This is a genomic window from Lysobacter sp. 5GHs7-4 (assembly GCF_021284765.1).
Lineage (GTDB): Bacteria > Pseudomonadota > Gammaproteobacteria > Xanthomonadales > Xanthomonadaceae > Lysobacter.
In genome coordinates this window covers 2,278,393-2,389,587 of the sequence record NZ_CP089924.1, presented here as the reverse complement: position 1 = coordinate 2,389,587, position 111,195 = coordinate 2,278,393, and the positions used below count along the sequence as shown (strand labels likewise).

The 111,195-nt window shown below is 69.3% G+C and carries 105 protein-coding genes (2 of these 105 cut by a window edge); 49 read left to right on the top strand and 56 right to left on the bottom strand.

Annotated elements, in window-relative coordinates; genetic code table 11:
* Both LVB77_RS10840 and LVB77_RS10835 read right to left on the bottom strand, forming a co-directional pair.
* On the bottom strand, positions 1-961 hold the 5' portion of the coding sequence (locus LVB77_RS10840; RefSeq protein WP_232906136.1) for an acyl-CoA dehydrogenase family protein. 203 nt of this gene lie to the left of the window's left edge; the window shows 961 of its 1,164 coding nt (coding positions 1-961); it begins with the start codon at positions 959-961; its stop codon lies off the left edge, out of view.
* Positions 962-1,181: 220 nt separating this feature from the next.
* Complete coding sequence (locus LVB77_RS10835; protein WP_232906135.1) at positions 1,182-2,003, bottom strand: glycine zipper 2TM domain-containing protein; 822 nt, start codon at positions 2,001-2,003, stop codon at positions 1,182-1,184.
* Positions 2,004-2,180: 177 nt separating this feature from the next.
* On the opposite strand from LVB77_RS10835, the gene LVB77_RS10830 reads away from it, so the two are divergent.
* Positions 2,181-2,402, top strand: coding sequence for a DUF6116 family protein (locus LVB77_RS10830; protein WP_232906134.1), 222 nt, complete (start codon positions 2,181-2,183; stop codon positions 2,400-2,402).
* A gap of 3 nt (positions 2,403-2,405) precedes the next feature.
* On the top strand, positions 2,406-3,185 hold the full coding sequence (locus LVB77_RS10825; protein WP_232906133.1) for a TatD family hydrolase: 780 nt from the start codon (positions 2,406-2,408) through the stop codon (positions 3,183-3,185).
* 145 nt (positions 3,186-3,330) lie between these two features.
* Here LVB77_RS10825 and LVB77_RS10820 read toward each other — a convergent pair whose 3' ends face one another.
* Entirely contained in the window at positions 3,331-4,125 is a 795-nt protein-coding gene (locus LVB77_RS10820) for a tRNA threonylcarbamoyladenosine dehydratase (protein WP_232910249.1), read from the bottom strand.
* A 108-nt stretch (positions 4,126-4,233) separates the two neighbouring features.
* On the opposite strand from LVB77_RS10820, the gene LVB77_RS10815 reads away from it, so the two are divergent.
* From LVB77_RS10815 to LVB77_RS10805, 3 genes are all read left to right on the top strand, one after another.
* Positions 4,234-4,686 (top strand): hypothetical protein, encoded by a 453-nt coding sequence (locus LVB77_RS10815; protein ID WP_232906132.1) that lies wholly within the window; start codon positions 4,234-4,236, stop codon positions 4,684-4,686.
* Between the two features lie 141 nt (positions 4,687-4,827).
* Entirely contained in the window at positions 4,828-5,304 is a 477-nt protein-coding gene (locus LVB77_RS10810; RefSeq protein WP_232906131.1) for a glycine zipper 2TM domain-containing protein, read from the top strand.
* Between the two features lie 247 nt (positions 5,305-5,551).
* Complete coding sequence (locus tag LVB77_RS10805; RefSeq protein WP_232906130.1) at positions 5,552-6,673, top strand: M35 family metallo-endopeptidase; 1,122 nt, start codon at positions 5,552-5,554, stop codon at positions 6,671-6,673.
* 208 nt (positions 6,674-6,881) lie between these two features.
* Here the strand turns inward: LVB77_RS10805 and LVB77_RS10800 are convergent, their stop codons facing one another.
* The gene (locus LVB77_RS10800) at positions 6,882-7,091 is read right to left on the bottom strand and encodes a cold-shock protein (protein ID WP_055906256.1); all 210 of its coding nucleotides are present in this window, start codon (positions 7,089-7,091) and stop codon (positions 6,882-6,884) included.
* A 215-nt stretch (positions 7,092-7,306) separates the two neighbouring features.
* Between LVB77_RS10800 and LVB77_RS10795 the strand changes: the two genes are divergently transcribed.
* From LVB77_RS10795 to LVB77_RS10780, 4 genes are all read left to right on the top strand, one after another.
* Entirely contained in the window at positions 7,307-7,792 is a 486-nt protein-coding gene (locus LVB77_RS10795; protein WP_232906129.1) for a DUF456 domain-containing protein, read from the top strand.
* Between the two features lie 133 nt (positions 7,793-7,925).
* Entirely contained in the window at positions 7,926-9,110 is a 1,185-nt protein-coding gene (locus LVB77_RS10790) for a phospholipase A (RefSeq protein WP_232906128.1), read from the top strand.
* Positions 9,111-9,207: 97 nt separating this feature from the next.
* Positions 9,208-10,164: a patatin-like phospholipase family protein gene (locus LVB77_RS10785; protein WP_232906127.1), complete on the top strand. Its 957-nt coding sequence runs from the start codon at positions 9,208-9,210 to the stop codon at positions 10,162-10,164.
* Positions 10,165-10,317: 153 nt separating this feature from the next.
* Complete coding sequence (locus tag LVB77_RS10780) at positions 10,318-11,439, top strand: sterol desaturase family protein (RefSeq protein WP_232906126.1); 1,122 nt, start codon at positions 10,318-10,320, stop codon at positions 11,437-11,439.
* 110 nt (positions 11,440-11,549) lie between these two features.
* On the opposite strand, the gene LVB77_RS10775 is transcribed toward LVB77_RS10780, so the two are convergent.
* Entirely contained in the window at positions 11,550-13,109 is a 1,560-nt protein-coding gene (locus tag LVB77_RS10775) for a fumarate hydratase (protein WP_232906125.1), read from the bottom strand.
* A 214-nt stretch (positions 13,110-13,323) separates the two neighbouring features.
* On the opposite strand from LVB77_RS10775, the gene LVB77_RS10770 reads away from it, so the two are divergent.
* The 5 genes from LVB77_RS10770 to LVB77_RS10750 all read left to right on the top strand — a co-directional run bounded on the left by LVB77_RS10770 (position 13,324) and on the right by LVB77_RS10750 (position 19,780).
* Positions 13,324-15,159, top strand: coding sequence for a serine hydrolase domain-containing protein (locus tag LVB77_RS10770; RefSeq protein ID WP_232906124.1), 1,836 nt, complete (start codon positions 13,324-13,326; stop codon positions 15,157-15,159).
* An 84-nt stretch (positions 15,160-15,243) separates the two neighbouring features.
* On the top strand, positions 15,244-15,957 hold the full coding sequence (locus LVB77_RS10765; protein ID WP_232906123.1) for an alpha/beta fold hydrolase: 714 nt from the start codon (positions 15,244-15,246) through the stop codon (positions 15,955-15,957).
* A gap of 92 nt (positions 15,958-16,049) precedes the next feature.
* Positions 16,050-16,607, top strand: a complete 558-nt coding sequence (locus LVB77_RS10760; RefSeq protein ID WP_232906122.1) for a demethoxyubiquinone hydroxylase family protein — start codon at positions 16,050-16,052, stop codon at positions 16,605-16,607.
* A gap of 67 nt (positions 16,608-16,674) precedes the next feature.
* On the top strand, positions 16,675-18,570 hold the full coding sequence (locus tag LVB77_RS10755; RefSeq protein ID WP_232906121.1) for an ABC transporter ATP-binding protein: 1,896 nt from the start codon (positions 16,675-16,677) through the stop codon (positions 18,568-18,570).
* 43 nt (positions 18,571-18,613) lie between these two features.
* Complete coding sequence (locus LVB77_RS10750; RefSeq protein WP_232906120.1) at positions 18,614-19,780, top strand: PQQ-dependent sugar dehydrogenase; 1,167 nt, start codon at positions 18,614-18,616, stop codon at positions 19,778-19,780.
* 593 nt (positions 19,781-20,373) lie between these two features.
* Here LVB77_RS10750 and LVB77_RS10745 read toward each other — a convergent pair.
* Entirely contained in the window at positions 20,374-22,770 is a 2,397-nt protein-coding gene (locus tag LVB77_RS10745; protein WP_232906119.1) for a Tex family protein, read from the bottom strand.
* Positions 22,771-22,985: 215 nt separating this feature from the next.
* Here LVB77_RS10745 and LVB77_RS10740 point away from each other — a divergent pair, with 215 nt between their 5' ends.
* A complete protein-coding gene (locus tag LVB77_RS10740) occupies positions 22,986-23,795 on the top strand; it encodes a ferredoxin--NADP reductase (protein ID WP_232906118.1) in 810 nt (269 codons plus the stop codon).
* Positions 23,792-24,385 carry a TlpA disulfide reductase family protein gene (locus LVB77_RS10735; protein WP_232906117.1) on the top strand — a complete coding sequence of 198 codons (594 nt, stop codon included), beginning with the start codon at positions 23,792-23,794 and terminating at the stop codon, positions 24,383-24,385. Before LVB77_RS10740 ends, LVB77_RS10735 begins: the two co-directional genes overlap by 4 nt.
* Before the next feature lie 6 nt (positions 24,386-24,391).
* On the opposite strand, the gene LVB77_RS10730 is transcribed toward LVB77_RS10735, so the two are convergent.
* Positions 24,392-25,327 carry a LytTR family DNA-binding domain-containing protein gene (locus tag LVB77_RS10730; protein WP_232906116.1) on the bottom strand — a complete coding sequence of 312 codons (936 nt, stop codon included), beginning with the start codon at positions 25,325-25,327 and terminating at the stop codon, positions 24,392-24,394.
* A 154-nt stretch (positions 25,328-25,481) separates the two neighbouring features.
* On the opposite strand from LVB77_RS10730, the gene LVB77_RS10725 reads away from it, so the two are divergent.
* On the top strand, positions 25,482-26,678 hold the full coding sequence (locus tag LVB77_RS10725; RefSeq protein ID WP_232906115.1) for an acyltransferase: 1,197 nt from the start codon (positions 25,482-25,484) through the stop codon (positions 26,676-26,678).
* 211 nt (positions 26,679-26,889) lie between these two features.
* Here the strand turns inward: LVB77_RS10725 and LVB77_RS10720 are convergent, their stop codons facing one another.
* From LVB77_RS10720 to LVB77_RS10710, 3 genes are all read right to left on the bottom strand, one after another.
* A complete protein-coding gene (locus tag LVB77_RS10720) occupies positions 26,890-27,372 on the bottom strand; it encodes a glutathione peroxidase (protein WP_232906114.1) in 483 nt (160 codons plus the stop codon).
* Between the two features lie 278 nt (positions 27,373-27,650).
* On the bottom strand, positions 27,651-29,936 hold the full coding sequence (locus LVB77_RS10715; protein WP_232906113.1) for a TonB-dependent receptor: 2,286 nt from the start codon (positions 29,934-29,936) through the stop codon (positions 27,651-27,653).
* A 618-nt stretch (positions 29,937-30,554) separates the two neighbouring features.
* The gene (locus LVB77_RS10710; RefSeq protein ID WP_232906112.1) at positions 30,555-32,612 is read right to left on the bottom strand and encodes an amidohydrolase family protein; all 2,058 of its coding nucleotides are present in this window, start codon (positions 32,610-32,612) and stop codon (positions 30,555-30,557) included.
* 276 nt (positions 32,613-32,888) lie between these two features.
* Between LVB77_RS10710 and LVB77_RS10705 the strand changes: the two genes are divergently transcribed.
* Together LVB77_RS10705 and LVB77_RS10700 are read left to right on the top strand one after the other, a co-directional pair.
* On the top strand, positions 32,889-35,084 hold the full coding sequence (locus LVB77_RS10705) for a M3 family metallopeptidase (protein ID WP_232910131.1): 2,196 nt from the start codon (positions 32,889-32,891) through the stop codon (positions 35,082-35,084).
* 268 nt (positions 35,085-35,352) lie between these two features.
* On the top strand, positions 35,353-36,198 hold the full coding sequence (locus LVB77_RS10700) for an NAD-dependent protein deacetylase (protein ID WP_232910130.1): 846 nt from the start codon (positions 35,353-35,355) through the stop codon (positions 36,196-36,198).
* A gap of 616 nt (positions 36,199-36,814) precedes the next feature.
* Here the strand turns inward: LVB77_RS10700 and LVB77_RS10695 are convergent.
* The 3 genes from LVB77_RS10695 to LVB77_RS10685 all read right to left on the bottom strand — a co-directional run bounded on the left by LVB77_RS10695 (position 36,815) and on the right by LVB77_RS10685 (position 39,788).
* Positions 36,815-38,116, bottom strand: a complete 1,302-nt coding sequence (locus LVB77_RS10695; RefSeq protein WP_232910128.1) for a glycerophosphodiester phosphodiesterase family protein — start codon at positions 38,114-38,116, stop codon at positions 36,815-36,817.
* Positions 38,117-38,340: 224 nt separating this feature from the next.
* On the bottom strand, positions 38,341-38,646 hold the full coding sequence (locus LVB77_RS10690) for a hypothetical protein (RefSeq protein WP_232910126.1): 306 nt from the start codon (positions 38,644-38,646) through the stop codon (positions 38,341-38,343).
* Between the two features lie 80 nt (positions 38,647-38,726).
* A complete protein-coding gene (locus LVB77_RS10685) occupies positions 38,727-39,788 on the bottom strand; it encodes a hypothetical protein (protein WP_232910124.1) in 1,062 nt (353 codons plus the stop codon).
* Between the two features lie 159 nt (positions 39,789-39,947).
* Between LVB77_RS10685 and LVB77_RS10680 the strand changes: the two genes are divergently transcribed.
* Positions 39,948-41,396 (top strand): amino acid permease, encoded by a 1,449-nt coding sequence (locus tag LVB77_RS10680; protein WP_232910123.1) that lies wholly within the window; start codon positions 39,948-39,950, stop codon positions 41,394-41,396.
* 172 nt (positions 41,397-41,568) lie between these two features.
* Here LVB77_RS10680 and cfa read toward each other — a convergent pair whose 3' ends face one another.
* The 5 genes from cfa to LVB77_RS21345 form a co-directional block, all read right to left on the bottom strand.
* Positions 41,569-42,717, bottom strand: a complete 1,149-nt coding sequence (gene cfa / locus LVB77_RS10675; RefSeq protein WP_232910121.1) for a cyclopropane fatty acyl phospholipid synthase — start codon at positions 42,715-42,717, stop codon at positions 41,569-41,571.
* A 129-nt stretch (positions 42,718-42,846) separates the two neighbouring features.
* Positions 42,847-43,683 (bottom strand): DUF3298 and DUF4163 domain-containing protein, encoded by an 837-nt coding sequence (locus tag LVB77_RS10670; RefSeq protein WP_232910120.1) that lies wholly within the window; start codon positions 43,681-43,683, stop codon positions 42,847-42,849.
* A 97-nt stretch (positions 43,684-43,780) separates the two neighbouring features.
* Positions 43,781-44,494, bottom strand: coding sequence for a pseudouridine synthase (locus LVB77_RS10665; RefSeq protein WP_232910118.1), 714 nt, complete (start codon positions 44,492-44,494; stop codon positions 43,781-43,783).
* 78 nt (positions 44,495-44,572) lie between these two features.
* Positions 44,573-44,845, bottom strand: a complete 273-nt coding sequence (locus LVB77_RS10660; protein WP_232910116.1) for a GNAT family N-acetyltransferase — start codon at positions 44,843-44,845, stop codon at positions 44,573-44,575.
* A 62-nt stretch (positions 44,846-44,907) separates the two neighbouring features.
* On the bottom strand, positions 44,908-46,008 hold the full coding sequence (locus LVB77_RS21345) for a hypothetical protein (protein ID WP_343226231.1): 1,101 nt from the start codon (positions 46,006-46,008) through the stop codon (positions 44,908-44,910).
* A 254-nt stretch (positions 46,009-46,262) separates the two neighbouring features.
* Between LVB77_RS21345 and LVB77_RS10650 the strand changes: the two genes are divergently transcribed.
* A complete protein-coding gene (locus LVB77_RS10650) occupies positions 46,263-46,466 on the top strand; it encodes a hypothetical protein (RefSeq protein ID WP_232910114.1) in 204 nt (67 codons plus the stop codon).
* Between the two features lie 24 nt (positions 46,467-46,490).
* Here the strand turns inward: LVB77_RS10650 and LVB77_RS10645 are convergent, their stop codons facing one another.
* The 3 genes from LVB77_RS10645 to LVB77_RS10635 all read right to left on the bottom strand — a co-directional run bounded on the left by LVB77_RS10645 (position 46,491) and on the right by LVB77_RS10635 (position 49,575).
* Positions 46,491-47,093, bottom strand: a complete 603-nt coding sequence (locus LVB77_RS10645) for a rhomboid family intramembrane serine protease (protein ID WP_232910112.1) — start codon at positions 47,091-47,093, stop codon at positions 46,491-46,493.
* A gap of 22 nt (positions 47,094-47,115) precedes the next feature.
* Positions 47,116-48,744, bottom strand: coding sequence for an oligopeptide:H+ symporter (locus LVB77_RS10640; protein ID WP_232910110.1), 1,629 nt, complete (start codon positions 48,742-48,744; stop codon positions 47,116-47,118).
* Between the two features lie 201 nt (positions 48,745-48,945).
* Positions 48,946-49,575, bottom strand: a complete 630-nt coding sequence (locus LVB77_RS10635) for a glutathione S-transferase (RefSeq protein ID WP_232910109.1) — start codon at positions 49,573-49,575, stop codon at positions 48,946-48,948.
* 171 nt (positions 49,576-49,746) lie between these two features.
* On the opposite strand from LVB77_RS10635, the gene LVB77_RS10630 reads away from it, so the two are divergent.
* Positions 49,747-51,522 carry a M14 family metallopeptidase gene (locus tag LVB77_RS10630; RefSeq protein ID WP_232910107.1) on the top strand — a complete coding sequence of 592 codons (1,776 nt, stop codon included), beginning with the start codon at positions 49,747-49,749 and terminating at the stop codon, positions 51,520-51,522.
* Positions 51,519-52,403 (top strand): endonuclease/exonuclease/phosphatase family protein, encoded by an 885-nt coding sequence (locus tag LVB77_RS10625; RefSeq protein WP_232910106.1) that lies wholly within the window; start codon positions 51,519-51,521, stop codon positions 52,401-52,403. Before LVB77_RS10630 ends, LVB77_RS10625 begins: the two co-directional genes overlap by 4 nt.
* 238 nt (positions 52,404-52,641) lie before the next feature.
* Here the strand turns inward: LVB77_RS10625 and LVB77_RS10620 are convergent, their stop codons facing one another.
* The 8 genes from LVB77_RS10620 to LVB77_RS10585 form a co-directional block, all read right to left on the bottom strand.
* Complete coding sequence (locus tag LVB77_RS10620; protein ID WP_232910104.1) at positions 52,642-53,250, bottom strand: YdeI/OmpD-associated family protein; 609 nt, start codon at positions 53,248-53,250, stop codon at positions 52,642-52,644.
* A 39-nt stretch (positions 53,251-53,289) separates the two neighbouring features.
* Positions 53,290-53,874, bottom strand: a complete 585-nt coding sequence (gene thpR, locus LVB77_RS10615; RefSeq protein ID WP_232910102.1) for an RNA 2',3'-cyclic phosphodiesterase — start codon at positions 53,872-53,874, stop codon at positions 53,290-53,292.
* A gap of 34 nt (positions 53,875-53,908) precedes the next feature.
* Positions 53,909-55,012, bottom strand: coding sequence for a hypothetical protein (locus LVB77_RS10610; RefSeq protein ID WP_232910100.1), 1,104 nt, complete (start codon positions 55,010-55,012; stop codon positions 53,909-53,911).
* Positions 55,013-55,050: 38 nt separating this feature from the next.
* Positions 55,051-55,770, bottom strand: coding sequence for a helix-turn-helix domain-containing protein (locus tag LVB77_RS10605; RefSeq protein ID WP_232910099.1), 720 nt, complete (start codon positions 55,768-55,770; stop codon positions 55,051-55,053).
* On the bottom strand, positions 55,767-56,315 hold the full coding sequence (locus tag LVB77_RS10600) for an SRPBCC domain-containing protein (RefSeq protein ID WP_232910097.1): 549 nt from the start codon (positions 56,313-56,315) through the stop codon (positions 55,767-55,769). The genes LVB77_RS10605 and LVB77_RS10600 overlap by 4 nt, the downstream gene beginning before the upstream one ends.
* A 192-nt stretch (positions 56,316-56,507) precedes the next feature.
* Positions 56,508-58,397 carry an ATP-binding cassette domain-containing protein gene (locus LVB77_RS10595; protein WP_232910096.1) on the bottom strand — a complete coding sequence of 630 codons (1,890 nt, stop codon included), beginning with the start codon at positions 58,395-58,397 and terminating at the stop codon, positions 56,508-56,510.
* A 587-nt stretch (positions 58,398-58,984) separates the two neighbouring features.
* On the bottom strand, positions 58,985-60,544 hold the full coding sequence (locus LVB77_RS10590) for a YdiU family protein (protein ID WP_232910094.1): 1,560 nt from the start codon (positions 60,542-60,544) through the stop codon (positions 58,985-58,987).
* Position 60,545: 1 nt separating this feature from the next.
* Positions 60,546-61,223: a glutathione S-transferase gene (locus LVB77_RS10585; RefSeq protein ID WP_232910247.1), complete on the bottom strand. Its 678-nt coding sequence runs from the start codon at positions 61,221-61,223 to the stop codon at positions 60,546-60,548.
* Between the two features lie 115 nt (positions 61,224-61,338).
* Here LVB77_RS10585 and LVB77_RS10580 point away from each other — a divergent pair, with 115 nt between their 5' ends.
* The 5 genes from LVB77_RS10580 (at position 61,339) to LVB77_RS10560 (ending at position 67,185) form a co-directional block, all read left to right on the top strand.
* Positions 61,339-61,509 carry a hypothetical protein gene (locus LVB77_RS10580; RefSeq protein WP_232910092.1) on the top strand — a complete coding sequence of 57 codons (171 nt, stop codon included), beginning with the start codon at positions 61,339-61,341 and terminating at the stop codon, positions 61,507-61,509.
* A gap of 104 nt (positions 61,510-61,613) precedes the next feature.
* On the top strand, positions 61,614-62,087 hold the full coding sequence (locus LVB77_RS10575) for a YaiI/YqxD family protein (RefSeq protein WP_232910090.1): 474 nt from the start codon (positions 61,614-61,616) through the stop codon (positions 62,085-62,087).
* Positions 62,088-62,338: 251 nt separating this feature from the next.
* Complete coding sequence (locus LVB77_RS10570; RefSeq protein WP_232910088.1) at positions 62,339-63,703, top strand: amidohydrolase family protein; 1,365 nt, start codon at positions 62,339-62,341, stop codon at positions 63,701-63,703.
* 343 nt (positions 63,704-64,046) lie between these two features.
* Positions 64,047-66,113 (top strand): DEAD/DEAH box helicase, encoded by a 2,067-nt coding sequence (locus LVB77_RS10565; protein ID WP_232910086.1) that lies wholly within the window; start codon positions 64,047-64,049, stop codon positions 66,111-66,113.
* Positions 66,114-66,429: 316 nt separating this feature from the next.
* The gene (locus LVB77_RS10560; protein WP_232910085.1) at positions 66,430-67,185 is read left to right on the top strand and encodes a gamma-glutamyl-gamma-aminobutyrate hydrolase family protein; all 756 of its coding nucleotides are present in this window, start codon (positions 66,430-66,432) and stop codon (positions 67,183-67,185) included.
* Positions 67,186-67,332: 147 nt separating this feature from the next.
* On the opposite strand, the gene LVB77_RS10555 is transcribed toward LVB77_RS10560, so the two are convergent.
* On the bottom strand, positions 67,333-68,217 hold the full coding sequence (locus LVB77_RS10555) for a pseudouridine synthase (RefSeq protein WP_232910084.1): 885 nt from the start codon (positions 68,215-68,217) through the stop codon (positions 67,333-67,335).
* Between the two features lie 90 nt (positions 68,218-68,307).
* On the opposite strand from LVB77_RS10555, the gene LVB77_RS10550 reads away from it, so the two are divergent.
* Together LVB77_RS10550 and LVB77_RS10545 are read left to right on the top strand one after the other, a co-directional pair.
* Entirely contained in the window at positions 68,308-68,865 is a 558-nt protein-coding gene (locus tag LVB77_RS10550; RefSeq protein WP_232910082.1) for a YaeQ family protein, read from the top strand.
* A gap of 4 nt (positions 68,866-68,869) precedes the next feature.
* Positions 68,870-70,057: an NAD(P)/FAD-dependent oxidoreductase gene (locus tag LVB77_RS10545; RefSeq protein ID WP_232910080.1), complete on the top strand. Its 1,188-nt coding sequence runs from the start codon at positions 68,870-68,872 to the stop codon at positions 70,055-70,057.
* 211 nt (positions 70,058-70,268) lie between these two features.
* Here the strand turns inward: LVB77_RS10545 and LVB77_RS10540 are convergent, their stop codons facing one another.
* On the bottom strand, positions 70,269-70,673 hold the full coding sequence (locus LVB77_RS10540; RefSeq protein ID WP_232910079.1) for a hypothetical protein: 405 nt from the start codon (positions 70,671-70,673) through the stop codon (positions 70,269-70,271).
* Positions 70,674-70,792: 119 nt separating this feature from the next.
* Between LVB77_RS10540 and LVB77_RS10535 the strand changes: the two genes are divergently transcribed.
* Positions 70,793-71,599 (top strand): helix-turn-helix transcriptional regulator, encoded by an 807-nt coding sequence (locus tag LVB77_RS10535; RefSeq protein WP_232910077.1) that lies wholly within the window; start codon positions 70,793-70,795, stop codon positions 71,597-71,599.
* A gap of 9 nt (positions 71,600-71,608) precedes the next feature.
* On the opposite strand, the gene LVB77_RS10530 is transcribed toward LVB77_RS10535, so the two are convergent.
* Both LVB77_RS10530 and LVB77_RS10525 read right to left on the bottom strand, forming a co-directional pair.
* Positions 71,609-71,929: a hypothetical protein gene (locus LVB77_RS10530; RefSeq protein WP_232910076.1), complete on the bottom strand. Its 321-nt coding sequence runs from the start codon at positions 71,927-71,929 to the stop codon at positions 71,609-71,611.
* A gap of 43 nt (positions 71,930-71,972) precedes the next feature.
* Entirely contained in the window at positions 71,973-72,527 is a 555-nt protein-coding gene (locus tag LVB77_RS10525) for a phage baseplate assembly protein V (protein WP_232910074.1), read from the bottom strand.
* A 157-nt stretch (positions 72,528-72,684) separates the two neighbouring features.
* Here LVB77_RS10525 and LVB77_RS10520 point away from each other — a divergent pair, with 157 nt between their 5' ends.
* From LVB77_RS10520 to LVB77_RS10495, 6 genes are all read left to right on the top strand, one after another.
* On the top strand, positions 72,685-73,053 hold the full coding sequence (locus LVB77_RS10520) for a metalloregulator ArsR/SmtB family transcription factor (protein WP_232910073.1): 369 nt from the start codon (positions 72,685-72,687) through the stop codon (positions 73,051-73,053).
* Positions 73,050-73,496, top strand: coding sequence for an SRPBCC domain-containing protein (locus LVB77_RS10515; RefSeq protein WP_232910071.1), 447 nt, complete (start codon positions 73,050-73,052; stop codon positions 73,494-73,496). Before LVB77_RS10520 ends, LVB77_RS10515 begins: the two co-directional genes overlap by 4 nt.
* 17 nt (positions 73,497-73,513) lie before the next feature.
* The gene (locus tag LVB77_RS10510; protein ID WP_232910070.1) at positions 73,514-74,032 is read left to right on the top strand and encodes an SRPBCC family protein; all 519 of its coding nucleotides are present in this window, start codon (positions 73,514-73,516) and stop codon (positions 74,030-74,032) included.
* A complete protein-coding gene (locus LVB77_RS10505; protein ID WP_232910068.1) occupies positions 74,029-74,487 on the top strand; it encodes an SRPBCC domain-containing protein in 459 nt (152 codons plus the stop codon). The genes LVB77_RS10510 and LVB77_RS10505 overlap by 4 nt, the downstream gene beginning before the upstream one ends.
* Positions 74,488-74,514: 27 nt before the next feature.
* Positions 74,515-75,321, top strand: coding sequence for an SDR family oxidoreductase (locus tag LVB77_RS10500; protein WP_232910066.1), 807 nt, complete (start codon positions 74,515-74,517; stop codon positions 75,319-75,321).
* A gap of 74 nt (positions 75,322-75,395) precedes the next feature.
* On the top strand, positions 75,396-75,875 hold the full coding sequence (locus tag LVB77_RS10495) for an FKBP-type peptidyl-prolyl cis-trans isomerase (protein WP_232910065.1): 480 nt from the start codon (positions 75,396-75,398) through the stop codon (positions 75,873-75,875).
* Between the two features lie 7 nt (positions 75,876-75,882).
* Here the strand turns inward: LVB77_RS10495 and LVB77_RS10490 are convergent, their stop codons facing one another.
* The 6 genes from LVB77_RS10490 to LVB77_RS10465 all read right to left on the bottom strand — a co-directional run bounded on the left by LVB77_RS10490 (position 75,883) and on the right by LVB77_RS10465 (position 81,465).
* Entirely contained in the window at positions 75,883-76,881 is a 999-nt protein-coding gene (locus LVB77_RS10490; RefSeq protein ID WP_232910064.1) for an LLM class flavin-dependent oxidoreductase, read from the bottom strand.
* A 168-nt stretch (positions 76,882-77,049) separates the two neighbouring features.
* Entirely contained in the window at positions 77,050-77,211 is a 162-nt protein-coding gene (locus LVB77_RS10485; RefSeq protein WP_232910063.1) for a hypothetical protein, read from the bottom strand.
* A 676-nt stretch (positions 77,212-77,887) separates the two neighbouring features.
* Complete coding sequence (locus LVB77_RS10480) at positions 77,888-78,346, bottom strand: hypothetical protein (protein WP_232910062.1); 459 nt, start codon at positions 78,344-78,346, stop codon at positions 77,888-77,890.
* A gap of 21 nt (positions 78,347-78,367) precedes the next feature.
* Positions 78,368-79,633, bottom strand: a complete 1,266-nt coding sequence (locus LVB77_RS10475; protein WP_232910061.1) for a threonine synthase — start codon at positions 79,631-79,633, stop codon at positions 78,368-78,370.
* Between the two features lie 19 nt (positions 79,634-79,652).
* Positions 79,653-79,805 carry a hypothetical protein gene (locus LVB77_RS10470; RefSeq protein WP_232910060.1) on the bottom strand — a complete coding sequence of 51 codons (153 nt, stop codon included), beginning with the start codon at positions 79,803-79,805 and terminating at the stop codon, positions 79,653-79,655.
* Between the two features lie 70 nt (positions 79,806-79,875).
* Positions 79,876-81,465: a serine hydrolase gene (locus LVB77_RS10465; RefSeq protein ID WP_232910245.1), complete on the bottom strand. Its 1,590-nt coding sequence runs from the start codon at positions 81,463-81,465 to the stop codon at positions 79,876-79,878.
* A 183-nt stretch (positions 81,466-81,648) separates the two neighbouring features.
* Between LVB77_RS10465 and LVB77_RS10460 the strand changes: the two genes are divergently transcribed.
* Positions 81,649-82,908, top strand: coding sequence for a TIGR03862 family flavoprotein (locus LVB77_RS10460; protein WP_232910059.1), 1,260 nt, complete (start codon positions 81,649-81,651; stop codon positions 82,906-82,908).
* 848 nt (positions 82,909-83,756) lie between these two features.
* Here LVB77_RS10460 and LVB77_RS10455 read toward each other — a convergent pair.
* The 6 genes from LVB77_RS10455 to LVB77_RS10430 form a co-directional block, all read right to left on the bottom strand.
* Positions 83,757-84,605 (bottom strand): GDSL-type esterase/lipase family protein, encoded by an 849-nt coding sequence (locus tag LVB77_RS10455; protein ID WP_232910058.1) that lies wholly within the window; start codon positions 84,603-84,605, stop codon positions 83,757-83,759.
* Positions 84,602-85,231: a hypothetical protein gene (locus LVB77_RS10450; protein ID WP_232910057.1), complete on the bottom strand. Its 630-nt coding sequence runs from the start codon at positions 85,229-85,231 to the stop codon at positions 84,602-84,604. The genes LVB77_RS10455 and LVB77_RS10450 overlap by 4 nt, the downstream gene beginning before the upstream one ends.
* 187 nt (positions 85,232-85,418) lie before the next feature.
* Positions 85,419-86,159, bottom strand: coding sequence for a sulfurtransferase (locus LVB77_RS10445; RefSeq protein WP_232910056.1), 741 nt, complete (start codon positions 86,157-86,159; stop codon positions 85,419-85,421).
* A 109-nt stretch (positions 86,160-86,268) separates the two neighbouring features.
* Positions 86,269-86,892: a hypothetical protein gene (locus LVB77_RS10440; protein WP_232910055.1), complete on the bottom strand. Its 624-nt coding sequence runs from the start codon at positions 86,890-86,892 to the stop codon at positions 86,269-86,271.
* Positions 86,893-86,967: 75 nt separating this feature from the next.
* Positions 86,968-87,345: an excalibur calcium-binding domain-containing protein gene (locus LVB77_RS10435; RefSeq protein WP_232910054.1), complete on the bottom strand. Its 378-nt coding sequence runs from the start codon at positions 87,343-87,345 to the stop codon at positions 86,968-86,970.
* A gap of 139 nt (positions 87,346-87,484) precedes the next feature.
* Positions 87,485-94,171, bottom strand: a complete 6,687-nt coding sequence (locus tag LVB77_RS10430; RefSeq protein ID WP_232910053.1) for a putative Ig domain-containing protein — start codon at positions 94,169-94,171, stop codon at positions 87,485-87,487.
* Between the two features lie 295 nt (positions 94,172-94,466).
* Here LVB77_RS10430 and LVB77_RS10425 point away from each other — a divergent pair, with 295 nt between their 5' ends.
* The 4 genes from LVB77_RS10425 to LVB77_RS10410 all read left to right on the top strand — a co-directional run bounded on the left by LVB77_RS10425 (position 94,467) and on the right by LVB77_RS10410 (position 96,690).
* Positions 94,467-94,991, top strand: coding sequence for a tail fiber protein (locus LVB77_RS10425; RefSeq protein ID WP_232910052.1), 525 nt, complete (start codon positions 94,467-94,469; stop codon positions 94,989-94,991).
* Positions 94,992-95,021: 30 nt separating this feature from the next.
* Entirely contained in the window at positions 95,022-95,552 is a 531-nt protein-coding gene (locus LVB77_RS10420; RefSeq protein ID WP_232910051.1) for a tail fiber protein, read from the top strand.
* 48 nt (positions 95,553-95,600) lie between these two features.
* Positions 95,601-96,134: a tail fiber protein gene (locus LVB77_RS10415; protein ID WP_232910050.1), complete on the top strand. Its 534-nt coding sequence runs from the start codon at positions 95,601-95,603 to the stop codon at positions 96,132-96,134.
* A 106-nt stretch (positions 96,135-96,240) separates the two neighbouring features.
* Positions 96,241-96,690, top strand: a complete 450-nt coding sequence (locus tag LVB77_RS10410; protein WP_232910049.1) for a GNAT family N-acetyltransferase — start codon at positions 96,241-96,243, stop codon at positions 96,688-96,690.
* Between the two features lie 195 nt (positions 96,691-96,885).
* Here the strand turns inward: LVB77_RS10410 and LVB77_RS10405 are convergent, their stop codons facing one another.
* The 3 genes from LVB77_RS10405 to soxR form a co-directional block, all read right to left on the bottom strand.
* Positions 96,886-97,182: a hypothetical protein gene (locus tag LVB77_RS10405; RefSeq protein ID WP_232910048.1), complete on the bottom strand. Its 297-nt coding sequence runs from the start codon at positions 97,180-97,182 to the stop codon at positions 96,886-96,888.
* 106 nt (positions 97,183-97,288) lie between these two features.
* Entirely contained in the window at positions 97,289-97,798 is a 510-nt protein-coding gene (locus LVB77_RS10400; RefSeq protein ID WP_232910047.1) for a DUF1993 domain-containing protein, read from the bottom strand.
* Positions 97,799-98,051: 253 nt separating this feature from the next.
* A complete protein-coding gene (soxR, locus tag LVB77_RS10395) occupies positions 98,052-98,468 on the bottom strand; it encodes a redox-sensitive transcriptional activator SoxR (protein WP_232910244.1) in 417 nt (138 codons plus the stop codon).
* 96 nt (positions 98,469-98,564) lie between these two features.
* On the opposite strand from soxR, the gene LVB77_RS10390 reads away from it, so the two are divergent.
* Together LVB77_RS10390 and LVB77_RS10385 are read left to right on the top strand one after the other, a co-directional pair.
* Positions 98,565-99,590, top strand: coding sequence for an NADP-dependent oxidoreductase (locus LVB77_RS10390; protein WP_232910046.1), 1,026 nt, complete (start codon positions 98,565-98,567; stop codon positions 99,588-99,590).
* A gap of 62 nt (positions 99,591-99,652) precedes the next feature.
* Positions 99,653-101,026 carry an MFS transporter gene (locus LVB77_RS10385; protein WP_343226233.1) on the top strand — a complete coding sequence of 458 codons (1,374 nt, stop codon included), beginning with the start codon at positions 99,653-99,655 and terminating at the stop codon, positions 101,024-101,026.
* Between the two features lie 157 nt (positions 101,027-101,183).
* Here the strand turns inward: LVB77_RS10385 and LVB77_RS10380 are convergent, their stop codons facing one another.
* The 3 genes from LVB77_RS10380 to LVB77_RS10370 form a co-directional block, all read right to left on the bottom strand.
* Positions 101,184-102,395 carry a glycosyltransferase gene (locus tag LVB77_RS10380; RefSeq protein WP_232910045.1) on the bottom strand — a complete coding sequence of 404 codons (1,212 nt, stop codon included), beginning with the start codon at positions 102,393-102,395 and terminating at the stop codon, positions 101,184-101,186.
* 280 nt (positions 102,396-102,675) lie between these two features.
* Positions 102,676-103,140: a hypothetical protein gene (locus tag LVB77_RS10375; RefSeq protein WP_232910044.1), complete on the bottom strand. Its 465-nt coding sequence runs from the start codon at positions 103,138-103,140 to the stop codon at positions 102,676-102,678.
* Positions 103,124-104,008: a hypothetical protein gene (locus LVB77_RS10370; RefSeq protein WP_232910043.1), complete on the bottom strand. Its 885-nt coding sequence runs from the start codon at positions 104,006-104,008 to the stop codon at positions 103,124-103,126. The genes LVB77_RS10375 and LVB77_RS10370 overlap by 17 nt, the downstream gene beginning before the upstream one ends.
* Positions 104,009-104,290: 282 nt before the next feature.
* Between LVB77_RS10370 and LVB77_RS10365 the strand changes: the two genes are divergently transcribed.
* Entirely contained in the window at positions 104,291-104,797 is a 507-nt protein-coding gene (locus LVB77_RS10365) for a M48 family metallopeptidase (protein ID WP_232910042.1), read from the top strand.
* Between the two features lie 48 nt (positions 104,798-104,845).
* Here the strand turns inward: LVB77_RS10365 and LVB77_RS10360 are convergent, their stop codons facing one another.
* A complete protein-coding gene (locus LVB77_RS10360; protein ID WP_232910041.1) occupies positions 104,846-105,211 on the bottom strand; it encodes a DUF6164 family protein in 366 nt (121 codons plus the stop codon).
* Positions 105,212-105,370: 159 nt separating this feature from the next.
* Here LVB77_RS10360 and LVB77_RS10355 point away from each other — a divergent pair, with 159 nt between their 5' ends.
* On the top strand, positions 105,371-106,504 hold the full coding sequence (locus LVB77_RS10355) for a carboxylate-amine ligase (protein WP_232910040.1): 1,134 nt from the start codon (positions 105,371-105,373) through the stop codon (positions 106,502-106,504).
* A gap of 23 nt (positions 106,505-106,527) precedes the next feature.
* On the top strand, positions 106,528-107,316 hold the full coding sequence (locus tag LVB77_RS10350) for a type 1 glutamine amidotransferase (protein WP_232910039.1): 789 nt from the start codon (positions 106,528-106,530) through the stop codon (positions 107,314-107,316).
* A gap of 24 nt (positions 107,317-107,340) precedes the next feature.
* Here LVB77_RS10350 and LVB77_RS10345 read toward each other — a convergent pair whose 3' ends face one another.
* The 4 genes from LVB77_RS10345 to LVB77_RS10330 form a co-directional block, all read right to left on the bottom strand.
* Entirely contained in the window at positions 107,341-107,685 is a 345-nt protein-coding gene (locus LVB77_RS10345) for a RidA family protein (RefSeq protein WP_232910038.1), read from the bottom strand.
* Between the two features lie 64 nt (positions 107,686-107,749).
* Complete coding sequence (locus tag LVB77_RS10340) at positions 107,750-108,004, bottom strand: hypothetical protein (protein ID WP_232910037.1); 255 nt, start codon at positions 108,002-108,004, stop codon at positions 107,750-107,752.
* A 62-nt stretch (positions 108,005-108,066) separates the two neighbouring features.
* Positions 108,067-109,488 carry a M20/M25/M40 family metallo-hydrolase gene (locus LVB77_RS10335; RefSeq protein WP_232910036.1) on the bottom strand — a complete coding sequence of 474 codons (1,422 nt, stop codon included), beginning with the start codon at positions 109,486-109,488 and terminating at the stop codon, positions 108,067-108,069.
* 97 nt (positions 109,489-109,585) lie between these two features.
* Positions 109,586-110,065, bottom strand: coding sequence for a DUF1579 domain-containing protein (locus LVB77_RS10330; RefSeq protein ID WP_232910035.1), 480 nt, complete (start codon positions 110,063-110,065; stop codon positions 109,586-109,588).
* 480 nt (positions 110,066-110,545) lie between these two features.
* Here LVB77_RS10330 and LVB77_RS10325 point away from each other — a divergent pair, with 480 nt between their 5' ends.
* The gene (locus tag LVB77_RS10325; protein ID WP_232910034.1) at positions 110,546-110,968 is read left to right on the top strand and encodes a YciI family protein; all 423 of its coding nucleotides are present in this window, start codon (positions 110,546-110,548) and stop codon (positions 110,966-110,968) included.
* 106 nt (positions 110,969-111,074) lie between these two features.
* Positions 111,075-111,195, top strand: the 5' end (the start) of a protein-coding gene (locus tag LVB77_RS10320) for a YciI family protein (protein ID WP_232910033.1). Its footprint extends 230 nt past the window's final position; 121 of the gene's 351 nt are visible here — the first part of the coding sequence; the start codon lies at positions 111,075-111,077; its stop codon lies off the right edge, out of view.

The following is a 111,195-nucleotide window of genomic DNA, read 5'->3' as shown; positions in this document are numbered from 1 at the left end:
AGACCTGGGTCGGCTGCATGTTGCCGGCGTCCTTCAGTCGGCCCAACTGCACCACCAGCAACTGCGCCAGGGTGATGCGGCGCGCCATCTCGGCCATCTTGATCTGCGCCGACTGCGTGGCCGCGACCGGACGGTCGAACAGGATGCGTTCCTTGGTGTAGCCCAGCACTTCGTCCAGGCAGGCGATGGCGGCGCCGATCGGGCCCCAGGTGATGCCGTAACGGGCCTGGGTCAGGCAGCCCAGCGGGCCCTTGAGGCCCTTCACGTTGGGCAGGCGGTTGGCGTCGGGCACGCGCACGTTGTCGAAGAACAGCGACGAGGTCACCGACGCGCGCAGGCTCATCTTGTGCTTGATTTCCTGGGCGGCGAAACCGGGCATGCCCTTCTCCACCACGAAGCCCTGGATGCCGTCTTCGGTCTGCGCCCAGACGATCGCGATGTCAGCCAGGTTGCCGTTGGTGATCCACATCTTGGAGCCGTTGAGGATCCAGTCGGCGCCGTCCTTCTTGGCGTGGGTCTTCATGTTGGCCGGATCGGAGCCGCCGTGCGGCTCGGTCAGGCCGAAGCAGCCGATGATCTCGCCGCGGGCCATGCCCGGCAGCCAGCGCTGGCGCTGCTCTTCGCTGCCGTAGGCGTAGATCGGGTACATGCACAGCGAGGACTGCACGCTGACGAAGCTGCGGATGCCGCTGTCGCCGCGTTCCAGTTCCTGGCAGATCAGGCCGTAGCTGACCGCGTTGAGCCCGGCGCAGCCGTACTGCTCGGGCAGCGAGGAGCCCAGCAGGCCCAGGTCGGCGATCTCGGACACCAGTTCCTTGGGGAAACGGCCCTGATCGAAGGCGTCGCCGATGATCGGGATCACGCGCTCGTCGGTGAAGCGGGCCACGGTGTCCTGGACGGCGCGCTCCTCTTCGGTGAGCAGGGAACGGACGTCGTACAGATCGTAGGGATGCAGGGCCATGGCGCGCTCAGGAAACCGTTGGACGGAAAGACCGCCATTGTACTGGGCGTGCCCGGTCCGGGGTAAACCCGCGAACGCCGCATGTAAGCGTTATCAGGCGTCGCGCGCGCGAACGCCGTCGCATCCCGCGCCCGCGAACGGCGGCCAATAAAAACGGGGCCGGATCTCCGGCCCCGTCGTTGCAGCGCTGCCTGGCCGCGGGCCGTGCCCGCGCGCGCACTCAGCCGCGTTCGTTGCCGTTGCCGGCCGAGGCGGTCTGGGTGACCACCTGACCGTCGATCACCGGCAGCTGCTGGCCCGGACGCTCGTCCATGCGCACGGTCTGGGTCTGCCCCTGGTAACGGTAGGTCACGTCGTAGCCGACCACCTTGTTCTCGCTGCCCAGGGCGATGCGGCTGCCGGGCTTGCTCTCGGTGCGCATGGTGCCGGTGGTGCCGTCCGGGTTGCGGTAGGTGACGTTGTAGGCGACCGTGCGGCTGGACTGCGAGCTCTCCGAGACGGTGTGGCACTGGCGCTCGGTGCGGTTCACGACCCGGCCGCCGACGTGGTTGCGGTCGACGCGGTTGCCGATGTAGCCGCCCGCCGCGGCGCCGGCCACGGTCGCGGCCTTCTTGCCGTTGCCGCCGCCGATCTGGTTGCCGACCAGGCCGCCGATCAGGGCGCCGGCGACGGTACCGCCGACGTTGCCGTCGCGCTCGGGCAGGCGCTCCTGCACCACCACGTCCTCGCAGACTTCGCGCGGGGTCGAGGAGGTGCTGGTCTCGCGCACCGGGTCGGTGCCGATCACCGTCGCGTACAGCTTTTCCTTCTCGTTTATCGGCTTGACGTTGATCACGTCGGCGTAATCGATCTCGGGCTTGGCGTTGGTCGCGATGGCGCCGTTGGGGGCGATGTCGCCTTCCGGGGTGGCGGTGGCTGCATCGGCGCCGGTGAGGGCGGTCGGCGCGGCCGCGCCGTTGCCACGGAAGCTCTGGAACGCGGCGACAGCGACGCCGCCTACGAGCAGCGATGCCAGCGCTACAGCCAACATGTTCTTGTTCATCGTGAGCCTCCTGCGGTGAAGCGGAATTGGGCGGACGAGCCGCGGGTGTGGACGGCGCCATTGCACCACCGGAAACCTGAACGAGGTCCTATTGAAATCCGCAAAACTGTCCCCCGCATGAACCCGTCGCGAGGCCGTGTTAGCGTGTTGCAACACGCGTCACAACCCGGTGGGTCCATGGCCAATCCTCTGCTCGCTCCCCTGATGGGCTTCCTCGGACGCCTTAGCTATCCGCGCCTGTTCGTGCTCACCGCGGTCCTGTTCGGACTGGACCTGGTGATTCCCGATCTGGTGCCGTTCGCCGACGAACTGCTGCTCGGCCTGGGTACCCTGCTGCTGGCCAATTGGAAGAAGCGCAAGGACGCTCCGCTGGAGCCGCCGGCCCCGCCCGCGCGCTGACCCGTGGCGACGCTGGTCGACAGCCACAGCCACCTCGACGCCGCCGAGTTCGACCCCGACCGCGCCGCGGTGATCGCGCGCGCGCGCGCCGCCGGGGTGACCCGGCAAGTGGTGCCCGCGGTCGGCGCGCAGGGCTGGCCCAAGCTGCGCGAGGTCTGCGCGCAGGATCGCGGGCTGTACCCGGTCTACGGTCTGCATCCGATGTACCTGTCCGCGCACCGGCCCGAGCACCTGCGCGAGCTGGGCGACTGGATCGAGCGCGAGCGTCCGCTCGCGGTGGGCGAATGCGGGCTGGACTATTTCGTCGAAGGACTGGACCCGGAAGCGCAGTCGCTGTACTTCGACGGCCAACTGCGTCTGGCGCGCGATTTCGATCTGCCGGTGATCGTGCATGCGCGCCGCGCGGTGGACGCGGTGATCGCGGCGGTGCGCCGCATCGGCCGGCTGCGCGGCGTGGTGCACAGCTACTCGGGCAGCGAAGAACAGGCGCGGCAGCTGTGGAAGCACGGCTTCCTGCTGGGCCTGGGCGGCCCGGTCACCTACGACCGCGCCAACCGCCTGCGCGGGCTGGCCGCAAGCATGCCGATCGAACATCTGCTGCTGGAAACCGACGCGCCCGATCAACCCGACGCGGGCATTCGCGGCCAGCGCAACGAACCGGCGCGGCTGGCGACGGTGCGCGACACCATCGCGGCCTTGCGCGGCATCGCGCCGGACGAGTTGGCGGCGGCGACCAGCGCCAATGCGGAGCGCTTGTTCGGGCTGCCTGCGGAAAGCTCGTAAGGGCCGGTCTTTCGTCGGTGCTTTCTGTGGCAGCGACGTACGTCGCGATGGGTCGCCCTGCAGGCGGGACGCACCGTGGATGGAGTTCGATCGCGACTTACGTCGCTCTCACAGACAGCAGCAACGCGTACGCGCCTGCCAAGGCTTACGCAGCCTTGGGCTTCAACAGAATCTCCAGCGCGCGCCCCACCGCCGCGAACGCGAACGCGCCGGTGATGTGCGTGGCCGCGCCCAGGCCGGCGCCGCAGTCCAGCTTCAGCGCCGCATCGGCGTCCAGCTTGGGCCGCAGGCCGCAGACGGTGCCGTCGGCCTGCGGGTACTTGACGTTCTCCAGCGAGTAGATCGCCGAGACGCCGAAGTAGCGGTCCGGATTCTTGGGGAAGTTGAACTCGCCGCGCAGCTTCTTGCGGATCAGCGCCAGCATGGCGTCGTGCTCGGTGCGCGACAGGTCGCGCACGCGCACCAGGGTGGCGTCGGTGCGGCCGCCGGCGGAGCCGACCGCGATCACCGGCAACTTGCGCCGCCGGCACCAGGCGATCAGCTCGACCTTGGCGCGGAAGCTGTCGCAGGCGTCCAGCACCAGGTCGTAGCCGCGGTCCAGCAGCTCATCCAGGTTGGACGGCGTCAGGAAACTCTGCACCGCGTCCACGCCGATCTGCGGATTGATCGCGCGGCAGCGCTCGGCCATCACCTCGACCTTGGCGCGGCCGTAGTGGCCGTCCATCGCCGGCAGCTGCCGATTGGTGTTCGAAAGGCACAAATCATCCGCATCGATCAGCGTCAGATGGCCGATGCCGCTACGCGCCAGCGCCTCCACCGCCCACGAGCCGACGCCGCCCATGCCGACCACGGCGACGCGGCAGGCGGACAGACGGGCGACGGTGCCGGTGCCGTACAGCCGGTCGATGCCGGCGAAGCGCTCCCGCCATGCGGGCGCCAGGGTGTTTTCGCTCATGCGCGCATTGTAAGGCGGCGGCGTGCCGCGACCGCTGGCGGAACACGCAACGCTGCGTGTTAAGGTTCGGTCATCTTGGATGGAGGCCAGGCAATGAGCGATACCCAGCCCAACACCGCCGCAGCACCGCGCGCCAGCAACGGCAAGAAGTACCTGATCCTGTTTCTGGTCGGCGCGGTCATGGGCGCGATCGGCGCGGTGATGCTGATGCGCGCGCTGCAGGCGCGCCAGGATCCGTTCCCGGACAGCGTGATGCACGTGCAGGCCTGGCACCTGAAGCAGCTCGACAGCCGGGTGCAGGAAAACCGCTGCGCCGCCACCGACACCCTGCCCCACCTCAAGGCGCTGCGCACCACCGCCGACGATCTGGAATGGGCCTTCCCCAGCCTCAAGGACGACGCGCGCTTCACCCAGCACGCCAGCAAATTCCGCGGCACCCTGGACGCGGCACTGGCCAGCCCGCCGCTCAATTGCGCAGGCGTGGGCGCGGTCAACAAGCAGATCCAGGAAGCCTGCGGCGCCTGCCATCAGGACTTCAAGGGCTGAGCCCGACGGACGAGACCGGCCGTGCGCTGAATGCCACGGCCCGGCACGTCCGTGGTTGATCGCGTGTTCACGCAAGGCCGCCTAGCTTGGAGCGCGCGTGGCGGGTATCGCCACTCGCCCCTCCATCGGCAGGAGATCCGAATGAACACCCAGAATCTACGTCTGCTCGGCATCGCCGCGGCCGCCACCCTGGCCCTGGCCGGTTGCGCCACGGGGCCCAGCTACTCCTCCGGCGGCTACTCGCAGCCGAGCTACGGCAATGCCCCGGCCAACTGCTACGACTGCGGTACCGTGACCCGGATCGAGCAGCTGGCCGGCGGCTCCGCGCCCAGCAAGACCGGCGCCGTCCTCGGCGGCATCGTCGGCGCGGTCGCCGGCCACGAAATCTCGTCGCACACCGGCGGCAGCAAGGGCAACCAGAACGTCGCCGCGGTGGCCGGCGCGGTCGGCGGCGCGATCGCCGGCAACGCGATCCAGAACCGCGTCGACAACGGCCGCTTCAACGTCTATGTGCGCATGGACGACGGCCGCACCACGGTGGTCACCCAGAACGACCTGGGCGGCGTGCGCGAAGGCAGCTATGTGCGCGTCTACAACGGGCGGGCCTGGGTGCGCTAAGCGCCCGCGTCGTCTAGCCTCGGGCGGCCCGCTACGGCGGGCCGCTTTTTTTGTGCCCGCGGTTTGTGCGCCGCACCGCATGCTGCACAGCAGCATCGGTCCGCGGATGCGCACACTGCAACGGCAGTCACGCTTGGTAGCGCATAAATGCGTGCGCCAGCCCGTTGCGGCGACAGGACACAGGATTAGTGTCGGCAGGTCCGCCCCCGCGGGCCTCGCCAAGAACGTAGACAAGGAGATGGGTCGAATGAAGCTACTGCATGTCGTTTCGGGCACCGCCGTGCTGGCCGGCGCGATCGCCGCCGCCACCGCCGCCGGCCCCGCCGCCCCCACCAATCCGCTGCGCGTGAGCATCAGTTCGTTCGACAGCGGCATCGCCGCACTGGGCGCCGACGCCGGCGCGCTGCAGGGCGCGGTCGAGATCGCCGTGACCAACACCAGCCGCCGCACCGTGCGCCTGCCCAAGTGGCAGCTGCCGACCGAGGAGCTGGACGCCAACCTGTTCGAAGTCAGCGTCGACGGCGCCAAGGTCGATTACCAGGGCCCGATGATCAAGCGCGGCGCGCCGCAGGCGGCCGACTTCGCGATCCTGCGCCCGGGCGAAACCTACCGCGTGGTGGTCGACCTGGCCTCGGCCTACGATCTGTCCAAGGCCGGCGACTACACCGTCACCTACAACGCGCCGCTGCAGTTCGCCTCCACCGACGACCGCAAGATGCTCAACCAGCGCAACGGCCTGCCGATGAGCGCGCGCAGCGCGCCGCTGCGGATGTGGGTGGACGGCGGCGCCAAGCTGGACGCGGCGCAGCGCGTGAGCGCCAAGGCCAAGCCGGTCGGCCCGACCCAGGTGGTCAACGGCGTCAACTACGTCGGCTGCACCAGCTCGCGCATCACCACCGCCGGCCAGGCGGTGAACTCGGCACGCAGCTACTCCGAGAACGCCAAGGGCTACCTCAACGGCGGCACCGTCGGCGCGCGCTACACCACCTGGTTCGGCGCCTACACCTCGTCGCGCTACAGCACCGCGCGCCAGCACTTCGTGTCGATCGACGCGGCGATGGACCAGAACAACGGCCAGATCACCATCAACTGCGGCTGCACCAGCAGCGCCTACGCCTACGTGTATCCGAACCAGCCGTACCAGATCTACGTCTGTAAGGCGTTCTGGAACGCGCCGCTGACCGGCACCGACTCCAAGGCCGGCACCCTGATCCACGAGATGAGCCACTTCAACGCGGTCGCCGGCACCGACGATCACGTGTATGGCCAGAGCGGCGCCAAGAATCTGGCGATCAGCAATCCGGCCAACGCGCTGGATAATGCCGACAACCACGAGTACTTCGCCGAAAACACCCCGTTCCAGAACTGAAACTAACGGCGGTGCGAAACCGGAAGGCGGCCCGCTGCGGCGGGCCGCTTTTCTTTTATTTCGAAATCGAAAGTTTTAGAAACTTTCGCGACCCGGTGCGCACGCACGCGTCGAGAATAAATCTCGGAAAAAGAAAAACCCGGCTCGCGCCGGGTTTTTCAGGTCCTGAGCGCCTCCTCGCGGCTGCGCTTCGATCAGGGGTGTTGCCTTACAGCGGTTCCACAGCGTCGGCCTGCAGACCCTTCTGGCCCTGCACGACGGTGAAGGAGACCTTCTGGCCTTCCTTCAGGCTCTTGAAGCCCTGGGACTGGATCGCGCGGAAGTGCACGAACACGTCTTCGCCGTTCTCACGGCTGATGAAGCCGAAGCCCTTGGCATCGTTGAACCACTTGACGGTACCGAATTCACGGTTCGACATTTTTACCTGCTCCTTGAAACGTTAGTTGTTTAACGCAGCTCGCGCCGCGTGCTGGTTGCAAGGAGGAAGCGAGGTGCAACGATGTAGCGGATCGAGGATCAACCGCATCGGGCCACGATTCACGGTGACCCTTGGCAAACACAGCGCCCGCAACTTACCCCGCCATGGGGCAAAATGCAAACAGCCCGGACAGCCTGTCCGGACGGGGGTTCTGGATGGATTTCACGACTGTTTATTACGTGCTGGCCGGGCTGCTGATCCTGGTCGGAATCGCCGGTACGGTACTGCCGGCGCTACCGGGTTTGCCGCTGGTATTCGCCGGCATGCTGCTGGCCGCCTGGGCCGGTAATTTCGAGCAGGTCGGCTGGCTGATGCTGACCGTGCTGGGCCTGTTGACCCTGCTCTCGCTGGGCGTGGATTTCCTGGCCACGGCGATGGGCGCCAAGCGCGTCGGCGCCAGCAAGCTGGCCCTGATCGGCGCGGTGATCGGCACCTTCGCCGGACTGTTCTTCGGCCCCATCGGCCTGTTCGCCGGCCCCTTCGTGGGCGCGCTGGCCGGCGAGCTGATCCACAGCCGCCAGCTCGGCCAGGCGACCAAGGTCGGTTTCGGCACCTGGGTCGGGATACTGATCGGGACGGTGCTCAAACTGGGGCTGGCATTCGCGATGGTGGCCTTGTTCATCGCCGCGTGGATTTTCTAAACGCCGGCGATCGCGCGGATTCGCGTGCGGATATTGCGGACCCGGCGCAATCGCGGCCGGGAGAAAGTGGAAACCGCAGGCGCCGGCAGACACACTGTCGGCGCAGATTGTTTGGAACCAGGGAAGTTTGCCGATGAGCTCCACCGAGAATCTCGCGCGCCGGTCGCGCGCCCCGATCACACCGTTGGCGCTGGCGCTGGCCGCCGTCGCACCGCTGGCCACGGCGCAGCAGCCGCCCGCGCCGGCCACGCCCGAGGCCTGCATCGCGATCGCCGGCGACGCCGACCGCCTGGCCTGTTACGACAAGGCCCTGAACCGGCAGGCGCCCAACACGCGCGCGGCCGACGTCGCAGCCAAGGAGGCCAAGGCGATCCAGCGCAATCTGGAGCTGGCCGATCAGATCGAGGGCCGCGCGCCGCCGGCCGAAAGCGAGACCGCGCGCCAGCGCCGTAACGATCTTTATCCGAACGAGGCGCCGCTGGACAGCGCGATCGCCAACGCCGGCAAGGGCGGCCTGCTCGACAGCCGCTGGGAACTGGCCAAGGATTCCAAACTGGGCGTGTTCAACTTCCGCGCCTACAAACCGGTCTACCTGCTGCCGGCGTTCTGGACCAGCGACGTCAACGAGCAGCCCTACTCGCCCAACCCGCGCAATCAGGTGCAAACACCGCAGTCGCTGACCAGCGTCGAGGCCAAGTTCCAGCTCAGCTTCAAGACCAAGGCGGTGGAGAACCTGTTCGGCGACAACGGCGACATCTGGATGGGCTACACCCAGAGCTCGCGCTGGCAGGTCTACAACGGCGACAACTCGCGGCCGTTCCGCGAAACCAATTACGAGCCGGAAGTGCTGCTGGTGTTCCGCAACAACTACCGCATCGGCGGCTGGAACGGACGCATGGCCGCGATCGGCCTGAACCACCAGTCCAACGGCCGCGCCGATCCGTTCTCGCGCAGCTGGAACCGGGTGATGGCCAACATCGGCCTGGACCGCGAGGACTGGGCGGTGACGCTGCGGCCGTGGTGGCGCATCTCCGACGGCAACGACGACGACAACCCGGACATCGAGGATTACCTGGGCCGCGGCGACATGACCGTGGTGCATCGCCGCGGCGGCCACGAGTTCAGCCTGATGGCGCGGCATTCGCTGCGCGGCGGCGACCGTTCCCACGGCGCGTTGCAGTTCGACTGGGGTTTCCCGATCCACAACGCCCTGCGCGGGCACCTGCAGGTGTTCGACGGCTACGGCGAAAGCATGATCGACTACAACCACCGCGCGACCTACATCGGCTTGGGCGTATCGCTGCTGGAATGGTACTGAGCGCACGGAATCGAAAACGCGGCCGGTCCGCGTTCGCAAACCGCGCGACAGCGCCGGGTTAGGCTCGACCTACCCCACACTCGCGCGAGATTCCCCCATGCAAATGCGCCGCATCCTGTCGCTGGATGGCGGCGGCATCCGCGGCCTGGTCAGCTGCCTGTGGCTGGCCGGCGTCGAGCAGGCCCTGGAGCGGGCCGGCAAACCCGGATTGCCGAAGTCGTTCGACCTGCTCGCGGGCAGTTCCACCGGCGCCATCGTTGCCGCCGGCCTGGCGATCGGGCTGGCGCCCGCGGCGATGGCCGACCTGTATCGCGACCATCGCCACACCATCTTTCCGGGCATCGCCGAGCGCCTGTGGGTGCGCAGCGGCGCCTTGCTAACGGCCGGCATCTCGGCGCCCAAGTACGACGCGCGCGGCCTGGAAGAAGTGCTCCAGCGGGTGTTCGGCCAGGCCACGCTGGGCGACGCGCAGGTGCCGCTGCTGATCACCGCCTACGACACGATTTCGCGTACGCCGGTGATGTTCAAGAGCTACAACGCCAAGCATCGCGCCCTGCCCTTGTGGGAGGTGTGCCGGGCCTCGTCGGCGGCGCCGACCTATTTCCCCGCGCATGCGATGAAGATCGAAGGCCAGGACTGCGCCCTGATCGACGGCGGCGTGGTCGCCAACAATCCCACCGCCTGCGCGATCGCCGAAGCCCTGCGCAAGGACGCGCAGGTCGACAACAGCCGCGACCTGGTGGTGCTGTCGGTGGGCACCGGCGAGCGCACGCGCAGCATCCCGCTGGCGGCCGCGCGCGGCTGGGGCGCACTGGAATGGGCGGTGCCGATCATCGACGTGCTGTTCGACGGCAACACCGATTCGGTCGACTACATCGCGCGGCAACTGGTCGGCGATGCGTATTTCCGCATGCAGGAACACCTGCACATCGGCCTGGACGATCTGGACGACACCAGCTCGACCAACCTGATCGCACTGGAGTTCATGGCCAAGGAGTATCTGGCCAAGCCGGATACGCAGCAGATGCTGGAACGGTTGGCGCGCAGCCTTTAGCGCGCGTGCACGGGACCGCAATGCGGCAACGGATCGGCGAAAACGATTGATCGGCGCGGGGGTGCCCGTTGGCATGCTCAGGCCGCAGGCTGGCCGCGGCCCGGCGTTGCGCTAAGCTGACGCCGCCACTCGCGGCGCCACCCACCTGCCACCATGACGCCAGCCGCTCCCCGTCCCCGCCGTTCGTTCTTCGCCTATGCCTCCGCGCTGCTGGGCCTGCTCAGCCTGCTGGCGGTGCTGTGCTTCCATTTCCCGCAGCTGCTGACCAGCAAGGAATTCCGCGTCGTCTACACCGAGGTCTTCGCCCGCCACCTGCTGCTGGTGGGCCTGGTGGCGGCGTTCGTGCTGGGCACGCTGGCGATCCTGCGCGACCGCAACAAGCGCGTGGCCACGATCGGCGTCGGCGCGGCCACGCTGGCGGTGCTGCTGGGCGGCAGCAACGTGCAGTTCGACGCGATCGGCCAGACGCCGTACTCGCTGGGCCTGGACTGGTTCGTGATCTCGCTGTTCTTCTCGGCGCTGGTGTTCGTGCCGCTGGAGCACTACCTGGGCAAGCGCCGGATCTCGCCGCTGCGGCCGGGCTGGCGCACCGACGTGGCTTATTTCTTCATGAGCCACGTGCTGGTGCAGTTCATCCTGATCCTGGTGACGGCCTCGACTTCGACCATCGCCGGCCTGGCCGCGTTTCCCGGCCTCAAGACCGCGATCCAGTCCCTGCCGGTGTGGGCGCAGTTCCTGATCGCGGTGCTCATCGCCGATCTGGCGCAGGCGTTGCTGCATCGCGCGTACCACAACATTCCCTGGCTCTGGCGCTTCCACGCCGTGCACCACTCCAGCCGCGAGATGGACTGGCTGGCCGGCTCGCGCATCCACTTCGTCGAGATCGTGCTCACCCGCAGCGCGGTGCTGCTGCCCTTGTTGATCCTGGGTTTCTCGACGCCGGCGGTGAACGCCTACGTGATCCTGGTCGGTCTGCAGGCGGTGCTGGCGCACGCCAACCTGGGCATCCGCTTCGGCTGGCTGGAGTACGTGCTGGTGCTGCCGCGCTACCACCACTGGCACCACGCGCGGCAGTACGAGTACATCGACGTGAACTACGCCATCCACCTGCCGCTGGTGGACATGCTGATGGGCACCTTCAAGCTGCCGCGCGAAGGCGATGCATGGCCGGCGGAGTACGGGGTGATGAAGCTGGAAACGGTGCCGCGCGGGATCGTGGAGCAGCATTTGATGCCGTTCCGCGGGGGTAGGACTTACGACGATCACGTGGCTTAAGGCTGCCTGGCCCACATACGGGCCGGAAAGCAAATCCCCCTCAATCCCTCTTTTCCAAAGGGGGAGGCCAAAAGCACCGGCGGCCCCGTAAGGCCGCCAGTAGTTGCACGTCAGACGGATTCCACCACCACCGGAATCTTGCCGATACGCGCCTGCCATTCCTTGGGGCCGGTCTTGTGCACCGACTCGCCGGCGCTGTCCACGGCCACGGTCACCGGCATGTCCTGCACGGTGAATTCGTAGATCGCCTCCATGCCCAGGTCGGCGAAACCGACCACGCGCGACGCTTTGATCGCCTTGGACACCAGATACGCCGCGCCGCCGACCGCCATCAGATAGACCGAACGGTGCTTCTTGATCGCCTCGATCGCGACCGGGCCGCGCTCGGCCTTGCCGACCATGCCCAGCAGGCCGGTCTGCGCCAGCACCTGCTCGGTGAACTTGTCCATGCGCGTGGCCGTGGTCGGGCCGGCCGGGCCCACGACCTCGTCGCGCACCGGATCGACCGGACCGACGTAGTAGATGAAGCGGCCCTTGAAGTCGACCGGCAGCGCCTCGCCCTTGTTGAGCATGTCGACCATGCGCTTGTGCGCGGCGTCGCGGCCGGTCAGCAGCTTGCCGTTGAGCAGCAGCACTTCGCCGGGCTTCCAGCTCGCGACCTCTTCCGGCGTGACCGTGTCCAGATCGACGCGACGGCCCTTGGACGCGTCGTAAGTCAGCTTGGGCCAGTCTTCCAGCGACGGCGGGTCCAGCATCACCGGGCCGCTGCCGTCGAGAGTGAAATGCGCGTGGCGGGTGGCCGCGCAGTTGGGAATCATCGCCACCGGCAGGTTGGCGGCGTGGGTCGGGTAATCCTTGACCTTGATGTCCAGCACGGTGGTCAGGCCGCCCAGGCCCTGCGCGCCGATGCCCAGCGCGTTGACCTTCTCGTACAGCTCCAGGCGCAGCTCTTCGGCGCGATTGCTGGCGCCGCGCGCCTGCAACTCGGTGATGTCGATCGGCTCCATCAGCGATTCCTTGGCCAGCAGCATCGCCTTCTCGGCGGTGCCGCCGATGCCGATGCCGAGCATGCCCGGCGGGCACCAGCCCGCGCCCATGGTCGGCACGGTCTTGAGCACCCAGTCGACGATGGAATCCGACGGGTTGAGCATGGCGAACTTGGACTTGGCTTCCGAACCGCCGCCCTTGGCCGCGACGATCACGTCAACCGTGTTGCCGGGCACGACCTTGACGTTGACGACCGCCGGGGTGTTGTCGCGGGTGTTGGCGCGCTTGCCGGCCGGATCGGCCAGCACGCTGGCGCGCAGCTTGTTGTCGGGATGGTTGTAGGCGCGGCGCACGCCTTCGTTGACCATGTCCTCCACGCCCATGGTCGCGCCGTCCCAGCGCACGTCCATGCCGATTTCCAGGAACACGGTGACGATGCCGGTGTCCTGGCAGATCGGCCGGTGGCCCTCGGCGCACATGCGCGAGTTGATCAGGATCTGCGCGATCGCATCCTTGGCGGCGACGCTTTCCTCGCGCTCGTAGGCTTTGGTCAGATTCTTGATGTAATCGACCGGGTGGTAATAGCTGATGTACTGCAGGCCATCGGCGATGGACTGGATCAGGTCGTCCTGACGGATGACGACCGGGCCGCTGTGGGCGGCTGAGGACGGGCTGGCGGTCACGGCGGGCGTTGGCTGGCGGTGGGGATCGCCATTCTAACCGGCGCGCGCGCGGCGCCCGTAATCGACACCGCGGCGCGCCGGGCCGGAGGGCTAAACCCTTGAAATTGCGGGTGCACGCGACGCGGATAGGACCTGCGTCCTAATGACCTTATCCACGGGGCCCGCGGCCGGCGATGACGCAGACTCGGCCCATCCCGGAATCGCAGGCGCCCGTTTGAACAGGACTCCAACGACATCGCCGCTGCGCGGCTGGCGGATCTGTTTGCGGGCGTGGCTGCTGGTATGGCTACTGCCGGTGTCCGGACTGGGCGCCGCCGAACTCGACGCCGACCTGTCCGCCACGCTGCGTCAGCAGGGCCTGACCGGCGCCACTTGGGCGGTGGTCGACCCGCAAGGCGTGCGCGTCGGCGCCGCCGGCCTCAAGGACGCGCGCACCGGCGAGCCGCTGCGCGCCGACCACAAGGTACAGGTCGGTTCGGTGACCAAGACCCTGCTCGCCACCGGTGTGCTGCGCCTGGTCAGCGAAGGCCGGCTGCGGCTGGACCAGCCGGTGGCCGAGCTGTTGCCGGGCATCGCGTTCGACAACCCCTGGGCGGCCACCGATCCGCCGCGCCTGCGCCACCTGCTGGACCACACCGCGGGCTTGGACGACGCGCGCTTCAGTCAGGTGTTCAGTCTGCGGCCGACGCCGGACACGCCGCTGGCGCAGGCCTTCGCGGGCCAGCGCGGACGCTTGCCCGTGCGCAGCCGCCCGGGCACGCGGGTGTCGTATTCCAACAGCGGCTACACCCTGCTGGGCATGATCGTGGAAACGCTGAGCGGCGAGCGCTACGAGCGCTACCTCGACCGCGAACTGCTGCGCCCGCTGGGCATGCACGACAGCAGCTTCGGCTACGCGGATCAGCGCAGCGACGCGCGCCTGGCGATGGGCCATTTCGAGGGCGGCCGCACGCATCCGACCGTGCCGATGTACCTGCGGCCAGCGGGCCAGTTCCGCACCACCGCCGCCGACATGGCGCGCTATGCGCGCTTTCTGATGAGCGACGGCCGCATCGCCGGCCGCCCCTTTATCGATCCGACCCTGCTGCGCGGCATGGGCCACCCGCAGGGTACCGAGGCCGCCGGCGCCGGTCTGCAGGTGGGCTATGCGCTGGGCTTGCTGACACGCGACCGGCACGGCGCGCTCGGCCGCTGCCACGGCGGCAGCACGGTCGGCTATCGCGCGATGCTGTGCCTGTTTCCGCGACAGCAGCGCGCGTTCTTCGTCGCCAGCAATACCGATAGCGAGACCGCCGACTACGGCGCGCTGGACCGGCACCTGATCCAGGCCCTGAACCTGCCCGCCGCGCACGCCGCGCCGCCGCGGCCGTCGTCGCTGCGCCTGCAGGATTGGGAAGGCCACTATGTGCCGGCGCCTAATCGCTTCGCCGCGTTCGCGTGGCTGGACACCACGCTGGGCTTCGTGCGTCTGCGGCGCGAAGGCGACGGACTGCGACTGCTGCCGTTCCAGGGCCAGGCCGTGGCGCTGACGCCGCTGGGCGGCGCGCTGTTCCGCGCGCCCGACCGTCTGCTCGCTTCGCACGCGCTGTTGCGCGCGACCGATGGCGCGCAGGTGATCGCCACTGCCAGCCAGAGCTACCAGCGCATCGCTTTGTGGAAACTGATTCTGCTTTGGACCAGCCTCGCGGTCGGCGCGCTGGCCCTGGTCTGGTTGTTGCTGGGCGGCAGCCTGCGCGCCGGGTGGCGCCGTTTGCGTCCGCGCGATCCGGCCTTCGCGCCCTGGCTGGCGACGCTGGCGCTGTTGCTGCCGGCGCCGCTGCTGTACCGGCAGTCGTTCCTGCAGCTCGGCGATCTCACCTGGGGCAGCGGCCTGTTGACGGCGGTCGGCTGTGCGCTGCCCTTGGCGCTGGCGTTCGGACTGTGGCGCCATCTGCGCCTGCGGCCGAAGGGCGCGGTGGCGGGCATCGATGCGGTCGCGATGCTGGCCCTGCTGCAATGGACGCTGGTGCTGGCCGCCTGGGGGCTGTGGCCGTTGCGCTTGTGGGCCTGATGCGGGCGCAGGCGCTGCTGACAGAAGCTGGCAGTCGCCGCGCCTAGCCTGCGGTCACTCCCACCGTCGCACAGGACTCGCCGCATGTCGCATCCCACCACCTTGCTGTTGCACGGCGCCGGCGTCGGTGCCTGGGTCTGGCATGCGGTGGCCGAGCGCATGGCCACGCCGGCGCTGGCGCTGGATGTCCCGTGCCGGCATGCGGACGCGAGCCCGGCGCAATGCGCGCGGGATCTGGTCGCCGAACTGGACCGCCGCGGCGTCGGCGAGGTGGTGATCGTCGCGCATTCGCTGGCTGGGGTGCTGATGCCGGCGCTGGCGGCGCAACTGGGAGCGCGGCTGCGGCATGGCGTGTATCTGGCGGCGGTGGTGCCACCGCCGGGCGGCGCCTACGTCGACGCGCTGGGCCGGGTCGAACGCACGCTGCTGCGGCTGCTGTTCCGCTTCAACCGCGACGGCCTGAAGCCCGGGCCGGCGATGATCCGCAAGGAACTGTGCGAAGACCTGGACGAGACGACGGCGGCACGCGTGGTGTCGGCTTACGCGGCGGAGTTTCCGGGCCTGTACCTGACGCCGGTGGCGGCAGCGCCGACGCAAGTGACCTCGACCTACCTGCGCCTGCTGCGCGACCGCAGCCTGCCGCCGTCGCGCCAGGACGCGATGATCGCGCGTCTGCGGCATGCGCGGGTACGCGAGCTCGATGCCGGCCACCTGGCCATGCTGTCGGCGCCGGCGCAGGTCGCGGCCCTGCTGACGGGCATCGCCGTGGGCTGCGGCTCGGAACGGGCCGCCGCCTGAGCCGCGAGCGGCAGCGCGGCCGTCACGCAGGCCGCAGCGACCTTCCTGGGCCGGCCGGCTATGCTGCGCCAGAATCCCGCCTCGGCGCCACGATGACGAATAGCCTGCAGCCCGCCCTGCCCTTGCCGTTCTCGACGCCGTCGCTGGCGGCTCGCTATTTGCGCGTCGATCACGCCGGCGAGTTCGGCGCGATCCAGATCTACCGCGCGCAAATCCTGATCGGGCGCTGGCTGGGCCGCGCCCAGGTGGCGGTGCTCGAAGACTTCCTCGCTCACGAGCGCCGCCATCTGGCTACGTTCGGCGAGGTGCTGGCCGAACGCGGCATCCGGCGCTGCCGCAGCTTCGCGCTGTGCGGCGCCGGCGGCTATGCATTGGGCCTGATCACCGCGCTGCTCGGCGAACGCGCAGTCATGGCCTGCACGCGCGCGGTGGAAACCGTGGTCAACCGCCATCTGCAGGAACAACTCGCGCACCTGGCGGACAGCGATCCGCGCGCGCATGCGGCGGTGGCCTCGATCGTGCACGACGAACTGGAACACCGCGATGTGGCGAGCGAGCACGTGGGCCGCGACGACACGTTCACGCGCGCCATCGATGCGGTGGTCGCGGCCGCGACCGAAGCGGTGATCTGGACGGGGATGCGGCTGTGAGCGCGACGCCCTGCGCACCCACCACCGCTTTCACGATCCGCTAGCCCGCCCCAGGCACAATCCGACCATGTCCTCGACCGCCGACGCCGTCCCGCCCGCTTCCGCCGCCAAACCCGGTCGCGGGTCCGGCAAGCCCAGCCTGCGCGAGCGCTTCGACGCGCTGCGCAATCTGCCGCCGTTCCTGCGCCAGATCTGGCGCACCAGCCCCAGCCTGACCCTGATCACGCTGGGCCTGCGCCTGGTGCGCGCGTTCCTGCCGGTCGCGACGCTGTACGTGGGCAAGCTGATCATCGACGAGGCGGTGCGTCTGGTCGCGGCCGGCGTCGAATTCGAATCGGTGAGCGCGGCTCTGAGCGGCGGCCAGCTCACCACCCTGTTGAGCCTGCTGGCGCTGGAATTCGGCCTGGCGATCGGCTCGGACCTGCTGGGCCGGCTGATCAGCTACGGCGATTCCTTGCTGTCGGAACTGTTCACCAACGCCACCAGCGTGCGCCTGATGGAGCACGCCGCGACCCTGGACCTGGAGGACTTCGAAGACCCGGACCTGCAGGACAAGCTGGACCGCGCGCGCCGCCAGACCATGGGCCGCATGAACCTGATGAGCCAGCTGTTCGGCCAGGTCCAGGACACGATCACGGTGATCAGCTTCGCGATCGGCCTGCTGGTGTACGCGCCCTGGCTGATCCTGCTGCTGGCGGTGGCGCTGATTCCGGCCTTCGTCGGCGAGGCGCATTTCAACGCGCTGGGCTACTCGCTCAACTTCGCCTGGACGCCGGAGCGCCGCCAACTCGAGTACGTGCGGCAGATGGGCGCCAGCGTCGAGACCGCCAAGGAGGTGAAGATCTTCAACCTCCATCGTTATCTCATCGCCAAGTACCGCGAGCTGGCCGACAAGTTCTTCAAGGCCAACCGTTCGCTGGCGCGGCGGCGCGCGTTCTGGGGCACGCTGCTGGCCGCGCTGGGCACGCTGGGTTACTACATCGCCTACGCCTACATCGCCTGGCGCACGGTCAAGGGCGATTTCAGCATCGGCGACCTGACCTTCCTGGCCGGCAGCTTCCGCCGCCTGCGCCAGCTGCTGGAAGGGCTGCTGGTCGGCTTTTCGCAGGTCGCCGGGCAGGCGCTGTACCTGGACGATCTGTTTTCGTTCTTCGAAATCGAACCGGAGATCGTCTCGCCCGCCGACGCGCTGCCGGTGCCGCGGCCGATCGCGCGCGGCTTCGTGTTCGAGAACGTCGGTTTCCGCTATCCCGATGCCGAGCGCTGGGCGCTGCGCGGGCTGAACTTCGAATTGCACGCGGGCGAAGTGCTGGCCCTGGTCGGCGAGAACGGCGCCGGCAAGACCACCCTGGTCAAGCTGCTGGCGCGGCTGTACGACCCCGACGAGGGCCGCATCCTGCTGGACGGCCGCGACCTGCGCGACTACGACCTGGACGAGTTGCGCGCCAATATCGGCGTGATCTTCCAGGACTTCGTGCGCTACCACCTCACCGCCGGCGAGAACATCGGCGTCGGCCAGATCGACGCCATGGACGACCAGGAACGCATCCGCAACGCCGCCCGGCGCGCGCTCGCCGACCAGGTCATCGAATCGCTACCGCAGGGTTACGACCAGCAGATCGGGCGCCGCTTCAAGACCGGCGTGGACCTGTCCGGCGGGCAGTGGCAGAAGATCGCGATCGCGCGCGCCTACATGCGCGACGCCCAGGTCATGATCCTGGACGAACCCACCGCGGCGCTGGACGCGCGTTCGGAGTTCGAGGTGTTCCAGCGCTTCAAGGAACTCTCGGACGACCGCACCGCGGTGCTGATCTCGCACCGCTTCAGCAGCGTGCGCATGGCCGACCGTATCCTGGTGCTGGCCGAAGGCCGTCTGGAGGCCAGCGGCACGCACACGCAGCTGCTCGCGCAAGGCGGGCGCTACGCCGAACTGTTCGAATTGCAGGCCGCCGGTTACCGCTAAGGAGACTACCCGCATGGTTGTTCGTACACGCAGTATTTCGCTCGTGCTTGCCCTCGCCTGCGCCCTGACGGCCTGCGATAAGAGCCCGGCCCAGGACAGCACGGCGGCGCGGCCCGCGCCGGCAAAGCAAACGGGCCAACAGGTCGCCAGCGAACGCGGTCCGGTCCAGGTCACGCAGATCGCGCACGGACTGGAGCATCCCTGGAGCGTGGCCGTGCTGCCCGACGGCGGTTTCCTGGTCACCGAGCGACCCGGGCGTCTGCGCCGCGTCGGCGCCGACGGCGCGGTCTCGGCGCCGATCGCCGGCGTGCCGCAGGTCTGGGCCGAAGGCCAGGGCGGCCTGCTCGACGTGGTGCTGGCGCCGGACTTCGCCAGCAGCAAACGCATCTACCTCAGCTACGCCGAACCCGGCCCCGACGGCAGCGCCGGCACCGCCGTCGCGACCGCGACCCTGGGCGCTGCGGCGCTGAGCGAGGTCACGGTGATCTATCGCCAGCAGCCCAAGCTGGTCGGGCCCAACCACTTCGGTTCGCGCATCGTCTTCGACGGGCACGGGCATGTCTTCATCAGCCAGGGCGAGCGCCAGGAGCGCATGGCCTCGCAGGATCTGAAGATGCTGCAGGGCAAGCTGGTGCGCCTGAACCTGGACGGCAGCGTGCCCGCCGACAACCCCTACGCGGGCCGCAGCGATGCGCGCGCGGAGATCTGGAGCTACGGCCATCGCAACATGCAGTCGCTGGCGCTGGACCCGCGCACGGGCAAGCTGTGGGAAGCCGAGCACGGCCCGCGCGGCGGCGACGAGATCAATCTGCCCGAGGCGGGCAAGAACTACGGCTGGCCCATCATCACCAACGGCATCGACTACAGCGGGCTGCCGATTTCCGAAGCCGAAGGCAAGAGCAAGGCGGGCATGGAATCGCCGTACCACGTCTGGGAAAAGTCGCCGGGACTGTCGGGCATGGCGTTCTACACCGGGCGCGCGGATTCGGCCTGGAACGACAGCCTGTTCCTGGGCGCGCTGGCCGACGGCAGCCTGATCCGGCTGAGCCTGGACGGCGACAAGATCGTCAAGGAAGAACGCTTGCTCAAGGAATTGGGCCTGCGCATCCGCGACGTGCGCGTGGGCGCGGACGGCAAGGTATATGTGTTGACGGACGAGAAGGACGGGAAGCTGTTGCGGTTGGATCCGCCGGGGAAGGCTGGCGGTTGAGCAGGTGCGGCGCGAGGCAACGCGGCGATGGTCGCGTTGCTGCGGCGACGTGCGACTGCACGACGATGCGGTTCGCCAAGGCTCACCGCATCCTACGGTTGAGGCCAATGACGTCGGTGCTCCAACTGCACGCTGAAGTCACTGGATCCCCGCTTTCGCGGGGATGACGGCAAGAGCAGCAACGGTGCGGTTCGCCCACGGCTCACGACACTCTACGAATCGCCGTTGCTGTTGCTGTTGATGCGGCATTGGAATCCAAAAGCCGTGTACTCACACGACCAAACGTAGACCCGGAGGGCGGCGCGCAGGACGCGCGCCGTTTTCCGAATGGACAGGGACGTCCATTCGAAAAATCCCGGCGCAAGCTCCGAACCCGCAGGAGAGGTTTGGTCACGCTAGCCCTTCTCTTTGGTTACTTTTGACCGAAGGGAATCCTATGGACTCTTGGGCTAGCAAGAGAAAGTGACCCGCATGCGCAGCAGGCGGAAGCCTTTGACCTTCGTCAAGAAAAGACGAAGCAACAGCAACAGCGAATCCTCCCCAACCCTCCTTTTACAAAGGAGGGAGCACATTCGAAAGGAAGGGCCCCTGGATCAGTTCTTCTGCTTAGCGCGCGCGAAGGCATCGGCCAGGGCGCCACCCATCGGCGCATTGCCCTTGCCCGCCGGCGCGAACGAGCCGCCGCGCGCAGGCTGGTCGCGGCGTCCGCCACGGCCAGCGTCGCCGCCTCGCCCACGCTCGGCGCCGCCGCGATCCGCGCCGCCACCGGCCGGACGCGGCGCGGGCACGGCGTCGTCCAGACGGCGCGTGAGCGCGATGCGCTTGCGCGCGATGTCGACTTCCAGCACCCGCACCTTGACCACGTCGCCGGCCTTGACGGCCTCGCGCGGGTCCTTGATGTACTTGTCCGACAGCGCCGAGATGTGGATCAGGCCGTCCTGGTGCACGCCGATATCGACGAAGGCGCCGAACGCGGCGACGTTGCTGATCACGCCCTCCAGGATCATGCCGACCTTGAGATCCTTGAGATCCTCGACGCCGTCGGCGAAGCGCGCGGCCTTGAACTCCGGGCGCGGATCGCGGCCGGGCTTTTCCATTTCCTTGAGGATGTCGCGCACCGTCGGCAGGCCGAAGGTGTCGTCGGTGTACTGCTCGGCCTTGAGTCCGCGCACGAACTGCGGGTCGGCCAGCAGCTGCTTCACCTCGCGCCCGCACTGCTGGACGATGCGCTCGACCACCGGATAGGCCTCCGGGTGCACCGCCGAGGCGTCCAGCGGCTGCTCGCCGTCGACGATGCGCAGGAAGCCCGCGCACTGCTCGAAGGTCTTCTCGCCCAGACGCGGCACCTTCAGCAAAGCCTTGCGCGATGCGAACGGGCCGTGCTCGTCGCGATGGCGCACGATGTTCTCGGCGACCGTGCCGGACAGGCCCGACACGCGCGCCAGCAGCGCGGCGGACGCGGTGTTGACGTACACGCCGACCGCGTTCACGCAGTCCTCCACGCGCGCGTCCAGCGCGCGCGCCAGGCGGTACTGATCGACGTCGTGCTGATACTGGCCGACGCCGATCGCCTTGGGCTCGATCTTGACCAGTTCGGCCAGCGGATCCTGCAGGCGCCGCGCGATCGACACGGCGCCGCGAATGCTGACGTCCAGATCCGGAAATTCCTTGGATGCGAACTCCGAGGCCGAGTACACCGAGGCACCGGCCTCGCTGACCACGATCTTGGTCAACTTGGACTCGGGCATGAGCTTGATCAGATCGCCGGCGAGCTTGTCGGTCTCGCGCGAGGCGGTGCCGTTGCCGATCGAGATCAGTTCGACGCCGTGCTTGGCGCACAGCGCGCGCAGCGTGTGCAGGGACTGGTCCCACTGCTTGCGCGGTTCGTGCGGGTAGATGGTGTCGGTGGCGACCAGCTTGCCGGTGGCGTCGACCACCGCGACCTTGACGCCGGTGCGCAGGCCCGGGTCCAGGCCGAGCACGGCGCGCGGTCCGGCCGGCGCGGCCAGCAGCAGGTCTTTGAGGTTGTCGCCGAACACATCGATGGCCTCGGCCTCGGCCTTCTCGCGCGCCTGTCCGAACAGGTCCAGCAGCAGGTGCAGGTGCAGTTTGGCGCGCCAGGTCATGCGGCAGGCGTCGAGCAGCCAGCGGTCGGCGGCGCGGCCGCGCTCGGCGACGCCGGCGTGCAAGGCGACGCGGCCTTCGCCGTAGGCGTGACCGGCGACGGGGTCGGCGGTGGGCTCCAAGTCCAGGTACAGCACTTCCTCGCGGCGCGCGCGGAACAGCGCCAGCAGGCGGTGCGAGGGAATCTTGGCCAGCGCCTCGGCATGGTCGAAGTAGTCGCGGTACTTGGCGCCTTCGTTCTCCTTGCCCTCGACCACGCGCGCGCGGATCACGCCGGTCTGGTGCAGCCAGGTGCGCAGTTCGCCGACCAGCGCGGCGTCCTCGCCCCAGCGCTCCATCAGGATCGCGCGCGCACCTTCCAGCGCGGCTTTGACGTCGGCGACTTGTTTTTCCTCGCTGACGAAATCGGCGGCATACACCTCCGGCTGCAAGGTCGGATCGGCGAGCAGGCCGTCGGCCAGCGGCTCCAGGCCGGCCTCGCGCGCGATCTGCGCCTTGGTGCGGCGCTTGGGCTTGTACGGCAGGTACAGATCTTCCAGGCGCGCCTTGCTGTCGGCGGCTTCGATGTCGGCGCGCAGTTCGTCGCTGAGCTTGCCCTGTTCGGCGATGCTTTCCAGCACCGCGGCGCGGCGGTCCTCAAGTTCGCGCAGGTAGCGCAGACGGGATTCGAGATCGCGCAGCTGGGTGTCGTCGAGGCCGCCGGTGACTTCCTTGCGGTAGCGCGCGATGAACGGCACGGTCGCGCCTTCGTCGAGCAGGGCGATGGCGGAGCGGGCCTGGGCGGGTTGCGCGCCGATCTCGGCGGCGATGGTGCGGGCGATTTGTTCGGCGATCTGCGGTGCGGACTTCGAGAGGGTGTCTTGCATTGCTTCCATACGTTCTGGCTCCCGCTGGCTGCGGGCTGGTCCGATTGTCGCAACGCCGGGCGGCAGGGGAAACCCGTTGACAGGCGCGGTGGAAACGGGGTCGTAACGCGCTCTCCCGACGCGGCCGGCCCGGGCGCGGCGCCGGCCCGGCCTGGATGAGAGTCAATCTCATCAATCGGTTACAATGCGCGCCCGGCTTCACTCCCCTATCGCGCATGTCCTCCGCTTTTGGCACCGAGACGGTGCTGGACGTCCGTCACTGGACCGACGACTACTTCAGCTTCACCACCACCCGCGACGACGGATTCCGCTTCGACAACGGCCAGTTCGTGATGATCGGACTGCAGGTGCCGCAGGCGGACGGTTCGTCCAAGCCGCTGCTGCGCGCGTATTCGATCGCCAGCGCGAACTGGGAAGAACAGCTGGAGTTCTTCAGCATCAAGGTGCCCAACGGCCCGCTGACCTCGCGCCTGAAGGACATCCGTCCCGGCGACGAGGTGCTGATCGGCCGCAAGCCCACCGGCACGCTGCTGATCCACGACCTGCACGTGGGCCGCAACCTGTATCTGCTGGGCACCGGCACCGGCTTCGCGCCCTGGCTGTCGGTGATCAAGGATCCGGAGACCTACGAACGCTTCGAGCGCGTGATCCTCTGCCACGGCGTGCGTTGCGCGCAGGACCTGGCCTACCGCGACTACATCGTCAACGAGCTGCCCAAGCACGAGTTCCTGGGCGAGCAGATCGCGGCCAAGCTGCGCTACTTCCCGGCGGTGAGCCGCGAGGCCTTCGATTTCGCCGGCCACGACCAGCGCGGACGGCTGACCGAGATGATGGCCAGCGGTCGCATGATGGAGCAGCTGGGCATCGAGCCGCTGGACGCCGAGCACGACCGCGCCATGATCTGCGGCAGCCCGCAGATGCTGGCCGACTTCCGCGAGCTGCTGGATGGCCGCGGCTTCAGCGCGGCGCCGCGCATCGGCACGCCGGGCCAATACGTCTACGAGCGCGCGTTCGTCGAGAAGTGAGCGCGCGGCCGCCCTCGCCCGCCCGACTGCGCGCCTGGTGCCGGGCCGCGCTGCTGGCGCTGCTCTGTCTGGGCACGGTCTTTCCGGCGACGGCCGACGAGGCCGCCGGCCAGGCCGGCGCGCAGGCGCCGCAGGTCGGCGATAGGCCGCCGGAGTGGTTGGGCCTGGACGACCAGGGCCGCTCGCTGCGGGTCGGCCAGTACCGCGGCAAGGTGCTGCTGGTGGTGTTCTGGGCCGGCTGGTGCGAACAGTGCCGGCGCGAACTGCCGCAGCTGTCGGCGCTGCAAACCGGCATCGGCCGCGAGCGCCTGCAGATCGTCGCGATCAACTACGCCGAACCGCAGGCCGACTACGAGGCCTTCCTGCGCCGCAATCCCGGTTTGAATCTGACCACGATCCGCGACCCGGGCACGGTCGCGCGCCATTACCGGGTGCGCGCGGTGCCCAACGCCTTCCTGATCGACACCCAGGGCCGCATCGCCCACGTGCAACGCGGCTATACGCCGGCCAAGGTCGAGCGCCTGGTGCGCGAGCTGCACGCGCTGCTGCCGCCGGTGGCGCGGTCGCCTACCCCGGCCGCTACCGAGTAGCGCCGCTCAGGCCGCGCGCCGGTCCTGCCGCAACACGCCGCGATAACGCCGGCTGCAGGGGATGCGGGTGCCGTCGCGCATGGTGATGCGCGCGTCGCCGCTTTCCAGCGGCTCGATCTCGCCCACGCAGTCCAGGTTGACCATATAAGAACGGTGCACGCGCACGAAGCGCGCCGGGTCCAGCTGCGCCTCGATTGTGGCCATGGTGGTGCGCAGCGGATAGTCGCGCCCGCGCAGATGCAGGTTCACGTAGTTGGACGAGGCCTGCAGCCATTCGACCTCGCCGGCCGCGATCAGGAACTCCTTGCCCAGCTTGCGCACCAGGAAACGCTCCGGCCGCTCCGGCACGGCCGGCTCGGGCAGGTCGTCCGGCGGCGCCAGCAGACTGGCCTCGCCCTGCCAGCGCCGCATCAGCAGACGGTAGGCCTCGATCCACAACACCATATAGACGTAGGAGCGCGCGTCCTTGAGGTACTCGTAGACCAAACCCATGCCCCAGGAGCCGAAGTCGTAGGACTCGCCCATGCCCAGGTAGATCAGCTTGCGCAGCCCGACCATCAGGCTGACGTGCAGCAGCGACCAGACCACGCTGCCCAGCAGATGCAGGGCCAGCGCCTGCCGCCAGGTGTCGAACCGCAGCGGGACGCGCCGTGTGTACCAGACCAGCAACGGCACCAGGCACAGGGCGACCAGGCAGCTGCTCGCCTCCCAGATCGCCGGCGCCCAGTCGGGGATGTCCAGACCGATGCGGTGGATGTCGATGATGGTCGTCAGCGTGCCGCCGATCGCGTTGGCCGCGAACAGCAGTACCCAGCTGGCGACCTCGGCGGTGCGGCGCCAGGGCTGGTAGCGGTCCCAGGCGCTGAGGGGGACGGTCGGCTGCGCCGGCGGGATGGCGGTGTCGGCGTCGGCTATGCGGGCCGCGGTCGGTGGGTAGTCCATGCGCGCATTCTCGCCCGAGCGGACGCACGCGCGGCAACCGGCCGTCCCCAAGGCCCGCGATTCGTCCCTGCCGGCCCGCCACCGGTCACCTCGGCGCTGCGCGCGGCGGCCGCTGCGGCAAGGCTGGGCCCAACTCCACTGCCGCGGACCGACCATGCAACGCCGCCACGACATCGACGCCCTGCGCGCGATCGCCTTCGCCCTGCTGATCCTCTACCACTGCGCCATGCTGTACGTGGCCGAGTGGGACTGGCATCTGAAAAGCACGCACCTGTCCGAGCCGCTGCAGATCCCGATGCTGTTCATCAACCGCTGGCGCATGGACCTGATCTTCCTGATCTCGGGCCTGTCGGTGCACTTCCTGCTGCGCGGCACCTCGCTGGGCCGCTTCGTGGTCCAGCGCAGCTGGCGCCTGCTGCTGCCGCTGACCTTCGGCTGCCTGGTGGTGGTGCCGATCCAACCCTACGCGCAGGGCGTGGCCAACGGCGCGGTCGAGCCGGGCTTCGTCGACTTCCTGCTGCGCTATTACCAGTTCCAGCCCTGGCCCAAGGACGCGTTCGACGGCTGGGAGTACGGCTTCACCTGGAACCACCTGTGGTACCTGGCCTACCTGTGGGTCTACACCATCGCCCTGGCCGCGCTGCTGCCGCTGTTCCGCAACGGCCTGGGCCGCTGGCTGCATGCGCGGGTGGCCGGCCTGCGCGGCTGGAAGCTGGCGATCCTGCCGGCGCTGCCGCTGGCCCTGGCGACCATGCTGCTGCAGCCGCACTTCGAGGAAACCGGCGACCTGATCCACGACTGGTACCGCCACGCGATCTACTTCAGCGTATTCCTCTACGGCTACTGGCTGGGCAACGACAGCGGTTTGTGGAACGAGCTGGTGCGCCTGCGCAAATGGACCCTGGGCCTGGCGCTGGGCCTGTTCGGCTTCTACCTGAGTCTGGTGCTGTTGCTGCCGGACGAGATTCCGGACCTGCTGCAGAACAGCCTCTGGCTGCTGCGCAACCTGTACATCTGGTTCGCGCTCTCGGCCGTCCTGGGCTGGGGCCACGCCCTGCTCAACCGTCCGTTCCGCTGGCTGCCCTGGGCCAATGAGGCGGTCTACCCCTGGTACGTGCTGCACCAGAGCCTGACCGTGCTGATCGCGTACTGGATCCTGCCCTGGCACCTGGGCCCGGTGAGCGAGCCGGTGATCGTGGTGGTCGGGACGGTGCTGGGCTGCTGGGGGCTGTACGAGATCGTTCGCCGGGTGCCACTGCTGCGGCCGTGCTTCGGGCTGAAGATGCGGCCGCGGGAGCGGGCGAAGACCGTCGTGCCGGTGCAACTGCAAGCGGCCAACGACGTGGCGTGAATCCTGGTGGGAGTGGCGCGAGCCGCGATGAGTGCCGGTTGGGGACGAAATCGCGACTCACGTCGCTCCCACAGAAAGCGCGGAGCCAAGGCCTTGGGGTAGGAGCGGCGTAAGCCGCGACCGCGACACTAGGCGACGGCGAACGTCTCGCTGCCGTTCGCATTTCAGGGTTTGCGCCGCTGCTACCCCGAAGCTGGATGGCGACGCGGGATCAAGCCAGCGCTTTCTCGATATCGCCCGCGATCGACTCGGGCTTGTCGGTCGGCGCGTAGCGCTTGATCACCTTGCCGTCGCGGCCGACCAGGAACTTGCTGAAGTTCCATTTGATGGCGTCGATGCCGAGGAAGCCGCCCTTCTCGTCCTTCAGCCACTTCCACAGCGGGTGCGCCTTGTCGCCGTTGACGTCGACCTTGGCGTACAGCGGGAAGCTGACGTCGTAGGTCAGCGAGCAGAACTCCTTGATCTCGGCCTCGTCGCCCGGTTCCTGATGGCCGAACTGATCGCAGGGGAAACCCAGCACCTCGAAGCCCTGCGCCTGGTACTTGCGCTCCAACTGTTCCAGGCCGGTGTACTGCGGGGTGAAACCGCATTGCGAGGCGACGTTGACGATCAGCAACACCTTGCCGCGGTATTCGTCCAGCGAGCGCTGCTGGCCGTCGATGTCGGTGGCGGTGAAGTCGTAGGCGGTGGTCATGGGGAGGCTCCATGGGGACGAGGGCACGATAGCGCGTTCATCGCCGGCACGGGAGCATGGCGCTGAAGTCGCTGGATGTTCGGCTCCGCCGAAGTGAAGCAGAGCCCGCGTTCGCGGGAATGACGGATCGGGGTATCGCGGGAGGTTCCGGAATCACCGTCTTTGCCGGGAATGACGGCTCGGGGATGACGCCTGACCCAAGCCGCAAACGCGAACGGCCCGCGCGAGGCGGGCCGTCCGGTGTTTCGATGGCGGGCGGCCAGGCGCCCTGCCCGGCCTCAGAAGCCGGCCTTGAACTCCACACCCACGATGCGCGGCTCGTTGACGAAGCCGGTCAGGTTGTTGAAGTCGATCGCGCCGACCGCCTGCACCTTGTCGAGGATGTTGCGGCCGTACAGCGCCACCTCGTACTTGCCGTTGTCCCAGCCGTAACCCACGCGCAGGCCGCCTTCCAGCAGGGCCTTGCCGCGGAACTCCTTGGCCTCGTAGAGGAAGAAGTTCACTTCGCTGCGGTAGGCCCAGTCGGTGTAGACGAAGAACTCGCCGCCGTCGCCGACCGGCAGCGAGTAGCGCGCGGTCAGGTTGTAGACCCACTTCGGGGCCTGCGGCAGCGGGTTGCCGTCGATCATCGCGCGGCCGGCCACCAGCGGATCGGTGACCGTGCACATGCCGCTGCCGCAGGGAGCGACGGCGAGGTTGGCATCCTTGATCTCGGTGTCGTTGTAGCTGGCGCCGAGGGTGACCATCAGGTTGTCGGTGAGGTAGGCGTCGAAGTCCAACTCGAAGCCCTGGCCCACGGTCTTGTCGGCGTTGAGCAGGATGGTCTGGTTGGCGGCGCCGCCGACGGCGTTGAGCTGCTGGTTGTCGACGTTGTAATGGAATACCGCGAAGCCCAGGCGCGCGCGCTTGTCCCACAGGTCGGCCTTGACGCCAGTCTCGTAGGAAATGACCTTCTCGGCATCGGCCACCGACGGCTGCGGCGGCACCTGGAACAGCAGGCGGCCCTGGATCGACGGCGCGCGGAAGCCCTTGGCGACGCGGGCGTACAGGTTCACGTCGGGCGTGGCCTGATAGACCGCGCTGGCATCCCAGCTGACGTCGTCGACGTCGGTGTGGACCGGGAACGGGCCCGACACCGGCGCACCGAACGGCGCGCTCTGCAGCACGCTGGCGGTGAAGTCCTTCTTGTCCTGGGTGTAACGCAAGCCGCCGCGCAGGGTCAGCTTGTCGGTGACCGCATAGTCCAGCGAACCGTACGCGGCCCAGGCCTTGTTGCGCTGCTTCTGCTGCGCCCAGCCGGCCTGCACGCCGCCGCCGAGGGTGTCGTAGTTGAAGCTGTCGACGGTGATGTCTTCGTCGAAGTAGAACAGGCCGGCCTGCCAGTTCAGCGGGCCGCTGTAGTTGGACTCCAGGCGGAACTCCTGGGTCCACTGGCGGTGGTCGGGCAGACCGTCGGCGGATTCGGCGGTGAACGGGATCACACCCGGGTAGCTGCCCGTCGGCAGGAACGCCGCGCCCACGCCGCCGTCGATATCGCCGCGGCTGAAGGAATCAGCCGTCTCGTAGCCGGTGATCGAGTACAGCGTGAGGTCGTTGCCGAAGTCCCAGCTCAGGCGCGCGCTGGCGCCGAAGGTGTCGAGCTGCTGCGAGTTGCGGCCGTCGATGGCGATCTTGTCGTCATCGAAACCGGCCACCAGATCGTTCGTGCCGGGCCGGAAGATGTTGGCGCGGAACAGGCGCGCGGTGCCGTTGAGATGGCGCGCATGCACGTTGAACAGAGCGTGGAAGGTGTCGCTGCCGTCGTACTGCAGCTGCAGGCGCGCGGCCGACTCGTCGTAGCCTTCCAGCTTGGGATTGGTGCGGGCGTTCGGGTTGGTGTTGGTCACCCACTCGTCGCGGCGCTGGTACAGCACCGAGGCGCGCGCCGACCAGTTCGGGCCCAGCGGGCCGCTGATCGCGCCTTCGATATTGGTGGTGCCGTGGCTGCCGTAGGCGACCTGGCCGTAGCCTTCGAGTTCGCGGGTCGGCTTGGCCGATTCGAACTTGACCACGCCGGCCGGCGTGTTGCGGCCGAACAGCGTGCCCTGCGGGCCGCGCAGCAGCTCGACGTTCTCCATGTCGAACACCGGGAAGCCCTTCAGCAGCGGGTTCTCCAGCACCACGTCGTCGTACACCAGCGAGACCGGCTGCGAGGCGTTGAGATCGAAGTCGGTGTTGCCCAGGCCACGAATGTAGAAGCGCGGGAAGGCGCGGCCGAACGAGGATTCGATGTTCAGGCTGGGCAGACGGCCGGACAGGAAGCGGATGTCGCCACCGCCGGAACCCAGCACATGCAGCTTCTCGGCGTCGACGGTGGTGAGCGCCATCGGCACGTCCTTGGCGCGCTCGACGCGGCGCTGCGCGGTGACCATCAGCGCGTCCAGGGTCTTGGCGTCGGATTCGGCGGCGGGCGCCGTCTCGGCGGCGGCGGGCGCGTCCTGCGCGAAAGCGGCGGCGGAAGTCAGGCTGATCGCGACGGCGATGGCCAGGGCATGGCTGCGGGGAGCACGGACGTGCTGACGCATGGCGGGGGGTTCTCGATGAAAGCGGCGGCCCGAAGCGGGACACCTGGGTTCGTAAGAAGCCTGGCGACGCATGCGCCTGGCATGCGGGCTCGGCGACGGGACGACTGTTTGTCGGACCGACCGTCCCCTGACGGCCGTGGCGCGGATCTGCCCGCGCCGGTGGCGGCTCTTTGACGCGCGAATGTTACCAAAGCATTAAAGAGCCCGTACTCGGCGGTATGCGTTTAGGCACGTATTCGGCATATGTTTTGGCCAGAGCATGCTTGAAATACTACGTAATAAAAGCCGCTCAACCATATGAATTAATTATATTTATGCCCAAACAACCTTCCCGCTTTGGGGTAGGAGCGGCGTAAGCCGCGACCGCGCCCCCCACGCGCCGATACGGTTCGAATCGCGCGCGCCACCGAACGGAACGACGAAGACGCCTTCACCCAGGCATGCGTCGTCGTAGCTCGGCCAAGGCTACAAAGCCATCGCTGCCGGGTCTCGATCTGTCCAACGAAGCCCACGCCGCATCGGAAACGGCGCGGTCGCGGCTTACGCCGCTCCTACCCCAAGGCGGACTGGGATGGTGACGGACCGCCGCCGTGTCGGCGGCGGTCCATGCGCTCGCGCTTACTGCGCCGCATCCACCTTCACCGGCGCGGCGAACGGCTTGATGCCCAGCGCTTCATCGATTTCGCTGGGGTAGTAGGCGACGTCGCCCTTCAGCACCAGCGCGATCTTGCGGATGTCGGAGATGTTGGCGGTCGGGTCGCCATCGACCAGGATCAGGTCGGCGCGCTTGCCCGGTGCGATCGAACCGCGATCTTCCAGGGTGCGCGAGTACTTGGCGCCGTTCCAGGTCGCCACCTGCAGCGCCTGCGAGGGCGTCATGCCGGCCTGCACGTACAGCTCCAGCTCGCGCTGCAGGGTGAAGCCCGGGATCGCGTCGGTGCCGGCCACGATCGGCACGCCGGCCTTGTACATGCGCCCGACGAACTCGACCAGCTTCTCGTAGGACTTGTTGTAGCGCGCGGCGGTGGCGTCGTCGGGAATGTTCATCTCGGCCACGCGCAGGCCGCGCTGCAGGTCCGGCGGCAGGTGCGCGGCGACCGCGGCGTAGGCCTGCGACAGCTCGCCCGGGCGCTGGCGCAGGAAGTCGAAGGTGGTCAGGGTCGGGTCGATCACGGTCTGCTTCTTGGCCAGCAGGGCGATGAAGTCCTGCACCGGCTTGGAATCGAAATCCAGCTCGGCGGTCTTGTCGGCGACCAGGTAGAAGCGCGTGAGGGTGCGGGTGTCGGTCTTGTCGTCGACGAAGAAGTTCAGCAGCACCTGGTTGATGTGCTGGATTTCGTCGTAGCCCTGCTCCACCACGTCCTGCGCGCGCATGAAGGCCGGCACGTGGCCGCTCACGCGCATGCCCTTGCTGTGCGCGTAGGCGGCGGTGTCGCGCAGCAGATCCTTGGGGAAGGAGTTGTAGATCTTGACCTGCGGATAGCCGTGCTCGGCGTACCAGTCCACCGCCTTCTTGGCGCCGTCCAGGTCCTTGATCACGAAGCCGTTGCGCGCCGAGAAATTGCTCTCGCCCTCGATGAAACCGGCCGGCACCACGTCCGGCGACATCAGCTTGCCGTCGCGGATCTCGCCCAGGATCTGCTGCAGGGTGGCGTTGTCGTTGCCCATGTCGCGCACGGTGGTGACGCCGGCGGCCAGGTTGAGCCCGCCGTCCCAGCGGCCGACGTGGCCGTGCATGTCGAACAGGCCCGGCAGCAGCACCTTGCCGGCGGCGTCGATGCTGCGGTCGGCCTTGACCTTGGTTGCGCCGCCGGCCTCGACCGAGACGATGCGGCCGTCGCGCAGCAGCACGTCGGACACCGGACCGAGCTTGGCGTGCTCGCTGTCGAACACGCGCGCATTGCGGATCAGGGTGCTGCCGGCGATGGGATGGCCCAGGCGCTTGCGCAGGTCGACCAATGCGGCGCCCTCGGCCGCCTTCTGCTGGGTTTCCAGCGCGTCGGCGTTGCCCTGCCAGCCTTCCTCGATGAGCTGCAGGAAGCCGGGGAAGATAAAGGCGAACAGGCGCGGATTCTCGCCCTGAGTGGCCCAGGCGAAGGTGGGCGTGAGGCCCACGCCGGTCATCGCGACCAGCTGCACCTTCTGCTTCTTGCCCTCGCGCGCGACTTCGGCCTCGCCGACTTTGCGCACGGTGAGGGTGCCGCTGGGAATCAGCGGCAGCTTGCCGTCGCTGCGCTTGCTCAAGGCGGCCAGCGCGACGCTGAAACCGGCCGGCGTGCCGCCCAGCGGCGAGTACAGCGCGCCGGGCGCGGCGGCCTGTTCGCCCTGGTCGGAGGTGGATTTCCAGGTCGCCTTGCCGTCGGCGATCGAGAAACGCTCGTCCACCGGCGCACCGAAGGTGGACGTGCCCTTGACCGCGTAGCTGCGATAGGTGCCATCGGGCGCCAGCGTGTAGGTCTCCTTGAGCTCGGGCCCGCGGCCGTTGTCCTTGAAGATGAAGTCGACGTTGACGGTGCCGTCGTCGGCGCGGGTCACGGTCTGGTGGCCGGCCTGCTTGCCGCCGTCGACCAGGGCCAGGTAGCGCGTGGTTTCGGCGGCCAGGGCGTTGGCGGCCAGGCCCAGACTCAGGCACAAGCCCAGGGCGATGCGGGTGAGGGAGCGCGGGGCTGGGTTCATCGTCGTCTCGCTGTCCATGGAGGTGATGGGGTGACGTCGCCAGCGCGGCGCGTGTGACCGCGGATCGGGCGATGGGTACGGATACCGCGGTGCAGGCGACGGTTGCACTCGCAGCCGCCCGGCCGCCGGCTGGGCCGCAGTCTAAGCCCGCCTTCGGGTGCCGGCCCGTACCCATGTCACCGAATCGGGCGGCCCAGGTCGACCATGCCTTTAGTCATGCGCCGCTCCGGACCCCTTCCGGTACGCTTCGGGGTTCCTTTCGACGAGGTCCGTCCGATGAAGCACCCCCTCGCCCTGGCGCTGGCCGTGGCTTTGAGCGTCACCGCCCCCACGTATGCCGCGTCCCCCGCCAAGAAGGCCGACACCGCCGTGAGCGCGCAAACCGCCAACCCGTTCTACGCCGAAAGCCCGCTGCCGCTGCAGTACCCGCAGTTCGACAAGATCAAGGACAGCGACTTCGCGCCGGCCTTCGATCGCGGCATGGCCGACCAGATCAAGGAAGTCGAGGCGATCGCCAACAACGCCGACGCCCCGACCTTCGACAACACCATCATCGCGATGGAGCAGTCCGGCCGCATCCTCGGCCGTGCCACCTCGGCGTTCTTCAACCTCGTCGGCACCGACACCAACCCGACCCGCGAGAAGCTGCAGGCGCAGTACGCGCCCAAGCTGTCGGCGCACCGCGACGCGATCGCGCTGAATCCTAAGCTGTTCGCGCGCGTCAAGAAGCTGTACGAAACCCGCGACTCGCTGGGCCTGGACGCGCAGGGCGTGCGCCTGATCGAGCGCTACTACACCGACTTCGTGCGCGGCGGCGCCAACCTGTCCGAGGCCGACAAGGCCAAGCTCAAGGCGATGAACGCCGAGCTCGCCGGCCTGGCGACCAAGTTCAGCCAGAACGTGCTGGGCGAGGTCAACGCCTCGGCGATCACCGTCGACACCAAGGAAGAGCTGGCCGGCCTGTCCGACGAGCGCATCGCCGCCGCGGCCGAAGCGGCCAAGACGCGCAAGCTCGACGGCAAGTACGTGCTGACCCTGCTCAACACCACCGGCCAGCCGCCGGAAACCGACCTCGACAACCGCGCCCTGCGCGAGAAGCTGTACCGCGCCTCGGTCGCGCGCGGCAGCCGCGGCAACGAGTTCGACAACACCGCCATCGTCGCCCAGGTCGTCAAGCTGCGCGCCGAGCGCGCCAAAATGATGGGCTACCCGAACTACGCCGCGTTCGTGCTCGAGGACGAGACCGCCAAGACCCCGCAGGCGGTCAACGCCATGCTCGGCCAGCTCGCCCCGGCCGCGGTCGCCAACGCCAAGCGCGAGGCCGCCGACCTGCAGGCGATGATCGACAAGGAACAGGCCGCCAAGGGCCAGCCCTCGTTCAAGCTCGAGCCCTGGGACTGGGCCTACTACGCCGAGAAGGTGCGCCAGGAGAAGTACGCGTTCGACGAAGCGCAGCTCAAGCCGTACTTCGAGATGAACAACGTGCTCGAAAACGGCGTGTTCTACGCCGCCGGCCAGCTCTACGGCCTGAAGTTCAAGCGCCGCACCGACCTGCCGCTGTACCACCCCGACACCGCCGTGTACGACGTGTTCGACGCCAACGGCAAGCAGCTGGCGATCTTCATCGCCGACATGTACGCGCGCGACAGCAAGCGCGGCGGCGCCTGGATGAACTCCTACGTGGACCAGTCGCAGCTGTACGGCACGCTGCCGGTGGTGGCCAACCACCTCAACATCCCCAAGCCGCCGGCCGGCAAGCCGACGCTGATGACCTGGGACGAGGTCACCACGATGTTCCACGAGTTCGGCCATGCCCTGCACGGCATGTTCTCGAACGTGAAGTACCCCTACTTCTCCGGCACCAACGTGCCGCGCGACTTCGTCGAGTTCCCGTCGCAGGTCAACGAGATGTGGGCCGACTGGCCGTCGATCCTGGCCAACTACGCCAAGCACTACCAGACCGGCGCGCCGATGCCGAAGGAACTGCTGGACAAGGTGCTGGCGGCGTCCAAGTTCAACCAGGGCTTCACCACCACCGAGTACCTCGGCGCGGCCATGCTGGACCAGAACTGGCACCAGATCGGCAGCCCGGACCAGGTGCCGGCGGCGAAGGACGTGATGGCCTTCGAGGCCGCCGCGCTGCAGAAGGACGGCGTCAGCTACGCGCCGGTCCCGCCGCGCTACAAGACCCCGTACTTCAGCCACATCATGGGCGGCTACGCGGCCGGCTACTACGCCTACATCTGGTCGGAAGTGCTGGACGCGAACACCGTCAAGTGGATCAAGGAGCACGGCGGCCTGACCCGCGAGAACGGCGACCGCTTCCGCGCCACCCTGCTGTCGCAGGGCGGCAGCAAGGACGCGCTGCAGCTGTTCCGCGACTTCTCCGGCCACGAGCCGCAGATCCAGCCGCTGCTGGAGCGCCGCGGCCTGACCGCGCCGGCGACCGGCGAGGTCAAGACCGGCCAGTAAGCGCTTTCGTTTTTGCACCTGTGCCGCCCGGAGCGATCCGGGCGGCTTTTTTTTGCGCGCGGCTCAAGAGCAAATCTCCCCTAGCCTCTCTTTTCCAAAGAGGGGAACCGCAACGAAGGCGGGCGCGGTATCGCCTGCCCCTTGCGCTCGCTCTTGGCCTCCCCTTTGACAGCTCGCTCCTGCCCCCGCCCCTTGAAAAAGGGGGATTGAGGGGGATTTGCTCCTGGCCACGCCGGAGCCTCGCCCCCCACGCCCTAGAATGCCCTCCATGACCGTCCTCCCCGACCGCCACGATCCGCTCGCCGCGGCGCAGACCCTGCGCGATTGGCTGGCCTCGCATCGGCGCGTGTTCGTGCTGACCGGCGCCGGCATCAGCACCGCCTCGGGCATCCCGCATTACCGCGGCGAGGACGGGCAGTGGCAACGCAAGCCGCCGGTCACCTACCAGGCTTTCGTCGGCGAGGCCGCCACGCGGGCGCGCTACTGGGCGCGCAGCTTCGTCGGCTGGCCCTGGTTCGCGCGCGCCCTACCCAACGCCGGACACGCCGCGCTGTCGCGCTGGCAGGCGCGCGGCGGACTGAGCCGTCTGCTGACCCAGAACGTCGACGGCCTGCACCAGCGCGCGGGCAGCACCGAGGTCATCGATCTGCACGGGCGCCTGGACGAGGCGGTCTGCCTGGATTGCGGCGCGCGTCGCTCGCGCGCGGCGCTGCAGGAGGAGCTGGCCGCGAACAATCCGGACTGGACCGCGCTGAGCGCACGCAGCGCACCCGACGGCGACGCCGATCTGGAGGGCGTGCGCTTCGAGGACTTCGTGCCGCCGCGCTGCGAGGTTTGCGCCGGCCTGCTCAAGCCCGACGTGGTGTTCTTCGGCGAGAACGTGCCGCGCGCGCGCGTGGCCGCCGCGCACGAAGCGCTGCAGGCGTCGGACGCGATGTTGGTCGTGGGTTCGTCGCTGATGGTGTATTCCGGCTACCGCTTCGCGCGCGCGGCGCGCGAGGCCGGCCTGCCGCTGGCCCTGCTCAACCGCGGCGTCACCCGCGCCGACGATATCGCGACGCTGAAGCTGGAAACGGACTGCGCGGCGACGTTGGAGGCGGCGTTAGGGGCGTGATGCCGCGGCTCCGAGCGATGCCGCGGTAGCCGATGTAGGAGCGGCGGAAACCGTGAACCCTGCTTTCTGTGGGAGCGGCGTGAGCCGCGATCGCGAAACCGCGAGCGGCGGCGTCACTGGGGTCGGGTGCGCGAATCGATGATCGGTGTTTGCGCCGCGCCTGAATGACGCGGTCGCGGCTTACGCCGCTCCTACCCCAAAGCACGTCATTCGCGGAAACCGTGAACCCTGCTTTCTGTGGGAGCGGCGTGAGCCGCGATTGCGAAACCGCGAGCGGCGGCGCGAGGATCGAATTCGCGACTCGACCATCGGTGCCTGCGCCGCACTTGAATTGACGCGGTCGCGGCTCACGCCGCTCCTACCCCAAAGCACGTCATTCGCGGAAACCGTGAACCCTGCTTTCTGTGGGAGCGGCGTGAGCCGCGATTGCGAAACCGCGAGCGGCGGCGCGAGGATCGAATTCGCGACTCGACCATCGGGGCCTGCGCCGCACTTGAATTGACGCGATCGCGGCTCACGCCGCTCCCACAGAAGGCAGCACGCCTTGGGGTAGGAGCGGCGTAAGCCGCGACCGCGACACCGCGAGCGGCGGCGCAGGCCTCAAGGCTTCCCGGCCTCAACGCGCCCGCAACGGCCGGTGCAGGTCCAGGAAAATATCGCGCGCGGCCACGCCGATGTCGGGCTGGTCGATGAAGAAGCCGTGCACGCCCAACCCGTACAACTGCACGGCTTCGGCCAGCGCGGTCTGGGCGATGCCGTTCGGGCCCTGGCTCAGGAACGGTTCCTCGGCGCGCACCGTATACGGATGCACGACCAGCCCGGCCTTCAGCGCCCAGGCCAGCATCGGATGGACCACGCCGGTGTTGCGCGTGCCCAGCTCGGCCTTGCCGTCGCCGTCGCCGTCGACTTTCGGGTCCAAGGCCAGCCGCGGCAGCAGGCTGCTCTTGGACGGTCCGACGCCGCTGGCGTAATTCGCCTTCATCCAGCGCAACGCGCCTTCGGTGGCGAAGTCGCTGTAGCGCGTGCCGGCGCCTAGCCCGCCTTCCACCCGCTGGCTAAGGCTGCCGTAGATCGCGCCCAGGTCGTCGCCGCGCGCGACGTGATAGGCCAGGTCGTAAGGCCGGCGGCTCTGGAAGTCCTCGTACAGCTGCACCAGCGGCAGATCGACGCCGGCGCGCGGCATCAGAAGGGTCTTGAGTTCGATCAGGTTCTCGACCTCGAAGCTCTGGATGTAGACGCGGCGCGGATCGGTGAATCCCTCCGCCACCAGCGTCTCGATCAGCTTGGCGCCCAGCGAGGTGGCGATGGGCGTGCCGTCGAGGCGGCGGCCTTCGTGGGCGAAATAGGTCGGGTGCTTGGTTTCCGGATAAATGCCGATGCGGCGCCCGCCGCGGCTCTCGCGCTGGGCCAGGCGCACGACCTCGGCGAAGGTGGGAATCTGATACATGCCGTCGAAGCGCGTATTGGCCGGACGGATCGCGGGGATACGCTCCTTGGCGCGCAGGGTCTTGAGCTCGGCGAGGGTGAAGTCCTCGGTGAACCAGCCGGTCACGGCGGTGCCGTCTACCGTCTTGGTGACGCGGCGCGAGGCGAACTCGGGATGCGCCGCGACGTCGGTGGTGCCGGAGATCTCGTTCTCGTGGCGCGCGACCAGCACGCCGTCGCGCGTGGCGACCAGATCCGGCTCGATGAAGTCCGCGCCCATGCGGATCGCCAGGCGGTAGGACTCCAGCGTGTGCTCGGGACGGTAACCGCTGGCGCCGCGGTGGCCGATCACGATCAGGCCCTGACGGTCCGGCGCATGGCGCTCGGGCGAACGGTCGCTCACGGTGGGGATCTCGGCGCAGGCGGAGGCGCTGACGGCGGCCAGCAGCACGGCGCCGAACAGCCGGGCCAGCTTAGTGCAATGCGGGGTCATGGCGGAAACCTCGGGCACGGGGGAAGGCCGGCGCTCCTGCGTGCCGGCCCCCTGATGCTGGATGCTCAAGATTGCGCGTTCTTGACCGTGCGCCGCCTCGGCACGCGGACTGCGACCGCTTGCCCATTCCGCGCCGGACGCGACCGCGCGCGGCGACAACGCGCGCGGCCGCGTCCGGCCCTGCCGCCGCGGCCCGGCCTTGCGCCGGGCCGCTACTTATCGGTTCAGTGGTCGCTGATCCAGGCGTTGACGGCGGTGACGGTGCCGTCGACGACGGTAATCGCCAGGCGGTCCTCGCTGCGCTTGCCGCTGGGATAGATCTCGATGGCGTTGTCGCTGCTCTTCCACTTCTGGGCGACGATCTCGTACTGCTTCAGCAGCGCCAGCCACTGATTGACCTGGTCGCCGTCGACCGGCTCGGTCTCGCTGCACAGCGTGTCGATGCTCTGCAGCCGCGCTTCGGCGGTGACCGGATCCTTTAGCTTGGAGAGCTTCTTGGCGGAGATTTCATTGACGTAGGTATAAGGCATGTCCGTGCTCCGTGGCGCATCGCGCTCTTGCGATGGTGGGCTTGCGGTAGGCGCGGCCGCCGCGGCGGCCACGCCGGCGATCATTCTTCCAACACCGAGAAGTGGGTGCGGCCCGGCCACACGCCCGACATCTCGATGTGACGCTGACCGCTCAGCCATTGGCCCAACGGCCGCGCCCAGTGGCGGCGGTAGCGATCGGAATTGATCATGCCGACGAACGTCACGTCGAGGTTGATGTCGGTGGCGTCCAGAGGGATGTTGCCGATCGTGCGCGACAGGCCGCCGCTGATCTCGAACTGCTCGCGGCGCGGACCGCTGGGCGTGTTGTAGGTCAGCAGGATGCGGGTGATGTAGGTGCTGCCGGGACGGTTGTTGAAGAAGATCTGGAAGCCGCCGAGCTTGCCGATCCAGTTCGGCATCAGCAGGCGTCCGTCGAAGGACGCGAACGAGTACGCGATCGGCACCGGTTCGACCGGCCGGGTGTTGGCCTGATCCGGCCACAGATGGCGGTCGACGTCGCGGGCCTTGCGCACCGAACTGAACGAGCCCTTGCCGGTGGCGCCGCCTAGCATCTCCTGCACCGCGCTGGCGCGGCCGGCGATCGCAAAGGACGCGTCGCTGGACTGCGAACCGACGTTGAGGCCGCTGTTGGCGTAGATCACATTGGTGACCACGCCGAAGCCCTGGGCGATCTGACCGTTGCCGCCGAAACTCACCGACGCGGCCTGCTCGGCCAGCCAGTCGACGCTGCGTTCCAGCACGGTCAGGTCGCGCAGAAAGGATTCCTGGCGCAGCGAGAACTCCGAGGCGATCGAATTGCTGTTGGCCATCGACCAACTCACTTCCAGCCCGGCCTCGCCCTTGATGCCCGATTCCGGATCGGTGGCCTCGGCACTGACGTCGACGCTGGCCTCGGTGCGCGACACGCGCTCGGACATCAGTTGCCAGGAGCTCGAGGTCGCCGTGTGCAGCAGCTCGACGTCGGGCAGTTGTTCGCGCACCAGGCGGAAGTCGCCCGATTCGGCATCGACGATGCCGACCGCGCCGGGACGGATCTGGGCGTTGAGCGCCCAGTTGCCCCAATACGCCGGACGGCTGCGCCGAATCAGGTCGGAAAAGGTGCGGTTCCAGCGGATACTCATGTTGAATCTCTCCTGTCGTGTGGCTGTGGGCCCGGTGACAGGAAAAACGCAGCACTCTCCCGGCTGTGACGCGGCCGGCCTAGCCGGGTCGTACCGCCCATGCGCCACCGTCCGGCGCTGCAGCGGCTATGATGCGGCGATCACTGGGGAGGACTGCGGATGAGCCTGTTGGCGCGTATCTTTCGGCACAAGTCGGTGGAGCAACTTCAGGCCGATATCGGCAAGCGCTCGGATTTCCGGCGCGTGCTGGGGCTGTGGCAGCTCACGGCGATCGGCATCGGCGGCATCATCGGCGTGGGCGTGTTCGTGCTCGCCGGCCATCAGGCGGCCGAGAACGCCGGCCCCGCGGTCGCGCTGTCGTTCCTGATCGCCGGCATCGCCAGCGCCGCGGCGGCGCTGTGCTACGCCGAGTTCGCCGGCATGATCCCGGTCACCGGCAGCGCCTACACCTACAGCTACGCCACCCTGGGCGAGCTGCCCGCCTGGCTGATCGGCTGGGATCTGTTGCTCGAATACGCGCTGATCGTCGCGGTGGTGGCCATAGGCTGGTCCGGCTACGTGCAGGTGCTGCTGGAGGGCATGGGCATCCAGCTGCCGGTGTGGGCACAGGGCGCGATGGGTACCGGCGAAGGCCGCGTGTTCAACGTGATCGCCGCCGCCGTCACCCTGGCCGTATCGGCGCTGCTGGTGTTCCGCACCGAATGGGGCGCGCGCTTCAACACCCTGATCGTCGCGATCAAGGTGCTGGCGGTGCTGCTGGTGATCGGCGTGGGCGTGTTCTACATCGACACCGCCAACTGGACGCCGTTCATTCCCGAACGCGTGATCGGCGCCGACGGCGTCGGCCACTTCGGCTTCGCCGGCGTCGGCACGGCCGCGGCGGTGGTGTTCTTCGCGGTGTTCGGCTACGACACCCTGACCACCGCGGCCGAGGAATCCAAGAACCCGCAGCGCGACCTGCCGCGCGCGGTGCTGCTGTCGCTGGGCGTGTCGATGGCGCTGTACCTGGCGGTGTCGCTGGTGCTGACCGGCATCGCCCACTACTCCACCCTGGGCGGCGACGCGCCGGTGTCGGACGCGTTCGACGCGCTGGGCCTGCCGTGGATCGCCAAGACCATCGCCTTCTCGGCCGTGGTCGGCATCGCCAGCGTGCTGTTCGCCTTCATGCTGGGCGCGGCGCGCATCTGGTACTCGCTGTCGCGCGACGGCTTGCTGCCGCCGTGGTTCGCCAAGATCCACCCGCGCTACGGCACCCCGCACCGCCCGACCGTGGTGCTGGGCGTGTTCACCGCGCTGGTCGCCGGCCTGCTACCGATCGGCGAGGTCGCCAAGCTGGTCAACATCGGCGTGCTCTCGGCCTTCATCGTGATCTGCGCCTCGGTCTGGGTGCTGCGCGTGCGCAAGCCGAACCTGCAGCGCTCGTTCCGCACCCCGCTGGTGCCGCTGATCCCGATCATCGGCATCGCCTTCTCGATCTGGCTGCTGGCCGAGCTGCAGGCGATCACCTGGCTGATCTTCGTGGTCTGGCTGTCGCTGGGCTTGCTGGTGTATTTCGGCTACGGCATCCGTCATAGCAAGTTGGCGCAGGAATCGCAGGGCGCGGGCTGAGGCCGCCGTCGGGCTTGGAGGCGACGGCTCCGCGGAGCCGTCGTCCGGGCCTTGGCTTTGGGGTAGGAGCGGCGTAAGCCGCGACCGCGCATCTGCGCTTGCCGTGCAAGCCTCGCCGGCACTTGGGGTCCGGGTCGCGGCTTACGCCGCTCCTACCCCTAGGCATCGAACGCTAGCGCGGCGCCACGTACCCGCCCGGCACGCCTTCCGGCGACAGCACCAGCTGCCACAGCTGCGCATGCCGGCTACGGAAGCTGGCCATCGCGCCGGCCAGATAGAAGCGCCACATGCGCCGGAAGCGTTCGTCGTAGCGCGCGTCCAGCGCCGGCCATGCGTGCTCGACGTTGTCGCGCCAGGCCTGCAGGGTCAGGTCGTAGTCGGCGCTGAAGTTATGCCAGTCCTCGATCACGAAGCGCGTCTCGACCGCCTCGGCGATCTGCCGCGCCGAGGGCAGCATCGAGTTGGGAAAGATGTACTTGCCTATCCACGGGTCGGTGTGGGTGACCGAATGGTTGCCGCCGATGGTGTGCAGCAGGAACAGGCCGTCGGGCTGCAGCGCGCGCCGCGCCGCGTCGAAGTACAGCACGTAGTTGCGCACCCCGACATGCTCGAACATGCCCAGCGAGTAGACCCGGTCGAAGCGGCCGCCGCCCAGCGCGCCGTCGCCCAGGTCGCGGTAGTCCTGCAGCAGGATCTCCACCGGCAGGCCCGCGCACAGCGCGCGCGCATAGTCGGCCTGCTCGCGCGAAATGGTCACGCCCACGCCGCTCACGCCGTAGCGCTGCGCGGCGAACTTCAGGCCCTCGCCCCAGCCGCAGCCGATGTCGAGCACGCGCATGCCGGGCGACAGACCGAGCTTGCGGCAGACCAGATCCAGTTTGGCCTCCTGGGCCGCGTCCAGGTCCTGCAACGGCGCGCCGCTGCGGTCGCGCCAATAGCCGCAGCTGTAGACCATGCGCCGGCCCAGCATGGCCCGGTAAAGGTCGTTGCCCAGGTCGTAGTGACGCTCGCCGACGGCGAACGCGCGCTTGCGGCTTTGCAGATTGATCAGGTGCGCGCGCAGGCCGTCGAACAGCGCGCTCCAGCCGTGCACGCGCTCGTCCACGTGCGCACGCAACAGGCGCAGCAGCATTCCGTCCAGCGATGCGCAGCGCCACCAGCCGTCCATGTAGGACTCGCCCAAGCCCAGCGAGCCCTGCGCGATCACGCGCGAATAGAAGCGCTCGTCGTCGACCTCGATGTCCCAGGGACGGTCGCCGTCGACGCGGACGTCGGCCAGCGCCAGCAAGGCTACGACCCGGTTGCGCAGGGTGTCGGGCATGGGCGCCTCGGCTTGGCCGTGCGGGTGAGCGGCCCAGCATAAGCACGAGGCGGTGAACGCGACGACTAGCGCCGCGGGCCGAGGCGGGTGCGTATCGGACGCGGCGGGCCTGGTCGCCCGCCGCCGGACTCAACCGCCCGCGAACAGCGCCTTGTACGCCGGCGCCACGTACGGCAGCAGCACGCTGGACGGCACTTCCACGGTCTGGGTGCCGTCGGAGTACGGGCCGACTTCATACGGCGCGAACACGAAGCGCAGCGCGGTCATCTTGCCGTCCGCCGCGACCACCGGTTCGAACAGGGCGAAGTTGGCCGGGTCGGCGTCGGTGCCGTCGTCGATCATGCGGCCGGCGCTCTCGACCACTTCGGCGCGTTCGGCCGGCGCCAGGTCGTCGGCATCGACGCGCTGCGACAGCGCCGAGTGCAGTTGCTCGCGCACGTAGCGCGAAATCGCATCCCAGCCCTTCTTGTCCGGCACCAGGTCGGTGGCCTTGAGCATCTGGTTCTGCTGCGGCAGCCACACGAAACGCGCGATCAGCGGCGAACCGTGGGCACCGCCGGTGTAGCTGCTGCCCTCGGCGGCCACCGCCACCAGGGTCGGCGAATCCAGCACCTCGGTGAAGTTCAGCGACAGGTCGTAGGGCGCGCTGCCCTCGCCCTTCTTGCGCGCCTGCGCGGCTTCGACCAGGTCGGCGCGCGCGGCGTCGGCGTAAGCCTTGAGCTGCGCGGCCAGGCCCGGGTACTTCGCCGCCGGGGTCTGGTAGCTGATGCCGATCACGTAGTCGGGCGTGGTCTCGGCCACGTCCTTGAGTTCGACCGCGGGCTCGACGACCGCGGGGGTGCCGGCCGCGGGCGTCGTGCCCGGGGCGGCGGTCGTGGCCGGCGGCGTAGCTTCGGGCTTGCACGCGGCCACGGTCAGGCAGATCAGGGCGACGGCGGCGGCGCGCCGGGCGACTACGGACTTCATCGGGGGCAATCCTTTGGTGTTCCCGCGGACATTATCGCCGAAACCGTGATGTCCGCATGCACGCACGCGCGCGATTCGCGCTAGGCGCGGCGGCCGTTCACCATTGGGTGCGTTGCGGCAGCAGCCCTTGCAGTTCGGCGTCGGTGAGGTTGCGCCATTGGCCGGGCTTGAGGTGTGCCAGCTTGACGTTGCCGATGCGCACGCGCATCAGCTGCTTGACGCGGAAACCGAAGTGTTCGGCCATCAGCCGGATCTGCCGGTTGAGGCCCTGCACCAGCACGATGCGGAAGCCGTAACGGTTGAGCCGGCCGGTCTTGCACGGCAGCGTGGTCTGGCCGTGGATCGGCACGCCGCGGCTCATGCCGCGCAGGAATTCCGGGGTGACCTCGTGGTTCACCGCCACCAGGTATTCCTTTTCCAGCTTGTTCTCGGCGCGCAGGATCTCGTTGACGATGTCGCCGTTGCTGGTCAGCAGAATCAGGCCCTCGGACTCCTTGTCCAGGCGGCCGACCGGGAAGATCCGGCGCTCGTGGCCGACGAAGTCGACGATGTTGCCCTTGACCGAGGACTCGGTGGTGCAGGTCACGCCGGTCGGCTTGTTGAGCGCGATGTAGACGTGCTGGCGCTGGCCCTTGATCACGGCGCGGGTGCGCAGCTTCTGGCCGTCGACCAGGACCTCGTCGCCCTCGCCGACCTCGGCGCCGATGCGGGCGCGCACGCCGTTCACGGCCACCCGGCCTTCGGCGATGAGGCCGTCGGCCTCGCGGCGCGAGCAGTGGCCGGTGTCGCTGATGTATTTGTTCAGGCGCATGCGGAGTCGGACGCGGGGCGCGCCGGTCGGGGACGGGCGCGCATGCTGTCACACCTTGGGCCGCGCTGCAGCGTCGGCTCAGCCCAGCAGGTCGGAAAATTCAGGATGGCGCTCGATCCAGGCCGCCGCGTACGAGCAGGCCGGACGGACCTTGAGGCCCTGCGCCCGGGCGTGTTCGAACGCGGCCTTGACCAGGTGCCCGGCAATGCCGCGGCCGCCGATCGCGTCCGGCACCCAGGTGTGGGTGATGACCAGGTGGTCGCCGTCCAGGCGGGTGTCCAGATAGGCGAGTTCGCCGTCGACGGTGGTGGAGAAACGGCCGTGACCGGCGTCGTGCTGGATATCGGGCATGTCGGATCCTGAGGCTGGGGCGTCGGGGCCCGCCGGCGGCGGGCCCCGTACGCGCGGTGGGGTCAGCGATTATCGCGCTTGCCCTGGTTGCGTCGGTCCTGGGTGCCGATGCTGCCCTGGATCGCCTGCATGCGGCTTTCGCCGGCGTGCAGTTCCTCGGCCTTGGCGGCCGCGCCCGGCGACTGCGGGCCCTGCTTGGGCACCTGGCCGTGCTGCGTGTCCAGTTGCTGCCAGGGCTGCGGCTGGCGGTCGTGCTCCTGCTTGGCCTCCAGCAACTGGCGCGTGTTGGCCAGGGCCTGCTCGGGCGTGATCGGATGGCCGCGCTCGCTATCGTCCTCGGACGCGGGCGGCGACTCGGCCACCGGCGCCGATGCGGTGATCGGCTTTTCGACCGGCGCGCGCGCGGCCGGGCTGGACGCGGCATGCGCGGGCACCGCCACCGCCGAGGTCGCCGCCGGTTGGGTGGCGGGCGTCTCGGTCGGGCGACGCCGCGCGGCGGGCGTGGACGGCGCGGTCCGATCCGCGTTCGCGGCGGGCGCGGGCTTGCGCGCGGTCTTCGGCGTCGCCGCGGAAGAAACGCTCTTGCTCGCGTCGGCGGGCTGCTGCGGCGCGGGCTTCTGGGTGGCAGGCCTGGAGGCGGCCTGCTTCGAAGTGATCTGCTGGGGAGCGGCCTGCTTCGAGGCGACTTGCTTGAGGGCTGCCTGCTTGGGGGCTGCCTGCTTGGGAACGACCTTTTTGGCAGCGGCCGTCTTGGGCGCAATTCGTTTCGCGGCCGCCTTCGTGGCGGGCGCCGGCTTGGCCGCGACCGGCTTCTTGGCGGCCGGCTTGGCCGCGATCTTCTTCGCCACGGGCTTAGCCGCAGCCTTCTTGGCGGTCGCCGGTTTCGCGATGGCCGGCTTGGCGCTGCGCTTGACGAGCTTCTTGGCCGCCTTGGCGGTCTTCTTGGTCGGCGCCGCACGCTTGGCCGCGACCTTCTTGACGGCCTTCTTGGCGACCTTTTTCGCGGCCTTCTTGACCACCGGCCGGGTGGGTTTACGGGCAGCCGGTTTCGCGCTCTTGCGTGCCGGCGCCTTGCCGGCTGCGGTCTTACGGACCGCCTTCTTGGCCGCGGACTTGCGCGCCGGGGCCTGTTTGACGGTCTTGGCGGCTTTCTTGGTCGCCATGCCTTGCCTCCTGTGGGGTCTCCGAGGGGGCGGCGGCGCGGTGCCACCGCTGCCTGGTTTGGTAGCACGGCAGGCATTCAAGCCGGGTGAGCGGGGTCTGGTCCGGCCGCCCCAGCGCGTCAGCCGGGCCCGGCCCAGGGCGGCCAGCGTTGACACCCTGCGTCACATTTCTGGGGTGATACAGGCCACAAACAATGGCACGGTTTCTGCGTTGTTTCCGTTACCAGAAAGGGGAAGCGAGAGGAGTAAAGCGCATGTCCATGAACCTGCCCATGAACGCCGTCAGCGACGACGCCCTGGTCACCCGCCTGTACGAGCTGGTCCGCACCGGCGACGGCGATGCCCAGGAGATGATGCAGCTCGACGCCGCGATCTACGGCCGCCTGGCCGAAGCCTACGGCGAGACCATCCCGGAACTGGAAGCCCTGCCCCGCATCGAAAGCCGCTGGGCCGCCTGACACCCGTCTAGGGGGCGGGCGCGATCAGCGGAACTGGGGGCTAGTTAGCTGCTGCAGGAAGTACGGACCGATCCGCGGTTCCATCAGCAGCATGAACAGCACGCCGTAGATCGCGCCCGATAGATGGGCGCTGTGGTTGACGTTGTCGCCGCCGCGGCGGTCCATCCAGAACGAATACGCCACGTAGCCGATCGCGTACACGATCGCGGGGACCGGGATCGGAATGAAGATCAGCGTCCACGGCTGCAGCAGGATCGAGGCGAACAACACCGCCGACACGCCGCCGGACGCCCCCAGACTGCTGTAGTTGGCGTCGCGGCGATGGCGCAGATAGGTCGGCAGGATCGCCACCACTATCGCCGACAGATAGAAGAACACGAACACGCCGGGACCGATCAGTTCGGTCATCAGCTGCTCGATGCCGCGCCCGAAGAAATACAGGGTGAGCATGTTGAACAGCAGATGCGGCCAGTCGGCGTGGATGAAGCCGTGGGTCAGCAGCCGGTCGTACTGGTGCTGGCGCTGCAATGCCGGCGGCCACAGGATCAGGCGGTGCAGCAGCTTGGGATTGTTGAACGCCAGCCACGACACCAGCAGGGTCGCGGCGATCAGGGCGAAAGTCAGCATCGGATCGGGTCTCGCGCTAGCGTCAGGCGGCTCGGTAATGGTCCTGCATCGGATAGCGTCGTGCGTACAGCCCGAACGCGGCCGCGGCGACGAAGGCGAAACCGGCGAAGAAGAACATCAGGAACGCATTCTCGCTGAGCCCGGTGCTGGCGATGTGCGCGGTCACGCTGGCGTTGCGCACCGCGGCGTTGGTCAGCATCACCCACAGGTTGCCGAAGGTGCTGGTGAGGTACCACAGCGCCATGATCACGCCCTTCATCGACTGCGGCGCCTGGCTGTAGGCGAACTCCAGCGCGGTCGCCGACACCAGCACCTCGCCCAGGGTCAGCAGGATGTAGGGCAGGATCTGCCAGGACAGCGACATCGGATGGCCGGCATCCAGGTACAGCTGCAGCACCGCCGCGACGATCCACGACAGGCCGGAGATGGCGATGCCGAAGCCCATGCGCCGCAGCGGCGTCGGGTTGAGACCGACCCGGCGCAGCGCCGGATACAGCAGCAGGTTGTTGAACGGGATCAGCAGCATCACCAGCAGCGGGTTGATCGCCTGCATCTGCGACGCCGCGGCGCGCGCGCCGCCTTCGCCGGAGATCAGCCAGGTCGGCCACCACCACAGGTCGGTGGGCACCACCATCTTCTGGCCCTGCAGCACCCAGGTCGAGGCCTTCTGATCGAACAGCGACCAGAACGGCGTGACCAGCGCGAACACGATCACGATGCGCAGCACCGCGCGCACGCCGTCCACCGCGGCCGCCGAATGCCTGCCGCGCGCGCGGTCGAGCTGCAGCGAGATGCCGTAGCCGCCGAAGCCGATCAGCAGGCCCAGCGCCATGCACGCGCTTTTGACGAAGCCCATCGCCGGCACGAAGGTCAGCGCCAGCGCGCACAAGGCCAGCACCACGCCCAGGCCGGCCACGATCAGACCCGGGTTGCCCTGCCCGGGCGCCGAGGTGGTCAGCGCGGTGCGGGCGACGTTGAAGAACGAGTCCGGATCCGGATTGTCGCGGCTGGGCGGCACGCGCACGTAGCGGTTGCGGCCCAGCCAGAAGATCAGCGTGGCCAGGAACATCAGCGCGCCGGGGATGCCGAAGGCGACGCTGGGGCCGTACTCGCGCAGGAAGATCGGCATCAGCAAGGACGCGAACAGCGAGCCGAAGTTGATCGTCCAGTAGAACGCGTCGAAGACCAGCTTGGCTTTGGATTTGTTGCTCTGATCGAACTGGTCGCCGACGAAGGACACCACCAACGGTTTTATGCCGCCGGCGCCGAACGCGATCAGGAACAGGCCGGTGTAGAAGCCGGTGGCGTTGTGCTCGAACAGGGCCAGACAGGCGTGGCCCGCGCAGTAAATCAGCGAGAACCAGATGACGGTGTTGTACTTGCCGAAGTAGCGGTCGGCCAGCCAGCCGCCCAGCAGCGGGAAGAAGTAGGTGCCGATCATGAAGCTGTGGAACACCTCCTTGGCCAGGTGCTCGCGCTCGGCCAGATCGGAGGTGGAGGCCAGCAACAGGGTCCCGACCAGGAACGAGGTCAGGATGTTGCGCATGCCGTAGAAGCTGAAGCGCTCCGCCGCCTCGTTGCCGATGATGTAGGCGATCTGGCGGGGCATGCGCCCCTGCGAATCGGCGGTGGCGGTGGCGGCTTGGCTCATCTATGGGCGGTCCTGCGATAGCGGTCCGCCTAGCCTAACCGATCGCCGCCGCCGGCCACGCGGGTCTTCCCCCTTTGGAAAAGGGGGATGGAGGGGGATTTGCTTTTCTTGGCGTGAAGGCAAACGCAGGAGCAACGGTAAACCCGCCCCAGCCCCCAACAAAGGGGGAGCCACGGGGTTAGAAGGGGCGACTGCGACGCCTCAGGCCCACTCGCTCAGCCCTTCGCGTTCGTAAACGGCGCGGAACGCCGGACGCGCCTTCATGCGCGCGGCGAATTCGCCCAGGTGCGGCCAGTCGTGGCCGGGGCGCGGCATGTTGCGGGTCCAGCGCATCAGCATGGTCAGGTAGAAGTCGGCGATGCTCGGGCCCGGGCCCAGCAGATAGGGGCCGTGCTCGCCCAAATGCGCGTCGATGCGTTCCCAGGCTTGCTCGACGCGCTGGCGCACCGCCGCGCGCACCGCGTCGGGGTCGACGCCGGCGATGTCGCCCGGGTACCACCACAGCCGCAGCGGCGATTGCACGGCATTGGCCAGGTACAGCATCCACTGGTAGTAGGCGCCGCGGCGCGGATCGGTAGTCGCGGGCGCGAAGCCGGATTCGGGATGGCGGTCGCCCAGCAGCAGCAACAGGCCGCAGGTCTCGTGCAGCGGCTCGCCGTCCACCACCAGGGTCGGGATGCGGCCGGCCGGATTCAGGGCCAGATAGTCGGGGCGGCGGTGCGCGCCGCTGTCGATGTCGGTCAGGCGCAGTTCGTGCGGCTGGTTCAGTTCGATCAGCAACCAGTGCACGACCAGGCTGGCGGCGCCGGGCGAGTAATAGAGCGCGTACATGCGGACGATCCCTGAGGGCGGCGCGGCAGTCTAAGCCAGTGCCGCGTCCGTGCGCAGCCGGGTGCAGGGCCGCGTCGTGCTGCCGCGGGATGTCAGCAGTGTGCAAGCCGCGCACAGCCGCGGCGCGGAGGCTCCGCTACCATGCGGGCAGACCTGGGAGAGAGACCCCGCATGACCCGCACGCTCTTGCTCGCCGCGCTGTTCGCCAGCGCCCTGCCCGCCTCCGCCGCTCTCGCCGCCGACAGCTCGCTCAGCACCGTCGCCGAGCGCAGCGGTTTCATCAAGACCGGCCGCTACGACGAAGTGATCGCGCTGTGCGAGGCCTACGCCCAGCGCTATCCGAACGCGGTGCGCTGCGCCGACTTCGGCACCTCGCCTGAGGGCCGGCCGATGAAGCTGCTGATCGTCTCGCCGGCCGGCGCCTTCACCCCGCAGGCGGCCAAGGCCAAGAACCTGCCGGTGATGCTGGTCCAGGGCGGCATCCACTCCGGCGAGATCGACGGCAAGGATGCGGGCTTCCTGGCCCTGCGCCAGGCCCTGGACGGCGAGGCCGCCCAGGGCGCGCTGGCCAAGCAGGTGCTGCTGTTCGTGCCGGTGTTCAACGTCGACGGACACGAGCGCTTCGCGCGCTGGAACCGTCCCAACCAGCGTGGCCCGGAGGAAATGGGCTGGCGCACCACGGCCCAGAATTACAACCTCAATCGCGACTACCTCAAGGCCGACAGCATCGAGATGCAGTCCATGCTCAAGCTGGTCGGCCAATGGGATCCGCTGGTCTACGTGGACCTGCACGTCACCGACGGCGCCAAGTTCGAGCACGACGTGTCGATCCAGGTCGAGCCGGTGCGCTCCGGCGACGCGCCGCTGCGCAAGGCCGGCACGGCGCTGCGCGAAGGCGTGATCGAGCGCCTGGCCGCGCAGGGTTCGCTGCCGCTGCCTTACTACCCGTCTTTCGTGCGCAACGACGACCCGACCTCGGGTTTCGAGGACGGCGTGGCGCCGCCACGCTTCTCGCACGGCTATTTCCAGCTGCGCAACCGCTTGGCCATGCTGGTCGAGACGCACTCCTGGAAGGACTACCCCACCCGCGTGCGCATCACCCGCAACACCATCGTCGCGCTGATGGAGCTGGTCGCCACGCAGGGCGCCGGTTGGCAGCGCGAGGCCGCCGCGGCCGACCAGCGCGCGTCCAAACTGGGTGGCCTGCCGGTGGCGCTGGACTACAAGGCCGGCCCCAAGACCCGCACGGTCGCCTTCCGCGGCTACGCCTACACGCGCACGCCGTCGGAGATCTCCGGCGCGCTGATGACGCGCTACGACGAAACCACGCCGCAGGTCTGGAACCTGCCGATGAAGGACGACGTCCAGCCCAGCCTGACCGTCAAGGCGCCGCGCGGCGGCTACCTGGTGCCGGCCGCACACGCAGGCTGGGTCGCGGCCAAGCTGGACCAGCACGGCATCGCCTACCGACGCCTGGGCGACGCGCTGCCCAAGGCGCGCCTCGAGGCCTTCCGCGCCGACAAGGCCGAGTTCGGCGCGCAGTCGGTCGAAGGCCACCAGCGCCTGACGGCCAGCGGCGAGTGGAAGCCGGAGGTGCGCGACGTCGGCGCCGGCGCCCTGTTCGTACCGATCGCCCAGCCCAAGGCGCGCCTGGTCATGGCCCTGCTGGAGCCGCAGGCGCCCGACGCGCTGGCGGCCTGGGGCGAGTTCAACAACGCCTTCGAGCGCAAGGAATACATGGAGGATTACGTCGCCGAGGAAGTCGCGCGCGAGATGCTCGCCGCCGATCCCAAGCTCAAGGCCGCGTTTGAGCAGAAGCTGACCTCCGATCCGGCCTTCGCCAAGGATCCGCAGGCGCGCCTGGAGTTCTTCTACCGCCGCCATTCGTCCTGGGACGACAGCTACCGCCTGTACCCGGTGCTGCGCATCGCGACGGTGCCGCGTTGAATCCGGCGGCGGCCGGCCGAACCACGCTGCGCCGCCTGCTGACGCGGTGGTGGACGGGCGCCGTCGTGCTGGCGGCGATGGCGAGCTCACCCGCGCTCGCCGCGCAGGCGCAGGCCGACGCGGCGCCCGCGCCGGCCACGCTGTCGGTGGTCACGCTCAATCTATGGCACGACAAGGCCGACTGGCCGGCCCGACAACGCCAGATCGTCGCCGAGCTGCGCCGCCTGCAACCGGACGTGATCGCCTTGCAGGAGGTGCTGCAGCACGAGGGCCTGCCCAACCAGGCGCAGACCCTGGCCGCGGCGCTGGGCTACCGCGCCTACTTCGTCTCGGTCGATTCGACCGCCGCGCCGCGCCGCTACGGCAACGCGATCCTCAGCAAGCGGCCGGTGCTGTCGCTGGATTGGAAAGCCCTGCAGCCCGCCGACGATTACCGCACCGTCGCCCATGCGCGCATCGCCGTGGGCACGCGCACGATCAACGTTTACGCGACCCACCTGCACTACAAGCCCGAAGGCGGCGCGATCCGGCTGCAGCAGATCGACGACCTGCTGACCTACGTCGACGCCACCGCCGGCGGCGCGCCCAGCCTGCTCGCCGGCGACTTCAACGCGCCCGAGCATGCGCCCGAGTTCGCCGGCCTGCGCCAGCGTTTCCACAACGCCTACGGCACCTTGCACCCGGGCATCGCGGACGACGCGCGCGAGCACAGCACGCTCAATCTCAATCAGTACGCGCCGCTGCGCATCGACCACGTCTGGTACGAGCCTGCGGCGTTCGCCGCCGACGCCGCGCAGATCCTGTTCAACGCGCCCGACGCCGACGGCGTGTGGGCGTCGGATCATTACGGCGTGCAGGCGCGGCTGCGTTTGCTGCCGTAAACGCGCAACCCGTGCCGCGGCGCGATGCCTGACCGAGCGGCGTCGTTGCCGCAGCTCAATCGCGACTCACGTCGCTCCCACAAAAAGCGAAATCGCGGATCGGACCTCCCTCTTTGGAAAAGGGGGATCGAGAGGGATTCGCTTTTGCTCCAGCGCATCCAAGGCCGCGCCTCGGCCCAACTAGCCCTTCGCTTGCGGGCATGTCCGCAGCTGCAGCCGCGAACGCCGCCCGCAGCCCTCAACACCCCATGTACTTCCAATTGCGCTGCTTGCCCTCGGCCAGCCATTCCACCGCCTGCTCGATGCGCTTGAGCCGCGTCGCCTCGCGCTTGGCCTGCGTGATCCACTCCACGTACTCGCGCCGATGACTGGGCGCGAAGGCCTCGAAGGTCTTGCGCGCCCGCGCGTTCTTCTTCAGCGCCGCGGCCAGGTCGTCGGGCACGTCCACCGGCGGCTTGGGCTGGGCGCTCTTGGTACTGGGCCGTTTCACGCCGGCGTCGATCAGGGCCATGGCCTGCTTCACGTAGCCGCCCAGCTCGCGCTTGCCCGGCAGGTCGGCGACACCGGCCAGGCGGCCGAACTGGCCCATCGCTTCCTCGCCCTTGCGCCCGTCCGGCCCGACGATGTTGGCGCCCTGCCAGAAACCGAAGCTGGCGTGCTGCTTGAACGCGGCCATGCCGCACAGGATCTGGCCCTGATAGAGAAAGCTGGGCATGCCCCACTTCAAGGTCTCTTCGACCTGTGGGCAGGCCTTATGCACCACCCCGCGTACGTGTTCGAGGATGGGTCTGGCGAATTCGGCGGCGCCGGCGATGTAGGCGTCGATGCGAGGATCGGTCTTGACCATGGCGGCCCCCCGGGCGAGGACGCCGCCATTGTGGTCCCCTCACTCGGTCAAAGGCCACCGCCCGAGCACGGTGTAGGCGTTGCGGCTGCCGAGCTGGCTGTGGATCAGGGCGAAATCCGTCACCCGCCACACGATCGGCTCGATCTCCACCGGCGGATGCAGCGCCCCGGCCGCGTCGCGCACGATGGTGACGTGCGGAGTCAGGCTGTGCCCGCCCTCCACGCGCACGCCGCGCTTGGCCAGGGCGATGCCCAGCCGCTCCCACAGCGCCTGCAGTTGCGCGGGCGCGCGCTCGCAACCCAGCCACCACGGAATCGAACGGTTGCGGAAGCTGCCGGCGCGATCCAGCGGCAGGTCGAACGCGTCGGCGACGACATCGGCGGCGGCGGCCTGCGCGGCCAGCGCGCGCTGCTCCTCGAAGCGGTCGGCGTCGCCGAGAAACTGCAGGGTCAGGTGATAGCGATGCGCGCCGATCAGACGGCCGCCGGCCTGGTGGCGATCGCGCAAGGCCGAGGCGCATGCGGCGACGCGTGCGCACGTGGCCTCATCGGGCAGCAAGGCGAAGAACAGGCGATGGATATCGGGGGACGCCGCGGGCGCGGCGCCGAACAAGTCGTGTTGCATGCAGCCAGTGTAGCGCCCGCGGCGGCCCGCCGAATCAGGTTTTCGGCGCCGCCGCCGGCGTTTCCGCCTTGCGCTTGCGGGTGTCTTCGATCAGCACCTCACGCGCGGCGCGACGCGTCGCCTCCGGATCGGCCTGGCGCAGGTCGGCGGTCGCAGGCAGGCCCAACTTCGCCAACACCGCGGCGATCACGCGCTTGTTCGCATACGGGTGCGGGTGATCGGGTTCGTCGTCCTGGCTGCGGTAGAAGCGGTCCAGCAACTTGATCCGGGTGTCGTCGGCCAAGGCCAGTTCGACCAGCTTGGCGCGGTACTCCAGCGTCCACGGCGGCATCTCGGGCCAGCGCTTGAGGTCGGCGTAGTGCTGGGATTCGTGGCCAAGGAAACTGACCTTGAAGTCCTCGCCCTTCAGGTCGCCATAGGCCGAACGCACCGCGAACAGGCCCTGTTCGTTGGCCCAGCCGGCCGCGCCGGTGTAGCTGCAGGCGGTGTAGTGGCTCCAGCCGCGACTGAGCCAGTCGTCCATCACGAACACCTTGACCGGTTGCTGCTCGCCGCCGGGCAGCGCGACGGTGTAGTCGCGCTCCTCCTGCTGGCGCCACACCAGCAGGTCGTACAGCGGCGGCGTGCGGCCCTGCAGCGGGTGCAGGCCGGCCGCGCGCAGCTTCACGTTGATCCGCTCGGTCAGCGCGTCGAAGGCCTCGTCGCCGTCGGCCGGCGGCTTCTCGCCGATCGTCGCGGCCAGGTCGGCCTTGAGCTGGGCGTCCCGCGCCGGGCGCCCAGCCGGATCGCGCACCGCATGCCACCAGTAGTTTTGGTAGAGATCGAGCACCTTGCGCGCCAGCGGATCGTCGGTCTCGCCGACCGGCGGCGGCGGCGAGCTGCGCTCGTGGCGTTCGATCATGCAGCTGCGGAAGGCGATGTCCTTGGCGTTGAACTGCTCGGCCGGCGCGGCCTTCAAGGCCGTCAACGCGGTCGGGACGTCGGCGCGCAGCGCAGCGCCCAGCGCTTCGCTCACGGCTTTGGCGGCCAGCGGACCGCTGGGCGCGGGTTCCGCGGCAGGCGTCGCGGCGGCGCCGCTGAGGGCCCAGGCCAGCAGCACGGGCAAAGCGGTCGCGGCAGGCAGTAGAGAGGTCTTCATCGCGGAGGCTCCAGGAGCGCGGGGGCGCGTTGGAGCCATTAAGCCGCGGCGCTGAGCGACCGGTCTTGTACGTACTTGATCTGCCGCCGCAGCCGCGCCGGCGTGCAGCCGGCGTGGGCGACCACGATCCGGTGCAGATGGCTTTGATCGGCGAACCCCGCCGCCGCGGCGACGTCCGCCAGGGGCAGCGCGCCGCCCAGCAGATGCAGGGCGCGGCGCCAGCGCGCCTCGCGCCGCAGGGCGCGTGGCGACATGCCGAAACTGCGGCTCAAGGCGCGGCTGGCGTGCTCGGCCGAAACGCCGAGTCCGCGCGCGAGCGCGGCGATGTCCTGTTCGGAATCGGCCATGCGACGCAGCAGTTCGCCCTGCCAATCGGGCAGTTCGGCCGCGGTCTGCGGACGAGCGCAGGCCAACAGTTCCGACAAGCGTTGCGGGCAACGCTCGAACACCTCCACCGCCTCGCGCAGGTCGTGCACCTGCCAGGCGCTGGCGGACAGGTCGGCGCACAGGTCGAGCGCGCCTTCGGCCAACTCGATGTTGATCGCGCACGCACCGAGCCCGCCGAAGCGGTCGCCGTGCGCGTGATAGGCCGGATGCAGCACCAGCGTCCCCGGCCGGCACGGCAGCGGGCCGTCGAAGCTGGATTCGGTGTAGTCGCCGTCCAGCACCAGCGCCGCGTACGGCGCGCGGTGACGGTGCGTCGCCAAGGTCGCGCCGCGTTCGTGCCGGGTGCGGTAGGCGGCGCCGCTGGGAATCACTTGCGCGCGCCTGCGGCGCCTGTCTTGCGCAGATGGTCGGCCAGGCCGCCCAGTTGCAGGCCCATGACCTGATCCACCACCGGTGCGAACTTGCCCAGGTCGTCGGGCGTGTAGCCGCCGGCGCGGTAGTAGAAAACGATGCGCGTGCCGCCGCCCTCGGCCGGCGACAGACGGAACTCGGCCGCGCCGTGCAGGCCCATGCCCTGCAGCGGGCCCAGGCCGCCGAGCAGGCGCAGGGTCTTGCCAGGATCGACGAAACTCACCGTCATGTGCTGCGCCTGCTGGGCGCCGCCGATCTCGCAGAAGCAGCCGCCGGCGCGCGCGTCGATGCTCAGCTTCGAAGCCTTGCCCCACCAGGTATGGTCCTTGGGCCACCACTGGTCGACGTCCTCGACCAGGGCCTTCCAGGCGGTGGCCGCATCGACCGGCACGGTCTGCTCGTTCTCGATGGTGAATCCGTCCTTCGCTGCGTCCTTGACCGCGGCCGCGGCCGGCAGCCCGGCCAGCGCCAACGCGATCGCCGCCATCGTCGTGATTGCCCGCATGTGTGCGCTCCCCTCGCCGGCCGCTCCGGTCTTCGCGGGGATTAGGAACCGCGGGCCGGCGCCGACGCAAGCGCCGAAAGGCATGCCGGGTCGCCCATCGTCTTGGCGTCTGCTTCCTCCTTTGTCAGGGAGGCTAATGCGCCTGCTTGTCTTCCCCCTTTGAAAAAGGGGGATTGAGGGGGATTTGCTCCCTTAGCCGTCCAGCTCCGCCCAGCGGGCATAGGCGTGGTCCAGCTCCGCCTGGGTCTTGGCCAGCGCTTCGTTGTGCGCGTTGATCGCCGCGGCGCCCTGCTGGTAGAAGCCCGCATCGTTCATGCGTTCGCCGAGCTCGGCCAGCTTGGTTTCCAGGGTTTCGATCAGCGCCGGCAGTTGCTCCAGCTCGCGCGCGTCCTTGTAGCTGAGCTTGCGCTTGGGCGCGGCGGGCGCCGCCGCCGGCGTCTCGGTGCGTGCGGCCGGCGACGCGGCAGGCTTGGGTGCGCCCGTCGCCGCGGCGGCTTGCGGACGCTGGCGCAGCCAATCGCTGTAACCGCCCACGTACTCGCCTACGCGCCCCTCTTCGCCGTCCTGCATCACCAGGGTCGAGGTGACCACGTTGTCGAGGAAGTCGCGGTCGTGGCTGACCAGCAGCAAGGTGCCCGGGTAATCGCCGAGCAGCTCTTCCAGCAGCTCCAAGGTTTCGACGTCGAGGTCGTTGGTGGGTTCGTCCATCACCAGCAGGTTGGACGGCTGCGCGAACAGCTTGGCCAGCAGCAGGCGGTTGCGCTCGCCGCCGGACAGTCGCGTGATCGGCGCGCGCGCGCGTTCGGGCGTGAACAGGAAATCCTGCAGATAGCCGATCACGTGCTTCTGCTTGCCGCCGACCTCGACGAAGTCGCGGCCTTCGGCCACGTTTTCCAGTGCGTTCCAATCCTCGCGCAGGGTCGCGCGGTACTGGTCGAAGTACGCCACCTGCAGATTGCTGCCCAGCTTGACCTCGCCGCGCTCGGGCGCGAGCTGGCCCAGCAGCAGCTTGATCAGGGTGGTCTTGCCGCTGCCGTTGGGGCCGATCAGGCCGATGCGGTCGCCGCGGAAGATCGTGGTCGACAGGTCGCGTACCAGATGGCGTTCGGCGTAGGAAAAATCGACGCCCTTGGCCTCGACCACCTTCTTGCCCGAGGACTCGGCCTGGGCGAAATCCATGCGCACGTTGCCGGTGAGATCGCGGCGCTGCGCGCGTTCGTTGCGCATCGCCTTGAGCCGGCGCACGCGGCCTTCGTCGCGGGTGCGGCGGGCCTTGATGCCCTGGCGGATCCACACCTCTTCCTGCGCCAGCAGCTTGTCGAAGCGCGCGTTCTCCTGCGCCTCGGCGTTCAGGCGCTCCTCGCGGCGGCGCAGGTAGTTGTCCCAATCGCCGGGCCAGCTGCTGACCTGGCCGCGGTCGATTTCGACGATACGCGTGGCCAGCGAACGCAGGAAGCGGCGGTCGTGGGTGACGAACACCAGCGCCCCGCTCCACCCCTTGAGGAAGGTTTCCAGCCAATCGATGGCGGCGATGTCGAGGTGGTTGGTCGGTTCGTCCAGCAGCAGCAGGTCGGGCGCCGATACCAACGCGCGCGCCAGCAGCACGCGCCGCTTGAGGCCGCCGGACAGGCGTGCGAACAAGGCGTCGCCGTCCAGGTCCAGGCGGGCCAGGGTCTCGACCACGCGCTGGTCGGCGCTCCAGCCGTGCGCGGCCTCGATCTTGGCCTGCACCTCGGCCAGGGCGTCGGTGTCCAGCACTTCGTCGTGCAACAGATGGTGGTACTGGGCCAGCCAGCTGCCGAGTTCGCCCATGCCGGCGGCGACCACGTCGAACACGCTGCCGTCGGCGCCGTGCGGCACCTCCTGCTCCAGCCGCGCGATGCGCAGGTTGCCCTCGCGGCGGACTTCTCCGTCGTCGGGCAGGATTTCGCCGGACAGCAGCCGCATCAGGGTCGACTTGCCGGCGCCGTTGCGGCCGATCAGGGCGATGCGTTCGCCGGCTTCGATGGACAGGGCTACGTTTTCGAGCAGCAGCGGGCCGCCGACGCTGTAGTCGACGTTTTGCAGGGTGATCAGAGGCATCCGCCCATTGTACCGGGCCGGCGCGTCCCGGCGCTGTCCGCACGCGCGGCAGGCGCGGCCGGCGCCCGCGCGGCGCATACTGGCGCCTCGCCGCCGGCATTCCGCCGCGGCCAGCGACCGACGATCGAGGAGCCCGCCATGAGCAAAGGCATGGACCGCAAGAAGGAAACCAAGAAGAAACCGACCAAGACGATCAAGGAAAAGCGCGCCGAAAAGAACGAGAAAAAAGCCAATAAGGCGTTCGGCCCGGCCTGATCGGCTCGGACTGCGCGATTCAAACTTCGGGCCCAGGATTTGGGCCGAGGTCGCAAGACACCGGCGCCGAGCCCGGCTACCGCTACACCCCGCCGCCCGCGCGCCTGCGCGGGCGCGCTTCGGGCCCAGCCCCGCTCAATCAAGTCGACCCGCGGCGTTATCGCTTTCTGTGGGAGCGGCGTAAGCCGCGATTGCGTGGCTGCGGATCGCGACGCCGCTGGCCGACGATTCGCGATCGCGGCTTACGCCGCGCCCACAGAGAGCAAGCCGCAGCCCGCCGAGAACACGCCGTCCTTACCGAAGGCGATGCGGCGATCTGCGCAGCGTCGAACTCAGGAACTGCAGGACAGCATCGAGCAGCCGGCACGGTCGCGTGCCCAGTCGGGGCGGCGCTGCGCGTAGGCTTCGCGACCGGGCTGGTCCTCGTAGGGACGCCGCATCACCTCCAGCAGGTCCGTGATGCCCGCCGCATCGCCCTGCTCGGCGCGGTCGATCGCCTGTTGGGCCAGGTAGTTGCGCAGCACGTAGCGCGGATTGGCCGCGCGCATGCGGGCCTGGCGCTCGGCCGTCGGCGCGGCGTCCGCAGCCAGGCGCGCGCGGTACCGCGACAACCAGGCCAGAAACTCCGGTTCGGAGGCTGCGCGCTTGTGCTCGTCGTAGAACGCCTCGGCGAACGCTTGCAGATCGGGCGCGGCATCGTCCAGATCGGACAGGGCGCGGAACCACAGCGTCATGTCGACCTCGGCGCGGTGCAGCAGCCCGCGCAGGTCGTCCATCAGCGCCAGATCCTCGTCGCGGCATTCGCGCAGACCCAGCTTGCGCGCGACCGTGTCGCGCTCGGCCGCGTTCCAGGCCTCGACGTAACGGCGCAGGCCGTCCTGCAGCGGCGCCACGTCGGCGAACAAGGGCGACAGCGCGCCGGCCAGGCGCGACAGGTTCCAATACGCCACCTGCGGCTGCGCGCCGTAGCGGTAGCGGCGGCCGCCGGCGTCGGTGGTGTTGGGCGTCCAATCCGGGTCGTAGTTGTCGACCCAGCCGTAGGGGCCGTAATCGATGGTCAGGCCGAGGATGGACAGGTTGTCGGTGTTCATCACCCCATGCACGAAGCCGACCCGCATCCAGTGCGCCATCGTCACCGCGGTGCGCTCACAGACCTGCGCGAACCAGGCCGCGTGCAGGGCCTCGCCGCTGCCGGCCAGTTGCGGGTAGTCGCGGCGGATGCAGAAATCCACCAACTGTCGCAGCAGCTCGATGTCGCCGCGCGACGCCGGCAGCTCGAAATGGCCGAACCGCAGGAACGAAGGCGCGACCCGGCACACCACCGCGCCGGGCTCGGCCTTGGGGTGGCCGTCGTAGAACATATCGCGCACCACGTCCTCGCCGGTGCCGATCAGGCTGAGCGCGCGCGTGGTCGGCACGCCCAGATGGTGCATGGCCTCGCTGCACAGGAACTCGCGCACCGAGGAGCGCAGCACCGCGCGGCCGTCGGCGGTGCGCGAATACGGGGTCGGGCCGGCGCCCTTGAGCTGCAGCTCCCAGCGCTCGCCGGCCGCGTTGATCACCTCGCCCAGGCCGATCGCGCGGCCGTCGCCGAGCTGGCCGGCCCAATGCCCGAACTGGTGACCGCCGTAGTTGCTCGCGAACGGCTGCATGCCGGGCAGCAGCGCGTTGCCCGCGAACACCTGGGCGAATTCGGGCGAGCGCACGGCCGCCTCGTCCAGGCCCAGCCGCGCCGCCATCTCGGCCGAGTACGCGAGCAGGCGCGGCGCCGCCACCGGCGTGGGCTGCACGCGCGAGTACAGCGCGCCCTGCACCTGCCGCACGCCCGGGCCCTGCTCGGGATCGGCCGGCAGCTCGCGCACGAAGGCGTTGTCGAAGTCCAGGCGCAGCATGTCAGCTCATCAGGTCGAACGGACCGCCGCGCTCCAGCGCGCGCTGGTAGGCCGGACGGGCATGGATGCGCTCGAGGAAGGCGCGCATGCGCGGGCGCTCGCCGCCCACGCGCGCGACCGCGGCCTCGACCGGAAAGCTCATCTGGATGTCGGCGATGCCGAAGCGCTCGCCGGCGAACCATTCGTGGCGGCCGAGTTCGGCCTCGATGTAGTCCAGGTGCAGTTTCAGCTGCGGTCCGACGAAGGCCGCCATCGCCTTGTCGGCGATGCCGCGCGCGACCGGCTTGGCGAAAAACGGCATCGGCGCGCGCTTCAGGCGCGCGAACACCAGGCTCAGCAGCAGCGGCGGCATCGCCGAACCTTCGGCGTAGTGCAGCCAGTAGCGGCAGCGCAGGCGTTCGGACGCATCCGCCGGAGCGGCGGGCGGCGAAAAACGGTGGTCGCTGTCGTAGCGCTCGGCCAGGTATTCCAGGATCGCGGCCGATTCGGCCAGGATCCGCCCCTGGTCCTCCAGCACCGGCGATTTGCCCAGCGGGTGCACCTGGCGCAGTTCCGGCGGCGCCAGCATGGTCTGGGCGTCGCGCTGGTAGCGCACCACCTCGTAAGGCAGCGCCAGCTCTTCCAGCAGCCACAGCACGCGCTGCGAGCGCGAATTATTGAGGTGGTGGACGCGGATCATGGCGGCCTGCGCGGTGGGGTCGGCGCCCATGGTAGCCGCCGCCGCGTGTACGCGATTCGTTGCGCGAGGCGCGCATGGCCTAGACTGGCGGCATTCCACATCGAGATCGCCATCCATGGCCAAGCCCAATTATTCGTTCGAGAAGCGCCAGCGCGAGATCGCCAAGAAGAAGAAGCAGGACGAAAAGGCCGCCAAGAAGGCCGCCGCCAAGGACAGCGCCAATCCCTCCGGCGCGTCCGATAAGCCCGATACCGACGAATCCGGCAGCGGGCGCAACGACCGCTGAGCCGCCGCGCGGGCGTAGGCGGCCCTGGCCGCCCCGCCTGCCTCGACGAGCGCCGGCCATCGCCCGCCCGGCCCTGGCCGCCCCGGCCGCACGCCCCTCCCGCCTTGACCGACACCCCCGCCCCCGCCGCCCAGATCTGGGTCGATGCCGACGCCTGCCCGGGCGTGATCCGCGAGATCCTGTTCCGCGCCGCCGATCGCGCGCGCATCCAGGTGACCCTGGTCGCCAATCAATGGCTGCGCACGCCCGGCTCGCGCTACGTGCGCGCGATCCAGGTGCCGTCCGGCCTGGACGTGGCCGACAACGAGATCGTGCAGCGGGTCGCGCACGGCGACCTGGTGGTCACCCAGGACATCCCGCTGGCCGCGCTGGTGCTGGAAAAAGGCGCGATCGCGCTGAACCCGCGCGGCGATCTCTACACCGCCGACAACATCGCCCAGCGCCTGTCGATGCGCAATTTCATGGACGAGCTGCGCGGCGCCGGGGTGCAGACCGGAGGTCCGCCGGTGTTCCACGCGCGCGACCGCCAGGCCTTCGCCAACCAGCTCGACCGCTGGCTCGCGCAACGGCCGCGCTGAAGCGAATCCACGCCGGCGTCGCTCCACCCACCGTCGCTCCCCCCAAGCGTCATTCCGGCGGAAGCCGGAACCCATTTTGACTTTTGCTTGCGCGTGCTCCGGACGCTCGCTCAAAGCGAGGAGCGATCGGGTTCCGGCTTTCGCCGGAATAACGGGGACGGGTAGGCCGCAGCGGCACTGGCGCCGTGTCGCAGCTTCGCGGGTATGCTCGGGACTTCGTGCCCTCGAGACCCGACCCGATGAGCCACAGCGTGCGCCGCCGCCCCCTGTCCCGACTCTCCGCGCGGCGCCTGCCGGCCGCGCTCGCCGCGGCGGTGCTCGCCGCCCTGCCGCTGGCCGCGTTCGCGCAGAACGCCGACTGGACCCTGATCCACGCCGGCCACCTGCTCGACCGCCCCGGCCAGGCGCCGCGCGGCGCCAGCACCTTGTTGCTGCGCAACGGCCGCGTCGAAGCCGTGCGCGACGGCCATCTGGACGCCAGCGCCTTCACCGGCGCGCCCGCGGACGCGGCGGTGATCGATCTGCGCGACCGCTACGTGCTGCCGGGCCTGATCGACAGCCATGTGCACCTGACCTCGGACAAGGCCGGCGTCGAAGGCCAGTTGGACAGCGTCGCCAACGGCGTTGCCGATCACGCTTACGAGGCGGCGGTGAACGCGCGCAAGACCCTGCATGCCGGCTTCACCACGGTGCGCAACCTCGGCGACGACGACGGCGTGACGTTGGCCCTGCGCGACGCGGTCGCGGCCGGCAAGCTGCCGGGGCCGCGCATCGTCGATGCCGGCTCGGCGATTTCCACCACCTCCGGCCACATGGACCCGACCCTGGGCTTCCGCGAGGAACTGCACGCCGCCTTGTCCGCGCACGGCAACACCTGCGACGGCGCCGACGACTGCCGCCGCGCGGTGCGGCGCCAGGTCGCGCGCGGTGTCGACGTGATCAAGATCGCCACCACCGGCGGCGTCAACAGCCGTATCGGCGCGGGCCTGGGCCAGCAGATGTTCGACGACGAGGCGCGCGCCATCGTCGAAACCGCGCACCTGTACCGCAAGAAGGTCGCGGTGCACGCGCACGGCGCCGACGGCATCGCGGTGGCGCTGCGCGCGGGCGCGGATTCGATCGAGCACGGCACCTTGCTCGATCGCGAGGACATCGCCCTGTTCCGCAAGACCGGCGCCTACTACGTGCCCACGCTGTCGACGGTCAATGGCTACAAGGAGCGTCTGGCCAACAACCCACAGGCCTACACCGGCGAGGTGCGGGCCAAGATCGAATGGCGCATCGGCATCACCGGCAAGTCGCTGGAGGCGGCGGTGCCGGCCGGGGTCAAGATCGCCTTCGGCACCGATGCCGGCGTCAGCCTGCACGGCCGCAACGCCGACGAATTCGAGCTCATGGTCGCCCACGGCATGACCGCGCCGCAGGCGATCCAGGCCGCCACCGTCAACGCCGCCGATCTGCTGGGCCTGGCCGACCAGGTCGGCAGCCTGGAGCCGGGCAAGCGCGCCGACCTGATCGCGGTCAGCGGCGATCCGCTGCAAGACGTGACGGTGCTCAAGCGGGTCGAGTTCGTGATGAAAGACGGCAAGGTCGAGAAGGACGCGCGCACGCGCTAAGTCGCTCCGACGCTGCGCTGCCCTGAAGAGAGCCGGGGCGACTCGTTTCTGGCCTCGGCCGACACCCCGGCACCGGCCGCCAAACCGCTTGGCTCCCCTCTTTGCAAAAGAGGGGTTGGGGGAGATTCGCTTTTGCCTCTCCACTCCTCACCCGGCGCCGACTCGCGCAAATCCCCGCATCCGCCCCAGCGGACCTGAACGCGGATTCAGCCCGAACCCCGCCACGGCGCCTGAATGGGCGGTTTTCCCGGCGATTTCCGCCGCGTTGAGCCGGTACTCCACCCGCGTCCGGTACACTGTGCGGTCTTCCGACCGGCCTCCGCCGGCGCTGCCGAGCCGCCCCATGAGCGCCGAGACGCCCAGTTCCGACACCGCAAGTTCCACCCCCGACAGCCCGGGCCTGAAATTCACCGACCTCGCCCTGTCCGAGCCGCTGCTGCGCGCCCTGGCCGACGTCGGCTACGAGTCGCCCTCGCCGATCCAGGCCGCCACCATCCCGCCGCTGCTGGAAGGCCGCGACGTGCTCGGCCAGGCCCAGACCGGCACCGGCAAGACCGCCGCGTTCGCGCTGCCGATCCTGGCCCAGATCGACCCCAAGCGCTTCAAGCCGCAGGCGCTGGTGCTGGCGCCGACGCGCGAGCTGGCGATCCAGGTGGCCGAGGCGTTCCAGAAGTACGCCACCCACCTGCCGGGCTTCCACGTGCTGCCGATCTACGGCGGCCAGAGCTACTACCCGCAGCTGCAGGCGCTCAAGCGCGGCGTGCAGGTGGTGGTGGGCACCCCGGGCCGCGTGATCGACCACCTCGAACGCGGCTCGCTGGATCTGTCGGAACTGCGCTGCCTGGTGCTGGACGAAGCCGACGAAATGCTGCGCATGGGCTTCATCGACGACGTCGAGAACGTCCTCAAGAAGACCCCGGAATCGCGCCAGGTCGCGCTGTTCTCGGCGACCATGCCGGCGCCGATCAAGCGCATCGCCCAGACCTACCTGAAGCAGCCGGTCGAGATCGCGATCAAGGCCAAGACCGCCACCGCCGCCAACATCCGCCAGCGTTACTGGTCGGTCAGCGGCGTGCACAAGCTCGACGCGCTGACCCGCATCCTCGAAGCCGAAAGCTTCGACGCCATGATCGTGTTCTCGCGCACCAAGCTGGGCACCGAGGAACTGGCCGAGAAGCTCTCCGCCAGGGGCATTTCCGCCGCTGCCATCAACGGCGACGTGCAGCAGGCGCAGCGCGAGAAGACCATCCAGAACCTCAAGGACGGCAAGATCGACGTGCTGGTCGCCACCGACGTGGCCGCGCGCGGCCTGGACGTGGAGCGCATCAGCCACGTGCTGAACTACGACATCCCCTACGACACCGAAAGCTACGTCCACCGCATCGGCCGCACCGGCCGCGCCGGCCGCAAGGGCGAGGCGATCCTGTTCGTGACCCCGCGCGAGCGCGGCATGCTGCGCGCGATCGAACGCGCCACGCGCCAGCCGATCGAGCCGATGGAGCTGCCCAGCGTCGAGACCGTCAACGAACAGCGCGTGTCGCGCTTCCTGGGCCGCATCAGCGACGCCCTGGAAAGCAGCGACCTCAGCCTGTTCCGCGACATGGTCGAGCGCTACGAGCGCGAGAAGAACGTGCCTGCGGTCGAAATCGCCGCCGCGCTGGCCAAGCTGGTGCAGGGCGACAACCCGCTGCTGCTGACCCCGCCGCCGGCCGCGCAGCGCTACCAGCGCGAGGAGCGCGACGGTCCGCGCGAGCACCGTGGCGCCGCCACGCGCAAGTTCGTCGAGCGCGACAACGCGTCCAACGCCGGCGCCCATCGCCGCGAGCACCCGCGTGCCGAAGCGCGCCCGCCGCGCGACGCCGGTTACACGCCGCGCGACGAGGCGCCGCCCGCGCACCGCCACGAGGCGCGCCAGTTCACCCCGCCCTCGCCGCAGCGCTCGGTCAACACCGCCGAATCGTTCTTCGACGACGAGGCGCCCGCGCCGCGCATCGAGCGCGACCGCGCGCCGCGTCCGCCGCAAGCCGGCGCCGAGGTCGGCATGGAGACCTTCCGCATCGAGGTCGGCCACAGCCACGGCGTGCAGCCGGGCAACATCGTCGGCGCGATCGCCAACGAAGCCGACCTGGAAAGCCGCTACATCGGCCGCATCGACATCCGCGACGACTACACCCTGGTCGACCTGCCCGAAGGCATGCCGCGCGAGCTGATGGAGCACCTGAAGAAGGTGCGCGTGGCCGGCCAGCCGCTGCGCATCGCACGCGCCGAACCCGGCGACAGCGAAGGCGGCCGCGGCCGTCGTCCCGGCGGTCCTGGCGCGTCTCGCGGCCCAGGCGGCCCGCGCCCCGCTGGCGGCAAGCCGCACGGCGCCGGCCCGCGCAAGCCGTTCAAGCCGCGCGATCCGCGCTGAGGCAGTTCCCTTCTCCCGCTGGCGGCGCCCGAAGCGTGTGCAAGGCTGAGAAGGTGCCCGAAGGGCGGATGAGGGCGCGCGAAGCGCGGGTATCGACGTCAGTCCGATGCCACGCGTCCCTCCCCCCTCTCAGCCGTGCACACGCTTCGGGCGCCGCAAGTGGGAGAGGGGCTGAAGCCGCAGCAGCTTTTGGATTCATCTGGCCCTTAGGCGGCCTGCCCGAATCGCACAACCAACCAATCGTCATAAGGGCAATGCCGCCTCAGACGCCCCGGCTTTGGCATAGTCGGCAGGTAAGCCGCCGCCTCGCCGCCCCATGCCCCGCATCCTGGTCTTCCAACACGTCGCCGCCGAGCCGCTGGGCACGCTGGACCCGTTGATCCGCCGTCGCGGGCACCGCATCCGCTTCACCAATTTCGAACGCGACCCGCAGGCCCAGCCCAACGTCGACCGCTACCGCGGCCTGATCGTGCTGGGCGGGCCGATGAACGTCGAGGATCAGGCCCAGCGTCCGCACCTGCGCACCGAGCTGCTGGCGATCGAACGCATGCTGGAACAGGGCAAGCCGGTGCTGGGCATCTGCCTGGGCGCGCAGCTGCTCGCGCACGTGCTGGGCGCGCCGGTGCGGCGCCACCACCAGCCCGAGATCGGCTGGTACCCGCTGCATGCGACCGAACCGGGCCGCGCCGATCCGGTGCTGGCGCCGCTGGCCGAAAGCGCGCCGGTGTTCCAATGGCACCGCTACAGCTTCGAGGTACCGCAAGGCGCGACGCATCTGGCGCGCACCGACGGCTGCGAGCAGCAGGCGTTCCGCTGGGGCGACAACGCCTACGGTTTTCAGTTCCACCTGGAAATGGACGTGCCGCTGATCGAGCGCTGGCTGGCCAACCCGGCCTACCGGCAGGAGCTGGCCGAACTCGGCCACGACACCAGCGAGGCCGCGATCCGCGCCCACACCGCCGAGCACATCGCCGGCATGCAGCAGCGCGCCGACGCGGTATTCAACAACTTCCTCGACCTGGTCGGGCGGCCGCAGCGGCGTTACACCCTGCCCTCGCGCGAGTGGGTGTGAAGCCGCGTTGCGCCGCACCTGCCCCGAAGCGGCCTTGGCCGCCATCGCAAAATTCGACGCGAGCCGTTGCCGCAGCGCGACACGCACCGCTCCACCCGGCATCTAGGGTAGGAGCGGCGCGCCAGCGCCGGCACGCTGCGGTTCCGCTCAAAGCGAGTAACTGCTCTCGTAGCGCCGCTCCGCGCCGTCCAGCGGATCGACGAAGGCCAGCGAGCGCGCCAGCAGTTTCAACGGCCGCGCGTAGTCGTCCGCGCTGCGCTGTTCGGCCAAGGGATAGAACGGGTCGTTGAGGATGGGCGCGCCCACCGCGGCCATGTGCACGCGCAGCTGATGCTTGCGTCCGCTGACCGGCTCCAGACCGTAGCGCCAATGCGTGTCGCCGCGATCCAGCACCTCGATCCGGGTCAGGCTGTTCGGCACGCCCTGCGCTTCGCGCATGAGAAAGAACGGTTCGCCCGGCTCCAGCCGCGTGGCCCGCTGCAGCGGAAACGCGTACTGCGGCAAGGGCGCGGCCAGGGCCTCGTAACGCTTGTCGATGCGGCGCTCGCGGAACAGCGCCTGATAGGCCGCGCGCGTGCGCGGATCGGCCGAGAACAGCACCAGGCCGGCGGTGGCGCGATCCAGCCGGTGCAGCGGCACCAGATCGGGATTGCCGTAGCGCCGCACCAGCCGCGCCAGCAGGGTCTGCTCGACGTAGCCGCCCGACGGCGTCACCGGCAGGAAGTGCGGCTTGTCGACCACGATCAGGTGCGCATCGGCATGCAGCACGCGTTCCTGGAACGGAATCTCGGCCTCGGCGGCGACCTCTCGGAAGTAGCGGATTTCCATGCCGACCCGATACGGCATGTCGGCGGCCAGCGCCCGCCCCTGCGCGTCGAGCACGCGCCCGCGCGCGAAGCGCTCGCGCCATTGCGCGCGGGCGATGGCCGGGAACCGCGCGCACACGCCGTCCAGCAGCGTCTGCCAGGGACCGGGCGGCAGTTGCAGGCGGCTGGCGGCGATGCCGTCGGTGGCGGCGGAGGGCGGCGACATGCGCGCATTCTCGCCCAGCCGGCCCCGCTCAGGCGGCGATCGCCCGCAGGGCCTAGAATGCGCGCTGTTTTTCCCAGCTCAGGCCCGCCCATGGCGCCCAACGCCACCATCGTCAAGATCGAACTGCAAATCAGCGATATGGACCGGCATTACTACGCCGCCCATGCCCTGACCTTGGCCCAGCATCCGTCCGAAACCCAGCAACGGCTGATGGTGCGCATGCTCGCCTTCGCCCTGCACGCGCAGGAGCGGCTGGAGTTCGGCCCCGGCCTGAGCAGCGAGGACGAGCCGGACCTGAGCCTGCGCGACTACACGGGCGACATCGAACTGTGGATCGACGTCGGCCAGCCCGACGAGTCGCGCATCCGCAAGGCCTGCGGGCGCGCGCGTCAGGTGGTGGTGGTGAACTACGGCGGCCGCGCCGCCGATATCTGGTGGGACAAGAACGCCGCCGGCCTGCGCCGCCTGAAAAACCTCACCGTGCTCGACATCGACGCCGACGCCGTCGAGGCGATGGCCGCCATGGTCGAGCGCAGCTTCCGCCTGGACTGCCAGATCCAGGACGGCGAAGTCGCGCTGAGCAACGACCGCGCCGCGCTCACCCTGACCCCGGCGGTGCGCCTGGCCGTGGGCGCGCAGGCCGCCTGAGCGCATGGCCGAGGTTTACGACGTCCTGATCGTCGGCGGCGGCGCCGCCGGCCTGATGTGTGCGCTGACCGCCGGCCAGCGCGGCAAGCGCGTGCTGGTGGTCGAACACGCCAACCGCGTCGGCAAGAAGATCCTGATGTCGGGCGGCGGCCGCTGCAATTTCACCAACACCGGCACCGGCCCGGCCAATTTCATCTCGGCCAATCCGCATTACTGCAAATCGGCGCTGGCGCGCTACACGCCGGCCGATTTCGTCGAACTGGTCGAGCGCCACGGCATCGCCTATCACGAGAAGGAACTCGGCCAGCTGTTCTGCGACGTGTCGTCGAAGCTGATCGTGAAGCTGCTGCTGGACGAATGCGCCGACGCCGGCGTGCGCATCGAAACCTCGTGCAGCGTCGAGCGCGTGCTGCATGCCGATGGGGAAGCGCCGTTCCGTTTGCACACCACGCGCGGCGCGTTCGCGGCGCCGCGGCTGGTGGTGGCCACCGGCGCGTTGTCGATCCCCAGCATGGGCGCGACCGGCTTCGGCTACGAACTGGCGCGCCAGTTCGGCCACACCGTGCTGCCCACGCGCGCCGGGCTGGTGCCGCTGACCCTCAGCGGCAAGCACCAGGAACGCCTGGCCGACCTCAGCGGCGTCGCCCTGCCGGTGACCGCGCGCTGCAACGGCCGCAGCTTCAGCAACCAGATGCTGATCACCCACCGCGGTGTCAGCGGCCCGGCGATACTGCAGATCTCGTCCTACTGGCAGCCCGGCGACGACCTGCGCCTGGACCTGTTGCCCGGCCACGACGCCGCCGACTGGCTGCGCGCGCAGCAGCTCGAGCGCCCCGCGGCCGAGCTCAAGACCGTGCTGTCCGATGCGATGCCGCGCCGTTTCGCCCAGCGTCTGTGCGAGCTGTGGCTGAGCAACAAGCCGATGAAGCAGTACACGCCGCCGGAGTTGAAGCAGCTGGCGGCGACCCTGCAGGACTGGCCCCTGGTCGCCAGCGGCACCGAGGGCTACCGCACCGCCGAAGTCACACTGGGCGGCGTCGACACCGACGAACTGTCGTCCAGCAGCATGGAATCCCGGCGCGTGCCGGGCTTGCATTTCGTCGGCGAAGTGGTCGACGTGACCGGCTGGCTGGGCGGCTACAACTTCCAGTGGGCCTGGGCGTCGGGGCATGCGGCGGGCATGGCGGTCTGAGCCGACGCCCTGGCCCCGCCTGCTGCGGGAGCGACCTAAGTCGCGATCGAAGCACCCGTACACCGAATCGCATCGCGACCGGCTATCAGGCACCGCGACTCACGCCGCTCCCACAGAAAGCGAAACCGCGCCGCCTCGTTCGAGAGGCGACGCGGTCAGGGACGAGGCGCTTGCGGGTTTGTGCGGCCGCGGCCCGGATCGAACCGTTGGATCAGCCACGCTGCTGCCGGCGCAGCCCGAAGTACTGCAGTTCGGCGAAGGCCGCCACCGCCACCGCCTGCACGATCACGAAGGCCATGCCCAGCTCGTTGGGCTGCACCCAGCCGGCAACCAGCACGATCGCGCTGTCGATCACCCAGCAGGCGTTGATCGCGATCACCGACCAGACCTGGGCGTTGGAGATGCGCTCGCGGCTGAGCAACCAGCCCAGGTAGGCGACGTAGGGCACCAGCACCAGGCCGGCGCCCAGCAGCAGGTTTTGCGGCAGGTGCAGCCACTGCGACAGCGGCGCGGCGGCCGCGATCAGCAGGGCCGCCATGGCGGCGGTGGCGACGGCGTCGAGTTGGATCGCGCGGCGCAGCAGGGGGGCGTTGGCGGGACGGGCGACAGCGTTCATGACAGGCTCCTGTGGTCTCAGGTCGTTTGGGTTCGACGCCATTTCAGCCCGGCGCCCGCCGCCCGTCGATTACCTGCGGGGTAATCCCGCGCGTCGCCGCGCTGGGCTATCGTTCGCTCATGAACACGACCCGACCCGTAGGCGAACTGCTGCGCGACTGGCGCCAGCGCCGCCGCCTGACCCAACTCGACCTGGCCGGCATGGCCGACATCTCCACCCGCCACGTCAGCTTCATCGAGACCGGGCGCTCGCTGCCCAGCCGCGCGATGCTGCTGCGCCTGGCCGACCGCCTCGACGTGCCGCTGCGCGAGCGCAACCAGCTCATGACCGCCGCCGGGCTGGCACCGATGTACGCGCAGCGTTCGCTGGACGATCCCGCGCTGCACGAGGCCCAGGCCGCGATCCAGCTGGTGCTGCGCGGCCACGAGCCCTACCCCGCGCTGGCGATCGACCGCCATTGGCAACTGCTCGCCGCCAACCGCGCGGTCGAACGCATGCTCGAGGGCATTCCCGTCGACCTGCTGCAACCGCCGATCAACGTGCTGCGCCTGAGCCTGCATCCGCGCGGCCTGGCGCCGCTGATCGTCAACCTCGCGCAGTGGCGCGCGCACCTGCTGCACCGCCTGCGCCACCAGGCCGACGCCACCGGCGATCCGGTGCTGCACACCCTGCACGACGAGCTCGCCGCCTATCCCTGCGACGACGTCGACGAAGTCGAGCTGCCCTCGCAGCTCAGCGTGGCGGTGCCGCTGCGCCTGCGCAGCGCCGACGGCGGCGAGCACGCCTACATCAGCACCACCACCGTGTTCGGCACGCCCATGGACGTGACCCTGGCGGAGCTGGCGATCGAATCCTTCTTCCCTGCCGACGCCGCCACCGCCAACGCATTGCGCGCGCTGCAGGCGGCCGAAAGCCAGGCCGGCTGAGCCGCGCGCTCAGATCGCGGTGACGCGGCTCTGGCAGTCCAGCACCAGCAGCGGCGCGCCGTTGGGTACGCACAGCGACGGGCTGGTATCCAGCGCCAAGGGGCGCCCGCCGGCGAACACGCGGGTGCTGCCCGACAGCCACTGCCCCGCCACGCAGCGCAGTGCCGCCGCGGCGGCGGGCAGATTGCAGTAGGCGACGCTGTACGACGCGGCGACCGTGATCGCCGCGCGCCCGCCCAGGGTCACGCGCGCGTACGGCGCGGTCGGCGTGGCCGGCCCGCCGTGCGCGCAGGTCACCGCCGCGCCCACATGCATCAGCGCGCCGGGCATGCCGCGCTCCGGGCGATACGGCGAATGTCGGCGCCGGCGCGCATCACACCACCGTCAACGCGCCGTCGTTGATCGTCACCATCGCCCCGGCCAGCACGATGCTGGCGCCGCGGCCGTTGCTGATGGTGATGCCGGCATCGGTGATCGCGATCGACGCGCCGCTGCGGCTTCTGAGCAGGATGCCGCCGTCGGAGCCGGGCAGATCGGAGATCGCGATCGCGTGCTGGTTCGGCGTCTGCAGCAGCAAGCCGGGCGCGATCGCCTGGCCGGCGTGCGCGAGCGGCGGCAATTCGTCGGCGTCCACCCAATAGCCGCCGACCCAGACCGGCAGTTCGGCGTCGCCCTGTTCGAACTCCACCCATACCGGCGCGCCGATCGGCGGCAGCAGGAACACGCCGCTCTGACGCCCCGCCACCGGCACGCAGGGCATGGCCCAGCGGCCGCCGCCGGCGCCGTAAACCTCGGGCACCTGCACCTGGACCCGGCCCAGGCGCAAAGGGTCGACGTGGTCCAGTACCACGGCGCGGTACTTGCCGTAGTAACGCGGGCGCGCGGCCGTGCCGGGATGAGATGTCTCCGGCCGTGTCTGGAGCGGCATGCGGACGTTCCCGAAGCTGGCCCCCCCGTCCCATGAGTAGCAACGCGGGCGCGTGCATTTAGGGGCCATCGCCGCGGACGGATGCGGTGCGCCGTCCCTCATACGACATTTTACCGAATGGTTGACAATCCATGCGCAGCCGAGGATATTCAACCTCATGGTTAATAATCATTCCGAACGGCTCGACGCCGTGTTCCACGCCCTGGCCGATCCAACCCGGCGCGCGATGCTGCGCAGCCTGTCCGATCGGGCGCGCAGCGTCGGCGAACTCGCCGCGCCCTTCGACATGTCCCTGGCCGCCGCGTCCAAGCACATCAAGGTGCTGGAAGGCGCCGGCCTGGTCCGGCGCGAAATCCAGGGCCGCACCCACGTCTGCCGCCTCGATGCGCGACCGATGCACGGCGGCATGGAGTGGATGCGCCATTACGAGCGGTTCTGGAACGAACGCCTGGATGCCCTCGACGCCTTGCTGCAGGCCGAGGACCGTGCCCTGGCCGCCACCGGCAAACCCAGGAGCCAACGATGAGCCCGACCTCCCCCGTCGTGGTGCGCGTAACACGCCGCTTCGACGCCTCGCCCGAACGCGTGTTCGACGCCTGGCTGGACCCGAACGTCGCCACGCGTTTCCTCTACGCGACCGCGACCGGACGCATGCAGCGGGTCGAGATCGACGCGCGCGTCGGCGGCGGCTACACCATCGTCGAGACCCGCGAGGACGGCGACGCCGCCCACTACGGCCGCTACCTGGAAATCGACCGCCCGCGCCGGCTGGTGTTCACCCTGTCGCTGGATCCGGCGTCCGACGGCGACCGCGTCACCGTCGAAATCGAAGCCGTCGGCGCCGGCTGCGAACTGCGCCTGACCCACGAAATGGCGCCCGAATACGCGCCCTATACAGAGCGCACCGAATCGGGCTGGCGCCACATCCTCGCCTCGCTCGCAGAGCAACTCGCGCGCCCCCTCCACTGATCCCCCGAGGAACGACCATGAACGACTACGGCGTTGTCACCGCTCCCGACACCGTGCGCATCGAACGCCTGATGCCCGGCCCGATCGACCGGCTGTGGAGCTACCTCACCGATTCCGAAAAGCGCCGCAGCTGGATGGCCGCAGGCGAGATCGAGCTGCACCCCGGCGGCCACGTTCAACACGTGTTCCGCAATTCGGAACTGACCAACGACGACCCGGCGCCGGCCAAGTACCCCGACGAGGAATACCGCAGCGAAGGCCGGGTGATCGACTGCGATCCCCCGCACCGGCTCAGCTACACCTGGGACGGCGACTCCGAAGTGGTGTTCGAACTCAGTCCGCAGCAAGACCGTGTGCTGCTGGTGGTCACCCATCGGCGCCTGCCCAACCGCGGCGAACTGGTCAGCGTCGCCGGCGGCTGGCACAGCCATCTGGATCTGCTGCGCGACTTGCTGGAAGGCCGCACGCCCAGCCACTTCTGGACCAAGCACACCCAGATCGAAGCCGAGTACGAGCGCAGGATTCCGGCACCGTGAGCACGACCACCGCAAAGCCCCGCGACACGGCCGCCATCGAACACATCCAGTACGTGCACGCCACGCCCGCCCAGGTCTACGACGCGCTCACCAGCCAGCAGGGACTGGCCGAAGTCTGGACCGACACCCTGACCGTGCAGGCGGTGATGGGCGCGGTCAACGAGTTCCATTTCGGCGACGCCGGCAGCGTCAAGGTCAAGATCGTCGAATGGCTGCCGCGCTCGCGCCTGGCCTGGCGCTGCCTGGAATCCGACCCGCAGTGGGTCGGCACCCAGATCAGTTTCGACCTGGAGCGCCGCGACGACAGCACCGCGGTGGTGCTGCGCCACGAAGGCTGGCGCGAAGTCACCGAGTTCTACCGCTGGTGCAACTACAACTGGGCGATGTTCCTGTACAGCCTCAAAAGTTACTGCGAGGACGGCGCCGGCCTGCCCTTTCAGCGACGCCGGTTCTGAACCGGCCCACCCATTAGGAATCGGACCATGACCATGCAAGGCGGCCTGTTGCAGGACAAGATCGCGGTGATCCACGGCGGCAGCGGCGCGATCGGCGGCGCGGTCGCACGCGCCTTCGCGCGCGATGGCGCGCGGGTGCACCTGACCGCGCGCCACCGCGAGGGCCTGGAACGCGTCGCCCAGGACATCGCCGCCGCCGGCGGGCACGCCGCAATCGCCACGCTGGACGCCATGGACGCCGACGCGGTCGAGGCCCATGCGCAGGCGGTGGCCGAATCCGAGGGCCGCATCGACATCGCCCTCAATGCGGTCGGCATCGTCCATGTGCAGGGCCCGACCTTCGCCGAATTGTCGGTGCAGGAGTACTTGCAACCGATCGCCGACTACAACCGCTGCAACTTCCTCACCGCGCAGGCCGCGGCCAAGCGCATGCGCAGCGGTGGCGTGCTGCTGACGCTGTCGACGCCGGGCTCGCGCATGAGCGGCGTCGGCTTCCTGGGCTACGGCGCCACCTGCGCGTCCATCGAAGCGTTCTCGCGCCTGCTCGCCGGCGAACTCGGCCCGGCCGGCATCCGCGTGGTCTGCCTGCGCCCGCATGCGATCCCAGACGCGCTGCCGCGCTCGCACGCGCGCGAGGTGTTCGCCGAAAGCGCGCGGCGCGCGGGCGTGTCGATCGAGGCCATGCTGGAGGAAGCCGCGCGCACCGGCACCCTGCTCGGCCGCCTGCCGACCCTGCAGCAGGTCGCCAATTACGCCGCCTTCGTCGCCTCCGACCGCGCCGCCGCCATGACCGGCGCGATCGCCAACCTCAGCTGCGGCGCCCTGGTCGACTGAACGCGTCTTGGGCCGGCCAGGCCGGGTCCGCTATCCTGAGCGCAGTTTCCGCCACGCTCTCAGGGACGACCCTCATGCGCCGACGCCTCGCCACGTCTATCTCCATCGCCGTTCTGGCCGCCACGCTGCTGCTGGCCGGTTGCAAGCGACACGAGGCCGAAGCGCCGGCCAGCGCTGGCCGCGTGCAGCGCTTCGAATGGATAGACGAGCGCCCCGGCACCGGCCCCATCGCGCGCAGCGGCCAGGACGTGAGCGTGCATTACACCGGCTGGCTCTACGACGAAAACAAGCCGGACAAGCGCGGACGCAAGTTCGACAGCTCGGTCGACCGCGGCCGCCCGTTCTCGTTCCTGCTCGGCGCCGGCCGCGTGGTGCGCGGCTGGGACGAAGGCGTGGCCGGCATGCAGGTCGGCGGCAAGCGCGTGCTGATGGTGCCGCCGGAGTACGGCTACGGCGCCGACGGCGCCGGCGGCGGCGTGATTCCGCCGGATGCCTCGATGGTGTTCGAAGTGGAACTGCTGGGCGTGCGCGAGCACGTGCCGGGCGCGCGCTGAGCCTGCATCACGCGTTCGCGGCCAATGCGTCGCGCGCCTGCGCGGCCAACTCGAACGAACGCAGCCGCGCCGCGTGTTCGTACACGTTGGCGGTCAGCATGAGCTCGTCGGGCTGGTGGCGTTCGATGAAGGCCGCGATGCCCTCGCGTACCGTGTCGGGCCCGCCCACCACCGCGCAGGCCAGCGCGCGCTCGACCCCGGAACGCTCGGCCGGCGTCCAGTACGCGTCGATGTCGTCGATCGGCGGCGGGATCAGCCCCGGCTGGCCGCGGCGCAGATTGACGAAGCTCTGCTGCTGAGTGGTGAACAACCGCCGCGCCTGCGCATCGTCGGCGGCGGCGACCACGTTCAAGGCCAGCAACGCATGCGGTCGCGCCCAGGCCGCCGATGGACGGAACTCGCGCCGGTAAATCGCCAGCGCCTCGTCCATCGCGTCGGGCGCGAAATGCGAGGCGAACGCGTACGGCAGGCCCAACTGCGCGGCCAGACGCGCGCCGAACAGACTGGAGCCCAATAGCCACACCGGCACCCGCAAGCCCGCACCCGGCACCGCGCGCACCGCCTGGCCCGGCTGCACCGGCTCGAAGTAATGCAGCAGCTCGGCCACGTCCTGCGGGAAGCTGTCGGCGCCATCGAAGTAACGCCGCAACGCGCGCGCCGTGGCCTGATCCGTACCCGGCGCGCGACCTAAGCCCAGGTCGATGCGGTCCGGATACAGCGAGGCCAGCGTGCCGAACTGCTCGGCCACCTGCAGCGGCGAATGATTGGGCAGCATGATGCCGCCCGCGCCCACGCGGATCGTCGAGGTGCCACCGGCGATATGCCCGATCAACACCGCGGTCGCGGCGCTGGCGATGCCCGGCATGTTGTGGTGCTCGGCCAGCCAGTAGCGGCGATACCCCAGCCGCTCGGCATGACGCGCCAGCTCCAGACTGTGCGCGAACGCCTGCCCGGCATCGCTGCCTTCGGTGACCGGCGCCAGATCGAGGACGGAGAACGGAATCATGAGCGCGCGTGCCGAAGCATGCCATCAGCGGCATGCCCCTAGCCTGGGGCCGGCAACGCATGATTTCGACATCGCAGGACATACGCAGTGTTGCGCGAGCAAGCTTGCCGCGGTCGCGACCGCCGAGCTGCGAAGCGACCAACGCCCCCACCCCAAACCCACCCATCGTCATTCCGGCGCAAGCCGGAACCCATTTTGATCTTCGCCCGCCGCACCAGAGGCAGCCTCAAAGCGGTCGCAGCCGTTGCCATTGCCATTGCCGTTGCCGTTGCCGTTGCCGTTGAATTTGCTCCGGCATTGAAGTCCATTGATCCGAAGCCACACGACCATTCCCAGACCCGAAGGGCGGCGCGCAGGACGCGCGCCGTTTTTCGATAAGACAGGGATGTCTTATCGAAAAATCCCGGCGCCAGAACCGAAGCCACACGGGAGCTCTGGGCTCAAGCCCTTCTCTTTGGTTACTTTCTCTTGGGCTAGCAAGAGAAAGTGACCCGCATGCGCAGCAGGCGGAAGCCGTTGACCTTCGGTCAGAAACAGCGAAGACAACAGCAAGAGCAAATCCTCCCCAACCCTCCTTTGTCAAAGGAGGGAGCTAAAAGCGCGCAGCAGGCGGAAGCCTTTGACCTTCGGTCAAAAACAGCAGAAACAACAGCAACAGCAAATCCTCCCCAACCCTCCTTTGTCAAAGGAGGGAGCTAAAGCGCGACGCTGGAGCTTGAAGGCCATCGGAGCCGGATAGGCGCGGTAACCGGGATTCGCGGTCGCGGCTCACGCCGCTCCTACACAAAGCGCGAGCAAGAGAAAGTGACCCGCATGCGCAGCAGGCGGAAGCCGTTGACCTTCGGTCAGAAGCAACAGAGCAACAGCCAAAGCAAATCCTCCCCAACCCTCCTTTTCCAAAGGAGGGAGCTAAAAGCGCGACCAGAAGATTGCCGCAGTAGCAAAAAACCATCCGCAGTACGCGCGAGCGACAAAGCCACGACCGACTAAGAAGGCCGCAAGCCCCCTACCAAAGATCGAACGCCAACCCCTCGCGCTCGTTATCCCAAACCGTGCTGAACACCCACCACCGCCCATGCTCATGGCACAACTGGATACTGTTGGCGCCGCGCTTGAGCAACACCGGCGAGTCCACCGCCGGCCGCGCCTCGTACAGACTCCACACGTGCGCCACCTGCCCGAAACGCTGCACCCGCCGATCGATCTCGACCTCGTAGAAATCGTTAGTGGCGAAGAACTCCTGGACATTGGCGATGTAACTGTCCACGTCGAACACCATCGCCTGCGTGCTGCCGTCGGCCTCCACCACCGTGCGCAGACTGCGCGCCCGCGGATGCTGCAGATAACGAAAACGCGCCCAATCGCGCGGCGCCCCGGCCGGGCCGGAGATGCAGGCGTAGATCGCTCGCACGCAACGCTCGATGTCCTGCGTGTCCTGCCACCATTCGGGGTTGTCGGTATCCATATCGGCTCCTGCTGGAGGGGTTCACATGAGATGACGCAGGTCCGGCAGGTACTTCTCCGCCGACCCGGTGTTGACCACGACCACGCGCTCGCCGCGCGCGACCAGGCCGCGTTCGATCAACTGCGGCAGCGCCGCCAGACAGGCCGCGCCCTCGGGGCAGATCCAGCCCGGCGCGCCGCCGCCGACCGGCTCGCGCCACAGCCGCGCGAACTCGGCGGCGCTGTCGCGCTCGTCCACCGCCACCGCGGCGCCGCCGCTGGCGCGCAGGATCTCCAGCACGCGGAAGTGGCCGACACCGCCGGGCACGTTGAGCCCGAACGCCAGCGTCTGTCCGGCCACGACGACCTGGGTGTCGGCGGCGCCCTGCTCGTAGGCGCGCACCAGCGGCGGCGTCGCCGCGCTCTGCACGCACAGCATGCGCGGACGGCGCGCGTCGATCAGGCCCAGCGCCTGCAACTCGTCCCAGGCCTTCCACATGCCCAGCACGCCGGTGCCGCCGCCGGTGGGATAGATCACCGCGTCGGGCAGCGACCAGCGCGTCGATCCCGGCGCCGGCTCGGCCAGTTCCAGGCCCAGCGATTTCTTGCCCTCGATGCGCCAACCCGGCTCCTGGAACGTCGCCACCGAGAAATAGCCCTGCGGCAAGTAGCGCTCCTTCAGCAGTGCGCCGGCCTCGCGGATGGTCGGGCCGACCAGGTCCAGCGCCACGCGCTCCGGATAGCGCTGCGCGGCCGCGGCCACGTTGCCCAGGATCGGCATCGGCGTGTCCTGCGGCATCGCGATCGCCACCGACAGGCCGCCGGCCAGCGCGTAACGCAGCAGCGAATCGCCAGCGTTGCCCTGCGTGGGTACGGCCAACTTATCCAGGCCCAGACGGCGCGCCTGCGCGACCACCATGGCCATGCCGCGGTCCTTGAAACTGCGGGTCGGATTGGCGCCGTAGCCCGCATGCGCGCGGCCTTCGTCTTTCAACCACAAGTCGATGCCAGCCGCGCGCGCGAGCGGATGCGTCGAGTAATCCAGCAGCGGCGTGTGCCCTTCCCCCAGCGCGACGATGTGGCGCGCGTCGTCGGGATCGGACGAGTCCAGCGCCATCAGCGCGCCGAACCGCCACAGGTCGCGCCGGCGCGGGTCGTACCAGCCCGCGTCGGGCCGCTGCGCGGCCAGGCGTTCCAGGTCCAGCACCATTTCCACCGGTCGGCCGTCGGCCGGGTCGAGGTTCATCGCCGTGTCGGCGGAGTACTCGATGCCCGATCCCAGGCCGCGCAAACATCTCACATAGGACATGGGGCGCGGCTCCGGCGCTTCAGAACGGCAGCGGCCAACCCATCGCAGGCGCCGCGAGGAAGTAGACGCCGCCCAGCACCACGGCCCACAGCAGCAACTTGAAGAAGAACTTGACCGCCTTGAACGCGAGATAGCCCGCGACGATCACTATGCCTATGACCAACCAACTCATCGTGTGCTCCGTTCGGATCGGACGCGTTCGCCGCCGCGTCCCTTGCGTTCGAGCTTAGCAGCCGCCCCGTTCAACCGCCCGGCTTGGCCGCGACCGGCGTCAGCCGCAGATCGTGGAAATCGAAACTGAAATCGGTGTTGGGCGATACCGACTCCATCCGCAGCTCGCGCACCTTGCCGTCGGCGGTCAGGGCGAAATCGACGAAGGCGTCGGCGTTGAGCCAGCGCTGGTCCCAGCGCACGATGAAGCTGTCGTGCTGCCAGTGCTGCAGCTCGCCGACCAGGGCCTGGCTGCGCGCGAAACGCATGCGCAGCTTGCCGTCGCGCTGCTCGACGATCACGTCGCCGTACCAGGGGTCGCGGTAGGTCTGCGCGTACTTGGCCAGCGCCAGCGACGGTTGTGTGCCGAGCGTGCGCGCGGCTTCGTGCTGCTTCCAGTCGTCGTCGCCCTTGGCCAACGACTTGTCCAGGGCCGCGCCGTACGCCGCGGTCCAATCGGTGCGCGGCGCGTCGAGGTAGGCATCCAGCGCGCGCAGGGTCACCGCCTGGAACGCGCCCGGCAGCTCGGCGCTGGTCAGCACCACGATGCCGAGCTTGTGCTCCGGCACCAGGGTCACGCGCGAGACCATGCCGGGCCAGCCGCCGGTGTGCCAGACCAGCTTGCGGCCACGGTAATCCGACAGCTGCCAGCCCTCGCCGTAACCCAGAAAATTCGGACGCGCCGCCGCCAGCTCGGGCACCGACGGCTCGCCGATCGCAATCGGCGTCACGATCGACCACATCGCCTTCTGACGCGCGGCGCTGAACAAACGCTGCTCTTTGCCGCCGCTTCGGCCGTAGACGCCGCCGTCTAGCTGCGCACGCATCCACTGAGTCATGTCGTGCACGCTGGAGTACAGACCGCCGGCGCCGGAGACGTTGGCCCAGGCCATGCGCGGCGCCGGCTGCAGGTCCTTGAAGTCGGCCTTGGCGTAGCCGGTGGCGACGTTGTCGCCGGGCTTGAGCGCATCGCTGTTGTAACGCGTGTCGCGCATGCCCAGCGGTTCCAGGATGCGCGTGCGCAGGAACCGTTCGTAGCTCTGTCCGCTGGCCTGCTCGATCACCAGCTGGGCGACGCCGTAGAGGATGTTGTCGTAGGCGTACTGGCCGCGGAAGCTGCCGCTAAGCGGGACATCGCGCAGCCGTTGGGCGACTTCCAGCGTGCTGTAGTCGGTGCCGGGCCAGTACAGCAGGTCGCCCGCGCCCAGACCCAGGCCGCTGCGATGCGCCAGCAGATCGCGCACGCGCATCTCGCGGGTCACGTAGGGATCGGCCATGCGGAACCACGGCAGGTGGTCGATCACCCGGTCGTCCAGGCTGAGCTTGCCCTCGTCGGCCAGCATCGACAGCGAGGCCGAGGTGAAGGCCTTGGTGTTGGAAGCGATCGCGAACAACGTACGCGCGTCGACTTTCTCGTCGCGGCCGAGCTGGCGCACGCCGTAGCCGCGTTCCAGCACGATGCGGCCGTCCTTGACGATCGCCACCGCGATGCCCGGCACGTCGAAGCGCTTGCGCACGCCTTCCACATAGGCGTCGAAGTCCTGCAGTTGCGCCGGCAATTCCGGCGCCGTCTGCGGCACGGCCGCGTGCGCATGGGAGGCCAGCAACGCAGCCAACAGCAGGCCGGCGCCGCCTGCGCCTGGGGACGTGAATCGCATCGTTCGCTGCTCCAAAACCCTGACCGGTGGCGCCCGACGATACCCGAAGCCGGCCTTCGCGACCCGGCGCGGAGGTCATGTGCCGCGGCCGCCGCACGGGCCTGGCCTCATAATGGCCGCCCGCTCCGCCACGTCGTGCCGTCACCGATGACCGATGCTCCCACCCTGCTGCCCGGCCTGGCCATCGTCGGCGGCGGTCCCGCCGGCCTGATGGCGGCCGAGACCGCGCGCGCAGCCGGCATCGAGGTCGACGTGTACGAGGGCAAGGGCTCGGTCGGGCGCAAGTTCCTGATCGCGGGCAAGGGCGGGCTCAATCTCACCCATGCCGAACCGCGGCCGGGCTTCGATGCGCGTTACCGCGAACGCGCGCCGCAGATCGCGCGCTGGCTGGACGCGTTCGACGCCGACGCCCTGCGCGCCTGGGCGCGTGGGCACGGTGTGGAGACCTACGTCGGCAGCTCCGACCGCGTGTTTCCGGTCGACCGCAAGGCCGCGCCGCTGCTGCGCGGCTGGGTGCGGCGTTTGCGCGAGGACGGCGTGCGTTTCCACGTCCAGCACCGCTGGCTGGGCTGGAGCGAAGACGGCGCGCTGCGCTTGTCCACGCCCGACGGCGAACGCCAGGTGCGCGCGCACGCCTGCGTGCTGGCGCTGGGCGGCGGCAGTTGGCCCGAGCTGGGTTCCGACGGCGCCTGGGCGCCGTGGCTGAGCCGGCGCGGCATCGACGTCGCGCCGCTGCAGCCCAGCAACTGCGGCTTCGATATCGCCTGGAGCGAACACTTCGCGCAGCGTCAGGCCGGCCAACCGCTGAAACCGGTGGTCGCGTATTGGCGCGACGCCGACGGCCGCGAGCAGGCCTTGCAAGGCGAGTGCGTGGCGACCGCGCACGGCATCGAGGGCAGCCTGATCTATGCGCTGTCGGCGCTGCTGCGCGAGGCGATCGCGCGCGACGGCCATGCGACCCTGACGTTGGATCTGGCGCCCGGGCGCGAACTGGAACGCCTGCGCACCGATCTCGCGCGTCCGCGCGCCGGCCGCAGTTTCAGCGAACACCTGCGCCGCCAGACCGGCCTCAGCGGCGTCAAGGCCGCGCTGCTGCACGAAATGTTGGACGCCGAGGCGAAACAAGACCCGCTGCGCGTCGCAACGACGATCAAGCGCCTGCCGCTGCGCCTGCTGCGCGCGCGCCCGATCGCCGAAGCCATCAGCAGCGCCGGCGGCGTGCGCCTGGAAGCGCTGGACGAGGGCCTGCAGCTGCGCGCCCTGCCCGGCACCTATTGCGCCGGCGAGATGCTGGACTGGGAGGCTCCGACCGGCGGCTACCTGCTGACCGCGTGCTACGCCAGCGGCCTGATCGCGGGGCGCGCGGCGGCGGCGCGGGTGCTGGCGCAGGGCAAGGCCACTTCCTAGCCCGGAACCGTCGCCTTCGGTAGGAGCGGCGTAAGCCACGACCGAAGCACCCGGGCCCCCAAAATGCGCTGCGATCGGCCGATCCATCGCGGCTTACGCCGCTCCCACAGGAAGCAAGAGCGCTGCCGCATCGAGTAGGAGCGACGCGAGCCGCGACCGCGCGACTCCGGCCACGACGCGGTCGCGGCTTACGCCGCTCCTACCCCAAAGCCCAGCTCTGCAGATTTGGCTTTCTGTGGGAGCGGCGTAAGCCGCGATCGAAGCACCCGGATCCCAAAATGCGCCGCGATCGGCCGATCCATCGCGGCTTACGCCGCTCCCACAGGAAGCAAGAGGAGCACCGCCGCTTCGGGTAGGAGCGACGCGAGCCGCGACCGCGCGACTCCGGCCACGACGCGGTCGCGGCTTACGCCGCTCCTACCCCAAAGCCTAGCCATGCGGCTCCTGCATTCTGTGGGAGCGGCGTAAGCCGCGATCGAAGCACCCAGATCCCCAACATACGCTGCGATTGGCCGATCCATCGCGGCTTACGCCGCTGCCACAGGAAGCAAGAGCACCGCCGCCGCTTCGGGTAGGAGCGGCGCGAGCCGCGACCGCGCGACTCCGGCCACTACGCGGTCGCGGCTTATGCCGCTCCTACCCCAAAGCCTAGCCACGCGGCTCCTGCTTTCTGTGGGAGCGGCGTGAGCCGCGATCGAAGCACCCGGATCCCCAACATGCGCTGCGATTGGCCGATCCATCGCGGCTCACGCCGCTCCCACAGGAAGCAAGAGCGTCGCGGCCGCATGCGCGGAAACGAAAACGGCCGCGAGCGCGGCCGTCCGAGATAATGCGCTGCCCCGCGGGCCTCAGCGTTTGATCGCGTCGCGCTGCGCGTTGCAGACCTGGGTCACGCGCTGCTCGATGGTCTGCGGGTCTTCCAGCCAGGCCTCCAGCCCACCGGCGCGCATCAGCACGGTGGCGCGCTGGGCGATGCGGGCCGAACCGCAGGCGGTCGGCGAGGCCTCGTCGTCGAGCGGCAGCAGATAGCGCGTATTGCGATTGATGTACTTCAGTTCGTACTCGGAGTCGTAGACGAACAAGGTCTTGGCGCCTTCGGAGCCGACCTCGCGCAGCAGGGCTTCGCTGGCGCGCTGCATGTCCATCAGCGGCACCTGGCGCTGCACCGCAACCGCGCGCACCACGTCGGCGTGCGGCGAGCTGTCCGTGCGCAGACCGCCGGAGCGGAAGTCGGGCTGCGCGACCTGGGTCAGCAGCACCGGGGTCGCGCCGCGCATGCGCGCCTCGTCGACGAAGCGTTCGATGTTGGCGCGGAACGCCTCGGGCGCGGTGTAGCGCTGTTCCAGCTTGGAGGCATCGTCCTGGCCGAACGCGATGAACACCACGTCGCCGGCCTTGGTCGCCGTCATCAGCTGCGACCACAGCCCTTCCTGCAGGTAGCGGCGCGTACTGCGTCCGTCGGCGGCGCGGTTTTCGTACTGGATCACGTCGCCGCGCAGCAGCATCGGCAGCGACTCGCCCCAGCCCATCGCCGGACGCTGTTCCGGCCGGCGGGTGGCCATGGCGCTGTCGCCGGCCACGCGCAAGGTGGGCGGCTGGCGCGGGAACGGCGTCGCCGCGTAAGCCTGCGCGCAACACAGGATCAGGGCGATCAGGCCCGACAGGCATTGCACACTCGTACGCGGCTTGGGAGTCATCGGCTGGCGACCAGGTAGGTGGTGACGGCGCACACGCTCACGCCCTTGGCGCCGGGCGCGGGCAAATCCTCGCCTTGCAGGGCAAGCACCTTGACCACTTCGCGCTCGCCCTCGCCGACCTTGGCCAGGGCGATGTAGGCGGTGGGCGCGCCGCCGCAGAAGGCGTTGGCGGGCTGGTCGGTGGGCGGGGTTTGTTCGACGACGTGACGCAGCTCGACCGGCTGACTGGCATCGATCTGCATGGACGCGGCATAGGTCGCGCCTGCGCTGTACTCGTCGCCGCCGCTGACCAGGGCGACGCGCTCGGTGCCGAAGCTGGCGCCGTTGGCGCCCTGCAGCTTGGCGTCTTCGATGTTGAGCTTGCCGGTGGCGGCGGTGGCGACCGGGTTGCCGGGCTCGAACTCGCCCAACGCGACCGGTTTGATCACCGGCGGCGCGGCGCGCTCGACCGGCGCGGCGTTCGGGTCCGGCGACGGCAGCGCCGGCGGCGGCGCGGCGGTGGTGCCTTCGGGGGCGGCGGCGTTGGCCGGCGCCTGCGGCTGGCAGGCGCTCAAGCCCAGCACGCTCAGGGCCAGGGCCAACGGCCAGGCGATACGGGTGGCGCGCAGCGGGTAGGTTCGACGCATCAGGGGTCCTTCGTACGGGGGCTGGAAGAGACGACCGTCGATCATAGCGGTCGCGTCGCTCCGGGTAACCCCTTGATTTGTCTGAATGGGATCGCCCACCCGGTTTACGGTTTGGCTAACAATCCCCTGTCCTTGCCCGGAACAATACCGGTTTCCGGCCGCTTTGGTGGTGCCGCGCGCGTATCGCTCAGGCCGCGTCGTCGACCAGCGGACGCAGTTGCGGGTCCAGGGCGACGCGTTCGTCGAACACGAAGCAACGGCCTTGGTAATGCGCGCCGCCGACGCGCTCGAAGTAACCCAGGATGCCGCCCTCGAGCTGCAGCAGATTGTCCATGCCGTCGTCGCGCAGCCACAGCGCGGCCTTCTCGCAACGGATGCCGCCGGTGCAGAAGCTGACCACGGTGGCGTCGGCCAGCGCCTGGCGATGCGGCGCCAGCGCTTCGGGCAGGTCGACGAAGTTGTCGATCGGCAGGGTCAGCGCGCCGGCGAAGCTGCCGTAGCCGACCTCCTCGCGGTTGCGGGTGTCCAGCAGCACCACAGGTTTTCCGGCGTCGTCGTGGCCCTGGTCCAGCCATTGCGCCAGGCGCTCGGGCGTTACCGCCGGCGCGCGCCGCTGCAGGGGCGCGCTGTCCTCGCGACGGAAGGTCACGATCTCGCGCTTGCGCTTGACCTTCAGGCGCCCGAACGGCTGGGCCTGGCTATGGCTGGCCTTGACCGCCAGCCCGGCGAAGCGCGGGTCGGCGCGCAGTTGCGCCAGGAAACCGTCGATCGCCGCCTCGGTGCCGGCCAGGAACAGGTTCAGCCCCTCTTCCGCGACCAGCACGGTGCCGCGCAGATCGGCGGCCTCGGCGCGCTCGCGCAGGCGCACGGCCAGGGCGTCGGCGTCGTCGATGCGGACGAAGTGATAGGCGGCGATATTGAGCAGCATCCGCGCATTTTAGCCCGCCGGGCTCACGGGCGCCGCCAAGCCCGCGGCGTGACGTTCAGGCACCGCGATGCGGATCGCCTGCGGCTCACCGCATCCTACGGGCGGAGGCTCAGCGCTTGGTCGTGATCGCGCGCCGCAGGTTGTTGCGCGCGGCCGCGTCGTAGCGCTGGTGGTAATAGGCGCTCAGATAGATGCGTTCGCGCTTGAGCAGGCCCTTGAGGAAGCGGCGCCGATTGAGCCGGAACAGCGGCCCCGGCACGTGCCCGCGGTACTCGGAGGCGATGCCGCGATCGTAGGCGTCGAAGGCCTCCGGCGCGGCGCCCAGGATCGCCATGTCGCCGTCCAGGAACAGCGCGGTCTCTTCATCCACTTCGCCCGGCCCGATCTGCCCGTGGCGCGCGGTGAGATCGATCAGCTCCGTCACCCGGCGCACATCGATGCCGGCCTCGGGCAGGTAGCGGGCGATATGCGCGGCGGCCAGTTCCGCCGATCGCGCCTCGTTGTCGCGCCGTCCGGCCTGATAGATCGCGTCGTGGTACAGCACCGCCAGCGCCACTTCGACCGGCTGCTTCCAGCCCGGGCCGGCGGCGACCTCGCCGTAGTGGCGCAGCACTTCGCGCACGTGATCGAAGTTGTGATACGCGCGCGGCGGCGTGGCGTAGGCCGTTTCCAGCTCGGCCCATTGCGCGGGCGGCAGGACGATGGGCAGATCGACGGGCAAGGCAGGCGACATCGGCGGGGAGTTCGGCGGCGTGCGCCCATCTTGGCATCGAACGCGTCGGCGGTGCGCGAACGTGCGGCGCCGCGGTCAGCGGCCGCGATAGGGCTCGCAGCCGACGCCGTCGTTGTCGCGATCCAGATGCGGCCCGTAACCCGGGTCGCCACGGCGCACCGGCGCGGCGCCGGCCGCGCGTGCCTCGGTGCAGTTGCGGTAGGCGCCCGACGATGGCGCAAAGCGTTGCGCGGGCGCGGCAGGCGCGTACGCGTTGGCTTCGGCGTTCGGAACGCTGCGGCGCGGGGCTGCAGGCGCGAGGCTCGCGGCGGGTGCGCCGCGATGGCAGTGGTAACCGCCGTTGCGGCGGTCGTGATGGCAGCCGTCGCGGTCCAAACCGCCGCCGTGCGCCTGCGCCGCCGGCGTCGACAACGCCGTCAGCACCACTGCAGCGCACAACGACCGCCAGCGCATGCCCGTCTCCCCTGCCCGTCCACCGCTCCGCTCGGAGCGATGGACGCTGGAACAAATTGCCGGCGCGGCGTTCACGGTGACGCCGCGCCGGCGTTCCTGAGAACAGGCGGATGCGGGCCAGCCGCGTCCGCCTGCTCGATCAGTACTTCTTCTCCAGGTTCAGCAGGATGCCATGGTCGCTGTCGTCGTCGCTGCCGAACAGACCGCGGTACTCGAAGCGCAGCGTGAAGTCGCGCTCGGTGCGCAGGATCGCGCCCAGGCCGAACACGAAGCGGTTGCGCTTGAGGCCGTCGATCTCGCCGCGGTAGAACGGCCCGCCCACCAGGTCGGCGTAGCTCATGGTGACCGAGCTGTCGTCCTGGAAGTCGTGCTGGTACTCGAAGCGCAGCTGCGGCGAGAACGTGCCGTAGCTGACCGGGACTTCGTAATCCATCCGCAGGCCGAGGCTGGCGGTGGTGGTGTCGACGTCCTGATCCTCGTAGCGCAGCGCGTAGATCGCGTCGCCCTGCTCGGTGTACCCGTCCAGACGCGCGCGTGCGATGTCCAGGCGTGCGTAGGGCGAGATGTGCAGGCGGTCGCGCTGGTAGTCGCCGCCGGCCGAGAACGAAGCGAACCACTGCGTGCCGTCGCGCTCGCCGCGCACCCGTCCGCCGTTGGCGCTGACGTAACGGCGCGCGTCGAACGACAGCCACTGGTAGCCGAGCAGACCGTCGAGGAAGAAGGTCTCGCCGGGGTGGTAGCTGCCGTACATCGCCACGGTGTAGCTCTTGGCGTCGCTGCGGGTGCCGTTGCGGCCGACGTCGGTGTTGTCGCGGCCGTAGCCGATGCCGCCACCGATGGCGAACACGTCGTTCACGCGGGTATCGACGCCGGCGCTGATGCCGGTGGTCTCGAAGTCGAAGCCGGCGCTGCCGGAACGGCTGTCGCGATCGCCGCTGTTGAGCGCGCCACCGGTCCAGATGGTGAACGAGCTGCTGTCGCCGCCGTTCGCGGCCGCATTGGCCGATTCCACCGGAGCGGATTCGTCGCGGGTCGCGACCTGACGGCAGTCGCTGCCCGGCGTGCGGCGCACGTCGTCGCTGCAACGGCGGTCGACGCCGAAGGTGATGCCGTTCTGGAAGCGACCGCCCTGCCCGCCGCCGCCGTGCATGCCTTCCATGCGCTGCTGGAAGTTGCCGATCTGCGAGTTGGCGAAGCGACGCGCCGCCGAGGTCTGGGCACCGAGCAGGCCCATGACTTCCGCGTCCTGAGTCGGATCCGGGCGTGCCGCGACGTCGATGTCGATGGTCGCCGGGGCCGAGGTCGTGTACGCATTGGCCAGGGTGAAGGTGACCGTCGCCGTGCCCGAGAACGCGGTGTTCGGCGTGTAGGTCAGGCGATAGCTCGCGCTGGCGCCGCTGCCGACCTGGGCGATGGTCGCGGTGCCGGACGAGGCCGGCGACAGCGACACCACCGTGGCGGCGGTGAACGGACCACCGGTCGCGCCCGCGGTCAGATCCACCACGACCGGCGTGCCGGCGATGGTGCTGACGCGACGCGAGACCGCCACCGGCACCGGATTGACGGTGACGGTCGCCGTCAACGGCGCCGACGGGCCGAAGGCGTTGTTGAGCGTGTAGCCGATGGTGACCGTGCCCGAGGCGCTGGCCGGCGGCGTGTAGATGATGTTGGTGCCGCTGACCACCGCCGTGCCCGTGCTGGGCGCGGTGAGGATGGTCACACCGGTGTACGGGCCGCCGCTGGCGCCGACGGTGGTGTCGATGGTGACCGGCTGGCCGGCCAAGGTGGTGGCGGTCTGCGGCTGCCCCACCGGCACCGGCAACGGCGTGACGGTGATCGACACCGTGGCCGGCGCCGAGGTGCCGCCCGGACCGATCGCGGTGTAGGTCAGCGAATCCGGACCGAAGTACGCGGTGGCCGGGGTGTAGACGATGTTGAGGCCGCTGACCACGGCGGTGCCGTGCGCCGGCGCCGAGGCGATCGCGATGGACGTGATCACGCCGGTGTCGTTGCCGGTCACGGCGATGGTCACCGGCTGCTGCGCCAGGGTGCTGGCGGTGTCGTCGACCGCCACCGGCACGGCGTCGGCGATCGCGATCGTGTAGCTCTGCGTCGTGTTGTAGCCGGCGTCGTCGGTGGAACGGACCACGAAGGTGTAGCTGCCCGCCGTGGTCGGGGTGCCGCTGATCGCGCCCGCCGAGCTGAAGGCCACGCCGATCGGCAGGTTGCCCGAGACGATCGAGTACGTGTACGGCGCGATGCCGCCGCTGCTGCTCAGGCTCTGCGAGTAGGCGATGCCGACCGTGCCGCCCGGCAGCGTGGACGGAGCGATCACCACCGTCGCCGGCGCGATGCTGAAGGTGTACACGCGCGAGGCGGTCTGACCGTTGGTGTCGGTCGACTGCACGGTGATGCTGAAGTTGCCGTCCGAACGCGGGATGCCGGAGATCGCACCGGCCGAGCTGAAGGTCATGCCGATCGGCAATGCACCGCTGAGCAGCGAGTAGCTGTACGGCGCGACGCCGCCGGTGGAGCTGAGCTGGGCGCTGTACGCCGTCGCCGCGGCGCCGTTGGGCAGGCTGGGCGGATCGATCGTGATCGCCGGCACGGCCACCACGATGGTGTAGCTCTGCTGCAACGCGAACGGTGCGCCGGCGCCGGTGCTGGCATCGGTCGCGCGGATCGAGACGTTGTAGTTGCCCGGCACGGTCGGCGTACCGCTGAGCACGCCAGCCGAGCTGAAGCTCACGCCCACCGGCAACGAACCGGCGGCCAGCGAGAAGCTGTACGGCGCGGTGCCGCCGCTGGCGGCGAAGTTGATGGTGGTGGCCACGCCGTAGTTCATCGGCAGGTTGCCGGCGGCCGGCGTCATGCTCAGCGTCGGCGCGCCGACGGTCAGCGTGAAGACCTGGCCGACGGTGAACGGACCGTTGCCGGTGCTGCTGTCGGTGGCGCTGGCGTTGAGGGCGAAGCTGCCGCTCGCGGTCGGCGTGCCCGACACGGTGACGCTGTTGGCGGTGGTGCCGGTCACGCTCAGGCCGGCCGGCAGGCCGGTGACGGCGAAGCCGGTGTACGGCGCGGTGCCGCCATTCCAGGTGAAGGTCTGGCTGTAGCTGGCGCCGATCTGCGCGGTCAGCGGATCGCCCGCGGTCACGGTGATGCTCGGGTTGGACACGGTGATGGTGACCGTGGCCAGCGCCGAGGTGCCCGCACTGTTGGTCGCGGTGTAGGTGAAGCTGTCCGGACCGGCGTAACCGGCGGTCGGGGTGTAGGTGATGCTGGTGCCGCTGGCCGTCGCGGTGCCATGCGCCGCAGCCGACGCGACCGCCACCGAGGCCGGAATGCCGCCGGTGATGTTCAGCGTGATCGGATTGGCGCTGCTGCCGTAGGCCACCGTGGCCGAGACCGGATTGGCCACCGGCACGATGTCGTTGATCAACAGCGTGTAGCTCTGCGGCGCGGACGAATACGGGCCGCTGCCGCCGCTGCTGTCGGTCGCGATCAGGTTGAAGGTGTAGCTGCCCGGCGTGGTCGGCGTGCCGGTGATGGCGCCGGCACCGCCGATCGACAGGCCCGGCGGCAGGGCGCCGGTGCCGACCGCGTAGCTGTACGGCGCGGTGCCGCCGGTGGCCGGATTGATCGCCACACCGTAGGCGCTGGCGACGGTGCCGTTGGGCAGGCTGGTCGGCGGCAGCAACACGGTCGCGGCCGTGATGGTCACGGTGTAGGACTGCGAACCCGTGTACGGGCCGCTGCCGGTGCTGCTGTCGGTCGCGGTGACGGTGAAGTTGAACGTACCGCCCGCGGTCGGCGTGCCGGTGAGGTTACCCGTGCCGGCCAAGCTCAGGCCCGGCGGCAGTGCGCCGGCGGTAACCGCGAAGCTGTAGCCGGCGGTGCCGCCCGACGCGGTCACGGTCTGGCTGTACGCCTGCGCCACGCCGCCGTTGGGCAGCGTCGCCGGGGCGACGGTGATGGTCGCCGCGCTCACGGTGAGCGTGTAGGCGCGCGAACCGGTCTGACCGTGGTTGTCGGTCGCGGTGACGGTGAAGTTGAACGTACCGCCCGCCGTCGGCGTGCCGCTCAGGCTGCCGGTGGTGCTCAGGCTCACACCGGCCGGCAACGCGCCGGCGGTGACCGCGAAGCTGTACGGCGCGATGCCGCCGGCCGCAGTCAGTGCCTGGCTGTAGGCCACGCCGATCTGCGCGTTCGGCACGGTGGCCGGCGACACGGTGATGGTCGGCGCGGCCACCTGCAGCACGTAATTCTGGGTGCGTGCGAACGGCGCGCCGGTGCCGGTCGAGTTGTCGCGTGCGCGCACCGAGAAGGTGAACAGACCGGTGACGGTCGGCGTGCCCGACAGCACGCCGGTGTTGGCGTCCAGGCTCAGGCCGGCCGGCAGCGCGCCCGCCGAGATCGTGTAGTTGTAAGGCGCGGTGCCGCCGCCCGCGACGTAGGTCTGGCTAAACGCCGCGCCGTAAGTCGCGCTCAGCGTGCCCGCGGCCGGCGTCAGCGTCAGCGTCGGCGCGCTCACCGACAGGGTGAAGTTGCCGCCAATGGTGAACGGACCGTTGCCGGTGCTGGAATCGGTCGCGGTCGGCGTGAGCGCGAACGAACCCGCCGCGCTCGGCGTACCGGACACGGTGACGCTGTTGGCGGTGGTGCCGGTGATGCTCAGACCGGCCGGCAGGCCGCCGACGGTGTAGCCGGAGAACGGCTGCGTGCCGCCGGTCCAGGTGAACGTCTGCGTATAGGCCACGCCGATCTGCGCGGTCAGCGGACCGCTCGCGGCCACCGTGATCGTCGGGTTGCCGACGGTGATGCTGACCGTGGCCGGCGCGGACGTGCCGGCGCTGTTGGTCGCGGTGTAAGTGAAGCTATCGGGACCGGCGTAGCCCGGGGTGGGCTGGTAGGTGATCGACGTGCCGCTGGCGATCGCCGTGCCGTTGGCCGGCGCGGCGCCGATGGCGACCGAGGTCGGCACGCCGCCGGTGATGTTCAGCGTGATCGGATTGGCGCCGCTGTTGTAGGCGACCGTCGCCGACACCGGATTGGCCACCGGCGGGATGTTGATGATCTGCAGCGCATAGCCGCGCGGCGCCGAACTGTACGGCCCGCTGCCGGTGCTGCTGTCGGTCGCGGTCACGGCGAAGTTGAAAGTGCCCGACGCGGTCGGCGTGCCGGACAGCGTACCCGTGCTGGCGATCAGGGCGAGGCCCGGCGGCAAGGCGCCGGCGGTGACCGCATACGTGTACGGCGCGGTGCCGCCGTTGGCCGGATTGAGCGTGGCGCTGTAGGCCACGCCCTGGGTGCCGTTGGCCAGCGTGGTCGCCGGCAGGTTCACCGTCGGCGGCGCGATCACCAGCGCGTAGGCGCGCGAACCGGTGTGCGGCGCGCCGGTGCCGGTGCTGCTGCCGGTGGCGGTCACGGTGAAGTTGAAGGTGCCGCCCGCGGTCGGCGTGCCGGTCAAGGCGCCGGTGGTGGTGTTCAAACTCAGGCCGGCCGGCAGCGCGCCGGCTGTTACCGCGTAGGTGTACGGCGCGATGCCGCCGCTGGCGCTGACGGTCTGGCTATAAGCCGCCGCGACCGCGCCGTTGGGCAGCGTGGTCGGCGCGATCACGATCACCGGCGGCGCCACCACCAGGCTGTAGGCGCGGGTGCCGGAGAAGTTGTTGGCGTCGGTCGCGCGCACCGTGAAGTTGAAGGTGCCCGCGGCAGTCGGCGTGCCGGTCAGCGCGCCGGAGGTGGTGTTGAGGCTCACGCCGGCCGGCAAGGCGCCCGCGCTGATGGCGAAGGTGTACGGCGCGGTGCCGCCGCTGCCGGTGAAGGTCTGGCTGTAGGCGGCACCGACGGTGGCGCCCGGCACGGTGGCCGGATTGACCACGATGGTCGGCGGCAGGATCACCTGCAGGGTCACCGTCTCGATCTCGGCATAAGTGCCGGTGCCGGAGCTGCTGTCGGTGACGCGGATGCCGAAGGTGAAGGTGCCCACGGTGGTGGGCGTGCCGCTCAGGGTCGCGCCGCTCAGGCTCAGACCGGGCGGCAGCGGGCCGGAAGCGACCTCGTGCGCGAAGGCGTACGTGGGGACGCCACCGCTGGCGGTGAAGGTGACCGTGTACGGGATGCCCTGCGCGGCCACCGGCGGCGGCGAAGGCGCGATGGTCAGGGTCGGGTTGGCGGCCGAACCGCTGAAGGTGCGCACGCCGCTGTCGCCGACGTTGTCGGTGGCGCGGATGCTGAAGGCGTACGCGCCGCGCCGGGTCGGCGTGCCGCTGATGGTGTTGCCGGTCAGGCTCAGGCCCGGCGGCATGGTGCCGCCGTCCAGCACGAACGTATAGGGCGCGGTACCGCCGCTGCCGCTGAGGGTGGTGCTGAAGGGCACGCCCACGGTCAGCGCGACCGCCGGGCTGGCACCGATGGTGATCGTCGACGCCGGACCGATGGCGACGGTCACGGTGATGTCGTTGTTGAAGTCGTCCTTGATGATGAACGTGTCGGTGGTCGCGGTGTCGCCGTTGTGGGTGTAGGTCAACGGGATGTTCGCGCCCGACTGCACGCCGACGGTGCGGGTGCCGTGCGGCGTGGCCGCGCTGCCCGCGGCGATGCCGAAGCCGCCGTGGCAGTGATTGATGTTGATCGTCTGCGAGCCGCTATGGGCCACCGACATGCTCAACGTGGGGCAGAAGGTCGAGGGCGCCGCCAGCGCCGATTGCGGCCACACGCTGCCTAAGGCGAGCAGCGCCATGGCGAACCAGGAGAAGAGCGTAGTGAAGAAGACGTGGGAAGGCGCACGCGGCGTCTCCACGCTATGCGCTGAAAGCTGTTGCATGTTCTGCCCCTGTTGGCACCGCACAGGCCCGAACGCCCGCAGGCTTTCGAGCCAGTCCGGCGAGACCTGTATCCCTGTCCGCGGACCCCGGGCCTAAGCCCAGACCGCACCCCTTGCGAACTGCTGCCCGACATTCAACCAGGATTCGCGGCTCAAAGAAAGTGCCACGTAGCTCACAGATTTTTCTTGCTGCACCGCGGCAAAAATTTCGCTTGTCTGGCGCATGAAGAGTGCGCGAGAGTAGCGCCCGCGCCGGACATGACGTCCGTGCCACCATCCTTTCGGGGGAAAAGGTATGACCGAAGTCTTCCTCGGGCAGATCATGCTCACGGGTTTCCCGTTCGCGCCCAAGGGGTTCGCCCTTTGCAACGGACAGCTCCTTGCCATCGCCCAGAACCAAGCCCTGTTTTCGTTGTTGGGGACCATGTACGGCGGTAACGGCACCACCAATTTCGCGTTGCCCAACATGCAGTCCCGCACCCCGACCGGTGCCGGCAACTCCGTGGATCCGGGCTGGAACCCGACGCCCTACACCCAGGGCGAAACCGGCGGCGTCGAGAACGTGACCCTGCTGACCAGTCAGATGCCCGGCCATAACCACCTGGTCAACGGCACCAACGTCGCAGGCGCGCTGCGCAATCCCACCTCGGGCTTGTACGGCACCAACAGCACCAACATCTTCGGACCGGGCACCGGCGCCCTGGTCCCGCTGCAGGGCGTGGGCCCGGCCGGCGGCAACCAGCCGCACCCGAACATGCAGCCCTACACCGTGATCAATTTCGTGATCGCGCTGGCCGGCATCTATCCGTCGCGCAACTGACGCTTCCGGCATCCACTACAGGAGTTCCTTATGAGCACCCCTTACGTCGGAGAAATCCGGATGTTCGGCTTTTCGCGCTCGCCCAACGGCTGGTTCGCGTGCGACGGCTCGCTTAAGTCCATCGCCGAGTACGAGGTTCTGTACGCGCTGATCGGCACCACCTACGGCGGCGACGGCATCAACACCTTCGGCGTGCCCGACCTGCGCGGCCGCGTGCCGATCCACCAGGGCCACGGCCCGGGTCTGGGCACCTACGTGATGGGCCAGATGGCCGGCACCGAAAGCGTCACCCTGATCACCACGCAGCTGCCGACCCACACCCATCCGCTGATGGCCACCACGGCCCTGTCCACCACCGGCGCGGTCGGCAACACGGTCCTGCCCGCCGCGGTCTCCGGCGAAACCATGTACGTCACCGACATCACCGGCGCCACCGGTGCACCGCTGGCGGCCAACGCGATCGTCCCCGCCGGCAACACCCAGCCGCACGACAACGAAATGCCGACGCTGACGGTGCAGTTCTGCATCGCCTGGGCGGGCGTTTTCCCGTCGCAGGGCTAAGCCGCCGGCACGCGATTCTTCGCGCCTATACGATTCGAGGACACGACCATGACCGAACCTTTCATCGGCGAAATCCAGCTGTTCGGCTTCAACTTCCCGCCGCGCGGCTGGGCCTTCTGCAATGGCGTCACCATGGCCATCCAGCAGAACACCGCGCTGTTCTCCCTGCTGGGCACCCAGTACGGCGGTAACGGCCAGAGCACCTTCCAGCTGCCCAACTTCACCAACCGCACGGCCATCCAGCAGGGCCAGGGCCCGGGCCTGACGCCTCACTCCATCGGTGAGGTCTACGGCAGCAACTCGGTGACGCTGACCCAGAACACCATTCCGTCGCACACCCACCCGCTGACCGTCTATAACCAGCCCACCGAAGCCAAGCGCACCAGCGCACCGGCTGCGGGCAACTACCTGGGCCTGCCCACCACCGGCAATCCGTTCGTCCAGAACGCGACCGCCAGCGTGCAGTTCAGTCCCAACATGATCGGCCCGGCCGGCAACGGCCAGCCGCACGAAAACCGCCAGCCCTACCTCGCGTCGAACTTCTGCATCGCGTTGCAGGGCGTCTTCCCGTCCTTCCCGTAAGGACATGATGCAGGCGCCGTCGCGGCTAACAGCGTTTCCGACGGGCCGCGACGACCGCCTGACGACACCCGCGCTCCTAAGCGAGCGCGGGTACGCGTTACGGCCGTTGCGCGACGACGACCTGCCCTGGCTGCGCGATCTCTACGCCAGCACCCGCGCCGACGAACTCGCGCCTATCCCTTGGCCCGACGCCGCCAAACGCGCCTTCCTCGACAACCAGTTCGCGCTGCAGCACCAGCACTACCTGCTGCACTACGCCGACGCCGACTTCCTCGCCATCGAGCGCGGCGGCGCGCCGGTCGGCCGCTACTACCTGCAGCGCGCCGCGCCCGATCACCTGATCGTCGATGTCTGCCTGCTGCCGGCCGAGCGTGGGCGCGGCGTGGCCGCGGCCCTGATCGGCCACAGCCAGCAAACGGCCGCCGCGCAAGGCTGCGGCTTGAAGCTGCACGTGCAATCCGACAACGCCGCCGCGCAGCGCCTGTACCAGCGCCTTGGCTTCGTTGTGATCGAGAATCTGCAGTCCCACCTGCTGTTGCGCTGGACCCAGGGTTGATCCGGCGATTCAAGCCGGTCACCGAAGCGCTACTTGAAGCCCCGGTGCCTGTTTCGTTTCGTCATTCCCGCGAAGGCGGGCTCCGCTACACTTCGGCGGAGCCGAACATCCAGGGCTGCTCGTGCGAGAACGCCCCGCTTCAGCCCTGCTTTGGGGCAGCTACCGCACAAGCTGCGACCGCCACCCTTTACGACCTCAGTTAAACACCGCCTGGTACAAAAACCCGTCGCGCTCGCGCGCGACCGGCACCAGGAAAATCCCGATCTCGCCGATCTCGGCATGGCGCATCAGGTAGGTCTGCTGCGGGAACAGAAAGGCCGAGCCGTTGCGGAACAGCAACGAGAACGGCGCCCGCGCCGCACCCGGCGGCACCTGCGACGCGGTCAAAGCGCGCGCCTCCACCAGCACGAAAGGGATCTCGCCGTCGTTCATGACCGCCGAGAAGGTTTCGTCGACGTGGCGGGCGAAGTGATCGAGCGTCAGCAGTTCCATGCGGGTTCCCCAAAACCGAACCGCATGGTCGCCGCGCGGCGCGCGCGATGCAAGCGCGCCGCGCGCGGGCGCGCAACGGTCGGCCCGTTGCGCGCCGGGCGGGGCCTCAGCCCTGGCCCATGTAGTCGCGCTTGCCGACCTCGACGCCGTTGTGGCGCAGGATCGCGTAGGCGGTGCTGACGTGGAAATAGAACTGCGGCAGGCCGTAGTGCAGCAGGTAGTCGGTGCCGGAGAAGCGGCGCTCCTTCGGCGTACCCGGGCGCAGCACCACGTCGCGTGCTTCCGAACCTTCGAACAGCAGCGGCTCCAGGCTGTCGATGAAGGCCGTGGCCTTGGCGATGCGCGCCTGCAGCTGCTCCACGCTGGTTTCGTCGTCCGGATACGAGGGCACCTCGGCGTCGGCCAGGCGCGCGCTCACGCTCTTGGCGAAATCGCAGGCGATCTGCACCTGGCGCTGCAACGGGAACATGTCCGGGTACAGGCGCGACTGCAGCAGCACCTCCGGTTCGATCTTCTTGTCCGCGGCAAAGGCCTGGGCCTTATCCAGCAGCGCGCTGAGGCTGCCGAGGAACTGCTTGAACACGGGTACGGAGGCGGCGTGCATGGAAACGGTCATGGCGGGACTCGTGGTGGTGAATCCGCCATGGTACGCCGGCCCCGCCACACGGCCATGCACGCATCGATGGATCGATGCATTCCGCCGACGACGAGGATGCCGCTGCGGAAGATGGCGTTACCGGATAACAGCCCCACCACTGCCGACGCGCGGCTCATCCCCCATCGGCTGGCGAAAGCCGCTTGCCCTCTCCCTTTGCAAAAGGAGGAAAACCAGCCGAAGCAGGCTTGGTCGGCCAACGCCGCTTCGTGCGCTACTCCACCCCATGCTCCCACCGCTGCGCGCCCTGCCCGTCCTCGGCCAGCACATCGCCGGGATTGGCCAGCCGGCAACGGTCGATCGACAGGCAGCCGCAACCGATGCAGTCGTCGAGGGTGTCGCGCATCTGGCTGAGCTTCTGGATGCGCTCGTCCAGCTCCGTGCGCCAGGCCGCCGACAGGCGCTCCCAGTCCTTGCGCGTGGGCGTGCGCGCGTCGGGCAAGGTCGAGAACGCCTCCAGGATGGTCGCCAGCGGCATGCCCACGCGCTGGGCGACGCGGATGATCGCGATCCGGCGCAGCATGTCGCGCCCGTAACGGCGCTGGTTACCGGCCGTGCGCTGGCTGTGGATCAGGCCCTTGGCCTCGTAGAAGTGCAGCGTCGATACCGCCACGCCGCTGCGTTGCGCCATTTGTCCCACGCTGAGTTCGCTGGTCGTGCGCACGCCCTTGACCTGAAGTTAGGTTGAGGTCCTATCCTGCGCGTCCCCACTCCCGCCGGTCAATCCATGGACAACCGCAACGCGCGCGAAGACGAGCTCGACCGCGACGCCGATTCCGCCCTCGCCTACGACGACCGCGGCCTGATGCAGGCCGTGCATTTCGATCGCTACGGCGGCCCCGACGAGCTCTACCCCACCGTGCTGGCCATGCCCGAGGCGGCGCCGGGCGAGTTGCGCGTGCGCGTGCGCGCGGCCGGCGTGCAGCCGGCCGACATCGCGCGCCGCAGCGGCGAGTTCGCGCGGCGCGGCATCGACGCGCAGGCCGCCTTCCCGCAGCGCCTGGGCCACGAGTTCGCCGGCGTCGTCGACCAGATCGGCGACGGCGTGCGCGGCTACTACCACGGCCAGGAAGTGCTGGGCTGGTGCGACGGCGGCGCCTATGCCGAAGCCGTGACCGTGCCCGCCGCGCAAGTCGTGGCCAAGCCGCCGATGATGTCCTGGGCCGTGGCCGGCGCGCTGTCCGCGTCCGGTCAGACCGCGCAGGTCGCCCTGCGCGCGCTCGAGGTAGGACGCGGCGACACCTTGCTGGTCCACGGCGCCGCCGGCGGCGTGGGTTCGATCGCAGTCCAGCTGGCGCGTCTGGCCGGCGCGCGCGTGATCGGCACCGCCAGTCGCGAAAACCACGCCTACCTGCGCACCCTGGGCGCCGAGCCGGTCCTGTACGGCGAAGGCCTGGTCGCGCGCGTGCGCGAACTCGCGCCGCAGGGCGTGACGGTCGCGCTGGACGCGGCCGGACGCGGCGCCATCGCCGCCTCGCTGGCACTGGGCGCCCGCCGCGAACGCATCGGCAGCCTGGTCGATGGCGCAGGCGCGCGCGAGCACGGCGCACTGCGCCTGCGCGGCGAATGCGACCGCGACCGCCTGCGCCAGTTGGTCGAACTCTACGAACACGGTCGCCTGCACGTGCACGTGCGCGAGATCTATCCGCTGGCGCATGCCGCGGTCGCGCACCGCGACGTCGAGACCGGCCACGGCCGCGGCAAGGTGGTGCTGATGGTGTACCAGATCGGCGACAGCGGATTCGGGCCGTGACCCAAGCCGACGCCCTGCCCCATCGCGACGGCGCTGGCGCAACCGCTGCCGGGATCGACGCGATCCCCGACGAAGCTGCGAGTTCCGGCGCAAACGCGGCGGCTGGCGTGTTCGACCGGCGCTACCGCGCGCTCACCGTCGGCGCGATCGCCCTGGTCGCGCTGGGCGCGTTCGAGGCGCTGGCGGTGGCGACCGCGATGCCGACCGTGGCCGAGGCCCTGAACGGCTTGCCGCTGTACGCGCTCGCCTTCGGCGGCACGCTGGCCGCCAGCGTGGTCGGCATGGTCGCGTCCGGCCGCTGGGCCGACACGCGCGGACCGGCGATGCCGCTGCGCCATGGCATCGTCTGGTTCGCGATCGGATTGCTGGTGGCCGGCCTGGCCCCGTCGATGGCCTGGCTGCTGCTCGGCCGCGTCCTGCAAGGGTTCGGCGGCGGCCTGATGTCGGTCGCGCTGTACGTGGTGGTCGGGCGCAAATACCCGCAGGCATTGCGCCCGCGCATCTTCGCCGCGTTCGCCGCCGCCTGGGTGGTGCCGGCCGTCATCGGCCCGGCGATCAGCGGCGCCATCGTCGAACACCTGGGCTGGCGCTGGGTGTTCCTGTCGGTGCCGCTGATCGCGGTCGCGGCCGCCGCGCTGGTGTTGCCGGCCGTGCGCCATCTCGGCCCGCCCGCGCATGCCGATTCGGCCGACGCCGACGCGCCTGCGCGCATGCCCTGGGCCATCGGCGCGGCAGGCAGCGCGCTGCTGCTGCACATCGCCGGCCAGCAACGCGGCGCGCTGGCGGTCTTCCTGCTCGCATTGGCGGCCGCGGGGCTGGTGGTCTGCGCGCTGCGCCTGCTGCCCGCCGGCACCCTGCGCGCGGCGCGCGGCTTGCCGACCGTGATCGCCCTGCGCGGCATCGCCTCGGCCGCGTTCTTCGGTACCGAAGTGTTTCTGCCGCTGCTGCTCTCGCACGAACGCGATTGGTCGCCGACCGCCGCCGGCCTGGCGCTCACCCTGGGCGCGATCGGCTGGTCGACCGGATCCTGGTACCGCGGCCGTCCCGTGCAGCGCTACGCGCCGCCGCGCCTGCTGCAAGCCGGCATGAGCCTGATCGCGATCGGCATCGCCGCCATCGCCGCCCTGCTCGCGCCAGCGGTGCCCACCGCCGTCGGCGTATCGGGCTGGGTGCTCGCCGGCCTGGGCATGGGCATGGTCTTCCCCAGTCTTTCGGTGCTGACCCTGGAACTGTCGCCGCCCGCGCAGCAGGGCCTGAACTCGTCGGCGCTGCAACTGTGCGATGCGCTGTTCACCGCCAGCGTGCTCGCGATCGGCGGCTCGCTGTTCGCCGCGCTGCTGCCGCACGGCCACGCCGGCGCCTACCTGTCGGGGTTCGCGATCACACTGGCCTTGGCGCTGACGGGCGCGGTGCTCGCACGTCAGGTGCAGCCGTAGCGCGCGGCAGGCCGCGCGATACGATGCGGTGCGCCTGCGGCTTACCGCATCCTACGAACCACCACAGCCGTAGGATGCGGTGATAACCGCATCGGCGTTCCACCCGATCGTTACGATCCGATGCGGTGCGCCTTCGGCTTACCGCGTCCAACGATACTTAGGAGTGGGCTTCCGCCGTCATCGTCGTGGCGACCGCACGCCTGCTCGCCAGGCGTTCGTACAACGCCACCACCTGCTCCATCAGCCCCTCGGTGCTCCACGCGCGCGCGTCCACCGGCCCGGCCGCGGACAAGGCGGCGCGGGTTTCGGGCGAACGCAGCACCGTCGCCACGTGCTCGGCGAACGCGGCTTCGCCTTCCTCGCTGATCACCGCGCTGCGCGCATCGCGCAACACCGTGGCCGTGCCCATCACCGCCGTCGACACGATCGGCACGCCCAGCGCCATGGCCTCGATCAGGACCAGGCCCTGGGTTTCCGTCGGCGAGGCGAACACGAACACGTCGCCCGCGCGATACGCGTCCAGCAAAGTCGTACGCCGGTCCAGATTGCCGAAAAAGCGCACATGGTCCTGCAGCTTCAACTCCACGGTGAGGCGCTTGAGGCGCTCGGCGTCGGGGCCTTCGCCCGCGATCAGGAACAGCAGGTCCGGAAACGCGTCCGCCAGACGCCGCGCCACCCGCAGCAGGAAGGCGATGTTCTTCTCGACCGCCAGCCGGCTCACCGTGACCAGGGTCGGCCGCTGCGGCGCGATGCCGTGCTGCGCACGGAACTGCGCGCCGTCGCCGCGCGCGAACTCGCTCAGGTCGATCCCGGTCGGCAGCACCGTCGAGGGCGTGCCGATGCCGTACCGGTCCAGCACCTGCACCATCTGCGCGGTCGGCACGATCAGGTGATCGACGCCGTGGCACAGCGATCGCGAAGCCCGGCGCGCGAACGCGCGCAGCAGCGGCGCCGGCAGCCACGGCAGGTAATGGCCGACGTACTCCTCGAAATAGGTGTGGTAGGTCTCCACCGTCGGCCGCCCGGTCTGCCGCGCCAGCCGCACGCCCAGATTGTGGGCGCGGAACGGCGTGTGGATGTGGATCACGTCCCAATCCCGCGCCTGCAGGCGCGCCTGCGCCTCGCGCAGCGCCGATGCGCGGATCAGGCGATCCTCCGGGTCGAAGAAAATGACCCGCGACGGCAGCCGCAGGATCTCGAACTCGCCGTGGCCGTCGTGCTGTTCCTGGCCGCTGTCCGGCCCGTAATCCGGTGCCACCAATGTCACCGCATGCCCCATGCGCGCCAGCGACTGGGCGAAGGTGCGGATCGACGTCGAGACGCCGTTGACCCGCGGAAAATACACGTCGGACAGCATCAGGATGTTCATGGCCGCCAGACTATGGCGGGCCGATGACGGATTTATGGCGGCAGGCTGAACCGTCGGTGCCCGACGAAGCCGTACCCCGGATGGCGAAGGCGCAGCTTGCCGGTGCAAAGGCACCGGGCTGACGCGGCCGCCGCACGCCCGGTTCGTTCCATCAGCGCCCTACCCTACCCCCGCGATCGGCCGACCTTGTCCGCCTGCGCAGTCCCGCAGCCTAAAGGCGACGATGGCGGAAGGACACGGCCTGCCGCATCCTCCGCCATCGCCGTCGTCCTGGCGTGGGTTACCGCTCCTGCTTCTCGGGCAACGGCTCGTACACGATCACCGTGCCGGAGCCGGCCCCGCCGCCACCGGTGCCGCAGCTTCCAACGCAACCGCCGCTGCCGGCGCCGCCGCCCGTGCTGCCGCCACCGGGGGTCTGGCCGCCGTTCTCGCGCCGCTCGCGGCCTCCCGTGCCGTAGAGGCCGAAATCGTCGGTGATGTAGTACTTCGCGCAGTAGGTTTCGTTGCAGATGATGTAGATGTCGCCCTTGTTCCAGAACACGTCGCCGAACCAGCGATAGAACAAGGGCTTCATCTGCTGGACGTAGGCCGCGGTGAGCGGGTCCGGAGCGGGGTAGCCGACCTGGCAACCGTTGTCGCAATGAAACGGCCCGCGCTCGGCGGCCACCAGCCAGGCGCCGGCCAGCAGCAAGGGCACGGCCACTCCGGCCGCCAGCCAGTACTTCTTCTTATTTGCAGCAAGCATCGTAAATTCCCCTTCCTTGTTGTGTGGCGAGCCCTAGTTGCGCCGGACTCAGTCGACTCGCGAGTTCGTCCATCAGGCGTGCATCGACGTAGGCGGGATTGTTGAGCCCGACTGCGTGGTAGTAGGCATAGGCGCGCATCGGATCGCGCGCGGTCACTACGCCGTAGTCGTAGGCGTCGCTCAGGCCCAACAGCGCCTCGACGCTGCCGCTCGCGGCGGCGCGATGCAGGTAGCTCATGGCCTTATGGCGGTAGGCCACGACCTTCTCTGGGTTGGCGAGCATCTGCGAGGAGTTCCCGATCACCGCCTCGGCGTTGCGGGCGTAGCTGAGCTGGGCCATGACCACGCCGCTCTCGGCCGCCTGTTCCAGCCATCGAACGTTGTCGCGGTATTGCTCGGGGGTCAGTCCATGGCATTCCGGCGGCGTGCGCGCGATCAGTTGCGACTCGACGCCATCGCCCTCGACAGGCGCGGCGCGCTCAGCGCTGCCTCTGCCGCGATAGAGCTGGTGGCGGCACTCTTCGACTTTGATGAACAGATAGAACGCCGCATCGGCGTCGCCCGCCTCGGCGCGCGGGCGCAGCGCCGCCACCACATCCACCGCACGCCCGCGCGGCAGGTCGTAGCTGCGTGTCGGCGCCTCGCCGCGGCGGATCGCACCTGCCTGACGCGCGCGCTGGAGTTCGGCCGCCGGATCGTCGCCGCCGACCGTCGCGGTCGAAACCGCGGACGTCGCATGCGATGCGCCTGCCTCCGCCGGGGCCGCCACGGTTGCTTCGCGCCGCTTCCACCACGGCGCCTTCACCAGCACAACCGTCACCACGATCGCCAGCACCACCACGGCCGCCCAACGCACGCCCTTGCTCATCCGCATTCCCTTGCCCCGCATCCGTCTCGGCTATCCGGTCCGAGGGCCGGCACTGGCTCGCATGTACGCATCGGCTGGATGCGCCACTTCGAGTTGCCGAAATTAAAAACACACTTTCAAATTGACAATCAAGACCAACTAATAGTTGTCATCAAAAGCGATGCAACTTCTGCGCGCCAAGGCATTCAATGCACCGAGAAAGTGAGCAAAAAAAGCGGGTGCCGGACCCGACGGGGTAGCGTCCCGATCCGCTATGAGCGGCGTCTGCCGTATCGTTACGGCATGCCACCGCTGACCTATCTCAACGGCTATCCCGAACCCGTGCTCGCGCGCGTGCGCGAGCTGATCGCGCAGGGCCGCCTGGGCGCGATGCTGCGCGAGCGCTATGCGCACAAGCACGAGGTGCGCAACGACCGCGCGCTGTACGAATACACGACCGAACTCAAGAGCCGATACCTGCGCAAGGCCGAGCCTTTGCAGAAGGTGATCTACGACAATCGCCTGCAGGTGATCAGCCAGGCGCTGGGCACGCATACCGCGATCTCGCGCGTGCAGGGCGGCAGGCTCAAGGCCAGCCGCGAGATCCGCATCGCCAGCGTGTTCCGCGACGCGCCGGCGGAGTTCCTCAAGATGATCGTGGTGCACGAACTGGCGCATCTGAAGGAAAGCGAGCACAACCGCGCGTTCTATCAGCTGTGCACGCACATGGAGCCGGACTACCACCAGCTCGAATTCGATCTGCGCCTCTACCTCACGGCGCTGGACCTGGAAGGCGCAGCGAAGGCGTGAAGCCGGCCGCGCGGCGCACGCCGCGCCAAGGCGGCGGCGATCGCAGGGTCAGGGCCGCAGCAACCACGCCGGCAAGGCCAGCAGCGCCAGCAGGGCCGCGATCGCAGCGACGATCGCCAGCACCCGCAGCGGCTCGCGGCGCGCGATATCGGCGAAGGTCTCGGCGCTGCCGTCGCGCTGCGCCGCCGCGTGCTCGGCGCGGGCGCGGGTCTGGCGCTCGCCCTGGTACTGCGCCATCAAGGCGCGCGCGGCCGCCTCGTCGCGGTCGTAGGCGATCCAGATGCCGCCGTAGGAGATGCCCCAGCGGCTGGGCTGGGTTTCGTAATACTCGATGCGGTGCGCATCCAGCAACGCGCGCACGTCGGCGGCCTCGTCCTCGGGCACCTGGCGCAGATTGAGCAGCAGTTTCGACATGCGCCGATGATAGCGCGTCGTCTTCAACTGCCGCTTACATCGCGCACGTTACTTTGGCGGCATCCGCGACCGCAGGAGCGCCCGCATGCCCGTACGTTCTCCGCCCCGACCTTGCAATACGCCCCGCTACCCCGCGCCGCCGCGTCAGGGCGGCAGCGCGTGAGCGAAACCTACGACTACACCTACGGCATCGAGGAGGAGTACTTCCTCGTCCGCCCCGGCGCGCACGGCCTGGCCACGCGGGTGCCCGCCGCCCTGCTCAAGCAGGCGCGGCGCGAGCTGGGCGATTCGGTCGCCAACGAGATGCTGCAATCGCAGATCGAGATTTCCACCCCGATCCTGCGCGACGCGGTCCAGGCGCAGCGCAATCTGACCGATCTGCGCGCCGGGCTGTCGCAGGTGGCGTCGCGCTTCGAGCTGGGCCTGGTCGCTTCCGGCACCCATCCGCTGGGCGTGTGGCGCGAACAGGAACGCAGCCCGCCGTCGCGCTACCGGCGCATGATGGAAGACTTTCAGATCGTCGCCCGCCGCAGCCTGGTCTGCGGCCTGCACGTGCACGTGCAACTGCCGCCGGGCGTGGACCGGGTGCGGGTGATGAACCGGGTCATGCCCTGGCTGCCGCTGTTCCTGGCGCTGTCGACGTCCTCGCCGTTCTGGAACCGCTCGCGCACCGGCCTGCTCAGCTACCGCCAGGCGGTGTACGACGAATGGCCGCGCACCGGCATCCCCGACTTCTATGCCGACGAGGCCGAGTACGACGCCCTCGCCGCCCTGCTCACGCGCGTGAACGCCATCAACGACGCGCGCTCGCTGTGGTGGGGCATCCGTCCCTCGCCGCGCTTCCCCACGCTGGAGTTGCGTATCGCCGACTGCTGCACGCGCGTGCGCGACGCGCTGGCGATCGCGGCGCTGTACCGCTGCCTGCTGCGTTACCTGGTGCGCACGCCGCAGGACGACCCGCCACGCAGCGCCCTGACCCGGCGCGTGATCGACGAGAACCGCTGGCGCGCCAAGCGCTTCGGCACCGAAGCGAAGTTCTTCGACGAAAGCGGCGCCGAGCCCGAGCCGTTGCCGCAGGCGCTGGCGCGGCTGCGCGCGCTGTGCGCGGACGACATCCGCGCCCTCGACAGCGCCGACGCGCTGGCGCCGCTGGATGCGATCCTCGCCGACGGCAGCAGCGCGCACGTGCAGCTGGCGCTGTACCGCGAACAGCGCGAGCGCGGCCTGGGCCGCATCGAGTCGCTGGACGCCGTGGTCGACTGGCTGCGCGCCGCCACCATCGCGGTCGATTGACCGCCTCCACACCGAGGCCCCGCATGTCCACGCCGCGCAAACTGATGATCGGCCTGTCGCCGCGACTGATGCGCAACCTGCCCGCGCAGTACGGCTTCCGCAACAAGACCCTGCAGTACCTGGAACAGTCGATGGCGCACTGGGTGATGGACGCCGGCGCGCTGGTGGCGATGATTCCCACCGTCGACCCGCACGGCGACGTCCAGCGCAGCGACCTGTCGGTGCGCGAGTACGCGTACTCCTTCGACGGCCTGATCCTGCAGGGCGGCGCCGACATCGATCCGGTCGCCTATGGCGAACAGCCCAGCGAGATGCTGCAGAGCACCGACCCCGAACGCGACCGCTTCGAGCTGTCGCTGCTGCGCGCGTTCGTGGTCGCGGGCAAGCCGGTGCTGGGGGTATGCCGCGGCATGCAGCTGATCAACGTCGCCTACGGCGGCAGCCTGTACCAGGATCTGGTCGCCGGCGGCGCCACCCGCAGCGTGCATTACCTGCCCGAACGCTACGACGAGCACGCGCACTCGCTGCGCATCGAACCCGGCGGCTGGCTGGCGGGCCTGTATCCGCCGCGCGAGGGCACGCGGGTGAATTCCATCCATCACCAGGGCATCCGCCGTGTCGGCGACGGCCTCGACGTCGAGGCCTGGTCCGACGACGGCATTCCCGAATGCATCCGCGCGCGCGACGCCGCGTTCGTGGTCGGCGTGCAGTGGCATCCGGAATTCCACGACGCGCGCTTTCCGGAGCTGATGCCTGGGCGGCCGCTGCTGGATGCGTTCCTCGCCGCGGCCGGCAACGCCCGCGGCGAGTGAATCGCGCCGCCGCGGCGCCTGCGCTCAGACCGCGGCGGTCACCATGATCTCGATCTTCCAGTTCGGATTGGCCAACGCGGCCTGCACCGTCGCACGCGGCGGCGTGCGGCCTACCACCACCCACTGGTCCCAGACCGCATTCATGCCGGCGAAATCGGCGATGTCGGCCAGATAGATCTGCGCGCGCAGGATCCGCGACTTGTCGCTGCCGGCCTGGGCCAGCAGCGCGTCGATCGCGGCCAACACCTGGCGGGTCTGCTCGCCGATGTCGGCGTGCTCGTCGTCGGCGATCTGCCCGGCCAGATACACCGTGCCGTTGTGGACCGCCATTTCCGACATCCGCGGACCGACTTCAAAGCGCTGGATCATGCTGCACCTCGTTCGCTGGGGAGGCCGGCATTATCGCCCCGGACGGCATCGGGCGCGCGCCGCGCTAGCGAACCGGCGCCGCGGCACGCAAGGCGGTCAGCAGCGCCAGCATGGTGTCGGGCACATCGGACTGCGCGATCTTGCTCAGCGCCGCGCCGTCGGTGCTGGCGACCAGGCGGAAGCCGCGATCGTCGTAGACGATGTAGTGCACGCCGCCCAGATGCGAGGTCTGGGCGATGGTGTCGGCGAGATCGTCGGCAGTGGCATTGGCCACGGTCACGCCGTCGCCGAGCTCGTCCGTGTGCAGCAGAATTTCCATGCCCTGTCCCCCTGTGGTCCATGGACCGCGCACGATTGCGCGGCCCGGCTACGACCCTACCCTCAATCCGCGGCGTCGGCGTAACGGCGCACGATCTCGTGCAGGAAGCGCCGCCCGTCCAGCAGCGAGCGCACGCGGATGCGTTCGTTGAGGCCGTGGGCGCGGCTGCCCTGCGCATCGTGGAACAGCCCCGATACGCCGTAGGTCGGAATACCCGCAGCGTTGAGGAAACGCCCGTCGGTGGCGCCGGTAGACATGGTCGGCACGATCGCCACGCCCGGCCAGATCGTATCGGCGACTTCGCGCACCGGCGCCAGGATGCGCGGCGACAGCGGCGGCACGCGCGTGGCCATGCCCGGTTCGCCGCGGGCGGCCACCGCGATGCGTTCGTCGGCCAGCACCTGCACCAGGGTCTGGCGCACCTCTTCCACCGGCACACCGGGCAGGATCCGGCAATTGACGTTGGCGCGTACCTGCTGCGGCAACGCATTGGGCGCGTGGCCGCCTTCGATCTGGGTGACCACGCAGGTGGTGCGCAGCGAACTGTTCCAGCCCGGATTGACCGCCCACAGACGTTCGGCGGCGCGCTCGTCCGACGGGTTGGCCAGCACCGCGCGCATGTCGGCCGCGATCGCCGGTGCCGACAGGCCGGCCTGGGCTTCGAAGTAGCCGCGCGTGGCGTCGTTCAAGGCGATCGGAAAACGGTAGGTGCCCAAACGCTCCAGGCCGATGGCCATGCGCGTGATCGGATTGTCGCGGGTCGGCCGAGAGCTGTGGCCGCCGCCGTCGCGGGTGCTGAGCTCGAAGTCCTGATAGACCTTCTCGCCAGCCTGGATCTGCAGCGCCAACGGCTTGCCGTCGCGCAGTTCGCCGCCGGCGCCCTCATTGAGCGCGAAGCCGGCCGCCAGCGTCTCCGGCTGGGTGTCCATCAGCCACTTCACGCTGTTGAACACGTCGGGAGTTTCCTCGCCGCAGGTCAGCGCGAGCTTGATGTCGCGGCGCGGCACGTAGCCGGCCTGACGGTAGCGCACCAGACTGTCGGTGAAGATCGCCGCCATCGCCTTGTCGTCGCTGGCGCCGCGCGCGTAGAACCATCCGTCCTCTTCGACCAGAGTGAAGGGATCGCGTTCCCAGTCTTCGCGCTTGGCCTCGACCACATCGATGTGAGCCAGCAACAGCAGGGGTTTGAGCGCGCGTTCGCGGCCGCGCAGCACCGCGACCAGGGCGCCGTCCTGCGGGCGATCGGCCGGCGCTAGGATGCGCGCGTCCTGCGCCGGCAGCCCCGCCGCGGTCAGCCGCGCTCGCATGGCCTCGGCGGCACGCGTGCAGCTGCCGACCGAACGGGTGGTATTGATCTCGACCAGTTCGCGGTACAGCGCGCGGAACGCGGCTTCGTCGGCCGCCGGCGCGGCGACGCCGGCGCAGCTCCACAGGCTTGCGGCGGCGGCCGCGATCAGGCTCAGACTCGACGACGCTCGCGACATATCGGGTTCTCCTGGACGAAGCCCCGACACTGCCGCCGGTCCGCCCGGCTGGCAAGTGCCGCGGCCGCGACCCAGGTCGCGGCCGCGGCGGAACGCCTCAACGCTTGCGCGTGTAACGCACCGACATCACCGGCTGCCACTGGCCGTCGTCGCCCAGCATCCGCGAACGCAGCTCGTGGGTGTCGTCGTCGATCATCTCCACGATGTCCTGGAACCTGCGCGTCGCGCCGCTGCTGAAGTCGGGGCCTTCGGTGTCCAGGGTAAGCGTGCGGCCGTCGGCCTCGACCTGGCCTTCGTACACCCACAGCTGGGTCATCATGCTGCCGGCGAACGCACCGACGTAGCGCCCTTTGGCCGGGTCGTAACCCAGGGTGATCTGCATGATGTCCGGCGGGCCATCGGCCGACTCGGTGCGCGATTCGCATTGGATCCACAGCTCGCCGATCTTGCGCACGCTTTGCACGGCGGTCCAGGTCGCTGGCGCTTCGCCTGGCGGACCGGAGGCCTCGCCCTGACCGTTCCATTCGCCCAGCAGGCGATGCAGCCACAGATGTTCGGCTTGCGGTTTTTCGTTCACGCCGTTCTCCTCGGTGGGTGCCGGCGCGCGCGCCGGCGTGGGGATTGCTTAGGCCTGGGTCGGCGCCTCGATCTGGATGCGCAGGCTCACTCCTCACTGAAATCGGGTTCTTGCCGGTTGTCATTTAAAAGGCATCGCACGGGTAGGCGGCATGGCCCATCGGCACCGCAGAGCCCGCGCCTGAGCATCGGATGCCGGATGCGTCCGTCGGTCATAGCGCGCAGGACCAGCCTGCGGCACCGGCCATAAAAGCGAGCACGATCAGTCGCTTGCGCCACCTCACCGAACCGACCCAGGGCATTGCAGGCAGGAGCCGGACCGTAGCACCGGCCCTGCCGGTGGGCAACCGCGGACCTTGCGAATTTATTTCGCGGCCCGTGTCGATTTGCCGCCCCTGCGTTCGTCGCCTGGACAAGAGCCGCGGATATGGGAGCGCGCGCGACGCGGCCGCGGCTCTTCAACCGACCAGGAGACACGACGATGCGATTCATGGTGATAGTCAAAACCGACCCTGCCAGCGAAGGCGAAATGCCGAGCCACGAGGCGCTCGCGGAGATGGGCAAATACAACGAAGCACTGGTCAAAGCCGGGGTCTTGCTGGCCGGCGAAGGCCTGCATCCGTCCGCCAAAGGCGCGCGCGTTCATTTCTCCGGCGACCGGCGCAGCGTCATCGACGGACCGTTCTCGGAAAGCAAGGAGCTGATCGGCGGCTACTGGCTGATCCAGGTCAAATCCAAGGAAGAGGCGATCGAGTGGGTCAAGCGCTGCCCGAATCCCGGTCAGGGCGAATCGGAGATCGAGATCCGCCAGGTCTTCGAAGCGGACGATTTCGGCGCCGCGCTCACGCCTGAACTGCGCGAGCAGGAACAGCGGCTGCGGGCGCAGAGCGCCGCAGGGCATTAAGACCGAACGACGAACGGCGGCCCGCCGCCAACACCGCCCACCGTTCGTCGCACCCGCGCATCACCGCACATCCAACTGCCGCACCACCGCCACGGAGCCCCACCCGATGAAGTTCCTGACCATCTACACCCCCGATCCGAACAAGCCCGGCGAATTCGGTCCGCAGCAACAGCAGCGCATGGGCGCGCTGATCGAGGAGGGCTTCAAGAACGGCAGCCTGCTGCATA

Coding starts and splice junctions, on each gene's coding strand:
- LVB77_RS10835 (WP_232906135.1), bottom strand. CDS start 2,003: ATGAACAAGAACATGTTGGCTGTAGCGCTGGCATCGCTGCTCGTAGGC.
- LVB77_RS10830 (WP_232906134.1), top strand. CDS start 2,181: ATGGCCAATCCTCTGCTCGCTCCCCTGATGGGCTTCCTCGGACGCCTT.
- LVB77_RS10815 (WP_232906132.1), top strand. CDS start 4,234: ATGAGCGATACCCAGCCCAACACCGCCGCAGCACCGCGCGCCAGCAAC.
- LVB77_RS10810 (WP_232906131.1), top strand. CDS start 4,828: ATGAACACCCAGAATCTACGTCTGCTCGGCATCGCCGCGGCCGCCACC.
- LVB77_RS10805 (WP_232906130.1), top strand. CDS start 5,552: ATGAAGCTACTGCATGTCGTTTCGGGCACCGCCGTGCTGGCCGGCGCG.
- LVB77_RS10800 (WP_055906256.1), bottom strand. CDS start 7,091: ATGTCGAACCGTGAATTCGGTACCGTCAAGTGGTTCAACGATGCCAAG.
- LVB77_RS10795 (WP_232906129.1), top strand. CDS start 7,307: ATGGATTTCACGACTGTTTATTACGTGCTGGCCGGGCTGCTGATCCTG.
- LVB77_RS10790 (WP_232906128.1), top strand. CDS start 7,926: ATGAGCTCCACCGAGAATCTCGCGCGCCGGTCGCGCGCCCCGATCACA.
- LVB77_RS10785 (WP_232906127.1), top strand. CDS start 9,208: ATGCAAATGCGCCGCATCCTGTCGCTGGATGGCGGCGGCATCCGCGGC.
- LVB77_RS10780 (WP_232906126.1), top strand. CDS start 10,318: ATGACGCCAGCCGCTCCCCGTCCCCGCCGTTCGTTCTTCGCCTATGCC.
- LVB77_RS10765 (WP_232906123.1), top strand. CDS start 15,244: ATGTCGCATCCCACCACCTTGCTGTTGCACGGCGCCGGCGTCGGTGCC.
- LVB77_RS10760 (WP_232906122.1), top strand. CDS start 16,050: ATGACGAATAGCCTGCAGCCCGCCCTGCCCTTGCCGTTCTCGACGCCG.
- LVB77_RS10755 (WP_232906121.1), top strand. CDS start 16,675: ATGTCCTCGACCGCCGACGCCGTCCCGCCCGCTTCCGCCGCCAAACCC.
- LVB77_RS10745 (WP_232906119.1), bottom strand. CDS start 22,770: ATGCAAGACACCCTCTCGAAGTCCGCACCGCAGATCGCCGAACAAATC.
- LVB77_RS10740 (WP_232906118.1), top strand. CDS start 22,986: ATGTCCTCCGCTTTTGGCACCGAGACGGTGCTGGACGTCCGTCACTGG.
- LVB77_RS10730 (WP_232906116.1), bottom strand. CDS start 25,327: ATGGACTACCCACCGACCGCGGCCCGCATAGCCGACGCCGACACCGCC.
- LVB77_RS10725 (WP_232906115.1), top strand. CDS start 25,482: ATGCAACGCCGCCACGACATCGACGCCCTGCGCGCGATCGCCTTCGCC.
- LVB77_RS10720 (WP_232906114.1), bottom strand. CDS start 27,372: ATGACCACCGCCTACGACTTCACCGCCACCGACATCGACGGCCAGCAG.
- LVB77_RS10715 (WP_232906113.1), bottom strand. CDS start 29,936: ATGCGTCAGCACGTCCGTGCTCCCCGCAGCCATGCCCTGGCCATCGCC.
- LVB77_RS10710 (WP_232906112.1), bottom strand. CDS start 32,612: ATGAACCCAGCCCCGCGCTCCCTCACCCGCATCGCCCTGGGCTTGTGC.
- LVB77_RS10705 (WP_232910131.1), top strand. CDS start 32,889: ATGAAGCACCCCCTCGCCCTGGCGCTGGCCGTGGCTTTGAGCGTCACC.
- LVB77_RS10700 (WP_232910130.1), top strand. CDS start 35,353: ATGACCGTCCTCCCCGACCGCCACGATCCGCTCGCCGCGGCGCAGACC.
- LVB77_RS10695 (WP_232910128.1), bottom strand. CDS start 38,116: ATGACCCCGCATTGCACTAAGCTGGCCCGGCTGTTCGGCGCCGTGCTG.
- LVB77_RS10690 (WP_232910126.1), bottom strand. CDS start 38,646: ATGCCTTATACCTACGTCAATGAAATCTCCGCCAAGAAGCTCTCCAAG.
- LVB77_RS10685 (WP_232910124.1), bottom strand. CDS start 39,788: ATGAGTATCCGCTGGAACCGCACCTTTTCCGACCTGATTCGGCGCAGC.
- LVB77_RS10680 (WP_232910123.1), top strand. CDS start 39,948: ATGAGCCTGTTGGCGCGTATCTTTCGGCACAAGTCGGTGGAGCAACTT.
- cfa (WP_232910121.1), bottom strand. CDS start 42,717: ATGCCCGACACCCTGCGCAACCGGGTCGTAGCCTTGCTGGCGCTGGCC.
- LVB77_RS10670 (WP_232910120.1), bottom strand. CDS start 43,683: ATGAAGTCCGTAGTCGCCCGGCGCGCCGCCGCCGTCGCCCTGATCTGC.
- LVB77_RS10665 (WP_232910118.1), bottom strand. CDS start 44,494: ATGCGCCTGAACAAATACATCAGCGACACCGGCCACTGCTCGCGCCGC.
- LVB77_RS10660 (WP_232910116.1), bottom strand. CDS start 44,845: ATGCCCGATATCCAGCACGACGCCGGTCACGGCCGTTTCTCCACCACC.
- LVB77_RS21345 (WP_343226231.1), bottom strand. CDS start 46,008: ATGGCGACCAAGAAAGCCGCCAAGACCGTCAAACAGGCCCCGGCGCGC.
- LVB77_RS10650 (WP_232910114.1), top strand. CDS start 46,263: ATGTCCATGAACCTGCCCATGAACGCCGTCAGCGACGACGCCCTGGTC.
- LVB77_RS10645 (WP_232910112.1), bottom strand. CDS start 47,093: ATGCTGACTTTCGCCCTGATCGCCGCGACCCTGCTGGTGTCGTGGCTG.
- LVB77_RS10640 (WP_232910110.1), bottom strand. CDS start 48,744: ATGAGCCAAGCCGCCACCGCCACCGCCGATTCGCAGGGGCGCATGCCC.
- LVB77_RS10635 (WP_232910109.1), bottom strand. CDS start 49,575: ATGTACGCGCTCTATTACTCGCCCGGCGCCGCCAGCCTGGTCGTGCAC.
- LVB77_RS10630 (WP_232910107.1), top strand. CDS start 49,747: ATGACCCGCACGCTCTTGCTCGCCGCGCTGTTCGCCAGCGCCCTGCCC.
- LVB77_RS10620 (WP_232910104.1), bottom strand. CDS start 53,250: ATGGTCAAGACCGATCCTCGCATCGACGCCTACATCGCCGGCGCCGCC.
- thpR (WP_232910102.1), bottom strand. CDS start 53,874: ATGCAACACGACTTGTTCGGCGCCGCGCCCGCGGCGTCCCCCGATATC.
- LVB77_RS10610 (WP_232910100.1), bottom strand. CDS start 55,012: ATGAAGACCTCTCTACTGCCTGCCGCGACCGCTTTGCCCGTGCTGCTG.
- LVB77_RS10600 (WP_232910097.1), bottom strand. CDS start 56,315: ATGCGGGCAATCACGACGATGGCGGCGATCGCGTTGGCGCTGGCCGGG.
- LVB77_RS10595 (WP_232910096.1), bottom strand. CDS start 58,397: ATGCCTCTGATCACCCTGCAAAACGTCGACTACAGCGTCGGCGGCCCG.
- LVB77_RS10590 (WP_232910094.1), bottom strand. CDS start 60,544: ATGCTGCGCCTGGACTTCGACAACGCCTTCGTGCGCGAGCTGCCGGCC.
- LVB77_RS10585 (WP_232910247.1), bottom strand. CDS start 61,223: ATGATCCGCGTCCACCACCTCAATAATTCGCGCTCGCAGCGCGTGCTG.
- LVB77_RS10580 (WP_232910092.1), top strand. CDS start 61,339: ATGGCCAAGCCCAATTATTCGTTCGAGAAGCGCCAGCGCGAGATCGCC.
- LVB77_RS10565 (WP_232910086.1), top strand. CDS start 64,047: ATGAGCGCCGAGACGCCCAGTTCCGACACCGCAAGTTCCACCCCCGAC.
- LVB77_RS10560 (WP_232910085.1), top strand. CDS start 66,430: ATGCCCCGCATCCTGGTCTTCCAACACGTCGCCGCCGAGCCGCTGGGC.
- LVB77_RS10555 (WP_232910084.1), bottom strand. CDS start 68,217: ATGTCGCCGCCCTCCGCCGCCACCGACGGCATCGCCGCCAGCCGCCTG.
- LVB77_RS10550 (WP_232910082.1), top strand. CDS start 68,308: ATGGCGCCCAACGCCACCATCGTCAAGATCGAACTGCAAATCAGCGAT.
- LVB77_RS10545 (WP_232910080.1), top strand. CDS start 68,870: ATGGCCGAGGTTTACGACGTCCTGATCGTCGGCGGCGGCGCCGCCGGC.
- LVB77_RS10540 (WP_232910079.1), bottom strand. CDS start 70,673: ATGAACGCTGTCGCCCGTCCCGCCAACGCCCCCCTGCTGCGCCGCGCG.
- LVB77_RS10535 (WP_232910077.1), top strand. CDS start 70,793: ATGAACACGACCCGACCCGTAGGCGAACTGCTGCGCGACTGGCGCCAG.
- LVB77_RS10530 (WP_232910076.1), bottom strand. CDS start 71,929: ATGCCCGGCGCGCTGATGCATGTGGGCGCGGCGGTGACCTGCGCGCAC.
- LVB77_RS10525 (WP_232910074.1), bottom strand. CDS start 72,527: ATGCCGCTCCAGACACGGCCGGAGACATCTCATCCCGGCACGGCCGCG.
- LVB77_RS10520 (WP_232910073.1), top strand. CDS start 72,685: ATGGTTAATAATCATTCCGAACGGCTCGACGCCGTGTTCCACGCCCTG.
- LVB77_RS10515 (WP_232910071.1), top strand. CDS start 73,050: ATGAGCCCGACCTCCCCCGTCGTGGTGCGCGTAACACGCCGCTTCGAC.
- LVB77_RS10510 (WP_232910070.1), top strand. CDS start 73,514: ATGAACGACTACGGCGTTGTCACCGCTCCCGACACCGTGCGCATCGAA.
- LVB77_RS10500 (WP_232910066.1), top strand. CDS start 74,515: ATGACCATGCAAGGCGGCCTGTTGCAGGACAAGATCGCGGTGATCCAC.
- LVB77_RS10495 (WP_232910065.1), top strand. CDS start 75,396: ATGCGCCGACGCCTCGCCACGTCTATCTCCATCGCCGTTCTGGCCGCC.
- LVB77_RS10490 (WP_232910064.1), bottom strand. CDS start 76,881: ATGATTCCGTTCTCCGTCCTCGATCTGGCGCCGGTCACCGAAGGCAGC.
- LVB77_RS10485 (WP_232910063.1), bottom strand. CDS start 77,211: ATGGTCGTGTGGCTTCGGATCAATGGACTTCAATGCCGGAGCAAATTC.
- LVB77_RS10480 (WP_232910062.1), bottom strand. CDS start 78,346: ATGGATACCGACAACCCCGAATGGTGGCAGGACACGCAGGACATCGAG.
- LVB77_RS10475 (WP_232910061.1), bottom strand. CDS start 79,633: ATGTCCTATGTGAGATGTTTGCGCGGCCTGGGATCGGGCATCGAGTAC.
- LVB77_RS10470 (WP_232910060.1), bottom strand. CDS start 79,805: ATGAGTTGGTTGGTCATAGGCATAGTGATCGTCGCGGGCTATCTCGCG.
- LVB77_RS10460 (WP_232910059.1), top strand. CDS start 81,649: ATGACCGATGCTCCCACCCTGCTGCCCGGCCTGGCCATCGTCGGCGGC.
- LVB77_RS10455 (WP_232910058.1), bottom strand. CDS start 84,605: ATGACTCCCAAGCCGCGTACGAGTGTGCAATGCCTGTCGGGCCTGATC.
- LVB77_RS10450 (WP_232910057.1), bottom strand. CDS start 85,231: ATGCGTCGAACCTACCCGCTGCGCGCCACCCGTATCGCCTGGCCGTTG.
- LVB77_RS10445 (WP_232910056.1), bottom strand. CDS start 86,159: ATGCTGCTCAATATCGCCGCCTATCACTTCGTCCGCATCGACGACGCC.
- LVB77_RS10440 (WP_232910055.1), bottom strand. CDS start 86,892: ATGTCGCCTGCCTTGCCCGTCGATCTGCCCATCGTCCTGCCGCCCGCG.
- LVB77_RS10435 (WP_232910054.1), bottom strand. CDS start 87,345: ATGCGCTGGCGGTCGTTGTGCGCTGCAGTGGTGCTGACGGCGTTGTCG.
- LVB77_RS10430 (WP_232910053.1), bottom strand. CDS start 94,171: ATGCAACAGCTTTCAGCGCATAGCGTGGAGACGCCGCGTGCGCCTTCC.
- LVB77_RS10425 (WP_232910052.1), top strand. CDS start 94,467: ATGACCGAAGTCTTCCTCGGGCAGATCATGCTCACGGGTTTCCCGTTC.
- LVB77_RS10420 (WP_232910051.1), top strand. CDS start 95,022: ATGAGCACCCCTTACGTCGGAGAAATCCGGATGTTCGGCTTTTCGCGC.
- LVB77_RS10415 (WP_232910050.1), top strand. CDS start 95,601: ATGACCGAACCTTTCATCGGCGAAATCCAGCTGTTCGGCTTCAACTTC.
- LVB77_RS10405 (WP_232910048.1), bottom strand. CDS start 97,182: ATGGAACTGCTGACGCTCGATCACTTCGCCCGCCACGTCGACGAAACC.
- LVB77_RS10400 (WP_232910047.1), bottom strand. CDS start 97,798: ATGACCGTTTCCATGCACGCCGCCTCCGTACCCGTGTTCAAGCAGTTC.
- soxR (WP_232910244.1), bottom strand. CDS start 98,468: ATGGCGCAACGCAGCGGCGTGGCGGTATCGACGCTGCACTTCTACGAG.
- LVB77_RS10390 (WP_232910046.1), top strand. CDS start 98,565: ATGGACAACCGCAACGCGCGCGAAGACGAGCTCGACCGCGACGCCGAT.
- LVB77_RS10380 (WP_232910045.1), bottom strand. CDS start 102,395: ATGAACATCCTGATGCTGTCCGACGTGTATTTTCCGCGGGTCAACGGC.
- LVB77_RS10375 (WP_232910044.1), bottom strand. CDS start 103,140: ATGCTTGCTGCAAATAAGAAGAAGTACTGGCTGGCGGCCGGAGTGGCC.
- LVB77_RS10370 (WP_232910043.1), bottom strand. CDS start 104,008: ATGAGCAAGGGCGTGCGTTGGGCGGCCGTGGTGGTGCTGGCGATCGTG.
- LVB77_RS10365 (WP_232910042.1), top strand. CDS start 104,291: ATGCCACCGCTGACCTATCTCAACGGCTATCCCGAACCCGTGCTCGCG.
- LVB77_RS10360 (WP_232910041.1), bottom strand. CDS start 105,211: ATGTCGAAACTGCTGCTCAATCTGCGCCAGGTGCCCGAGGACGAGGCC.
- LVB77_RS10350 (WP_232910039.1), top strand. CDS start 106,528: ATGTCCACGCCGCGCAAACTGATGATCGGCCTGTCGCCGCGACTGATG.
- LVB77_RS10345 (WP_232910038.1), bottom strand. CDS start 107,685: ATGATCCAGCGCTTTGAAGTCGGTCCGCGGATGTCGGAAATGGCGGTC.
- LVB77_RS10340 (WP_232910037.1), bottom strand. CDS start 108,004: ATGGAAATTCTGCTGCACACGGACGAGCTCGGCGACGGCGTGACCGTG.
- LVB77_RS10335 (WP_232910036.1), bottom strand. CDS start 109,488: ATGTCGCGAGCGTCGTCGAGTCTGAGCCTGATCGCGGCCGCCGCCGCA.
- LVB77_RS10325 (WP_232910034.1), top strand. CDS start 110,546: ATGCGATTCATGGTGATAGTCAAAACCGACCCTGCCAGCGAAGGCGAA.